General features: G+C 34.6%; 104 protein-coding genes, 2 tRNA genes, 2 other RNA genes, 7 pseudogenes and 1 riboswitch (2 of these 116 running past the window's edge). Of the genes and pseudogenes, 68 read left to right on the top strand and 47 right to left on the bottom strand.

Going from position 1 to position 115343, the window contains the following annotated elements:
• Positions 1-298: the 3' portion of an NADH-quinone oxidoreductase subunit C gene (locus tag OM966_RS03175; protein ID WP_264328785.1), read on the top strand. It extends 275 nt beyond the left edge of the window; the window shows 298 of its 573 coding nt (coding positions 276-573); its start codon lies beyond the left edge, outside the window; its stop codon occupies positions 296-298.
• A gap of 3 nt (positions 299-301) precedes the next feature.
• Positions 302-1264, top strand: a complete 963-nt coding sequence (gene mdh, locus OM966_RS03170; protein WP_264328784.1) for a malate dehydrogenase — start codon at positions 302-304, stop codon at positions 1262-1264.
• On the opposite strand, the gene OM966_RS03165 is transcribed toward mdh, so the two are convergent.
• Genes OM966_RS03165 through OM966_RS03150 form a run of 4 tightly spaced genes read right to left on the bottom strand, consistent with a single transcriptional unit; the run spans position 1259 to position 3160 of the window.
• Positions 1259-2047 carry a TatD family hydrolase gene (locus tag OM966_RS03165; protein ID WP_264329035.1) on the bottom strand — a complete coding sequence of 263 codons (789 nt, stop codon included), beginning with the start codon at positions 2045-2047 and terminating at the stop codon, positions 1259-1261. The genes mdh and OM966_RS03165 overlap by 6 nt on opposite strands.
• Before the next feature lie 16 nt (positions 2048-2063).
• Positions 2064-2549: an RNA pyrophosphohydrolase gene (locus OM966_RS03160; RefSeq protein WP_264328783.1), complete on the bottom strand. Its 486-nt coding sequence runs from the start codon at positions 2547-2549 to the stop codon at positions 2064-2066.
• Positions 2542-2838: a hypothetical protein gene (locus OM966_RS03155; protein WP_264328782.1), complete on the bottom strand. Its 297-nt coding sequence runs from the start codon at positions 2836-2838 to the stop codon at positions 2542-2544. Before OM966_RS03155 ends, OM966_RS03160 begins: the two co-directional genes overlap by 8 nt.
• A 49-nt stretch (positions 2839-2887) precedes the next feature.
• On the bottom strand, positions 2888-3160 hold the full coding sequence (locus OM966_RS03150; protein WP_264328781.1) for an ATP-binding protein: 273 nt from the start codon (positions 3158-3160) through the stop codon (positions 2888-2890).
• A gap of 181 nt (positions 3161-3341) precedes the next feature.
• Here OM966_RS03150 and rsfS point away from each other — a divergent pair, with 181 nt between their 5' ends.
• The 4 genes from rsfS (at position 3342) to OM966_RS03130 (ending at position 5701) form a co-directional block, all read left to right on the top strand.
• A complete protein-coding gene (gene rsfS / locus OM966_RS03145) occupies positions 3342-3668 on the top strand; it encodes a ribosome silencing factor (RefSeq protein ID WP_264329034.1) in 327 nt (108 codons plus the stop codon).
• Positions 3659-3913, top strand: coding sequence for a hypothetical protein (locus OM966_RS07450; RefSeq protein WP_410540651.1), 255 nt, complete (start codon positions 3659-3661; stop codon positions 3911-3913). Before rsfS ends, OM966_RS07450 begins: the two co-directional genes overlap by 10 nt.
• A gap of 1 nt (position 3914) precedes the next feature.
• The gene (tyrS, locus tag OM966_RS03135; protein WP_264328780.1) at positions 3915-5165 is read left to right on the top strand and encodes a tyrosine--tRNA ligase; all 1251 of its coding nucleotides are present in this window, start codon (positions 3915-3917) and stop codon (positions 5163-5165) included.
• 68 nt (positions 5166-5233) lie between these two features.
• Positions 5234-5701 carry an SWIM zinc finger family protein gene (locus tag OM966_RS03130; RefSeq protein ID WP_264328779.1) on the top strand — a complete coding sequence of 156 codons (468 nt, stop codon included), beginning with the start codon at positions 5234-5236 and terminating at the stop codon, positions 5699-5701.
• A gap of 812 nt (positions 5702-6513) precedes the next feature.
• On the opposite strand, the gene OM966_RS03125 is transcribed toward OM966_RS03130, so the two are convergent.
• Both OM966_RS03125 and grxC read right to left on the bottom strand, forming a co-directional pair.
• On the bottom strand, positions 6514-7386 hold the full coding sequence (locus OM966_RS03125) for a hypothetical protein (RefSeq protein ID WP_264328778.1): 873 nt from the start codon (positions 7384-7386) through the stop codon (positions 6514-6516).
• Positions 7387-7502: 116 nt separating this feature from the next.
• Positions 7503-7853, bottom strand: coding sequence for a glutaredoxin 3 (gene grxC, locus OM966_RS03120; RefSeq protein WP_164224674.1), 351 nt, complete (start codon positions 7851-7853; stop codon positions 7503-7505).
• Positions 7854-7921: 68 nt separating this feature from the next.
• Here grxC and ribF point away from each other — a divergent pair, with 68 nt between their 5' ends.
• From ribF to OM966_RS03100, 4 genes are read left to right on the top strand one after another with little or no spacing between them, the layout of a single operon-like run.
• Positions 7922-8854: a riboflavin biosynthesis protein RibF gene (gene ribF / locus OM966_RS03115; protein WP_264328777.1), complete on the top strand. Its 933-nt coding sequence runs from the start codon at positions 7922-7924 to the stop codon at positions 8852-8854.
• Positions 8851-9327 carry a signal peptidase II gene (gene lspA, locus OM966_RS03110; RefSeq protein ID WP_264328776.1) on the top strand — a complete coding sequence of 159 codons (477 nt, stop codon included), beginning with the start codon at positions 8851-8853 and terminating at the stop codon, positions 9325-9327. The genes ribF and lspA overlap by 4 nt, the downstream gene beginning before the upstream one ends.
• 29 nt (positions 9328-9356) lie before the next feature.
• Positions 9357-10697: a M16 family metallopeptidase gene (locus OM966_RS03105; RefSeq protein WP_264328775.1), complete on the top strand. Its 1341-nt coding sequence runs from the start codon at positions 9357-9359 to the stop codon at positions 10695-10697.
• Positions 10684-11994 carry a M16 family metallopeptidase gene (locus tag OM966_RS03100; protein WP_264328774.1) on the top strand — a complete coding sequence of 437 codons (1311 nt, stop codon included), beginning with the start codon at positions 10684-10686 and terminating at the stop codon, positions 11992-11994. The genes OM966_RS03105 and OM966_RS03100 overlap by 14 nt, the downstream gene beginning before the upstream one ends.
• A gap of 2 nt (positions 11995-11996) precedes the next feature.
• Here OM966_RS03100 and purN read toward each other — a convergent pair.
• A pseudogene (purN, locus tag OM966_RS03095) lies at positions 11997-12564 on the bottom strand (phosphoribosylglycinamide formyltransferase).
• Positions 12565-13486: 922 nt separating this feature from the next.
• Between purN and OM966_RS03090 the strand changes: the two are divergent.
• From OM966_RS03090 to OM966_RS03060, 7 genes and pseudogenes are all read left to right on the top strand, one after another.
• Positions 13487-14930: pseudogene (locus OM966_RS03090) on the top strand (IS4 family transposase).
• A gap of 181 nt (positions 14931-15111) precedes the next feature.
• The gene (locus OM966_RS03085; protein WP_264328773.1) at positions 15112-15894 is read left to right on the top strand and encodes an MlaE family ABC transporter permease; all 783 of its coding nucleotides are present in this window, start codon (positions 15112-15114) and stop codon (positions 15892-15894) included.
• Positions 15887-16588: an ABC transporter ATP-binding protein gene (locus OM966_RS03080; RefSeq protein ID WP_264328772.1), complete on the top strand. Its 702-nt coding sequence runs from the start codon at positions 15887-15889 to the stop codon at positions 16586-16588. Before OM966_RS03085 ends, OM966_RS03080 begins: the two co-directional genes overlap by 8 nt.
• A gap of 149 nt (positions 16589-16737) precedes the next feature.
• Positions 16738-17883, top strand: a complete 1146-nt coding sequence (locus OM966_RS03075) for a hypothetical protein (RefSeq protein ID WP_264328771.1) — start codon at positions 16738-16740, stop codon at positions 17881-17883.
• Positions 17884-17904: 21 nt separating this feature from the next.
• Positions 17905-18717: a hypothetical protein gene (locus OM966_RS03070; protein ID WP_264328770.1), complete on the top strand. Its 813-nt coding sequence runs from the start codon at positions 17905-17907 to the stop codon at positions 18715-18717.
• On the top strand, positions 18701-18844 hold the full coding sequence (locus OM966_RS03065) for a hypothetical protein (RefSeq protein ID WP_264328769.1): 144 nt from the start codon (positions 18701-18703) through the stop codon (positions 18842-18844). Before OM966_RS03070 ends, OM966_RS03065 begins: the two co-directional genes overlap by 17 nt.
• A 254-nt stretch (positions 18845-19098) precedes the next feature.
• Positions 19099-20048 (top strand): annotated as a pseudogene (locus OM966_RS03060) (IS110 family transposase).
• A gap of 864 nt (positions 20049-20912) precedes the next feature.
• On the opposite strand, the gene lepA reads toward OM966_RS03060, so the two are convergent.
• The 11 genes from lepA to pgsA form a co-directional block, all read right to left on the bottom strand.
• Entirely contained in the window at positions 20913-22709 is a 1797-nt protein-coding gene (gene lepA, locus OM966_RS03055; RefSeq protein ID WP_264328768.1) for a translation elongation factor 4, read from the bottom strand.
• Between the two features lie 79 nt (positions 22710-22788).
• Entirely contained in the window at positions 22789-24174 is a 1386-nt protein-coding gene (locus OM966_RS03050) for a malonyl-CoA decarboxylase (RefSeq protein WP_264328767.1), read from the bottom strand.
• Between the two features lie 899 nt (positions 24175-25073).
• Positions 25074-25763, bottom strand: a complete 690-nt coding sequence (locus OM966_RS03045) for a thiamine diphosphokinase (protein ID WP_264328766.1) — start codon at positions 25761-25763, stop codon at positions 25074-25076.
• Positions 25744-26019 (bottom strand): SemiSWEET family sugar transporter, encoded by a 276-nt coding sequence (locus OM966_RS03040; protein ID WP_006280002.1) that lies wholly within the window; start codon positions 26017-26019, stop codon positions 25744-25746. Before OM966_RS03040 ends, OM966_RS03045 begins: the two co-directional genes overlap by 20 nt.
• A riboswitch (TPP riboswitch) is annotated at positions 26008-26110 on the bottom strand. Its footprint overlaps the gene before it by 12 nt.
• 76 nt (positions 26111-26186) lie before the next feature.
• Positions 26187-27032, bottom strand: a complete 846-nt coding sequence (locus OM966_RS03035) for an SPFH domain-containing protein (protein WP_264329033.1) — start codon at positions 27030-27032, stop codon at positions 26187-26189.
• Positions 27033-27039: 7 nt separating this feature from the next.
• Entirely contained in the window at positions 27040-27936 is an 897-nt protein-coding gene (locus OM966_RS03030; protein ID WP_264329032.1) for a M23 family metallopeptidase, read from the bottom strand.
• A gap of 3 nt (positions 27937-27939) precedes the next feature.
• On the bottom strand, positions 27940-28680 hold the full coding sequence (locus OM966_RS03025) for a YebC/PmpR family DNA-binding transcriptional regulator (RefSeq protein WP_264329031.1): 741 nt from the start codon (positions 28678-28680) through the stop codon (positions 27940-27942).
• Positions 28681-28739: 59 nt separating this feature from the next.
• The gene (locus OM966_RS03020) at positions 28740-29447 is read right to left on the bottom strand and encodes an outer membrane protein assembly factor BamD (protein ID WP_264328765.1); all 708 of its coding nucleotides are present in this window, start codon (positions 29445-29447) and stop codon (positions 28740-28742) included.
• 121 nt (positions 29448-29568) lie between these two features.
• Complete coding sequence (locus OM966_RS03015; RefSeq protein WP_264328764.1) at positions 29569-30036, bottom strand: hypothetical protein; 468 nt, start codon at positions 30034-30036, stop codon at positions 29569-29571.
• Positions 30037-30064: 28 nt separating this feature from the next.
• Positions 30065-30427 carry a hypothetical protein gene (locus OM966_RS03010; protein ID WP_264328763.1) on the bottom strand — a complete coding sequence of 121 codons (363 nt, stop codon included), beginning with the start codon at positions 30425-30427 and terminating at the stop codon, positions 30065-30067.
• Positions 30428-30535: 108 nt separating this feature from the next.
• Positions 30536-31078 (bottom strand): CDP-diacylglycerol--glycerol-3-phosphate 3-phosphatidyltransferase, encoded by a 543-nt coding sequence (gene pgsA / locus OM966_RS03005; RefSeq protein ID WP_264328762.1) that lies wholly within the window; start codon positions 31076-31078, stop codon positions 30536-30538.
• Between the two features lie 126 nt (positions 31079-31204).
• Between pgsA and OM966_RS03000 the strand changes: the two genes are divergently transcribed.
• The 3 genes from OM966_RS03000 (at position 31205) to grxD (ending at position 33163) form a co-directional block, all read left to right on the top strand.
• The gene (locus OM966_RS03000) at positions 31205-32527 is read left to right on the top strand and encodes a malic enzyme-like NAD(P)-binding protein (protein WP_264328761.1); all 1323 of its coding nucleotides are present in this window, start codon (positions 31205-31207) and stop codon (positions 32525-32527) included.
• Between the two features lie 78 nt (positions 32528-32605).
• The gene (locus OM966_RS02995; protein ID WP_096641415.1) at positions 32606-32824 is read left to right on the top strand and encodes a BolA/IbaG family iron-sulfur metabolism protein; all 219 of its coding nucleotides are present in this window, start codon (positions 32606-32608) and stop codon (positions 32822-32824) included.
• A gap of 15 nt (positions 32825-32839) precedes the next feature.
• Positions 32840-33163 carry a Grx4 family monothiol glutaredoxin gene (grxD, locus tag OM966_RS02990; RefSeq protein ID WP_264328760.1) on the top strand — a complete coding sequence of 108 codons (324 nt, stop codon included), beginning with the start codon at positions 32840-32842 and terminating at the stop codon, positions 33161-33163.
• Positions 33164-33236: 73 nt separating this feature from the next.
• On the opposite strand, the gene OM966_RS02985 is transcribed toward grxD, so the two are convergent.
• The 3 genes from OM966_RS02985 to dnaG form a co-directional block, all read right to left on the bottom strand.
• On the bottom strand, positions 33237-34319 hold the full coding sequence (locus tag OM966_RS02985; protein WP_264328759.1) for an efflux RND transporter periplasmic adaptor subunit: 1083 nt from the start codon (positions 34317-34319) through the stop codon (positions 33237-33239).
• 287 nt (positions 34320-34606) lie between these two features.
• Positions 34607-34732, bottom strand: a complete 126-nt coding sequence (locus OM966_RS02980) for a hypothetical protein (protein ID WP_264328758.1) — start codon at positions 34730-34732, stop codon at positions 34607-34609.
• An 18-nt stretch (positions 34733-34750) separates the two neighbouring features.
• Positions 34751-36499 (bottom strand): DNA primase, encoded by a 1749-nt coding sequence (dnaG, locus tag OM966_RS02975; protein ID WP_264328757.1) that lies wholly within the window; start codon positions 36497-36499, stop codon positions 34751-34753.
• A 175-nt stretch (positions 36500-36674) separates the two neighbouring features.
• Between dnaG and ubiG the strand changes: the two genes are divergently transcribed.
• Positions 36675-37844: a bifunctional 2-polyprenyl-6-hydroxyphenol methylase/3-demethylubiquinol 3-O-methyltransferase UbiG gene (gene ubiG, locus OM966_RS02970; protein ID WP_264328756.1), complete on the top strand. Its 1170-nt coding sequence runs from the start codon at positions 36675-36677 to the stop codon at positions 37842-37844.
• 28 nt (positions 37845-37872) lie between these two features.
• On the opposite strand, the gene OM966_RS07330 is transcribed toward ubiG, so the two are convergent.
• Positions 37873-38322: a TrbC/VirB2 family protein gene (locus OM966_RS07330; RefSeq protein WP_264328755.1), complete on the bottom strand. Its 450-nt coding sequence runs from the start codon at positions 38320-38322 to the stop codon at positions 37873-37875.
• A 165-nt stretch (positions 38323-38487) separates the two neighbouring features.
• Here OM966_RS07330 and metG point away from each other — a divergent pair, with 165 nt between their 5' ends.
• Entirely contained in the window at positions 38488-40065 is a 1578-nt protein-coding gene (metG, locus tag OM966_RS02960; protein ID WP_264328754.1) for a methionine--tRNA ligase, read from the top strand.
• Positions 40066-40101: 36 nt separating this feature from the next.
• Here the strand turns inward: metG and OM966_RS02955 are convergent, their stop codons facing one another.
• The 3 genes from OM966_RS02955 to OM966_RS02945 all read right to left on the bottom strand — a co-directional run bounded on the left by OM966_RS02955 (position 40102) and on the right by OM966_RS02945 (position 42785).
• Entirely contained in the window at positions 40102-40809 is a 708-nt protein-coding gene (locus tag OM966_RS02955; RefSeq protein ID WP_264328753.1) for a hypothetical protein, read from the bottom strand.
• Positions 40769-41233, bottom strand: a complete 465-nt coding sequence (locus tag OM966_RS02950) for a hypothetical protein (protein WP_264328752.1) — start codon at positions 41231-41233, stop codon at positions 40769-40771. Before OM966_RS02950 ends, OM966_RS02955 begins: the two co-directional genes overlap by 41 nt.
• Positions 41234-41333: 100 nt before the next feature.
• Positions 41334-42785, bottom strand: coding sequence for a replicative DNA helicase (locus OM966_RS02945; protein ID WP_264328751.1), 1452 nt, complete (start codon positions 42783-42785; stop codon positions 41334-41336).
• A 107-nt stretch (positions 42786-42892) separates the two neighbouring features.
• On the opposite strand from OM966_RS02945, the gene OM966_RS02940 reads away from it, so the two are divergent.
• Together OM966_RS02940 and OM966_RS02935 are read left to right on the top strand one after the other, a co-directional pair.
• Positions 42893-42975: transfer RNA gene (locus tag OM966_RS02940), tRNA-Leu, on the top strand.
• Positions 42976-42999: 24 nt separating this feature from the next.
• The gene (locus OM966_RS02935) at positions 43000-43596 is read left to right on the top strand and encodes an RDD family protein (protein WP_264328750.1); all 597 of its coding nucleotides are present in this window, start codon (positions 43000-43002) and stop codon (positions 43594-43596) included.
• A 33-nt stretch (positions 43597-43629) separates the two neighbouring features.
• Here the strand turns inward: OM966_RS02935 and OM966_RS02930 are convergent, their stop codons facing one another.
• Positions 43630-45165: a lysine--tRNA ligase gene (locus OM966_RS02930; protein ID WP_264328749.1), complete on the bottom strand. Its 1536-nt coding sequence runs from the start codon at positions 45163-45165 to the stop codon at positions 43630-43632.
• A gap of 116 nt (positions 45166-45281) precedes the next feature.
• Here OM966_RS02930 and OM966_RS02925 point away from each other — a divergent pair, with 116 nt between their 5' ends.
• The 8 genes from OM966_RS02925 (at position 45282) to rsmD (ending at position 60635) form a co-directional block, all read left to right on the top strand.
• Positions 45282-45578, top strand: a complete 297-nt coding sequence (locus OM966_RS02925) for a type IV secretion system protein VirB3 (RefSeq protein ID WP_264328748.1) — start codon at positions 45282-45284, stop codon at positions 45576-45578.
• 9 nt (positions 45579-45587) lie between these two features.
• Positions 45588-47993 (top strand): VirB4 family type IV secretion/conjugal transfer ATPase, encoded by a 2406-nt coding sequence (locus OM966_RS02920; protein ID WP_264329030.1) that lies wholly within the window; start codon positions 45588-45590, stop codon positions 47991-47993.
• Complete coding sequence (locus OM966_RS02915; protein ID WP_264328747.1) at positions 47986-50511, top strand: TrbL/VirB6 family protein; 2526 nt, start codon at positions 47986-47988, stop codon at positions 50509-50511. The genes OM966_RS02920 and OM966_RS02915 overlap by 8 nt, the downstream gene beginning before the upstream one ends.
• A 33-nt stretch (positions 50512-50544) precedes the next feature.
• A complete protein-coding gene (locus OM966_RS02910) occupies positions 50545-52938 on the top strand; it encodes a TrbL/VirB6 family protein (protein WP_264328746.1) in 2394 nt (797 codons plus the stop codon).
• Complete coding sequence (locus OM966_RS02905) at positions 52935-55940, top strand: TrbL/VirB6 family protein (RefSeq protein WP_264328745.1); 3006 nt, start codon at positions 52935-52937, stop codon at positions 55938-55940. Before OM966_RS02910 ends, OM966_RS02905 begins: the two co-directional genes overlap by 4 nt.
• Positions 55941-56030: 90 nt before the next feature.
• Complete coding sequence (locus OM966_RS02900) at positions 56031-59351, top strand: TrbL/VirB6 family protein (RefSeq protein WP_264328744.1); 3321 nt, start codon at positions 56031-56033, stop codon at positions 59349-59351.
• Positions 59335-59967, top strand: a complete 633-nt coding sequence (locus tag OM966_RS02895) for a WD_0853 family protein (protein ID WP_264328743.1) — start codon at positions 59335-59337, stop codon at positions 59965-59967. Before OM966_RS02900 ends, OM966_RS02895 begins: the two co-directional genes overlap by 17 nt.
• A 119-nt stretch (positions 59968-60086) precedes the next feature.
• Positions 60087-60635: a 16S rRNA (guanine(966)-N(2))-methyltransferase RsmD gene (gene rsmD, locus OM966_RS02890; protein WP_264328742.1), complete on the top strand. Its 549-nt coding sequence runs from the start codon at positions 60087-60089 to the stop codon at positions 60633-60635.
• Here the strand turns inward: rsmD and OM966_RS02885 are convergent.
• Positions 60632-61492 (bottom strand): annotated as a pseudogene (locus tag OM966_RS02885) (alpha/beta hydrolase family protein); the annotation flags it as partial. The gene rsmD and the pseudogene OM966_RS02885 sit on opposite strands and share 4 nt — an antisense overlap.
• Before the next feature lie 89 nt (positions 61493-61581).
• Here OM966_RS02885 and OM966_RS07525 point away from each other — a divergent pair.
• Positions 61582-62529, top strand: a pseudogene (locus OM966_RS07525) (IS5 family transposase).
• Between the two features lie 273 nt (positions 62530-62802).
• Here the strand turns inward: OM966_RS07525 and OM966_RS02865 are convergent.
• Together OM966_RS02865 and OM966_RS02860 are read right to left on the bottom strand one after the other, a co-directional pair.
• Entirely contained in the window at positions 62803-64146 is a 1344-nt protein-coding gene (locus OM966_RS02865; protein ID WP_264328740.1) for a bifunctional folylpolyglutamate synthase/dihydrofolate synthase, read from the bottom strand.
• The gene (locus OM966_RS02860; RefSeq protein WP_264328739.1) at positions 64143-64733 is read right to left on the bottom strand and encodes an MlaC/ttg2D family ABC transporter substrate-binding protein; all 591 of its coding nucleotides are present in this window, start codon (positions 64731-64733) and stop codon (positions 64143-64145) included. The genes OM966_RS02865 and OM966_RS02860 overlap by 4 nt, the downstream gene beginning before the upstream one ends.
• A 118-nt stretch (positions 64734-64851) precedes the next feature.
• Here OM966_RS02860 and ssrS point away from each other — a divergent pair.
• The 3 genes from ssrS to OM966_RS02845 all read left to right on the top strand — a co-directional run bounded on the left by ssrS (position 64852) and on the right by OM966_RS02845 (position 66244).
• Positions 64852-65012: non-coding RNA, 6S RNA (ssrS, locus tag OM966_RS02855), on the top strand.
• Between the two features lie 19 nt (positions 65013-65031).
• Positions 65032-65493, top strand: coding sequence for a type II toxin-antitoxin system RatA family toxin (locus tag OM966_RS02850; protein WP_264328738.1), 462 nt, complete (start codon positions 65032-65034; stop codon positions 65491-65493).
• Between the two features lie 52 nt (positions 65494-65545).
• Positions 65546-66244 (top strand): DsbA family protein, encoded by a 699-nt coding sequence (locus tag OM966_RS02845; RefSeq protein ID WP_264328737.1) that lies wholly within the window; start codon positions 65546-65548, stop codon positions 66242-66244.
• 29 nt (positions 66245-66273) lie between these two features.
• Here OM966_RS02845 and OM966_RS02840 read toward each other — a convergent pair whose 3' ends face one another.
• Positions 66274-66552, bottom strand: coding sequence for a DUF2671 domain-containing protein (locus OM966_RS02840; RefSeq protein ID WP_253309235.1), 279 nt, complete (start codon positions 66550-66552; stop codon positions 66274-66276).
• A 258-nt stretch (positions 66553-66810) separates the two neighbouring features.
• Here OM966_RS02840 and OM966_RS02835 point away from each other — a divergent pair, with 258 nt between their 5' ends.
• Positions 66811-67458 (top strand): O-methyltransferase, encoded by a 648-nt coding sequence (locus OM966_RS02835; RefSeq protein ID WP_264328736.1) that lies wholly within the window; start codon positions 66811-66813, stop codon positions 67456-67458.
• A 1-nt stretch (position 67459) separates the two neighbouring features.
• On the opposite strand, the gene OM966_RS02830 is transcribed toward OM966_RS02835, so the two are convergent.
• Entirely contained in the window at positions 67460-68113 is a 654-nt protein-coding gene (locus OM966_RS02830) for a glutathione S-transferase family protein (protein WP_064125276.1), read from the bottom strand.
• Positions 68114-68332: 219 nt separating this feature from the next.
• Here OM966_RS02830 and ffs point away from each other — a divergent pair.
• The 8 genes and pseudogenes from ffs to dnaN all read left to right on the top strand — a co-directional run bounded on the left by ffs (position 68333) and on the right by dnaN (position 75434).
• Positions 68333-68432: signal recognition particle sRNA small type (gene ffs / locus OM966_RS02825), an RNA gene on the top strand.
• 15 nt (positions 68433-68447) lie between these two features.
• Positions 68448-69932: a DNA polymerase III subunit gamma/tau gene (dnaX, locus tag OM966_RS02820; protein WP_264328735.1), complete on the top strand. Its 1485-nt coding sequence runs from the start codon at positions 68448-68450 to the stop codon at positions 69930-69932.
• 21 nt (positions 69933-69953) lie between these two features.
• Complete coding sequence (locus OM966_RS02815; protein ID WP_064125278.1) at positions 69954-70268, top strand: YbaB/EbfC family nucleoid-associated protein; 315 nt, start codon at positions 69954-69956, stop codon at positions 70266-70268.
• A 447-nt stretch (positions 70269-70715) separates the two neighbouring features.
• Complete coding sequence (locus OM966_RS02810; protein WP_264328734.1) at positions 70716-71408, top strand: acyloxyacyl hydrolase; 693 nt, start codon at positions 70716-70718, stop codon at positions 71406-71408.
• A 140-nt stretch (positions 71409-71548) separates the two neighbouring features.
• Positions 71549-72463, top strand: a pseudogene (locus OM966_RS07520) (IS5 family transposase).
• Between the two features lie 306 nt (positions 72464-72769).
• Positions 72770-73663 (top strand): RNA polymerase factor sigma-32, encoded by an 894-nt coding sequence (locus OM966_RS02795; protein WP_264328733.1) that lies wholly within the window; start codon positions 72770-72772, stop codon positions 73661-73663.
• Positions 73656-74153: an invasion associated locus B family protein gene (locus tag OM966_RS02790; protein ID WP_264328732.1), complete on the top strand. Its 498-nt coding sequence runs from the start codon at positions 73656-73658 to the stop codon at positions 74151-74153. The genes OM966_RS02795 and OM966_RS02790 overlap by 8 nt, the downstream gene beginning before the upstream one ends.
• 123 nt (positions 74154-74276) lie before the next feature.
• Positions 74277-75434: a DNA polymerase III subunit beta gene (dnaN, locus tag OM966_RS02785; protein ID WP_264328731.1), complete on the top strand. Its 1158-nt coding sequence runs from the start codon at positions 74277-74279 to the stop codon at positions 75432-75434.
• A gap of 88 nt (positions 75435-75522) precedes the next feature.
• On the opposite strand, the gene truA is transcribed toward dnaN, so the two are convergent.
• Positions 75523-76260 carry a tRNA pseudouridine(38-40) synthase TruA gene (gene truA, locus OM966_RS02780; RefSeq protein WP_096617503.1) on the bottom strand — a complete coding sequence of 246 codons (738 nt, stop codon included), beginning with the start codon at positions 76258-76260 and terminating at the stop codon, positions 75523-75525.
• A 141-nt stretch (positions 76261-76401) separates the two neighbouring features.
• Between truA and recA the strand changes: the two genes are divergently transcribed.
• From recA to plsY, 6 genes are all read left to right on the top strand, one after another.
• Positions 76402-77469: a recombinase RecA gene (gene recA, locus OM966_RS02775; protein ID WP_264328730.1), complete on the top strand. Its 1068-nt coding sequence runs from the start codon at positions 76402-76404 to the stop codon at positions 77467-77469.
• Between the two features lie 164 nt (positions 77470-77633).
• Positions 77634-78326: a phosphatidylserine decarboxylase gene (locus OM966_RS02770; protein ID WP_264329029.1), complete on the top strand. Its 693-nt coding sequence runs from the start codon at positions 77634-77636 to the stop codon at positions 78324-78326.
• Positions 78323-79093 carry a CDP-alcohol phosphatidyltransferase family protein gene (locus OM966_RS02765; RefSeq protein ID WP_182183504.1) on the top strand — a complete coding sequence of 257 codons (771 nt, stop codon included), beginning with the start codon at positions 78323-78325 and terminating at the stop codon, positions 79091-79093. The genes OM966_RS02770 and OM966_RS02765 overlap by 4 nt, the downstream gene beginning before the upstream one ends.
• 31 nt (positions 79094-79124) lie before the next feature.
• Positions 79125-80462: an alanine/glycine:cation symporter family protein gene (locus tag OM966_RS02760; RefSeq protein ID WP_264329028.1), complete on the top strand. Its 1338-nt coding sequence runs from the start codon at positions 79125-79127 to the stop codon at positions 80460-80462.
• A gap of 1 nt (position 80463) precedes the next feature.
• Positions 80464-81930, top strand: coding sequence for an alanine/glycine:cation symporter family protein (locus tag OM966_RS02755; RefSeq protein WP_264328729.1), 1467 nt, complete (start codon positions 80464-80466; stop codon positions 81928-81930).
• 123 nt (positions 81931-82053) lie between these two features.
• A complete protein-coding gene (plsY, locus tag OM966_RS02750; RefSeq protein ID WP_264328728.1) occupies positions 82054-82629 on the top strand; it encodes a glycerol-3-phosphate 1-O-acyltransferase PlsY in 576 nt (191 codons plus the stop codon).
• Here the strand turns inward: plsY and OM966_RS07515 are convergent.
• The 3 genes and pseudogenes from OM966_RS07515 to OM966_RS02730 all read right to left on the bottom strand — a co-directional run bounded on the left by OM966_RS07515 (position 82620) and on the right by OM966_RS02730 (position 85506).
• Positions 82620-84458: pseudogene (locus tag OM966_RS07515) on the bottom strand (hypothetical protein). The gene plsY and the pseudogene OM966_RS07515 sit on opposite strands and share 10 nt — an antisense overlap.
• 52 nt (positions 84459-84510) lie before the next feature.
• Positions 84511-85407 (bottom strand): cation diffusion facilitator family transporter, encoded by an 897-nt coding sequence (locus OM966_RS02735; RefSeq protein WP_264328725.1) that lies wholly within the window; start codon positions 85405-85407, stop codon positions 84511-84513.
• 26 nt (positions 85408-85433) lie between these two features.
• Positions 85434-85506: transfer RNA gene (locus OM966_RS02730), tRNA-Val, on the bottom strand.
• Positions 85507-85751: 245 nt separating this feature from the next.
• Here OM966_RS02730 and OM966_RS02725 point away from each other — a divergent pair.
• The 10 genes from OM966_RS02725 to OM966_RS02680 all read left to right on the top strand — a co-directional run bounded on the left by OM966_RS02725 (position 85752) and on the right by OM966_RS02680 (position 100495).
• Positions 85752-89174 (top strand): peptidase M2, encoded by a 3423-nt coding sequence (locus tag OM966_RS02725; RefSeq protein ID WP_264328724.1) that lies wholly within the window; start codon positions 85752-85754, stop codon positions 89172-89174.
• Positions 89175-89344: 170 nt separating this feature from the next.
• Positions 89345-89623 (top strand): GIY-YIG nuclease family protein, encoded by a 279-nt coding sequence (locus tag OM966_RS02720; protein WP_264328723.1) that lies wholly within the window; start codon positions 89345-89347, stop codon positions 89621-89623.
• A 275-nt stretch (positions 89624-89898) separates the two neighbouring features.
• Positions 89899-90825, top strand: a complete 927-nt coding sequence (locus OM966_RS02715; protein ID WP_264328722.1) for a hypothetical protein — start codon at positions 89899-89901, stop codon at positions 90823-90825.
• A gap of 711 nt (positions 90826-91536) precedes the next feature.
• Positions 91537-92058 carry a cytochrome b gene (locus OM966_RS02710; RefSeq protein WP_264329027.1) on the top strand — a complete coding sequence of 174 codons (522 nt, stop codon included), beginning with the start codon at positions 91537-91539 and terminating at the stop codon, positions 92056-92058.
• A gap of 5 nt (positions 92059-92063) precedes the next feature.
• Positions 92064-93068, top strand: a complete 1005-nt coding sequence (locus OM966_RS02705) for an NAD(P)H-dependent flavin oxidoreductase (protein ID WP_264328721.1) — start codon at positions 92064-92066, stop codon at positions 93066-93068.
• A gap of 140 nt (positions 93069-93208) precedes the next feature.
• Entirely contained in the window at positions 93209-94084 is an 876-nt protein-coding gene (locus tag OM966_RS02700) for a hypothetical protein (RefSeq protein ID WP_264328720.1), read from the top strand.
• A 101-nt stretch (positions 94085-94185) separates the two neighbouring features.
• On the top strand, positions 94186-94557 hold the full coding sequence (locus OM966_RS02695) for a hypothetical protein (protein WP_264329026.1): 372 nt from the start codon (positions 94186-94188) through the stop codon (positions 94555-94557).
• A 44-nt stretch (positions 94558-94601) separates the two neighbouring features.
• Complete coding sequence (locus OM966_RS02690) at positions 94602-96956, top strand: VirB4 family type IV secretion/conjugal transfer ATPase (protein ID WP_264328719.1); 2355 nt, start codon at positions 94602-94604, stop codon at positions 96954-96956.
• The gene (locus tag OM966_RS02685; RefSeq protein WP_264328718.1) at positions 96937-99870 is read left to right on the top strand and encodes a hypothetical protein; all 2934 of its coding nucleotides are present in this window, start codon (positions 96937-96939) and stop codon (positions 99868-99870) included. Before OM966_RS02690 ends, OM966_RS02685 begins: the two co-directional genes overlap by 20 nt.
• A gap of 121 nt (positions 99871-99991) precedes the next feature.
• Positions 99992-100495 carry a WBM0748 family T4SS-associated protein gene (locus tag OM966_RS02680; RefSeq protein ID WP_264328717.1) on the top strand — a complete coding sequence of 168 codons (504 nt, stop codon included), beginning with the start codon at positions 99992-99994 and terminating at the stop codon, positions 100493-100495.
• Here the strand turns inward: OM966_RS02680 and OM966_RS02675 are convergent.
• Positions 100492-100833, bottom strand: a complete 342-nt coding sequence (locus OM966_RS02675; RefSeq protein ID WP_264328716.1) for an SH3 domain-containing protein — start codon at positions 100831-100833, stop codon at positions 100492-100494. The genes OM966_RS02680 and OM966_RS02675 overlap by 4 nt on opposite strands.
• On the opposite strand from OM966_RS02675, the gene OM966_RS02670 reads away from it, so the two are divergent.
• The 3 genes from OM966_RS02670 (at position 100832) to OM966_RS02660 (ending at position 103370) form a co-directional block, all read left to right on the top strand.
• On the top strand, positions 100832-100996 hold the full coding sequence (locus OM966_RS02670) for a hypothetical protein (protein WP_264328715.1): 165 nt from the start codon (positions 100832-100834) through the stop codon (positions 100994-100996). The genes OM966_RS02675 and OM966_RS02670 overlap by 2 nt on opposite strands.
• A 57-nt stretch (positions 100997-101053) precedes the next feature.
• Positions 101054-102373 carry a pyruvate dehydrogenase complex dihydrolipoamide acetyltransferase gene (locus OM966_RS02665; protein WP_264329025.1) on the top strand — a complete coding sequence of 440 codons (1320 nt, stop codon included), beginning with the start codon at positions 101054-101056 and terminating at the stop codon, positions 102371-102373.
• Between the two features lie 79 nt (positions 102374-102452).
• Positions 102453-103370 carry a hypothetical protein gene (locus OM966_RS02660; RefSeq protein WP_264328714.1) on the top strand — a complete coding sequence of 306 codons (918 nt, stop codon included), beginning with the start codon at positions 102453-102455 and terminating at the stop codon, positions 103368-103370.
• Positions 103371-103415: 45 nt separating this feature from the next.
• On the opposite strand, the gene OM966_RS02655 is transcribed toward OM966_RS02660, so the two are convergent.
• From OM966_RS02655 to OM966_RS02630, 6 genes are all read right to left on the bottom strand, one after another.
• Positions 103416-104636: a KAP family P-loop NTPase fold protein gene (locus OM966_RS02655; RefSeq protein WP_264328713.1), complete on the bottom strand. Its 1221-nt coding sequence runs from the start codon at positions 104634-104636 to the stop codon at positions 103416-103418.
• 3 nt (positions 104637-104639) lie between these two features.
• On the bottom strand, positions 104640-105239 hold the full coding sequence (recR, locus tag OM966_RS02650) for a recombination mediator RecR (RefSeq protein ID WP_458694303.1): 600 nt from the start codon (positions 105237-105239) through the stop codon (positions 104640-104642).
• 248 nt (positions 105240-105487) lie between these two features.
• On the bottom strand, positions 105488-105904 hold the full coding sequence (locus tag OM966_RS02645) for a hypothetical protein (RefSeq protein WP_264328684.1): 417 nt from the start codon (positions 105902-105904) through the stop codon (positions 105488-105490).
• A gap of 369 nt (positions 105905-106273) precedes the next feature.
• Positions 106274-106762 (bottom strand): recombinase family protein, encoded by a 489-nt coding sequence (locus tag OM966_RS02640; RefSeq protein ID WP_264328685.1) that lies wholly within the window; start codon positions 106760-106762, stop codon positions 106274-106276.
• 31 nt (positions 106763-106793) lie between these two features.
• Positions 106794-107111: a recombinase family protein gene (locus OM966_RS02635; RefSeq protein WP_264328686.1), complete on the bottom strand. Its 318-nt coding sequence runs from the start codon at positions 107109-107111 to the stop codon at positions 106794-106796.
• Positions 107105-107293: a hypothetical protein gene (locus tag OM966_RS02630; protein WP_253307219.1), complete on the bottom strand. Its 189-nt coding sequence runs from the start codon at positions 107291-107293 to the stop codon at positions 107105-107107. Before OM966_RS02630 ends, OM966_RS02635 begins: the two co-directional genes overlap by 7 nt.
• An 870-nt stretch (positions 107294-108163) precedes the next feature.
• Between OM966_RS02630 and proS the strand changes: the two genes are divergently transcribed.
• The 3 genes from proS (at position 108164) to OM966_RS02615 (ending at position 111544) form a co-directional block, all read left to right on the top strand.
• Positions 108164-109432 (top strand): proline--tRNA ligase, encoded by a 1269-nt coding sequence (gene proS / locus OM966_RS02625; protein ID WP_264328711.1) that lies wholly within the window; start codon positions 108164-108166, stop codon positions 109430-109432.
• The gene (locus OM966_RS02620) at positions 109429-109800 is read left to right on the top strand and encodes a holo-[acyl-carrier-protein] synthase (RefSeq protein WP_253309486.1); all 372 of its coding nucleotides are present in this window, start codon (positions 109429-109431) and stop codon (positions 109798-109800) included. Before proS ends, OM966_RS02620 begins: the two co-directional genes overlap by 4 nt.
• Positions 109801-110047: 247 nt before the next feature.
• Positions 110048-111544, top strand: a complete 1497-nt coding sequence (locus tag OM966_RS02615) for a proton-conducting transporter transmembrane domain-containing protein (protein ID WP_264328710.1) — start codon at positions 110048-110050, stop codon at positions 111542-111544.
• On the opposite strand, the gene OM966_RS02610 is transcribed toward OM966_RS02615, so the two are convergent.
• From OM966_RS02610 to OM966_RS02590, 5 genes are all read right to left on the bottom strand, one after another.
• Positions 111541-112212: a VirB8/TrbF family protein gene (locus OM966_RS02610; protein WP_264328709.1), complete on the bottom strand. Its 672-nt coding sequence runs from the start codon at positions 112210-112212 to the stop codon at positions 111541-111543. The genes OM966_RS02615 and OM966_RS02610 overlap by 4 nt on opposite strands.
• A gap of 58 nt (positions 112213-112270) precedes the next feature.
• Positions 112271-113065, bottom strand: coding sequence for a hypothetical protein (locus tag OM966_RS02605; RefSeq protein ID WP_264328708.1), 795 nt, complete (start codon positions 113063-113065; stop codon positions 112271-112273).
• A gap of 73 nt (positions 113066-113138) precedes the next feature.
• Positions 113139-113960, bottom strand: coding sequence for a DNA polymerase III subunit delta' (locus tag OM966_RS02600; RefSeq protein ID WP_264328707.1), 822 nt, complete (start codon positions 113958-113960; stop codon positions 113139-113141).
• A gap of 17 nt (positions 113961-113977) precedes the next feature.
• Positions 113978-114565 carry an L-threonylcarbamoyladenylate synthase gene (locus OM966_RS02595; RefSeq protein WP_264328706.1) on the bottom strand — a complete coding sequence of 196 codons (588 nt, stop codon included), beginning with the start codon at positions 114563-114565 and terminating at the stop codon, positions 113978-113980.
• A gap of 118 nt (positions 114566-114683) precedes the next feature.
• A complete protein-coding gene (locus tag OM966_RS02590; protein WP_264328705.1) occupies positions 114684-115154 on the bottom strand; it encodes a hypothetical protein in 471 nt (156 codons plus the stop codon).
• Between the two features lie 75 nt (positions 115155-115229).
• On the opposite strand from OM966_RS02590, the gene miaA reads away from it, so the two are divergent.
• A protein-coding gene (gene miaA, locus OM966_RS02585) for a tRNA (adenosine(37)-N6)-dimethylallyltransferase MiaA (RefSeq protein ID WP_264328704.1) crosses the window boundary here: on the top strand, positions 115230-115343 show its start. It continues 780 nt past the right edge of the window; only the first 114 of its 894 coding nucleotides appear in the window; the start codon lies at positions 115230-115232; its stop codon lies beyond the right edge, outside the window.

The raw sequence follows: 115343 nt of genomic DNA, 5'->3' as shown, positions 1-115343 counted from the left end.
GCCTCCAAGCATAGCAAAGGTATTTAGCACAGCTTCGTGGTTTGAGCGTGAAGTGTTTGATATGTATGGAATAGAATTCTCTGATCACCCTGATTTGCGTAGGATTCTAACAGACTATGGATTCAAAGGTCATCCAATGTTAAAAGATTTCCCTCTCACTGGTTATGAGGAAGTAAGATACGATATAGAGGCAAAAAAGGTTGTATATAATCCTATAGATTTATCGCAAGATTTTCGTATGCTTGATAGCCTATCACCTTGGGAAGGTAAAACCATAAAAGTAAATACAAAGGAGTAGAAAATGACAGTACAAAGAAAAAAAATATCTTTAATCGGTGCAGGAAATATCGGTGGAACTCTTGCCCATATGATTGCACTAAGGGAACTCGGCAATGTTGTTTTACTTGATATTAGTGATGGAATACCGCAAGGTAAAGCACTCGACATAGTAGAATCATCCCCTATTGATGAATTTAATTCTGGTTTAACTGGAACTAATCAATACAAAGATATAGAAAATTCTGATGCAATCATCATAACAGCAGGCATTGCTAGAAAACCTGGAATGAGCAGGGATGACCTCCTGCAAACCAATGCTAAAGTAATGAAGGAGGTTGGTGAAAATATTAAGAAGTATTCTCCAAATGCGTTTGTAATAGTGGTTACCAACCCTTTGGATGCCATGGTTTCAGTGGTGCATAAATTTTCAAACCTTCCAGCTAATATGGTTGTTGGAATGGCAGGAGTGCTTGATTCTTCCCGTTTCCGTTATTTTCTTGCAAGTGAATTAAATATTTCAGTTGAAGATATATCTGCTTTTGTGCTTGGAGGACATGGTGACACTATGGTTCCACTCATTAATTGCACTTCTATCGCTGGCATTCCACTTACCCAAGTTATCGGTATGGGTCTCATTACGCAGAAAAAAGTTGATGAAATAGTTGAACGCACTCGCAATGGCGGTAAAGAAATAGTTGATCTGCTTAAGTCTGGATCTGCATACTACGCTCCTGCATCTTCAGCTATATGCATGTTAGAGTCATATTTAAAAGATAAAAGGTGTATATTACCATGTGCTGCTTACCTTAATGGTGAATATGGTGTAAAAGATTTGTTTATTGGTGTTCCTGTAATTATTGGAAAAAATGGAGTTGAAAAGGTCCTAGAAGTTAAGATGGATAATAGTGAACGAGAAATGTTCGATAAATCTGTGAATGCAGTGAAAGAACTATTTAGGCTCATAAGCAAATCAATGGTTTTATAGAATTTCCTTGTAGTCAAGTTTCGTAAACAGCCTAAAAAAGTTGCTTGTGGTTATTTCTGCTACTTTGTCGGGTGACTCATTCCATAACTCTGCCAAACAATCCACAACATATTTTACCATTGCTGGTTCGTTCTTTTTTCCTCTGTAAGGCTCAGGTGATAGATACGGTGCATCAGTTTCAACCAAAACACGTTCGCGTGGTACACCTTGTGCAATTCCTCTGAGTAAGCTCGCATTTTTAAAAGTAATGATTCCAGAAAATGAAATATATAACCCTAAATCTATAGATTGATAAGCAAGCTCTTTAGAGGAAGCAAAGCAGTGCATTACTCCACTAAAAGCACAGGTTTTCATTTCTGACTTTAACATATCGATCATCTCACTATCAGCACTCCTAGTGTGAATAACTAAAGGTAACCCTGTTATTCTTGCTGCTTCTATGTGTGATGCAAAACTTTTTTTCTGATTGTCTTTGTTGTCAGATTTATAAAAATCTAACCCGGTTTCACCGATACTAATTACCTTTTGATTCTTAGTAAATTCAACTAATTCATCAGCATGTATACACTCACCGTTTTCTATAGCAGCATCAAGTGGATGTATACCAACAGAGAAGTAGACTTGATCGTAGGATGAGGAAATTTTTAATAATTTAGGGATATCATCAATGCTTACGCATATGTTATGCAAAATTTTTACACCATTTTGCTCTGCCCTTGAAATTACTTTTGGTATTTCATCATCGGAAAAATAAATCAAGTGGCAATGAGAATCTACTATCATGAGCTTATTGTAAATTTTACTCAATAATAGAAGTTTTTATTGTAGAAGAAAACTCTTCTATCACTGTCTTATAAACTTCTTTTTTAAATGATATAGCATTGGCTACTAAATCATCCATACTTTGCCAACGCCACTCTTTGAACTCTGGATGATCAGTATAATTAATATCAATATCCTTATCCTCTCCATAAAATTTCATTAAGAACCACCTTTGCTTTTGACCAGAATATTTCCCATTCCAGCACTTTGGTATAACTTCTTCAGGCAAGTTGTAGTATATCCAATCCTTGCTTTTAGTTATAACCTTTACTTTATTAGTACCAACTTCCTCTAGCAACTCACGTAACGCTGCTTGTTCCAGTTCCTCACCATCATCAACACCTCCTTGCGGCATCTGCCAGTAAGAGTCGCTATCAAAGCGTTTTCCAATAAAGGCATGTCCTTGTCTGTTAAATAGCATTATGCCAACACAAGGACGATACTTATCTTGCTGCTCAACCACGAGTACGCTCTGTTTTTAAATGATTTGTTACAGAAGTTTTAATTAATTTTCCATTTTTTTCTTCCTTCATCTCTTCAACAATTTTCTTTGCAACTTCCTTTGCACTTAAGTTTGAGTTATCAATTTCAAGTGTACCTTCCGGTATAAATAGCCTTTTCCCTTCAATTCTTTTCATAACAAAATCCGAATCAATAATTTTATTTTTCCGGCATCTCTCCTTTGAGTGAATACGCCTTGCTAGTTCTTCATCATTATAATGTAACACTACAGGAAGAATCTCCATATCCATTTTTTTACTTAAATTTACCACAGAGTTGTATATTCTCTGATCATAGGGGTCACCCCTCTATCAATTCATTTGTAAATATATAATGTTTTGATTTTATGTGGTGTTTTTCTAGTATTGCTAATACATTTTCCCTAACTGCAAAAATTTTTTCCCATAGTTCATCTGGAACTTCAGCATCCTGCAATTTAACAATATCAAATATAATATTATTGAGTAGATTATTGCTTACTATTACTGCATCAATGATTTTACACAGTTCCTTTGCAATAGTAAACTTACCACTGCCTGGAAAGCCGATTAAGTAGATGAGAGTCTTGTCCATAATGAATACTAGTAGAAAGCTATTTTCAATTATATATAAAAGTATATACATTGTACATGCTAAAAACATGATAATAAAATAGATGCAGGTAATACCTTTTTAACGAACAGTCGCGTTGAAAATAGTTCATATTTAGAGATTTTGAGTGTATAATTATAAGTAAATTAAATAATTTAAGATGATGACTAGTGTATCCAGTGATACAGAATCAATAAAAAGCATGATTGTAAGTATAATAGATCAAAATAAAGGTAACGATATAGTTACTCTCGATGTGCAGAATAGAACCATTATTGCAAAATATATGATTATTGCATCTGGTGATTCAAGTCGCCATGTGAAAGCGTTAGCTGAACACGTAATAAAAAGTCTCGAGCGACATGATAAAATAGATGTAGAAGGTATGGATGAAGGCAATTGGGTGATTTTGAATTTTCAAGGCATAATGGTTCACATATTCAGGTCAGAAGTAAGGGAGTATTATAAAATAGAAGAGTTATGGAACTGATTGCCTGGATAGCTGGTGCACAACTGCACAAACGTTGTAATTTTGAAGGCAACTCCTGCACAGGTGGTGTCATTCCAGTGCTTGACACTGGAATCCAGTTTTTCATGCAATTTCATCGAAAACGTTGTATAGTGTGCTTGTTTATAATTAAGTTTTCTGGATCCCAGTGTCTGGGCACTGGGATGACATCTTTCCCTATTAGGGTTACCTTCGGCATTAATGACAGGATAGACTGGGGTTTATAAAATGAAACACAAGTCCGAGTTTTTAAATTTTATCCAAAAAAGAGGGTACCTATACCAATGTACAAATATTGAAGGGTTAGATCAGCTATTATCCGAAAATAATCATATAGTCGCATACATTGGGTTTGATTGCACAGCACCAAGTCTTCATGCTGGTCACCTAATTCAGATTATGATGCTCCGTCACCTGCAGAAATTTGGTTATAAGCCGATAGTCTTACTTGGAGGTGGCACAACAAAAATTGGTGACCCATCCTTCAAAGATAAAGCAAGAAGCATCTTGCCCGTAGAGAACATCAATCAAAATACATCCAGCATAAGGAGAATATTAGAGAAAATGGTGTCTTTTAATGACAGCAAGACTGGTACAATGATAGTAAATAACGCAGATTGGTTGAATAACATAAAATACATAGATTTTTTGCGTGATATAGGAGCTTATTTTTCTGTAAATCGTATGCTAAGTTTTGATAGTGTGAAAACCAGGCTGGATAGAGAGCAAACCTTAAGCTTTCTGGAATTTAATTACATGCTATTGCAGGCTTATGATTTTGTTGAGTTGAATAAAAAGCATGGCTGTCGTCTGCAGATTGGAGGGTCAGACCAGTGGGGAAATATAGTAAACGGAATTGAGCTTGGAAAAAAGTTGAATTTACCTGAGCTGTTTGGCCTTACTGCCCCTCTTTTATTGAATGCTCAAGGGGTAAAAATGGGCAAAACTGAAAGTGGAGCAGTGTGGCTTGATGATAATATGCTAAAGCCTTACGACTACTGGCAATATTTTCGCAACGTTGATGATCAAGATGTTGGACGTTTTTTGAGATTGCTCACTGATGTGTCAATTGATGAGATCAAAAAGTTAGAATCCTTAAAAGATCAGGAAATAAATGAAGCAAAAAAAGTTTTAGCAACAGAGGTGACAAAAATATGTCATGGTGACAAAGAAGCGGAACTTGCACTATCTGCTGCAGTCTCTGCTTTTGAGAATGAAGATAGCTCACTACTTCCTGATTACATCATAAAAAAAGCACAAGTTGCAAGCCGCATATCCTTAGTAAACCTACTGCGTGACACCGGTTTTGAACCTTCAAAAGGCGCAGCAAAGCGTTTAATACAGGGCAACGGGTGCAAAGTTAATGATAATATTATAAATGACGTTAACTATATAATAAATTTCGAGAGCTTTAAAGGTCAGCCATTTATAAAATTATCTGCAGGAAAAAAACGCCATATAAAAGTCGTGGTGGGTTAATAAATTTTTATGGAAGAAAGGATATATTAGAAAATTGAGGGCTTTATATATGAAATAAGGAGGCAAAAATGAGACTGTATTATAAAGGTATCACAGGTCTTATCAAAGAACCCTGCCTCTCTAGCGGAAGAGATTATTTTAACAAAAGAAAGGTACAGATTATATCTGTTAATGAATCTCAAGCTAAATCAAAGGTAGTTGGATCAAATGTATATCGAGTAACACTAAAGCATGATGGTCCTCTTTTCAGTGGAACATGTTTCTGCCCTGCATTCTGTTACTTTGGTCCATGTAAGCATATGGCTGCAACAGGTTTTGCTTTGATTGATCTTGACAGAGAGGAGTATCGGTCGTCTGCGCGCCCAGATGAACAGACTCTCTTTGAAAGGTTTTTACTTAAAAAAACAAAACAAGAGCTAATTTCAATAATTACTCGTTCCAGTGAACATTATCCTGAGATTTTTGAAGAACTAGAGGATAAAGAATATGAGCAATTCACTCAAAGTAAGTTTTCAAAATCCGAGAATTATGTATAAAGTGATTGGAAAGATGGTGAGATCAGGTAATCTATAGCTGATCCAAGGAAGACATCATACCGCCGCGGCGCTAACGAGTAGCAGAATGACGAGGTTATCGTCATGCCGCCGCGAACCGTCATACCGTCACGGTATCTCAGCCGTTAACAAGTAGCGGGATACTTAACCGTCATACCGCCGCGGTATCTCATCCGCTAACACGTAGCGGGATGACGGTTATCAGGGTAGTACCTTCTCCTGTCATCCCAGTGCCCAGACTACTTGGATCCAGGAAACTTAACTTTAAATAAGTGTCTGCATAATAAAGACTAGATTCCAGCGTCACGCGCTGGAATGACACCATTTTCGGTCTCTTAAGCTACAAACATTAAGAAATTTACCAAACGAAAAAAAAGGCAAAAGAAGCCCCGTGGTGCGAGTTTTGACCCTATAATAATTTAAACTGGCGCTGTAATAATGTGCTAACGCTTAAAATAAGCGCGATTTGGCTGAATGTAGAAAAAATTTAAAAGATATGCAGCCGCTATAATTTTATGTAATCCGCCAATAAATACCCTGAGTTTTTTACTGAATTTTGTCATTGAGCCTGCAGGTCAAAAACAAGTTTTGAGTCATAGATACCCTTATCGTCATAATAAGGGGGCTGGCGGAGTTTGTCAAGGAAGTTTTTTCGTTTCTGCGGGCTACTTGAATAACGGCTACAATGTTTGTACAGCTATGTACATAGTGCTGGAACCCAAAAAAAGAACCAAGTAGCTTGGCTACTTGGATGACAGAAGGTAATACAAGAAGTCTATTGGCTCTCGTATACCTTAATAAAATTTAACAAGTTTATCTATAGTTTTAGTGATGATTCTTGGAGTATCTGGAGAAACTGCTGAGCTCAGCTTATTTAACCGCTCTATAGCAAACTCGCTATTCTCATTTGTTATGAAATCACATAAAATATTTTCTATGTCCTTAGTAATACTTTCATGCTTTCTCAGAGGATGATTATGTGGGTACCTACTGATGGTTTTGATACTGGAATACTCAACAAAAGCTTGACCCTTAAAGGTAAGTTGTCTTAATTTCTCTTTGAATTTTCCTTTTTCCTCTTTTGCTAAAAGGCGAGACTTTATCAGTGATTTTATAATCAAATTTATAGCTTGATGTATTTCAGAATGCACTATAACTTTAATGGTATTTTTTTCTACTATACAATCATAAATATTTTTTTCGCTCTGTAACGACTCTATTAATGCCTTGCTACTTTGTGAATTCAATTCCAAATTCTCTTCACTCATAGGAGTTATTATGAAGATGTTCTTACTCACTCTGATGTTAAATTTTGGAGAGCCTTCAGAAAAAGAAAATGCTACATTCTTAGATTCAAGTGCGTGATTGTATGCAGCAAAAAGGGTGTGTGCTATAACACTGCTGGGCACCTTCATTCCATGTTTACTCAGGTGGTTCAATACATTTTCAACTTCATGATATGTAAAGTCTGTATCTTTTAGCAATTCAACAACTTCTTTGCCGTTGTGCTGTTTATACTCTATTCTCACTTCTTCTGTAAAAAGTGTTTTAGCTGCTATATGTTTATCAAGCACTGTGAAAATCTTGATGAAATTCTCTAAATCTTGTTTGTTAACTAATTCGATACTAATTAAGTTTCTGCTAATAATTGAAATATTTTTTGTCATTTTTTCCCACTAAAAAAAACTCACTAAATGAATTGTATTTTTAATTCATTAAGAATTGTTTAAAGTGAGCATACTAGTTTTCATTTACGTATTACACGACAAAACAAGATAAAAAGTTACATAAAATCATCATGTGGTATAACACACTCTCCACATTCATCATTGCTGTTTGTGTAGGTTGTGACATCAGTGTGATTGTCATTATTATTTAGCATATCATCCAACTTTCCTTCTTTTTCAAGATCCATCAATTTGTCACACCCCCCAATGTGCTTATCGTTAATAAAGATCTGTGGAACTGTTCTAACGTTATACTTTGATTTTATGTCGTTAAATAGATCTGAGTTTTTGAGCACATCGATTTCTTCATATTTCACACCTTTTTTATCCAGTAACTCTTTTGCTTTTTTGCAGAATGGGCAGTGATGCTTTACATATATTATAACTTTTCCTTTAGTATTTTTCACAATTTATCTCCGTAGCTTGCTAAAATATAGTTATTATATATAAGAAACATGTAAAAACATCAAATTGTATGAAAATTATTTATAATTGTGAGCAAGGGATAGAAAATAATATAGCACTAACCTTTGGAAATTTCGATGGCATTCATTTAGGACATGAATTTGCAATTTCCACTCTAAAGAAGGTAGCACAAGAAAGAGGATTACCCTCTGCAGTTTTAACTTTTGAGCCTCATCCATCAACTGTTTTATTTGGTAGAAACAATTTTAGGTTAATAGACCAAGAACAAAAAAAGGAACTAATCAGCAGCTATGGTATAGATTACTTGTATATTATTAATTTTAGTAGAGGTTTTTCTGAGGTTAGCTGCGATGACTTTATCAGTGAGATTTTAATAGATAAATATGGCGCTAAACACATAATTGTCGGAGAAAATTGCACTTTTGGTCATAAACGATTGGGTGATATATTAACTCTAGAGAAATATTCTGAAACATACGGATACTCTTTGACTAAATTAGAGCCATTAATAATTGACGGCAAAATTTGCTCTTCTTCTTCAATCAGAGAGTATGTACAGAAAGGTGAAATAGACATTGCTAATAAATTACTTGGTAGACCTCATCAAGTTTCTGGTGTTGTGACAAAGGGTGCGTGTAGAGGTAGAGAAATAGGATTCCCAACCATAAATATTCCTATAGAAGATTGCATGATAAAACCAAAATTTGGTACATATTACGCTAAAGTGATGTTTTCTTATAATAACCCAAACTGGTTATATGGAGTAGTCAATATTGGTATGAGACCTACATTTAAGGATCTGAAAAAGCCTATAATAGAAATGCACATATTCGATTTTGATGAAGACTTATATAATCATAAAGTTAATATACAACTTTTAAAATTCATAAGGTCAGAAAAAAAATTCCATAGTATTGAGGAGTTAACAAAACAGATAAATTATGATATACTTAAAATTTATAGGTTAAAGACAAATTTATGAAAAAGTTATGCTTAATTGTTATATTAATTATAGTATTGATTGACCAAACGAGCAAATTGTACATAAACTCATTGATTGATGAGGGAGAATCAATTGAGATCGCTAGCTTTATAAAGCTAGTTGAAGTTTGGAATTCAGGCATTAGTTTTGGAATGTGTAGCGCTTTACCGCATAGCGGTTTCTTTTTTTCAGCATTTTCAATACTAATAATTGGTATACTTGCATACTTGATATACAAGTCTGATGATCAGTCAACTTACCTTGGGTTTTCTCTGATGATTGGTGGAGCAATCGGAAACGTAGTTGATAGGATTTATTGGGGAGCTGTATATGATTTCATATATTTTCATATTGATGATTGGTATTGGCCAGCTTTTAATTTAGCGGATTTATCTATAGTTTGTGGAATGTTTACATTGTTATATAAGTGGTATATATACGATATGTTTATTTCTAAACAAAATGAGGAATAAAATAATTGTTTTTATATTAGGTCGAAATAATGCTTCATAAGTTTTTTAGTTTTCTTATACTACCTGCACTCTTTTTTACTTACCCAATTTCTTTGAAGGCTTTAAGCATAGAGCACGACATAAAACATGCTAAACTCATTAACGGACTAGATGTCTATGTTGTTCCTAATCATCGGATTCCAGCCGTTTTACATGCAGTAATATACAAAGTTGGGGGAATGGATGATCCAATTGGCAAAGCAGGATTGGCTCACTACTTTGAACATTTAATGTTTGAAACTACAGGGAAGTTCACAGATATAGAAGCCACTATGAGTAGCATTGGGGCCCAGTTTAATGCGTTTACTACTAAGGAATATACCTGTTACTACGAATTAGTCCTTAAAAATGACTTACCACTGGCAATGGAAGTTGAAGCAGACAGAATGGGCAATTTTAATGTTACCCAAGATAAAATAGAAAGAGAAAAAAACATTGTACTGGAAGAGAGGAAGATGAGATTTGATAATCATCCTAACAGCTTGTTGTGGGAAGAAATGGATAGTGCATTTTACCGTACTGGCTATGGCAGATCTGTTATTGGCTGGGAGAGCGATATCAAAACTTACAATCAGGATGACATAACGAGGTTTCATAATAACTATTATCACCCCGGCAATGCAATATTACTGATTGTTGGTGATGTGGAATTTGATGAAGTAGTGAAATTAGCAGAAGAAAAATATGGCGAAATTAAAGCTAAGCCTGTAATGAGACATTACCCAAATCAGGATCCAGTGCATAATGCAGGTTTATTGGTGATTTTAGAGAGCACTGAAGTAAAAGAACCAGTTTTATATTTTCGTTATCGTGTTTCTTTATTTAAGCACACAAGTGAAACCTCTGCTGCTCATTTAGCGGTTGACATTTTAGGTAGCGGCAAATCCAGCAAACTGTATAAAGATTTGGTTTTAGATAAAGATGTGGCAGTATCAGTATCTGCTTATTACAATAGTTTAACTTTTAGTGATGGCTATATTAATATTCAGGTCATTCCAAAAAGCGGGGTTAATTTAGGCACTGTTGAAAGAGAATTAGAAAATGCTATTAATAACTTCATGTCTAAAGGAATAACGGATGAGGAGTTGCAAAGCTCAAAATATAGATATAAAGCAGCACAGTTTGATAACTTATCTAGCTTAGAGAATATAGCATTCTTTTACGGCTCACAGCTAGCGCTTGGTATTCCACTTGATGAAATAGATATTTCATATAGCAAGATTAATGATGTCAATTTAGAGGATGTAAATAATAAAATCCGTGCTATTTTTTCTGCTAATAAGTTAATTGGTCGTTTGTTGCCAAAAGGAGATGATAATGAGAATAAGTAAATTTGTACTTCTATTTTTTTTCTGTCTAGGCTTTAATTTACAAGCAAGTGGTAACCTAAATATAGAGGAGGTCACTACCCGTAAAGGATTTAAGTTTCTATTTGTTGAAAACTATGACTTACCAAAAGTTTCGATAAATATCTCATTCAAAGATGCAGGTTATGTGTATGAAAATTCGGAAAAACAGGGACTAGGTTGGTTTACTTCTCTTATAATTCAAGAAGGGGCAGGAAAAAATGATGCCAAAGATTTTGCAAAAAGGCTAGAAGATAAAGGGATTAGTTTAAATTTTATTGCTGGTTTAGAAGCATTTAGGGTTTTATTAAATACTTTGTCTGAGAATCTAGAGGATGCAATTTCGTTACTAAGCGACGCTATAATACGTCCTAAAGTTGACTCTGAAGGGTTGAATAGAGTTTTCGAGAAAGCCAAAGTTGATTTTAATAATCTTGAAAAAAATCCTTTTTTTATTGCTGGAGAAGAATTGAATACGTTATTGTTTAAAAAACACCCTTACTCAAAAAGTGTGTACGGTACTCTTGACACTATAATGAGCATTACTAGGAACGATGTTTTAACATACATAAAGCGTAATTTTGCTAAAGATAACATAGTTATCAGTGTTGCTGGTTGTGCAACAAAGGAAGAAATTAGTGCACTACTGGATAAATATTTATCTAAATTGCCGTCAAAAAGATCAAAAATTAGAAAAATACCTGTGAAAAATGATTTTGGTTCTGCAGAAAGTAAGAATATTTTTATGGATATACCACAGAGTGTAATATTTTTTGCTCAAAAAGGTATAGCTTATGAAGATCCTAATTATTATAACGCAAGCGTCTTAATTAATGCACTTGGCGGCATGGGGCTAAATTCAATATTAATGAAAGAATTGAGACAAAATTTGGGTATTACTTATGGTGTTTATGCAAATATTATTTCCAATAAACATGGGAACGTTATAGCTGGAAGTATTAATACTGATAGTTCTACTGCTGGCAAAGCTATATCAGCAGTAAAAGATACATTTAGCAGAATAAAAAAGGAGGGAATTGACGAACAATTGTTCAAGGATGCAAAAATTGGTATGGTAAATTCCTATGTTTTCTCTATGTTTAATAATAACAACATAGTTGCAAAACTAAATAATATTCAGACAAACAAACGCGATATTAACCATATAAATGATTTTGTTAGCTATATTAATGACGTTAAATTAGAGAAAGTAAACGAACTGGCAAGCTCTTTACTGGAACCCGAAAATTTATTTTTTGTTGAAGTTGGGAGAAACACTTAAGGTCAATAATTAATACTTTCTGCTATTGATCTTACTGCTTCTACATAACACTTATGCTCCTCAGCTAGAATGCGTTCTGAGAGGCTTTGAATATCATCAGCTGGTAACACTGGCACAGCAACTTGAGCAATTATGGCTCCAGCATCAATTTCAGGAGTGACGTAATGTACAGTACAGCCTGCGATTTTTACTCCTGCTTTTAGAGCTTGCTCTTGAGCATTTAGGCCCTTAAAGGACGGAAGTAGAGAGGGATGAATATTTATCACCTTGTTATTCCATTTACTGAGAAAATTAGCTTGCAGGATTCTCATAAACCCTGCAAGGCAAATTAAATCAACCTTATGTTGAACAAATATTTCGTGAATTTTATCAGCATCAAGTGGTTTATCTCTAACAATAAACGCTGGCACTCCTGCTTGTTCTGCTATTTTTTAGGCCAGCAGCTTCGCTATTATTTGTGATAGCGCACACAACTTCTGCAGGAAAATTACGATTTTGACATGCCTCTATCAAGGCCTGCATATTTGATCCCCTGCCTGAAATTAGTATCCCAAGTTTCACCTTTTTCATTTTGTGCAATTGATTTGGTGTAATAATTAATGTTAACAAAATAACTCAAAAAGTAAATCTATAGCTAAAGTGACTTAGGTTTACCAACGATTTGAAAAACAACAAATTCGTCATTCCGCTACTCGTTAGCGGAATCTATGTTGAGATACCGCGAATGAATCGCGGTATGACGTGGGAAAAACCTTTCTTGGGTTAGGTGTGCCGTAGAGACACAAAGAATGTTCAAGTAAGAGCAAACTAAGTGCAAAAGCTACGCAATAGATGAGGGTGGGCCCCTCGGAGCCGGTTTACAAGAGCAGGCTTCAAACAGCCATAAGCTGCTTTGGTAAAGAGCTAAGGTAGTGAGCGTTATGGAAAAGGCGCAATTATGCGTCATGTATGAAATAGAGAGACGAATGGAAATGAACCACTGATAAAGTGTCGAAAGGAACTAGACGACGTCAAAACCAGGGGTCTAACCTAACCTGGGATAAATCTATCGGGAGCTTGTTTACCGGATAGGTGGCGTCCGGCATAGAGGTGGCGTGAATCTATTTTGGGCTATTGCGTGGAACTGCGGGAACCTGTCGTTTCGATGATAAGGGAGAAATCCAAGGAGCTAAACTCCAAGGGTGAGAGTACCGATGCGAAAAACAGGGGCGCGTAGTAGCAAAGAAGTCTCTGTAATGGAGATGGAGCGAAGGGATTTAGTTTTAATTGTTTTGTCAACCAGAAATGGGATGAGCAATTGATTAAAACAGAGTCCTTGATTATGCTATAATTAGTAGCAAGGGCCGAATAATGAGAGCTGTGTGAGTCGAGAGGTTCATGCACAGTTCTGCGACTTACTATTACCCATAAATCTAAAAATGGAGAAAAAGCTGCTATTTTACTAATTCAACTTTCTATTATAAATAGATCTATGGTCTAAAAAATGGAATATATGATGAAAAGAACTATAAATACCTCAACTGGCGAATGGGCAGAAAGTGAATTTGGAATTGTTAATTTTGGTGATATAAGATTAAGTAAAAGGCTTCTAAAAATAGTTAATAGTTTTGCTGAATCGCCTGAGCGTTCAATAAATCAAGCTTGTGAAGATTGGCATCAAAGTAAAGCAGCTTATAGATTTTTCCAAAAACGATGCCATTTCTGAAAGAAAGATATTAGACAGTCATATAATTAAAACTGTTGAAAGAGCTAAAGAATACTCAACTATCTTAGCTATCCAGGACACGAGTTATATCTCATATAAAAATCATAAAAAGACCGAAGGATTAGGGATTATAGCAGCAAGATTAACATCTAAAACAACTAATTTTAAAACCCATGATGCATACAACGTTTGCAGTTACAACAGAAGGACTACCTATAGGATTATTGGATCAAAAAATTAGTACTAGACCTTCCTTAGCTGAAGACCTAAAGGAGTTGAAAAGAAGAAGCCATAATACTGCTCTTCCCATAGAAGAGAAAGAAAGCATACGGTGGATAGCATCACTTAAAGACTCTACTAAACATCCTGGATTAAAGGATGTTAAGGTAGTTACCGTTTGTGATAGAGAAGCAGATATTTATGATTTATTTGAAGTTGCTTCCACTAATCAATCTCTTTTTGTAGTAAGAGGAAATCAAAACAGAACAGTAAACAAGAAGTCGACTTATTCTGAAAAAGGTGGTGAAAGATTGTGGGATTTGATGAATCGCATGTCTTGTCAAGGAGAAATTCAAGTCTGCTCGCGATAACAAACCTCAAAGAACAACAGTTTTAGAAATAAAGTTTAGTAACTTTGTGATAAATGCATCAAAAAACAACGCTAGACGTAAAACCCAAAAACTTCCTAATTTAAATTTAAATGCTGTCTATGTTATAGAAAAATATCCCCCATTTGGCGAAGAGCCCATGAACTGGATTTTGTTAACAAATATAAATATTAATAATTTTGAAGAAGCAGTAGAAAAAATACAATGGTATTGCTTAAGATGGAGAATAGAGGTTTTTCATAAAATTTTGAAATCCGGTCTTAAAGTTGAAGAATGTAAGCTCAAAACAGCAGATAGATTGATCCGCTTTCTTACAATTATGAGTATAATTGCATGGAGAATATTTTTTATCACATTGGTAGCTAGCGAATCTTTCTTGCACTGTCATACTGACTGATGACGAATGGAAGGTTTTATATACCAAAATGCTTAAGACAAAAAACTATCCTGAGACTCCACCACCTATAAGAGAAATTGTGAGGTGGGTGGCCAAGTTAGGAGGGTTTTTAGCTCGCAAAAATGACTTAGAACCAGGCCCTATAGCTTTGTGGAAGGGATGGAAACGTCTCTTTGATTTAGCAGAAGGATGGAGACTTGCTCATGAATTCTATACTTGTGGGTAATAGTAAGGTTCTGTGAGAGACTGGCGGGGAAGGTCCGCCGGTCTACTCTCCCTATATGAGCTTTAAATTAAAACATCAAGTATGTTGAACTTAAAACATATCTCAGCTATACTTTGCAATAAAGTTAATAAAAATTTTAATAAAATCAGTAAGACTAACCTCTAGCTAAAATGAATACAAAGTGAGCTTTTTTGATATAAATAGTGTTAGAATAATTGGTAGGTACTTTATCAATTTTTTGTTAAGGCTTGGTAGTGCATTCATATTTTTTATTCAATCTCTATACCACTGCTTTGTGCCACCATATTATTTTAGCAACTTAGCAAAACAAATTATAGAGATAGGCTTTTTCTCTCTGCCAATTGTTGGGCTCACCGGAGTTTTTATAGGAGCGGCGATAGTTTTACAAAGCAGCTTGAGTGACTCATTAATTAACCAAGAGCAGATAATACCCAAACTTGTTACGATCACTATCATTAAAGAGTTAGGACCAGTTTTGATCAGCTTAATAATGGTAGGGAAGGTTGGATCATCAGTTGCAGCAGAAATTGGTACAATGCGCATCACCGAGCAAATAGATGCCCTTACAACTTTGAATATCAACCCTTTCAAGTATTTAATTGCACCAAGGATTTTAGCGTCAATCATAGTATTTCCCATACTTACAGTATGTGCAGATCTAATAGGAATATTTGGAGGATGTATCACTGCAGTCTTCGAATTTAACCACAATTTAAATATATACATTAAATACACAGCTCAGTTCTTTAATACGTACGATTTTATAACTGGGCTAGCTAAAGCAACTGCATTTGGCGCCATAATTTCTGTCTCAAGTTGCTATTACGGTTATCATTGCAAAGAAGGTGCACGAGGAGTAGGTGTTGCTACAACATCAACTGTTGTTTTATCGTCCATACTGATCATTTTAGCAAACTACATGATTACTTTGATACATGCGTAACCCCATAATATCAATATTGAACTTAAGCTTATCTTTTGATGATAGGACAGTACTAAAAGATCTAAGTTTCGATATATTTAAAGGGGAATCATTAGTCATACTTGGCGGCTCAGGAAGCGGCAAATCTGTACTAACAAAAACAATTATCGGCTTGCTTGCTCCAGACTCAGGGTCTGTTAAAATAAATAGTAAAAGCAAAAATAAATTTGGGGTTTTATTTCAAAATTCCGCTTTATTTGACTACGTTACAGTGTGGGAAAATATATCTTTTAATTATAAAAAGCGCTTTAATATCAGCAAAAAGGAGGCAAAACAGCTAGCAATCGAGAAGTTAAATGATGTTGGACTGGAGGAAAGCATAGCAGATATGTTTCCAATAGAGCTATCAGGTGGAATGAAAAAAAGAGTAGCACTTGCAAGGGCGATTGCACACAATCCAGAAATCATCGTATTAGATGAGCCAACTTCAGGATTGGACCCAATTATGTCAGATATAGTAAACGAGATAATAATAAAATCATCTAAAGATCTTAACACTACAATTATCACGATTACACATGATATTCATAGCGCATTTAAAATAGCTGACAAAATAGCAGTATTATATGAAGGGGAGATCATTTCCCATGGAACTGTTCAGGAAATACAAAATACTAATAACGAGTATATAAAAAAATTCATTTGTTATATATAGCTATAGGTTCACAAACGAGATTGTGAGTACTAAACAGTTTAACATAAAAATTGACAAGGCTTGATTCTTAAAGTATATTTAATTGAAGTAGTAATTATGAAACTGTAATGGCGGTAAAGCACATAAGAAAACGTTTATATCAAGCTATAATGCTACCGTTGACAGCACTGCTCTTTATAGCAGCAGCTCCATTCTTCTTGATTATTGCTATCTGGAAGACAAAAAACATAAATATAGCATTAAAGTACATTATTATTGCCCCATTGGTAGTGCTGTGTTTGCTATGTGTAATACCAGTTTTGGTGTTACATTTATCGATTAGCACCTTGTTGGCAGTTGCGAAAATTACACTTTTTCCTGAGTTCTTTTTGTCTTTGTGGATTAAGGAAGGAATTAAATTTGGTAGAGTTTTTAGCTTATCTATTACCCAGTTCTCCGGTGACGGTCTATATACAGCAGACCTTGAAAATTTTCTTGAGGTAAAAGATAGTAACAAAGAACTTTTAACAGAGCTTCTCAAGAATGGTGATCTTAATATAAGGGAAGTTATCTCTTGCTGCGTAGGACACTCAAGGCTTATAGCAAGTGTCACTACTAAGATTCATGACAAAGAGAAATCAAAAATTATATCCGACTATTTAGGCCTAAGTGACTTAAAACCTTTAATTCAGAAAGAGGGGTATGGCAGATATCATATACATGAAATCTATAACACACATGAAAAGCTTGCTAGAGTAGTTAATGCTATCGATATAGAATTACTTAAAACACTGTTTAAGTTAGATGGATTTTTACTAGGGAGGGATCCAAGATATGCACATGCCTCACACTTATCTAACTTCGTAGACTTATTTGACAACCATGATTTAGTGAAGAATATGTCTGATGCCTTTAGAGATAAAAAGATGCTTGCTGTACAAATAACTAAATATATACCAGTAATCCTTTGTTGCTCATATGATAGATATGATGGGTACCACAAAAAAAGAATAATTCAAGATAATCTTAGAAGATTACTTTTAAAGAAAGATTTAGTTGAAGCCCTACCTTCTGATTTCAGTTATCAGTCCAGCCTGTTTGGAGCGATCAAAGATTTTTTGCACAGAAAGATGAGTGAAGAAGAGTTTGATAGCTTCGCTTCAATGTTGGAAAATAAAAATGTGATTGATAATTTAAAACATATTGATGACCTCAAAGATACTTTTCCGCCTGATGAATCAGAATTCTTCCGTAGTCGTATTGGTTTCTTAGGATGCAAAGAGATTTATGACAGTCACGTATCTGCCTCATTTTAAATAGAAAAGTTACACCCATTTTTGGCAAATAACAGGTTATTTTGTAAGCTAATGGACATTCCTACTGAGGTTCTTAAGAACATTTTCAGTACTAAGCTATATGAAAACTGTGCAAATGTTGACGAAGTTTTAGCATTCTTTGATTGCTTGGATAATAAAAGTAAAAATAAAAATATTTTAGATAATCTAATAGTTGCTTTCGAAAAAGACCCTGATGCAACTAATGCGCTCTTAAATAGTAAATTATTCAATTCTCGGGGTGAAGTACTACAAATGCTTTCAGATGAAAGATTTGATGGCAATGAAGTAAGAGAAATATTGAATCGCATTAACTTGTGGTGGACATTGCAAGAAAATAATATGGTTTATAAGGCAAGCTATTTAAACACAACAGGAAAGTTTTCTTGCGTGTTTAATCCACAGCACATAAAATTTGCCTTTTATGTACATACAGATGATTATGTTCCGCACAATGAATCCGACCAGCAGAAAAGAGCTTTTCTTGAAAATGTTGGATTGTTTCAACTTCTCCTCGAAACGACCATAAAAGCTAGGTATGAATCCGTATTCTCTATCATAAAAGATACTAAATTTGAGCACTTAGCTGATGGCAGATTTATCTCAAAAGTAAGAGATAAAATAAACCGCTACCTTTCTAACTTACTTATTTTTAAAGGGAACCTGTTTTCAGATATAAGTAACACATTTAGATTACAAATAATAGATATCGTTTTTTCATTCAATTCTCAAACGAAACTGCATACCACTCTAAAAGAACGATGGGAAAAAATATTGAAAATCAAGTTTACAGAGCTTTTTGTGGTACAGAAGTAATCAGCAAATTACACCAGAATCTTTAGCAAAAATTCAAGATTTAACAATACAAGACTTATCAGCAATACCAGAAACTGAGGAGATAGAAGAATTTTTAAGAAAAAAAAGGAATAACAAATTCAGATGATCTATCTTTACTAACAAAATTGATAGAGAAGGTTGTAAGTTGGAAATGTGATATAAAAAGAAGCAAGAAGAAAGATAACTCTATAAAAATGTGGTTATCGCCAGGCTTGAGCAACCGTAAGACGGTAGTATTATAACATACGTAGATATCAAGGTACTCAAGCCTATCCTTCGAGACGTTTGAATAGTTGTTTGGGACATATATATGCACCCGTTTACAATCTTAAATTTTAACTTAAACTCTCGAGGTTCTTTATGGTTACATCTTATCAAAATTTTATTGGCATTGATATCGGAAAACTTGAATTTTTTACTGCAGTTAATGAACAAAAAGGTGTCATCAAATTTGACAATAGTTGTGTTGGTTGGAAACAACTCTACCAAAAATTTTCAAATATCTTGCCCAACTCCATGGTAATTTTAGAAGCTACAGGAGGTTATGAGCTTGGCTTATTGTATTTTCTTATTGATAGAAACATTGCTGTGCATCGTGCTAATACTCGTCAAGTTAAAAAACTTCATTCTATCTCATGGAACTTTGGCAAAGACCGACAGTCTTGATGCAAAAGCGCTTGCCCAATATGGTTCTGAGCGTTGTGGACATTTGCAGCTATTTACACCTATCTCAAAAGAACAAACCACCTTGTTTGCACTTTGTCAGCGTCGTGACGATATTACGAAAATGCTTGTTCAAGAGAAGAATAGGCTAAAAACTCCTGGAAATGATTACATTAAGGAAAGTTGTCAACAAGCTATTGAATTCCTCAACAACCAGGTAGAAAAGCTTGATCAAGCTATACAAAAAATAGTCAATGAAAATCCTGAATTGCAACGATGCCAAAAAATTCTTGAAACAGTCCCTGGAATAGGTAGAAAAAACCTCTCAATGTTTATTGTGTCTCATACCGGAACTTGGTTCTTTAAATAAAAGGCAAATTGCAAGCCTTGCAGGTGTTGCGCCTCATCCTAAGGAAAGTGGTAAAGCTATTGGCTACCGAAGGATTATAGGTGGAAGAAGTAACGTTCGTTCAAAGCTTTTTACAGCTGCCATGGCTGCTACAAGGTCCAAATCTGCACTTAGTGCCTTTTATTCTAAGCTTATTGAAAGTGGTAAGAAGAAGATGGTGGCTATAACAGCTCTAATGCGTAAAATAATAGTGATTGCTAATGCAAGGCTTAAAGAAGCAGTTAATTTGCATATTTAAAAATTTACATAGCAATAACTGAAATTGGTTAATGAATATGCGCTTTTAATGTGTGTGGACGCGCATATTCATTAACCAATTTCAGTTATTGCTGTGGTGGCTGTTTGATACAAAATTCTGTTTCTATAACAAATGGGTTTTTATTGCCCATATGAAGTTGCAAAATTACAATAAAAAATTTTTAAAAAAACATAGTTGATGTCATCCGAGTAGCCCCTTCGGTGTCATTCCAGTGCTTGACGCTGGAATCCAGATTGGATACTGAGTTGGTGAGTATAAAAGTGTTGTGTTATGGCTAACGCTGACTCTACGCCATACCGCCGCGGTATCTCTTAGCATAGATCCCGCTAACACGTAGCGGGATGACGATTTGAAGAATCGTCATCCCAGTGCCCAGACTACTTGGATCCAGGAAACTTAACTTTAAATAAGTGGCTGCATAACAAAGACTAGATTCCAGCGTCATGCGCTGGAATGACACCATTTTCGGTCTCTTAAGCTATAAACATTAAGAAATTTACCAAACGAAAAAAAAAGGCAAAAGAAGCCCAGTGATGCTGGTTTTGACTCTATATTACTGTAAGTGGCGCTGTAATAATGTGCTAAACGCTTAAAATAAGCGCGATTTGGCTGAATGTAGAAAAAATTTAAAAGACATGCAGCCGCTATAATTTTATGTAATCCGCCAAAAAATACCCTAAGTTTTTTTACTGAATTGTGTCATTAAACCTGCACAGATCAAAAACAAGTTTTGAATCAGAAATACCCTTAATGTCGTGATAAGGGGGCTGGCGAAGTTTGTCAAGGAAGTTTTTTCGTTTCTAATGGTTGTTGCCAAAAAACTATACAAGAAGTCTTTTAAGATCAATCACTTATCTTCAAAGCTTGAATAAAAGCATTCTGTGGAATATTTACGTTCCCTATAGAATGCAACCTTTTTTTACCCTTCTTTTGCTTTTCAAGTAGTTTCATTCTTCGCGTTACATCTCCACCATAGAGTTTAGCTGTTACATCTTTTCTATATGGATTAATCGTTTCTCTGGCAATAATTTTCCCGCCCACTGCCGCTTGAATCGCGATTTTATATTGCTGACGTGGTATTAGATCCTTCAAGCGTGCGCATATTTCACGCCCCCTTTTTTCTGCTCTGCTTTTGTGAACGATACAAGCCAGTGCATCTACGGGCTCTCCATTAATTAAAAAGCTTAATTTATCTATTTGGCTTACCAGATAGCTGGAAATTTCCCAATCCAAACTTGCATACCCCTTGGAAATTGATTTTAATCGATCATAAAAGTCAAAAACAACTTCAGACAGTGGTAACTTATATCTTAACAATGCTGTTGTTGTGTTACCAATGTAAGATAAATCTTCCTGTTCTCCCCTCCTCTCTTCACATAATGATAGAATCTCACCTAAATATTGGTCAGGGACCATTATAGTTGCAGTAATCCACGGCTCTTCTACCATTTCAATCTTTGTTGGATCTGGCATGTCACTAGGATTATGAATGCTCAGAACTTCACCACCTTGCGTTGTAACCTTATATATAACACTCGGTGCAGTTGCTGTTAGATCTAAATCAAATTCTCTCTCGAGCCTTTCTTGAATAACTTCAAGATGCAACATTCCCAAAAAACCACAACGAAATCCATAGCCTAGCGCATTTGAAGTTTCTGCTTCAAAAGTAAAACTTGCATCATTCAAATGTAATTTTTCCAGTGCTTCTCTTAAATATTTAAAGTCGTCCGTTTCATTAGGAAAAATACTACAAAATACCACAGGGTGCACTTCTTTAAAACCAGGCAATGCCTTGCTGCACGGTCTTTTCTCTTCAGTAATAGTGTCTCCCACTCTACAGTCTGCAACTTCCTTCATTGAAGCAGTGATAAAACCAACTTCACCTGCTGAGAGTTCACCTGTCATTACTTTTTTAGGAGTAAAAATACCGATATTGTCCACTTGGTATGTAGAGTTATTAGACATCATAACAATCTTCATGCCCTTTTTTAGCACTCCATTTTTAATTCGTACTAAAATTACTACTCCCAAATAAGTGTCATACCAACTATCAACTAAAATTGCCTGTAGTGGAGCATTCACATCACCTTGAGGAGCTGGAAGTTTTGTCACTATAGCTTCTAATACATCCCTTATTCCAAGACCAGTCTTGGCTGATATTAAAACTGACTCACTTGCGTCAATGCCAATTACTTCCTCAATCTGGAGTTTTACCTTTTCTGGATCTGCAGCAGGGAGATCAACTTTATTGAGTACAACTATTATTTCATGATTGTTGTCAATAGCTTTATATACATTTGCAAGAGTCTGAGCTTCAACACCTTGACTGCTATCTACCACTAAAAGTGAACCTTCACATGCAGCTAAGCTTCGACTTACCTCATAAGAAAAATCAACGTGACCTGGGGTGTCCATGAGATTTAGGCAATATTGATTACCGTCGTTTGCCGTATAATTGAGTTTTACCGTCTGTGCTTTAATTGTAATGCCACGTTCACGCTCTATATCCATTGAATCGAGTATTTGATTGATCATTTCTCTTGCTTCAAGGCCGTTACATTTCTCTATTAAACGGTCAGCAAGCGTTGACTTACCGTGGTCTATATGCGCTATTATTGCAAAATTTCTTATGTTGTTCATTTATGGCCTACTATACTTAATTAGTAAAACTATTTTACATTTTAAGTGTTGTGAGGGCAATTATTTATTAAGAGACTATTTACTCCTTCAACATAGACAACACTTTTTTCGAGCAGGAAATCACTTTATTAACCATATAGTTTTCATGATTATTATCTATTTTAGGCAACTCATACAGATAATTTACCATCATCCCAACTGACTGACTAATGCCCTTTTCAGAAGTATCCGCCATCCAGTTTAATTGTTTTATCGATGCACCATTGCTTAAATGAAAATGCGCCACTGGATCATAGGCACTTCCATTATTGCTCTTAACCTTGAGCAAGTAATATGCACATAGTTTAAGCAAGCACTGTTTTTCACATTCAACGTTAGTTTTTATACTCTCTAAAATTTCTGCACTAGATTGTTTTATATTTAGTTTGCTCAATAAAGTGACATCTTGGTTTAGATTGTTTTTTAGCCATTTCGTAAAGCCAGGTATTGGAGAAAGAGTTGCGTATGTTTTTATACTTTTAAACTCTTGCGATAGCTTTTCTACAACCCTTTTTATCAAAAAATTACCAAGGCTGATTCCAGATAACCCTGCTTGAGTATTTGATATTGAGTAGAATATAGCAGTGCTTGCACTACTTGGATCACTTGAAGGTACTGATTCATCTAAAAGGTGTTGAATGCTATCTGCAATCTTATTCACCAATGCAACCTCTACAAAAATTAGAGGTTCGTTTGGTATTTTGTAATGAAAGAAAGCAAAACAGAGACGATCAGAATCTAGTCTGTTTTTTAAGTCATCCCAAGAGGAAATTTTATGCACAGCTTCATATTTTATAAGTTTTTCTAGCAATGATGCAGGTGAATCCCAGGTGATTTGACGAAGATCGAGTAGATCAACATCAACCCAAGTATAGAGTATATTTTTTAATTCATTCTCTAGTGGATTCAAGCTTCTATATTGGTTCTTTAGCTTAAGCACATCAGAACGCATATCAACAATAAACTTGAGGCCTTCTGGTAGAGAAATAAATTGCTTCAATATTTTAGAACGCGGTGATTCAAGAATTTTTATTAAATCCTGTTCAAATTTATAGTTTAACTCGGGATCTTGATTTTCCTTGTACTCTTTTATTTTCTCATCTATTTCTTCTTTATGTAGACTAAATTTTTCTGCCAGGGTTTGCAGAAATTTTATTTTACCTTTCTCTGATAAGCTTAAGTACAAATTACCAAGAGATACAGCATTCTTACGTGCTGAAACCTCCCCTCCCTTTGGGTTTAAGCACTCGTTCATCTTCAAGACTAAACTATCGATATCGCGACTGTTGCTTAAATCAGGACCGATGTTACCAATCCACGATCTTACAGCATCTGCCACTTCACCTAGTATTTTAAAAAAGCTTCTTACCGCTTTTTTGTCTTCAACTTTCACTATATCAGTTTTTACCAATGATTCTTTTGTCATAGATTTCCTTTATTATACATGGCTAATGCAAGTCAGGTTTCCCTACGTCATACCGCCGTGGTATCTCTAGATCCCGCTAACAAGCAGCGTGATGACGAATTTGTCGTTTGTCAAATCGTCGGTAAACCCAAGTTATTTTAGCTACATATAGCTTAAGTTAAAGGAAAATTTTAGCTACATAGCAGGCACTATTACTGAATTATTAATAATTCAGTAATACAATAGACTTCTTGCACTACCTCCCAAGCCACAACTGTCATTCAGTAGAAACAAAAAACTTCCTTGACAAACTCCGCCAGTCCCCTTATTATGATAACAAGGGTGTTTATGACTCAAAACTTATTTTTGACCTGCAGGCTCAATGACAAAATTCAGTAAAAAACTTAGGGTATTTTTTGGCTGATTACATAAAATTATAGCGGCTGCATGTCTTTTAAATTTTTTCTACATTCAGCCAAATCGCTCTTATTTTAAGCGTTAGCACATTATTACAGCGCCAGTTTAAATTATTATAGGGTCAAAACTCGCACCACGGGGTTTCTTTGGCCTTTTTTCCGTTTGGTAAATTTCTTAATGTTTGTAGCTTAAGAGACCGAAAATGGTGTCATTCCAGCGCGTGACGCTGGAATCTAGTCTTTATTATGCAGACACTTATTTAAAGTTAAGTTTCCTGGATCCGAGTAGTCAGGGCACTTGGATGACACCTTGACAATCGTCATCCTGCTACTTGTTAGCGGGATCTAGAGATACCGCGGCGGTATGACAGTCTGCGGCAGTATGACGTAGGACTGCTGTCATTCCAGTGCTTGACACTGGAATGACACGTCATAAAGGAACCAGTGTCAGCTACTCGGATGATACCTTTTTTCTACTTAGTTTGGGTTATGCAAGAAGTCTATTTACTTCTTAACTTGATGCACATGATGTCTTGCAGCATCATCTACTGCTTCTAAATAAACCATCGCCAAACATATACCACTGTGTACTTCTATAGATAACTTATTGCCTAAACTTCGATTAAAGCAAGAATTCTTTCCTGGAAAAGCAAGGTTGCTAAGATGCAGTTCCCATTTTAATCCTTTGGTTGATATTTGAGCTCTCGGTATACCAAGTAAAGATATTTTAGTATCTTTCGGCAAAGAAAAATGGGTAATACTTTTTTGTAGGATGTAACCTACCATAGGAGGTATAGGGGTGTAAAAGATACTATCTGTACTTAGAAAAACGTTAATATTTTGTAGTATATGATCAATTGCTCCTCCAGTAATACCCGTTACTATTGATGGCAATAACTTTACTGTTTTTAAGTGAGCCATTGCTTTAGAAAAGTCGCAATAATCTTGATCAGGTAGATATATCGTATTCAAATTAGCACGTAAATCCAGATTTACGCTATCCAAATCTCCTACTACAAGATCAGGTTTTACGCCAATTGATAGAAGCTTGTTTGCTCCTCCATCTACAGCAATAATAGGTATATCTCGTTTAAAAAACGATGAGCTCGGTATTTCTCCATTTAGCACTACAATAGAACGATATTGTTGTTGTGTACTGCAGTGTAGCACATGATCATGGTGCAGGTTTTGCATCGTAGTAACATTTTTGAATAATTGATATTATGCTAATCACTAATCCAGCAATATTGCTAAGCACCACAAAAATTGAGCTCTGGTAAAGACCATAGCCAATCCAAGACAATGAACAAATAAGATAGTTTACTAACATTAGCATCGATACATCACGAGTAACTTTAGTGATATATGCTTTATATACTTGAGGTGATAATCCAATTAGAGATGCAATTAACGCAATGAAGCCGAAGCATTCTTCAATATTTATATACATACATTTTCCTACGCTTGCTTTAACAATATCAGGTTCAAAGGGTTGTACTTTATGTACTCTCAGCTTTTCTAGAGCACCCCTAATGCGTGCAATTTATAACATCATTTAGTCTATTAATCAAGAAATTAATAGTGACTTGCATTCATGAAACCCAATCGGCTTCTATGCTAATTATTATCCAAACTAATCGTCGGTTGTGCATCTTGCTCAGAGATTAGGGCAACCAACAAATTATTTATCAATTGAACCTTTTGCTTGCCATCTAATTGTAAGCTTTTGTTTTTTTCAAAATGAGCTATTACTTCCTCGACAATTCCTATTGCATTTTGCACTATATGCCTTCTTGCCGTAGTGATAGCATGTGCTTGTTGACGCCTTAACATTGCTTGTGCAATCTCGGACGAATACGCCAAATGCGATATTCTTGCTTCTGTAATCTCAATTCCTGCAATATCTAATCTTTGTTGTAACATTGACCGCAATTCATCTGAAATTTTATCAGAATTTTTACGTAAAGATTCTTCATCGCTTTCGCTATCATACGGATAATTGCTTGCTAATTCTCTTATTACTGAGTCACTTTGTACAAAAACAAATTCGTGATAGTTGTTAACATTATAATACGCCTTTGCAGGGCTGTTTACTCTCCAAACAATTACTGCAGAAATCTCTATTGGACTTCCATTTGCATCATTCACTTTTATTTTTTCTGTGTTGATATTTTGAAATTTTAGGGAAACTATATATTTGCTTGAAAAGGGAAGCGTTACACATATTCCAGACTTAAAATAAGTTCCAATATAATGACCAAAAAACTCTATCACTCTTGCTTCATTAGGGTCATTAATAAAAAATCCTTGAAGAAAAGTCAAAATTGAAACAGCAGTAACTCCCAGCGCAATTGTGCTGTCATATACCAAAAAAAGCAGCGATAAAATTAATCCTAGCGCTATTAGTACAGGAAAAACCCGGAGTTGACTTAAATTTCTATCGTTTATCGTATTCTTATCCATATTGTCTTTAAACTTCTTTTTCACTTGAACCCTCTCTGTTGATCGTTTTATTTATCTCACTTACAAATAGTTTAAACTCTCTTAATTCATGATCAGGCAATTTTACTTCAGTTTTATGCGCTATCGTAAGCGGATCGATGTGTTTGCCGTTATATATAACTTCGTAATGTAAATGGGGTCCTGTTGCAACACCAGTGCTACCAACATAGGCGATTACCCGCCCCTGCTTTACTTTAGAGCCTAACTTTATATCGCCACTAAATCTACTTATATGCGCATAACAGGTTGAATATTCATTTTTGTGTTTTATTTTGATGTAATTTCCATAGCCACCATTCTTTCCTATATATTCTACCACACCCTCTGCAGCAGCGTATATGGGAGTGCCAAGCTTAGCTGCATAATCCACTCCTTTGTGAAAAGCAATTTTACCGCGAACAGGATGCTTTCTATTGCCAAATTTTGAGGATATGCGATAATCTCTATTTAAAGGATTTGCAAAAATTTCGCCATTTTTTAAGCTTATTCCTTCTTTATTAAAATACCTTTCTTTGCCGTCTTGCGATTTATAATGATATAAACTAATAGCTTTCTTGTTTATTGTCAGTGAAGCATATAAAATCTTTTCTTCAGTCTTCTGATTACTGAGCGATCTCTCAAAAAGAACCTCCAATTTACTCTTCGGCACAATGTCTTTTTTAAAATCAACACCAAAATCTTTATATATGTTGATCAATTTTACCACTGTATTTGGCGCCAACCCTTGCTCAATTCCCGTGGCAAAAAAAGAAGATTTTATGGTGCTGGATATTAAAAAAGTCTCTTTACTGTTATCTGGAGTCTTAAGGGCGTGTATATTAAATATTGGTAAAATATAAAGCAGTATAAATATAATCAGCTTCATCATTTAAACAGCATCAACAAAAGTAAAATTACCTTCAACATACTGTACATCATCATTATCTTCTAATTCTTCAACCAATGTGGATAATTTATCGATCAACTCTTTATCGCTAATTTCAACTAGATCCTTTGGTTGCCACGAAAGACGAGCAAGTTCTGATTCTCCGAATTTTGCATAAAAGGCATCGCGTACTTTACCAAAATCTTTTATTTCACAAGTTATAACGTGTAATCCTTCTTTGTCATTTTCCTCAACATTCAATACTTCTAACTCGATCCCATAATTAAATAAATCACCAAAATTCACACCCTCTGCTTTATAGACGATTAAGCCTACATGATCGAAAAGGTAACTAACACTTCCTGTTTCTCCCAAGTTTCCACCCTTGCGAGAAAATATATAACGTACCTCAGAAGCAGTACGGTTGCGGTTATTAGTCAAGGCATGGACAATAAGTACAGTGCCAGAAGGCCCATGACCTTCATATTGGATTTCCTCATAATTTTCTCCAGCAACGTTACCAGTTGCATTTTTTATTGCTGTTTCTATTTTATCTTTTGGTAGATTTTCCTTGCGTGCAGCAAATATAGCAGAGCGAAGGCGCGGGTTGAGTTCGGGATCGGGTAGCCCTTGCTTTGCAGCAACTGTTATTTCTCTAATCAGCTTCGTAAATTTTTGAGAGCGCTTTGCATCCTGAGTGCCTTTCCGATGTTTTATATTTGAAAATTGTGAATGACCAGCCATATTCAAATAGTTAAAAACCTAATTATATATCAAAGCATAGAAAAAACTAAAGCAAATTTTCAAGCCTCCGGCTTGGCATCTTGCAGGTTTTCTGCTAATAACATACTTTCATACTGCTCAGCTTCTAAGTCAAGGCCAAGAGCTGAATGGGCTGCTATTAAATAGTTAATAGACTTAGAAAAATATTTAGAATCCCTATAGCTTGCTATATTCTGGAAACGCTTAATTGCTGCTAAATATTCACCACGCCTCAGGTAAAATTTACCGATAGAATACTCTTTTATTGATATATGTTCTGTGATTAATTTTGCTTTTTCCTTGATTTCATCTATATATTCGCTGTCTGGGAAAAGGTTAATGTACTCTGTAGCCAGCTCTAAAGTTTTATATGCAGTTTGCTGTCCAAGTTGCACTTTATTAATTTGCATGTAACAAGATAATACTCTTAAGTAGTATACATATGGTAAATCTTCACCATTTGAATAAACATATATATAATCATCCATATCACTTGCAGCACTGCTATAGTTACCCATGTTATAATGAGACACACCAGATAATAATTTTGCTTTCCTTGCCCAATAAGAGAAAGGGTACAAATCTTCTATCTTTTGAAATGCCCTAATAGCTTGTTTATATTTTTTCTGGTCAAAAAGTTCAACTGCTTCCTCATATAGTTCAGCTTCAGTTTTTTCAAGATCATCCGCATACGATTGTGTAAAGGAGCAAATTAGGAAAATAAAGCACGTGATTAAAGTCTTATACATAAGATTTTTTTCGATCAAAATAAAGTATAGACCTAAATATTACTTAAATAAATAAATTTCTTAGGCAATAGCCGGCCCTTCCTCTTTATAACTACGGTCAGAACTACCTGCATTCCTCGATTTACCTTGTCCTTCCACTTTTGGATCTTTCAGCGTTTTGCTGTAGAAATGTGTAGTTAATATCTGTACAACCATAAAAAGTGCAATACCTATCAAGCCTAAAGTAGGCCCAACAGCAGGATTTAAGGACGATGCTAATGCCATTAACTATTAAAAATATAGAAGAACCAGCAAGCGCCAATCCGGCTACAGACATATTGCTAGTTTTCTTGCTAGATTTTTCTGTTTCCTTTTTCTTATTTTTTTCATGCTCATCAATATAAGAAACAAGAGTTACAAGAAAAGCAATTGCATTGGCAAGAAATAAAATTGCATCCTCTGCTGCTTCAAGTGAAGATGTTTCACCCATTATCATACCTACAATAATCAGTGCAGTTGGTATAGCCTCAATATAGATCAAACACTGACCTATATCAGAAATATTGTGCTCTTTTTCCTTTACTTCCTCTCCATTTTCAATATTCTCCAACTCTCGTTCTTTTTGTGCTATTTTCCTATTATTGTAAATTAAATATAGTGTGGCTTAGCGCGCCACTTATCACGCCAAGTAATACCTGATCGCTACATGTTTTTTCCAGTTCAATCGCCATTAGCAATGCAAATGGGACCATTGTTGCCAATGATACACATTGTCTATATAGCTCTCTTTTTTTTAGTGTTAATAGCTCTTGTTCTAGCTTCTTCTTTTTTTCTGCTTCTCCTACTTTTAGCATTAATAACTCCTGTTCGAGTTTCTTCTTTTTTTCCGCTTCTTCTTTTAGTGTTAATGACTCTTGTTCTGATCTTTCTTTTTTGACTTCCTTATCAACTGTCAGCCAAAAATCTCCAGGAGAAAACGTAGTCTTAGGGTTACCAGTCATATAGATCCCGTTGATTTATGAACTAATATATTATACAGGATTTTAACTATTCAGTCAATATTATAAAAATGTTAACCACTTTTGTATATTAACTGTTTCTCAAGAAATTCAGTCAACCTGTTTGATGCCGGCTAGGATATAATTATAGCCTGACCACATAGTTATAATAGCTGCAACCCATAAACAAATTGCACCTATATATTGAGTTATGTCGTAATCGTTCATTATTAGCGCTACTACAGCAACCATCTGCAAAAATGTTTTAATTTTGCCAGCTTTGCTTACAGGTAGACTAACATTTATAGCTATAAGGAACTCCCGTAAACCCGAAACTAATATTTCCCTACAGATGATGATAATCGATGGTACTATTGTAAAATCATTTATCTTCTGCTTATAAACTAGCATAATTATCGTTGAAACCACTATTAATTTATCAGCAATTGGATCAAATAGCTTGCCAAACTTTGATTGGACTTTCCACGCACGCGCCAAGTAACCATCAAAAAAATCCGTAATGCACGCAAACACAAAGATTGATATTGTTATCAGGCCTGCATATTTATTTTCTATATAAAAACTTAATATTATTGCTGGTATTGCAAGTGCACGAGAAATTGTAAGCAAATTAGGCACGTTTTTCTTAAGCATGTAATATCATCTTACGTAATAGGTAAACTTATACAGAAGTACAACAGAGTTCACAAGCTAATAGTTTACAATTGAACATTTATAAAAACTCCATATACTTAAAAATTACAAGCTTAAAATATAAGAATGAACGATGATTTAGATAATACCACAAAACAAGAGGCACTTAAGTATCACAGTAGAGGTGGTAACCCTGGTAAAATTTCAATCATGCCAACAAAACCTTTATCTACCCAGTATGATTTGTCACTTGCTTATTCTCCTGGCGTTGCAGCTCCGTGCCTTGAAATAGCTAAAAATCCTGAGGTTGTTTATGATTATACGGCAAAAAGCAATTTTGTAGCTGTCATTTCAAATGGCACTGCAGTGCTTGGGCTTGGTAATATCGGTCCTCTTGCTGCAAAACCTGTCATGGAAGGCAAAGCTGTTTTATTTAAGCGTTTTGCTGATATTGATGCAGTTGATATAGAAGTTGGTACAGAAAATATAGAAGATTTCATCAATGCAGTAAGGTACCTTGGGCCAAGTTGGGGGGGGATAAATTTAGAGGATATAAGATCTCCCGATTGTTTTATAATAGAGAAACGTCTGAATGAACTGATGGATATTCCAGTGTTCCATGATGACCAGCATGGAACTGCAGTGGTTGTTGCAGCTGGTATAGAAAATGCTCTTGATATTGTCGGAAAGAAATTAGAGGACGTTAAGATCATTATGAATGGTGCTGGAGCAGCCGGTATTGCATGTTTAGAAATACTAAAGTCCATGGGCGCTAAAAATATAGTGCTGTGTGATAAGCAAGGAGTAATATACAAAGGTAGAAACGAGGACATGAATGAGTGGAAGGAAAAATATGCAATTGATACTTCCGAACGTTCTCTACTTGATACAATAAAAGGCGCTGATGTATTCATCGGATTATCTGCAAAAGATGTGTTAAATGAAGAGATGTTAAAGAGTATGGGCCAAGACCCGATTATTTTCGCTCTCGCCAACCCCGATCCAGAAGTAAGGCCTGAGTTTGCAAAATTTGTGAGGCCAGATGCAATAATCGCAACTGGCAGGTCAGATTACAACAATCAAGTCAACAACGTAATGGGATTTCCTTATATATTCAGAGGAGCGCTTGATGTACATGCAACAACAATAAATGATGAGATGAAAATTGCAGCTGCAGATGCAATAGCAAAGCTTGCCCGTGAGCCAGTGTCTGACGAGATATCTGCAGCCTATGGCTGTCGTAAAATGAGCTATGGACGTGAATATATAATACCTACTCCATTTGACCCAAGATTAATTTCTATAGTATCTCCTGCTGTTGCAAAAGCCGCAACTGATTCAGGTATTGCAAGAAAGGCAATAGAAGATTGGAGTAAATATGAAAATCAATTGAAATCTCGCCTTGCTAGTGCACTTAACACGCTGAATCTACTGTCTTCACAATATTAGTAACCATATAATCAATAATTCAATTGCACCCAGTCGTTTTAGATTTATAATGAAAGTATTGTAATTTAAAGCAAATCAATGACTATTGCAATTCACGAATTAGAAAGGATCATCAAACAATCGTTCCCCGACGCTGATATAAAGGTTCATGACCTTGCTGGAGATGATGATCATTATCATTTAAAAATAACCTCCAAGCGCTTTCTTGGAAAGACAAAAATAGAACAGCATAAAATGGTATATAAAGCTCTGGAAGGTCAGTCTATACACGCCTTGCAACTGGAAACTAATACTTAAAAATAAGGTGAATTTATGAGCAGTTTTGAACAAATAAAAAAAGATATAGCGGAAAATGATGTGGTGTTGTTCATGAAAGGCACTTCTGATTTTCCTCAATGCGGATTCTCTGGACTCGTCGTGTCAATCCTAAAAAAATTGAACGTGAAGTTTAAGTATATTAACGTGTTGGAGAATGATGAAATACGTGAATCTATAAAAAAGTTTTCTGATTGGCCAACAATTCCACAATTATATATAAAGGAAGAGTTTATCGGTGGTTGCGACATCTCTCGCGAGATGTACGAAAAAGGCGAACTGCAAAATTTATTGAAGGAAAAAAAAATTATTGCGGAATAAGTACCAAGAAACCAGTGCCCAGACGCTGGGATTGGTATAACGTAGTATAAGCTATGAAAAAGGATCTTATGTCTTAAACCTTATCACCAGGCTTAACAAATAGGTGGCCCAATACTATTAACTTTATGGGTTTACCTTCGTTATTTGCTACTATCCAAACCCCATCGCTCTCATGATCAACAATTTCTATTGGTACAAATATTACATAATTATTGTCATCAACAATCTTTATTCCAAGAGCACCCTCGTCACTTAAGCTCAGGGCTGAAGAAGGAACTTTATATGCAAATCTTTCGCCTGAAGGTAGTCTTACGTTGGCAGTTAGTCCCTGCAAGGATATCATTTTATTATTAATTACCTTTACCTCTACCCTATAAGACCCAGTTTTAGGCTCAGCAATTTTACTAATAAAACTTACTTCACCTGCCAATTCTTTTCCATCCAGTAAACTAATTTGAGCTGTGCTGCCTAGCTCTATTTTATTTACTTCATTTTCCGAAACGTATAACACCACAAGAATTTGATCGAAATCAACCACGTCAGCTATTTTTTGCCCAACATTAACAAAATCCCCTTCGTTCGCATTGATTTTATCAATATAACCATCTATAGGAGATTTGACTGCAGTATTTTCTAAATCCAATTCTAGCCTTTTTAGGTCAGCTTTTGCACTTTGTAACGCAGTAAAAGCTGCTTCTACTTGTATTTGTGCTCCATAGCCTATTTTATTCAGTTTGTGAGAGGAATCATACTCAATTTCACGCTGCTTTAATAAAGCTTTGGCTTTCTGAGCTTGCTCAATCCTGTCATAATCTTCTATCTTTAACACTACATCATCTCTTTTTACCTTTTCACCATAAGGTAAATAAATAGCAATAATCTTACCACTTATTTTTGAGACAAGGCTAGCTCTATGTAAGGGATTTACTGTACCAGAAAAATTTAAATATATAGTGCGGTTTTGCGGCGCACATTCTTGAGTTTTTACTGAAAAGCTACTAGTTGCATTATCACTATGAACCGCCTGATCTTTTTTTAAAAATGCACTGCTGATAAAAAACAGTAGAATAAAAGCAATACTAGAAATGATGATTACTTTATTTCTCATCTTTAAACAATAGAATTTGTTGACTAATTTTGTTAGAAACAACTGCATAAATTTTCGAATCAGAAATGTAAGTATAATACATGCACCATTGTCACTCCATAAATAGTTTTATATGAGAACAAACACAAGAGTATGTCATTTTCCTACAATAAGTAAGTTTTTTATTGCTAAGATGCAATTTTTAATCAAATAAAAATGTAAAATTGCAAATAAAGTTGTACATAAGACTGGATTTTAAAAAATTTCCATAGAATGATATTATGGAAATAAGAATATAAAATTATTGTAACAAAACTCAATATATTAGCATATATTTAAATAGGGTAAGGTCAGTTTTAACGCTCCATTAAACGGATACCCAATTGTTCAACACTCTCAATTTCAATTTGCAAAGTGTCCTTTATAAATTCATTAGCCTGTCCTATGTTCATTAAAACTCTATATTTATTGAAATTTGGCATAAACTTTTTATAACAGCTCTACTTTTCAATAAACTCCATTTGCATTTCTTGTATATTACTTTCTATTTGCTCTATTTGTTCTATCAACCTTTCCTCTAAGTCAAGATTACCGCTCAGCCTCGCTTCGGTTCTTTCTTTTCGTAATGCATTTAATTCTTTTAGTAACACTATATTATTCCACACAATTTCTGCAGATTTTCTCTCGTTCAGTTGGCTATTTAGTACACTAGTTTTTTCAAATACATACTTTATAACGTCAAACTGTTTCAATTCTTGTAACAAAGCCTCTTTACCAAGTTTGCTTTTGTTACTTATTACATCAATTACACGCTGTTGTAATCTTTTCATCTCATTAGTAAATTCAAAATGAGAAAATTGCTCAAAAAATATAGAACGGTTCAAGATTTCAGGAAATTCTACGGCTATACGCAAAATTATGACCTGATTTTGCTCTGCCTCAATTAGCTCTGGAGATTTGTTATGAAGATACTCACCTTTTGTTGCTCTAGTTTTACTATTAAAAATCTGTTTTTTGAAGCTACTTCTTAGTTCACTAGCCTTATTGTAAAAATAATCTCTATAATACCTTCTAATACTGCTGTTGCTAATAGTATTTACATATTCCATGAACTTGTGCTCAAGAATTGAATATTTTTCCGGAGCAAGTTTTTCATAATTTTGCAAGTTGCTATCGATTATGTGACGCCATAAATATTCAGAATGCAGTTTTGTTGAATGGTCAAGAGCAGTCAACACGTCTTCTTTCTTGCATGCCAGTTCGTTACATATATCGTATGGATCTTTATTACTCGGCAAAGTCACAAACTTTAACGTGTATCCAGGCTCTAATATTGGCAGAGCAAGTTCTGCAACTCGGGTAGCAGCATGACGTCCAGCACTATCGCCATCCATACAGATGGAGATTTCTTTAGCAAATCTCCATAGATTTTTTATCTGTTCTGCAGAAATTGCGGTACCAAGTGGAGCAACTGCATTACTAATTCCCGCTTGATGTAGCGCTATAGTGTCCATATATCCTTCAACAACAAATATGTGCTGTTTTTTACGTATTTCGCTTAAAGCAAAGTTTAATCCGTATAAATTCTCCCTCTTCTTGAAGAGCTGACTCTCTGGGCTATTTAAATATTTTGGCTGTTGCTCAGAACTCAGCGCACGTCCGCCAAAACCAATAACTCTTCCTGCAATGTTGTATATAGGAAATATCAGCCGGTCATAAAAATAATCATGAAAATTTTTGTTTACTAATCCAATATCAATTAAAATTTTGTCTTCAATACCTGAAGAGTTTAAATACTCTTTCAAACCAGAGCTTGGTGCATAACCTATCTTAAATTTATCTATGATTTCAGGTAAAATCTTGCGCTGCTTTAAATAATCTACAATGCCCTGATTTTTTTGTGCAAACCAATTTGCAGCTAAATCAAGCGCTAAAAATAGTTTATTGTCCCCTTTTGTAATACTAAGACTTTTGGGCAGTTCAACACCTGCAACCGATGCTAATCTTTCCAATGCTTCTTTAAAGCTTAATCCTTCAGTTTGTGAAATAAACTCAAATGCATCACCACTAGCTGAACAACCAAAACAGTAATATAATCCCTTAGTATTGCTCACCGAAAAAGATGGGGTTTTTTCGTTATGAAATGGACAGAGCCCAACAAAACTATCTCCTCTTTTTATTAGCCTGACTTTTTTACCTACTATGTCAGATAATAATAATTTTGATTTTATAATATCTATGTGATCCATCTTATTGAATTAGTAGTAGGATAAAAATTATATAGAATTTATACACATCTGACTCGAAATTTATTTCAAGCTTTAGGACTCCCGAAAGATCAGGAGTATTAAAACGGCTTGACAGAAAGATCAAAATAAATTACCCATATAAATATCCTTAAGTTATGCAAGATCAACTTTTTATATGTCAGATATAATATCAATTGCCTCAGATCATGCTGGTTATGAATTAAAATCAGAAATAAAATCCTACCTGGAAACCCTGGATTACACAGCGATAGATCAAGGCTGCACTGCTAAGCAAAAGTATGTAGATTACCCAGACTATGCTGTTAAAGTTGTAGAAGATATAACAAGCAAAAAAGCAAATTATGGGATATTAATTTGTGGTACAGGTTTGGGCATGAGTACTGTGGCAAATCGTTTTGAAGGAATCTACGCTGCTTTATGCAATAGTGTTGAGATCGCAAAATTAGCTCGCGAGCATGGCAACGCAAATGTACTGTGTCTTGGTGCAGGATTTACTGCGAGTGGATTAGCAAAAGACATAGTCAAACAATTCCTCGAAACAGAATTTTCAAAAGAAAGCAGACATAAAAAACGCCTTGATAAACTCAGCAATATAACCTCTAAGAAAAAAAAAACAAAAACTTATAACGAAGATGAAATATCAAAATTCGCTAAAATGGCAGGTGAATGGTGGGATGAGAATGGTAAATTTAAGCCATTGCACATGATGAATCCTATTAGAGTATCTTACATTATTGAGAAAATAAAAGAGTTAAAAAAATGCGATTTAAAAGAATTATCATTGCTTGATGTTGGATGCGGTGGTGGCATTTTATCAGAGTCAATGGCACGTGTTGGTATTAACGTTGTAGGAATAGATGTATGTGAAGAAAACATCAAAGTGGCACAGTCACATGCGAAAAAAGTAGGGCTTAATGTAGAATATATGCACACCAGCATTGAAGAGCTAAGCAATGACAAGAAGTACGACGTGGTTCTGCTGATGGAAGTAGTCGAGCATGTAGATAATTTAGAATTCTTTATGAGAAGAGCAATAGAATTGCTGAAACCAGAAGGGCTAATCTTTATATCCACAATAAATAGAACTATCAAATCCTTCTGTCTTGCAATAGTCGGCGCAGAGTACATATTAAATTGGCTGCCTAAGGGTACGCATAATTGGAATAAATTTCTCAAGCCGTCAGAAATTGCAAATCACTTAAGAGAAAATAATGTAACGCTGCAAAACATGGCTGGCATGGAGTACAACGTAATAAAGCGTGAGTGGAATTTAACTAAAGGTGTGGATATTAATTATATACTTTGTGGTTTGATGAGTGGTTAGATTTAACTCTATAAAAACACCATTTTCACTACCAATACTCTGAAGGATCTAGACCAGGTTTCTTACAGATGCCCTTACCAGTGATCACCCAGCCATTAGGACAACATCCTTGAACCCCGTTTTTCCGAGGGCCACAACGATCACGACCTATGTATTCATATTCAGGAGTAGCAACACACTTTCCATTATTCAATGTTTGTCTCTCATCAAGACAACAAACTTCTTTTCCTGTTACCTTTGTTACAATTTGAGGAGCACCAAAAAACACAGCAACAAACATACCCAGTGCGAAAAGTGCAGGCCAAGGCATTTTGCCAAATATTGCAAGCAAGCTTGAACCAATTATTACCACTGTAATCATTGGTCCACCTATTCCATGAACGTAACCTATTACATTACACATTACATCTGTTGCTCCATCAGCGTGTGCATCAAATGCATAGAAAACTATAAATAGAATTACAAGAAAATTTCCCACTGTTCTTTCAATAATCTTTATTTCATACCTGATTGTTTCTTATTTTAGTAAAATTTCAGTAAATAGCTTTTTTCAAAAATTATGCTTAACCCAATCAATATTTATTTATTACTGCCTTTTTAATACTATAATTAACTCAGTTGATTTTTATCAAAATGCTAAACCATGGATCGATTTGAGAACTTTTACATCACCACGCCAATATATTACGTAAACGACAAGCCGCATATCGGTCATGCATACACTTCTCTCTTGTGTGACGTGGTGGCAAGGTTCATGAAACTAGCTGGGAAAAATGTCAAATTTACCACCGGTACAGATGAACATGGACAAAAAATAGAAAAAGCAGCTAAAGCAAAGGAAATGCAGCCAAAAGAATTTACAGATGAAGTGAGTGTTTTATTTAAAGAATTAGCTAAGTTCATGAATTTTGAGTATGACGATTTTATTCGCACTACGGAGGAACGTCATAAAAAAGCAGTGGTAGCTTTATGGAATAGGCTTGAAGAGAGAGGACAAATATATTTGGATTCCTATTCGGGTTGGTATTCAGTTCGTGATGAAGCATTTTATCAGGAATCAGAGCTGATAGATGGCAAAGCACCAACAGGTGCTGAGGTTGAATGGGTAAAAGAAGAGAGCTACTTTTTTCGTTTTTCGAATTGGCAGGATAAATTACTAGAACTATATGAAAATCAGCCAAATTTTATCTTTCCTGAGAGCAGAAAAAATGAAGTGGTATCGTTTGTAAGATCAGGGCTCATTGACCTCTCAATCTCTCGCACTAGTTTTAACTGGGGAATAAAAGTACCAGGTAATGACAAACACGTAATCTATGTCTGGATAGATGCATTAACCAATTACCTTACATCAATAGGTTTCCCTAGTACTGAAGGTGAAGAATATAAGAAGTTTTGGGCAGAACCAGAAATACAGATTCCAGTGTCAAGCACTGTAAACCTAGCTGACAACTCTTTCAACGTTCATGTAATCGGCAAAGACATATTGCGCTTTCATGCTGTGTATTGGCCATCGATTCTCCTTGCAGCAGATTTGCCACTGCCAAAACAAATTGCAGTTCATGGTTGGTGGCTAAACGAAGGAGAAAAAATATCCAAGTCCCTTGGTAATGTCATAGATCCAATTGGCCTCGCTCAAGAGTTTGGTGTTGATCAACTACGCTATTTTCTCCTTCGAGAAGCAAGTTTTGGCCAGGATGGCAACTTTAGTAAGAAAAACATGATCAGCCGCATAAACTCAGAACTTGCAAACAATATAGGCAATTTAGTACAAAGAACGATCTCATTTTTACACAAACAATGCTCTGGAGTTGTTCCAACAGTTGATCAAAATTTATTCAAAGATAATGAGAGCTTGCCCAATTGCAAAGCTATACTAGGTCAAGTGATGGACCATTTATCAAAGTATGAATTTAACCAGATTATACTTCTAATTATCAATATCTCTTCTGAAGCCAACGCTTATATAGACAAAAGTGCACCTTGGACATTAAGCAAAACTGATAAAGAGTGTATGAATTTAGTAATCTACAAATTACTGGAATATATCAGGATAATTGGCATTTTATTGCAGCCAATCGTTCCCAAGTCAGCAGAAATAATACTCGATCAATTGCAAATTCCAAAAGAGCAACGTGATTTAAAATCTTTGTGCAACGCATGCGTAAGTTCAGGCATTACACTACCTAAACCTACGCCGGTTTTTTTGAGGGTTGATATTTGAGTAGAGAGCATATAATATGCCCTCTACTATTTTGTTTTAAAGTAACGGGCTGGTTATGCCTGAATTAGCAACAAACGATTGAGTTACGTTAACATCATCAAACGATGCTGACACAGGAGTGATAGCATAATTATAAAAAACATAAGGCAAATAACTCGCAGCTAAATAAGGCATCGCTTTTGTTGCTTGACTAGTAAGCCAATTAGCTGTGCTCACTACTTGATTAAAATAACCACTAACTTTAGTTTCTTCTTTTTCAGCCGGCTGACTTTCTGGGCTAGAAATCTCAGGATCTTTTTGGATGGTTGTATTAGTTGCTACATACGGAAGTGCAACAACTTTGAGACCTGATAAATTTTCTGTAGCCACATTCTTTTCTTCTTTCGTACTACCCCCAATACTGCCAAGTGTCTTTTTTGCTAACTCAAGTGTTCCCATTGTATACCCAACCAATATACCATAAACATTTTTTAATTTATTTCCAGCACTATTAAATTTCCCTTTTACATACTCAACTGATGTACCATAAGCATTTTTCGCACTACCTACGACATTTTTTAAGTCATTCGCAACATCACTACGGCGCTGCTTAATAGTACTATGAACGCGCCCACTACTATAGGCTTCTGCTACATATGCAAATACTTCTTGAGATGCTTCTTTGATATTCTTCATTGCTTGCGGAACAAAAGTTTTCTTGTGTTTAAGTTCTTCTATTTTTTTTTTGATTATCAATCTCCTCATTTTTTTTATTAATTTCAATTTTTTGCTTAGAATTTTCCTCCTCTTTAGCTTTTACTTCCGCTTCTTTTTTAGTCAGTTGGTCATTTTGCCCAGAAATTGTTTGCTTTTGAGCCTGTACTTTATCTTCTTCTTTAGCTAGTTGAGCATCTTTTTTAGATATTTCTTCTACTTTCTCAGCCAGTTGAACATCTTTCTCAGAAATAGTTTTGTTCTTACTAATTGCTTTATACGAAAGTGCAATAGTTACAACAGAAAATACAGCACAACCAATAATAAATGGCAGGCCAACACTTAATGCTGCAACTGGAGCTAAGAAACCAATATAAGGAGCTACAGCAAACACTCCAGATGCTAATAAAGTTAGAGTAGCCAGAGCACCAGCTACAAGATAAGGTACATTAGTTTTATTAAATATATTTCTCATTGTGTACCCCAACTAAAGTAATCAATTTATTATTAAAGATTGTAGCACAAACAAAAAGATATGTCAATAAGGATAGATATTGACAAAAGATCACTGAAGGCTATGAACTATGCCTCTCCGTGTAATCTTTAAATGCACCTCTGTTAGAGTCAAAATATAGCTTTACACTGCCAATTGGCCCATTTCTCTGCTTTGCAATAACGAGCTCTGCAATGTTTCTAATTTTTTCCATTTTCTCTTGCCATTCCCGATGTTTATTGTTTCCTTCATTTGGCTGCTTTCTTAATTCATAGTATTCTTCTCTATAGAGGAACATCACTATATCTGCGTCTTGCTCTATGCTTCCTGAGTCACGTAAATCAGAAAGTTGTGGTTTTTTATCATCCCTCTGCTCAACAGAACGAGAGAGCTGAGATAGTGCAACAACGGGAATATTCAGCTCTTTTGCAATTGCTTTCAAACCCTGCGTCACTTCCGAGATTTCTTGTACTCTATTTTCATTACTTCTTTTTGTTGTTCCTCTGATTAGCTGCAAATAATCAATGAATACCACTTCTACATTATATAATTGATACAGCAAGCGTATTCTGGTGCGAAGGGCACTAATTGATAGCGCAGGGGTGTCATCTATGATGAAAGGCAGTTCAGATAATTCTGTACTAGCATTGATAAATTCATGCAATTCAAAATCACTAATTCTCCCGGTTAATGCCTTATAATAACTAATCCCTGAATCTATAGTGATCAGCCTTGCGGTTAATTGTTCTGCTGACATTTCAAGTGAGAAAAACGCTACATAGTGTTGTTTATCTGCTCTTTTTTGCAACATCTTACAAGCATTAAGTGCGATGTTTAGCGCCAGTGCTGTCTTACCCATAGAAGGCCTTGCAGCTAAAATTAATAAATCAGATTTTTGTAGGCCACCAAGAAGCTGATTTAGATCTTGAAGTCCGGTTGTAACGCCCAGCGCTTCTGGATTATTTTTCAGTGTGCTGATCTTCTCAACTACGTCTTTAATTGAACTTGCAAGTTTTATATATGTTTTCTCACCTTGTTTTTTTACTGCTAAGTTGAACAATTTTGTCATTGCTTGTTCAATTTGCGCCTGTGCAGGATTTTCAATATCGTAGTTGTAGCTATCACCAACTATTTCTTGCCCGAGCTTAATTAAACATCTCCTTAAGTAAGTATCACGGATTATTCTAGTCAAACTATAGATATCAAGTGCAATACTTGCCTTTGCTGCAAGCTTTGCTAAGTACTCTACCCCACCACACTCGGTAAACGCTTGGTCGTTCTCAAAAAACATTTTGAGGCTTAGTTCATTGGCAACTATACCGTGTTTCCTGGTTTTGGATATCTGCGTAAAAATACTTTGATGTAATGGATCATAGAAATTTTCTGCTATGATTGTGTCTTCAACTGCATCACAGATTCTATTATCACGAATCATTGCACCAATAAGCATCTGTTCAGCTTCTAAATTATGCGGTAATTTACATATTTCCTTATCTACACTTCTTGAACTGAGGAGACTAGCTAATTCATTCATTTTAAGTTTTGAGAGTAACTGTTGATTATTGTAGAATATTTAGTCCTCATTTGAAAGACATATAAAATTTGACTAATTTCGTGTTGCCTATAGCATTAAAACTTAATGCCCCTGTGGTGGAATGGTAGACACGGCAGACTCAAAATCTGTTGCTTGCAAAAGCATGCTGGTTCAAGTCCGGCCAGGGGCACGTTAAATATTGGAAAGTATATATATGTTACATAAATTTTTTAATCGTTTATTTTCTATTTTTTCTTCTATAAATGTTATTCAAAAGGTAAAGAAAGATGAAAATGGGATATGTTATGTAACAGGACTTAGGCGCTATATATCAGTATTGCTTGATTTGATTATTATCGTTTTGTTCTTGCAGTTTTGCAGCCAAGCCTTAAATAAGCTCTTTATGAACTCAGAGGATAGCAAAATATTAAGTCAAATTGCTGCAAAATACCAAATGCAAGCGCCACTGTCTGCAGAAGAAAAGACAACGCAGAGTAGACTTATAAAATTACAAATCCTAAATCAAATAGTCCAATGCATTATGCTCTTTTGCTATGTAACATATATGTGGGTAAGGTTTGCTGCTACACCTGGAAAACTATTACTTGGGCTTAGAGTTGTGGATGCACAAACTTTCAAAAAGATGACCCTAAGACAAGCAACAAAGAGATTTTTTTCCTTTATATTGTCAGCTGCACCATTATTCTTGGGCTTTTTATGGTCAAATTTCAACAAACGCTGTCAAACTTGGCACGACAAGATCGCAGGCACAGTGGTTGTCACGAGTAAAAGCCTTAGAAGGCAGAACTAAAAACTAAAGAGCTCAAATGAAAGAAGGTAAACTCTAAAGTATACATTTAGTAGCGCTTCCTATGAGAGAAATCGTATTATCTATTCCATAAAGCTTTATGAAAGATCCCATTCTTGGACCGGTTTTTTGGCCAAGTAACGTTTCATATAATAGCTGAAACCAGTCACGTAAGTTGGTATAATCATATTTTTTTCCAATAGAAAATACCTGAGATTGAATTTCTTCAGCAGTAACAGTTGTAGATAGAGAATGTAAAATGTCCTTCAAATCTAGTAACGCTTCTTTCTCTTTTGCATTTGGAGTTTTATATGATTTTGTTGGTTTGATGAAATCGTAGTAATACTTTACTGCAAAGTCTGAAAGTCTATCAAGCATTTTATTATTTTCTGGTGTGACGCTTGGTGCATAAGTGGATATAAAACCCCAGAGAATCTCTTTGTTTTCAGCGTTACAAGCCGCCGCTAGGTTTAAAAGTAGTGAGAAATTTATGCCTGAAGTTTCTATATTGGGAACATTGCCCTGGTGGATATGCCAGGCAGGATTATTTATATCTTTTTCTTTACTCTCATTATAGCACCTTACAAACTCTAGATACTCATCGGTTGATTTTGGTATCACATCAAAATATAAACGTTTAGCTTTTTTAGGACTCTGAAAAATATACAGTGATAAACTCTCCGTTGGTGCGTAAGTTAGCCACTCTTCAATCGAAATACCATTTCCTTTTGATTTTGATATCTTCTTTCCTTCTTTATCAAGGAAAAATTCATAGCAAAATAGAAGCGGTGGCTTTTCTCCAAGTATTTCACATATCTGACTTGAAAGCACGGCAGATGGAGTCAAATCTTTTCCATGAGCTTCATAATTTACTCCAAATGCGGCCCACCTCATTCCCCAATCAGGTTTCCATTGCAGTTTACATTTTCCTTTTGTCACTGGAACTTCTATTTTTTCCCCGTTTGGGTCTTCATACGTGATTGTTCCTTTATCTGTATTTGTTTCAATTACTGGAACTTGTAAAACTTGGGAAGTTTTTGGGCATACCGGCAAGAATGGACTGTAAGTCTGCTGCCTTTCTTCCCGAAATGATGGAAGCATTACGTCCATCACTTTATCATAATTTTTCAGCAGGAGTAAAAGTTTTTCATCGTAAACGCCAGATTTATAACACTCTGTTGCACTCCTAAATTCGTATTCAAATTCAAACAAATCAAGAAATTTACACAACAACGAATTCATGTGATGACCATAACTCTCATGAGTTCCAAATGGATCGGGTATCATAGTCAATGGTTTATTTAAGTGCTCCCTTAGCATCTCTTGATTTGGCACATTATCTGGTATTTTTCGCAAACCATCCATATCATCTGAAACTGCAATGATTTTGGTTTTTATACCAGGAGCTATTTTTTTTAATGCATTTACAACAACTGTAGTGCGGAAAACCTCTCCAAAGGTTCCTATGTGGGGTAAACCAGAGGGTCCATAACCAGTTTCAAATATTATTTCTTTTTTATTAGGAAACTCTTGCAATATTTTTTCTGCTTCTTGAAATGGCCAACTTGTCATTATCTGAGTTAAATTATTAATCAATGTATCTTAACTTAAAGTGCTACTAGTTTCAATGGATTTTTAATATAATGATATAGTATTAGTGTTAGAGCTATTATTAGAAGGTTAAAGATATGTCCACAGGTAGTATACAAACAGATCAATTATTTAAAGGTCTTACAAGACCTGCAATGCTCTTTGGTGTGAGTTATATGTTTGCAATATTAAACGTCCTGATTTGCCTGCTAATTTTCATTAATTCAAATGATTTGAGAGTGATTCTCTTAATGTTACCAGGTATACATGGACTTGGCTATATAGCTTCTGCAAAAGAACCGTTGTTTATTGAATTACTTATGGTAAAATTAGGAAAGTGCTCGAAATGTTTAAATCGTTTTTATCATGGAGCCAATTCTTATGATATTGCTTAATGTTGTGTGATGCTGAGGTTTAGGGCTATTCAATCAAAGAGTAAATCTACTCTGAGCAGGGAAGTTCACGCTGCTGAATTTATTCCTTATTCTTGCTATTGGAATAGCACAACCTTGATGACAAAAGAAAATTGGTTGGTTAAGGTTATAAAATTAAGTGGCTTTGCATTTGAAACCGCGGATGACGAGGATTTAATAATACAAAATAATATCAGGAATCAGATGCTCAGAAGCATTTCATCTCCGGCATTTAGTTTGTATTTTCATACTATCAGACGTAAAAAAAATATTTTTTCTGATGAATTTGCAAGTCAAGGTTTGCCGAATTTTTTCGCTAATCACGTAAATCTAAAATGGAGAGAAAAACACGCAACAAGGCAATCATTTATTAATGACCTATACATTACGATTATCCGTAGAGCAGACACAAAAGGAGTAGAATTTTTGTCATATCTACTAAAAAAATTCGGACATGTAACTTCAAAACATGCTTGGGAAAGTGATATGCGTGCTACGTATGAAGATTTAGAGGAAACGACAAATCGTGTAGTGACAAGCCTTAGAAATTATTCGCCTAAAATTCTTGGAGTAAAAGAAACTCCAGATGGTTTGTTCTGCGAAATAATGGAGTTTCTATCTAGAATCGTAAATTGTGGCTTCGTTACAAATACGCTTTTTCCGCTAAGAACTGAAATATCAAGATACTTACCAGTACATAGGTTATTCTTTGGCCGTAAGATGATACAGGTTGTGACTCATAATGAGAGTAAATATGCTGGAGTAGTTAGTATCAAAGAATATGGAAATCATACTTCTGCAGGAATGCTTGATTCGTTTTTACAACTTCCTTACGAGTTTATAATTACGCAATCTTTTCAATTTATAAACAGGCAAATGGCGATTGGAAAAATGCAGATACAGCAAAATCGAATGATACAGTCTGCAGATAAAGCTATTTCTCAAATAGCAGAAATTTCTCAAGCGCTTGATGACGCAACGAGTGGTAAGATTGCATTTGGTCAACATCACCTGACTATTTTATGTATAGAAAAAAGTCCTAAATCATTGGATAACGCTCTGTCGTTGGTAGAATCAGAGCTTTCTAATTGCGGTGTTTACCCTGTCCGTGAGAGAGTTAACCTTGAACCAGCATTTTGGGCGCAAATTCCTGGTAATTTCGATTATATAGTGAGAAAAGCTACAATAAGTAGTCTTAATTTGGCTGGATTTGCATCTCAACATAATTATCCTACTGGTAATAAATTCAATAACCACTGGGGAGATGCCGTTACAGTTTTCGACACGACATCTGGTACTCCATTTTTTTTCAACTTTCATATAAGGGATGTTGGACACACTATGATAATTGGCCCAACTGGTGCTGGTAAAACTGTTTTAATGAATTTCTTATGTGCTCAAGCGATAAAATTTTCTCCAAGGATATTCTTTTTTGACAAAGATCGCGGTGCAGAGATTTTCTTAAGAGCACTTGGTGGTATCTATACTGTAATAGAACCAAGAACTAAAACAAATTTTAATCCTTTGCAACTTGATGACACCTCTGATAATAGAACATTTTTAATGGAGTGGATAAAGTCTTTAATTTCGGTATATAATGATAAATTTACTTCAGAAGATATTGCACGAATTAATGATGCAATTGAAGGAAATTTTAAATTAAGAAAAGAAGACAGGTTCTTGAGAAACCTTGTACCGTTTTTAGGACTTGCAGGTCCTGATACTCTAGCTGGGGCAATATCTATGTGGCATGATAATGGTTCTCATGCTGCAATATTTGACAATAAAGAAGATTTGCTAGATTTTTCACGAGCAAGAGTATTTGGTTTTGAGATGGCTAGCTTGCTCAAAGATCCTGTTGCCCTTGGACCAGTATTGATTTATTTATTTCATAGGATTAGTATATCTCTTGATGGCACTCCATCTATTATCGTTCTTGATGAGGCATGGGCATTAATAGATAATCCAGTTTTTGCACCCAAGATAAAAGACTGGTTGAAGGTACTGAGAAAACTAAATGCTTTTGTGATTTTTGCTACTCAGAGTGTTGAGGATGCAAGTAAAAGTGCTATTAGCGATACGCTTGTACAACAAACAGCGACACAGATTTTTTTACCAAATCTGAAAGCTACTAGTGTCTATCGGGATGTTTTTATGTTAACTGAACGTGAATATATATTAATTAAGCACACAGATCCGAGTACTAGATTCTTTTTGGTGAAACAAGGAGTTAATGCTGTAGTAGCTAGAATAGACTTAAAAGACCTGGATGATATAATCAACGTATTATCCGGACGTGCAGAAAGTGTTCTATTGTTACACGATATATTAAATGAAGTTGGGGACAACCCAAAAGTATGGTTGCCTATATTTTATCAGAAGGTAAAAAATGTTTAAGACTAAGCTGTCATTGCTATTAATTGCGATATTTTTACTAAATATAGACTTTTTACTCTCATATCCAGTGCTTGCAGATGGAGTAAGTGGTACTGACAAGACAGAATTTGTTAGCAGATTTAATTCCACTGGCAGTTTTAGTCGTGCCTCTAATCCTGATTGTGGAGCTTTTAAAACAGCTGCAGCACTTGCTGGAATAGCGATTGCTGTTGGCACAATATTTACTGGCATTGTCTTAATCGTCTCTTCTGGTGGTTTGTTTACCGCTCTTGTTATTGTTGGAATGATAGCTGCAATTGTTGGAGTCTGGAAAGCAATAGGGGGGCTTGTTGTTTGTGAACATAGTTTTGTTAAACACCCAGTTGCACGTGGTCATGATGGAAAATACAAAAATTTTAAATTAGAAGACACACGTTATAGTGGCTGTACCAATAAAAATTACAAAACAGAAGATGAATATTTTTCTTGTTTGCAAGATAAAGCTCGGGAAGGCGTGAACAAAAAAGACTATGACGGGAAAAGAGCAGAAAAAGAAGCCTTAAATTCTAACGTTCAGGAGAGTACAGAAAGTTATTACTGGCCAAAAAACGGTGTGCAATACAGTGAATATATAGAAATATGTCATCGAAATCCTTTAACTTTTGGTAATCTTTTTAACAAGAAAGACTTTGATTCCAGAGAAAAACCTGGATACATAGACTTTGATGTAAGGGAAAAAGATACTGGATATGTAGATGGTTCATGGTCCCCGATGGTCGATGGTAAGCTGAAATGTAAAGTTCTTAAAGCTGGGCAAAGCGAAACCATACATGGGTCAACATTTAAAGCAGTAAAAAAAATGGGCAGGTTGTGTGTGGAGCTGGGAAGTGTGAGCATGCTTGGTATCGAAATGACTCCTTGGCCGCAAGGGGTTGATATGGGGTGCACGGAATTGCCACCTGACCCACCTGCTCCTATGTGTGAAAAATCTATGATGATTTTCAAGGATAAGGCCAGTGGTAATACTGATAAGCCAATAGAAATTGATCCCAAGAAAGATTACAAAACTCTGATAAGGGAAACGGAAGAAAAAGGAAAAGTTTTTGTAGGTTATGATAATGCTGGCTGTTTTAGCTCGTATGTCTCTGAAGCTTGTTATAACCAGGCAGGGAGTAAATCATTAGCTCCTATTCCCGTGACTTCTATGATAGTGCAATGCATTAAGGAATCGTTAGATAATTTAGTTGCAGGTATTGATTCAAGTGGCAGCCTACTTAAAGATAAAGATGGACATAACAAGGGCAGTTTCTTATCTGTAGCACAAAAGAGGTTGAAAAACACTGTAACTGCTGTTTTGGTTTTAGCTTTAATACTGTTCTCTATAAAAGCTATGTCTGGTGGAGTTCGCAGCCCACAAGAAATGTACATGTTGATTATTAAATTCGCTTTAGTGATTTACTTCACAACAGACAGTACCATGTCTTATTATTATGGAGAATTAACTCGTCTCTCAAATGGTTTGTCAGAAATAGTATTGAAAGCTTCATCTGAAAGTAAAGGAATATGTAATTATGAAGCTAATGATTATAAATATAGTACAGGAAATTATAGCTACCTTGCACCTTGGGATAGGCTTGATTGCAGAATTTTATTTTATTTAGGAGCACCTTTAGATGGAATCGGTGGCAAAATTGGTACTGGAGGTGTTGCAACGTTAGCAGTCTTGCTTGGTGCTGCTCCTGTCTTGTTAGTTGCAGGTTCGGTGATTGGTATTATTTTCGCTGGTGGACAAATTTTAGTAGCTCTTGTCTGTATATTTATGGCCGTTCTGATGATGATGGTTATTTTGTGGCTGTGCTATGTATTTATTTTATCTCTAGTTGCTTTAAATGTAATTGTTATTCTATCACCTTTGTTTATTCCTATGGTTTTATTTCAACACACTAAAGGATATTTTGACGGCTGGGTGAAAGAGTTGATTACCTATAGCTTATACCAGGTTATCCTTTTTGCGTTTTTGTCCTTTATGTTCATAGCATGTGATAAAATCTATTTTAAAAATTTAAATTTTGAACTGGACGAGTCATATGAAAAGAAACAAGCAGAAACCTCAGATAGTAAGAAAAAACAGTGGTTCAAATTGAAGGATGGTGAATGTGATAAAAATGAAACTACTCTTGCATGTATGATGCAAAATTATAGCTTTAAAAAGAGCAGCATACTTGGTCTATTCTACTTTACATACATGGAGTTTGGCAGCTCTCTCATCGGAGAGTTATTAAAGTTGTGTCTAGTGTTATTCCTCTTTTACCACTTTTTAAACATTCTTCCTAACATGGCTGCTGAACTTGCTGGTAACCATAGAGCAGCACTTGGCTTAGGTCATACACCTGGACAAATGGTGGGCAAAGCTTTATCTGCTGCCAAAGCTGCTGCTGGAGGTGTTGGTCAAGCTGCTGCTGCGGCTGTCAAGAAGGCAAGAGGTACTGGTGGAGGAGGTGGAGATAGTGTTAAAGGTTCCAGCGAAAAGATTAACTAAGGTGGCGGTGATGCTAGTTAAGGTAAGTAACAGATGCTTAAACGTTTAAGTAACCAAAACTTGGGTAAGCTATGCATAAGTTTTGTGGTACTTTTTTTATTGTCTGGATGCGGGGAGGATCACTGTATTAAGCCAGAAAATTTATCAGGCTTGCGTGAAAAACTAGATACAGTGTCAACAGAGCAGAAGTGGGTTGACTCTGGTGTTTACATCTCAGATGGGATAAGAAGCGTAACAGAGATTAATATAGTGCCTAGTAAGGTTAATTTTTGTCCTAAGCAGTATGGAGATTTTGCAATTGGGCCTGGGAGAAATGACATTACATTACCATTTGCACTTGAAGCTGGTGATACGATAAGCTTTAGTGTAATTGGTAGTAAAGTGTGTCAAGATAAAGAGGATGATACAAAAATCAGGTACGTGAAAATCAATGAAAAGTGCAGCGAACAAGAAGAGAAGTATTTTGCACATGTTTTAAATCGAGAAGGATGTCAAGGTAGTATTCAAGATGGAATATGTCCTAATAAATATATAATAGGCGATGCGCAATGGTTGAATGGAAAAGAGTACTGGGATTCAGATTTTTCGAAGTTAGATCAACAAGAAGGGGGAAATATAGACTGCAGGGGGCTTTCAAGTGATCAGAAAAGCAAAATAGATACGCGCATTCTGAATTTACTCTGCGGACGTATATGTAAATTTCCTCCCGGCAGCAGAAACAAAGGTTGCGCATATATTGAATACAATAGTATAGAAGGTGAGATATTCAATGCTTTAAATTCTAGTGGTAAATCTGCTATTGCTGAAACTATTAGTAACGTATTAAAGGAAAAACAGGTAAAAACTGATATTACACTATTACGTGTCCACATGGATGGTGTAAAGTTTAAAAATGCGCAAGATGGTGGTATATGTACTAGTTGTAATCACGAGATAAGTGATAGCCATGCAATAAACTCAGAATTAATTTTTACGTTAGGTGATGGTACTGGCAAGGGTGGTTTCAACATAAGAGTAACAAAGAACCATAGCCTAAAAAATAACTTGTATATACGCGTCTCTGACAAACTTCCTGAGCATAACCCTGATGAAACCCAGGGAGATATATCTGTGGATATTAGCCAAGTTCATGACGTTCAATACATGGAAAGCTTAAAAGAAAAGTTAAAAGACAAAACAGGCACCATATATTACGGAATAAGAGACCATGGCTGCGATTACAAAAATGAAGGTCAGTTTAGCATTAACCTAACAACTAAAGAGCCACCTACAAGAACTTTTAGTGCAATCTATAATTTTTTTGACGAAAAAGTAAAAACTGCATTTTTTGGTTCCAGCTATAAAGACTCCAACGCGATTCACTCTGATACTAGTCCTGCAAAGCATCTTTACGAAAGTTTTGTAAAATCAAGCAAAACAAACACCATTAGATCTACGATAATATCGCTGTTAGTACTATACATAATCTTATATACCCTTTACTACTTTTTTGGATTAACTCATATTTCTATATATGAGTTTCTAATTATATGCGTAAAGATAGGAGTTATTACCCAGCTGCTGCAGGACAACAGTTGGAATTTTTTTTATAACAATGCATTTTCTATTTTTACTAACACCCCAAAACAGTTAATAGAAATAGCAAATTTCAGAGGCACTACTTCAAATGTTTTTGAGTTTCTTGATTTGCCGTTAAATAGATTTCTGTCATCGCATTCAGTATTATTAATAGTATCTCTTATATTTTCTGGCCCTTTGGGCATTGTATCTTTTTGCTTGGTGATTTGGGGTTTAATCACAGTGAGCTTATCTATTTTTAATGCCTTATTTTCTTTTATTACATCTATAGCAATAGTTGCGTTATTGCTTTCTTTAGCACCTATTTTTATTATTTGTCTTTTATTTGCGTATACTAGGCAGATGTTTCACAACTGGGTTAAAAATTTAGCAAGATTTGCGATTCATCCAGTAGTGCTTTTAATTTTTATATCACTGATAAGTCAGGTTATGGATTATATCATATATTCAGTATTTGATTTTGAAGTCTGCTCTACGTGTATACTTAGTATTAACCTAAAGATTTTTAACCCTTGTATCTTCTATGGTTATGCTTCCAAATATACACCTAATATTACCGCTATGATGGCTTTTGTTATTTTGGGACACGCTATGAAAGCTTTAGTTAAAGCTTCTTCGGCAATATCTGACTCGTTGTTTGGTGCTTATGTGCAAAACGAACCTGGAAAAGAATATCAACAAAGCTTAATGGGAATAGTAGGGTTAGATGAACAAAGCGTTCAAAGAAGAGTAGCAGAAGGCGGAAGAGGAGGAGGTACTTCTCAACAGTCAGGTGCGTCAAGACCTCAAATACCACAAGGGACTCAAAGGTCAACGCCTCAGATACCACAACCAGGAAAACAGCAATGATAAGTAAAAGATCACTATTATTGATACTGTGTCTTGCAATCACTGGTTGTACTATAGATTGTGTTGAGCCTGGGTTACAGAGCAGAAACACCAGCGTTAATGTGGATGTTCCAGTTCATAAAGCAGGTGAAGGAGTTAAAATTCATTGGGTTGATTCTGGTCAGGTAATTAGTAAGGGTGAGGAAATCAGATTCACCTTCGATGGATCAGTAAATTTTTGCCCTTTTAAAGAAGACAAAAATTCAAGGAAAGTACTTGTGCCAGCTAGCTTTTGTGCTGATGGCTCAGAACCAAATTATAGTAAAGCTGCAAATATTAACGATGTGCCTAATAATTATGGCGTTGATGAAAAAGGCGTAAATGAAAACGAATTGTGCGGCGGTAAAGAATTTGGCAACAATAGACTTTATGTAGACACTGGAATAAAAGTAAGTCCTGGTGACAGGTTAAGCTTTAGCTTAGTTCCCAGAAAAATAACAATTGATTATGACAATCCAGGAGGGAAAGGTATCAGCTTTGATGACAATTGTTATAGAGCTGAAGAAGGAGGTGAAAAAGTGTCAGCAAGTGAAATATTGAATGTTAGCAAGCAAGAGGGAGAGGAATTTTTTTGTGAGGGCAAGGATGGAAAGAGAAATAAAATAAAATTTTTACCTCTTGATAAAACAAAAGCAAAGGAAAGCAAAGTGCTAGTTGGCAATGGGTATACCCCATATGATAATAAGGTACATTTTAATAAAGGTTATATTCAAGACAACGAACCATGGAGATATGGTTCACTACTTGATTTACGCCGCGCTAAAATAGGATTGGAACAACTATGCGACGGAAAAAACTGTGATCCTAACGAGATAAAAAAGTACAGCTCTTATGAGCTTAACTGTTACTATCAGAACATATGTTATACTAAAGAAGGTATATGGAATTGGAGTTCAAGTAAAAGAAACAAACGGAATTGTGTCTCTTCTATAAGGTATAAGAAGTACGATAAAGGAAATATATGTGATATGTATTCTCACCTTAGAGAGGTTGAAGACAAGCTTAAGAAGATTAAAGAAAACAAAGAGGATCCAAAGCAGATTAACATTAATTTGACATCAAACACTGAAGAAGATATTTCCTGGGCTGAGGCTCTTGTTGCAAAAATTGGTGATCTTGATAATCAAGGTACTGCTAAAGGTATGCAATGTCTTCCAGATAATGAAGTAGGTGCAAGAAAGGATAATGTGTGTTCGCAAATTAGTGATAATTTTGAGGATTTTTCTCTGAAATTAAATAGTGACTATACAGTAAAAAATGTAACATCTGGTAGTAGTGTGATGCTCGCTATTGCCGATTATGGTCACTATAAAGCTAATAGGGGCGGTTACCATGTTAAAGTGACTAGATCATGTGAATACATTAATGGCGAAAAATTATATGTATATTTAGGTGATAACCCACCTAAAGATTTGCATGGTGTAGGAACTAATGATTTTAAAGTGGTAAGAGAAAGAGTAGACGGAAAAGATGAGTACACCATATTAGATGTAATAAGCGGAGAACACTTTCAGAATGAAGAATCTAAGAAGATATATTTTGGTATTGATGTAAGCAACGTAGAGAGAGATGACATTACGGACAAAAATGGCAAATATTATGAAAATAATAAGTACACAGTAACTTTATTTGTCAAAAGAAAAATTAATGATTTTATTTCATCGAATGTAAACGGGGTATTTAAACTTATAAAAGAAGAAGTAATTGGGGACAGCGTTAAAGATTCATACAAAGGATATGCAAGAGGTCTTCTTCAAGGAGTAAGAGCTTTGCTTACTCTATACGTTATATTTACTGTCGTTGGCTATATGCTTGGAACAATACAGCTAAGTAAATTTGATTTCATTGTAAGAATATTCAAGATAGCATTTATAGCTTTTGCCTTTAGCGATAGAAGCTGGGAACTTTTTGGTACAACTTTATCCAGACTTTTTATAGATGGTAGCACTTATTTAGTTGATAGCTTTTCTGGCTATATAGGGGAAGGGGGGAGAAAATTTGCATTCTTAGACTTGACAGCAGGAGTATTATTCACAGCAGAAACTTGGTTGAAGTTTTTATCGTTGATGCTCTCTGGTCCTTTTGGCTTTATTGCATTTTCGGCAATACTCTACGCTACTTTTGCGTTTTTAAAATGCATTATTAGCGCTACGTTTAAATATGTAATATCTACTGTTCTAGTAGCGTTTTTACTGTCATTAACACCTTTGTTTATCGTGTTTATTTTATTTCAACAGACTAAACCCTTGTTTGATAACTGGATAAAAACGCTGGCTCACGTTGCAGTACAACCAGTTATTTTATTTTCATCTTTATCTCTTTTAAATCAGTTGATGTATTCAGTTCTATACAATCTCACAAATTTTTCTGCATGCTATCAATGTTTAATTAGCGTAAATTTCTTATCGTATGATCTGTGCTCGATGAAATCAATACTGCCTCTTGGATACAGTCCTGGCACTAATGTTGATGTTGCACTCAGTACCGGAGAAAGGGCTGGTGGGCACTTTGCAGCGTTGCCCATAGATCTGATCCAAGCATTTATGTACTTAATTATTGCTAGTGCAATGGAATCTTTTGTTTCTATATCGGAAGCTATGGCACAAGCACTATTCAGCTCTGGTTGGGGAGTTGCTTACAGTGTTGGTAAAGTTGCCGAAAGCGCACCACAATCTATACTGTCGGCTGTTGGCCTTGATAATAAGACCCAAGGTATGATACAGAACATTAGGCAACAAGTGGGTAAAGATCGGACGGAAGTTGACGTGAAGGATAATTCCATGAGCCCTAAATCTAAAATACCAGAACAATCAGGTAAGCAAGAAGGTCCTGATAAAAAGGAGAGGGGGAGCTCTAAACCTGAAGCACCAAAACAATCAGGTCAGCAAAAAAATCCTGATGAAACAATAAGAAGTGATCCTAGTGATAAAGCTAAAAACAAGGAAGGAAATGGAGAGAAGTAAGATATGAATGATGTTATGGAGTAACTAATTAAAAAGATATTTTAAGTAAAGTTTTAGAAATTTATTTCTATATTTGGAAAAAGTTTAGATATGCAATCACGCTTAGGCAAATGTTGGTTTAGGGTATTACTTCTTGCAGCTTATATGCTGATCACAGGTTGTAGTAAGAATGATATGCCTTTTCCAAGTTGCATATCTGCTGACTATTTTGGTCTTAAACCTATTGCAGTAAGCGCTCATTTTTCAAGCGACCACGATGCGTTTATTCCAGAAGATGGAGAAGTTATTGATCCTGAAACTGAAGAAATTAATTATGGTTTCCACCATAACCAAGTGGTAAAGTGGAAAGATACTGGATTAGAAACCAATGGAGATAGCTTAATAGTGCGAGTTAATGGTGCATGGACATCTTGGAGTAATAATAACAAGAAGGAACCTAAAAAAGGCAGTTATACCTTACAAAGCTTGGAGCAGTTAAAATATGCAACTAAATTTGAAGGCAAGTCAGGTGATAATAGTCTACCTGACTTTCACTTAGTTTGTAATGATTATAAACCTAGCATACAAAAATTTTCAAGTAAGCCTAATGCAAGTTGCACTGTAAATTGCAAGTGCATTAATGAAGATGATAGCGCAAATACAGTATCACGTGGTGCTCCATGTTGGTTTACCAATGGTCATGGTGCTTATCTTTTGTTTCAAACGGGGAAAGATGATCCTAACGAAAATCTAAAGTTAATGCGCGATCCTCAATATCCTACTGTACATCTAGGTTATAACTCCACAGCAGGGGGCGACAATAAATTTTTTACTTTAGACAGAGATAACCCTAAATTAAAGGACAGAAATTGTAATGAGTTGAAGTTAGAAAAGGGATGGAAAATATATGTAAAAATATTAGATAGATATTATCTAGATAATGTAGGCGGCTACTCTTTTGAGTTTTTGGGTGGAGTACAAAAACCAGGTACCTTTGGATTTTTCAATGAAGTTTATCATTATCTAAAATGTGTATTATTGATTAACAAAAATTGCAAAGAACATTTTAATAGCAATGATCCTGCAGTTGCACAAGCTATGTTCGAAAATATAGCTGAAAAAAGTACGAGCTTTTATAATTTTGTACTTTCCTTGCTTGTTCTATTTGTAGTGATTTCATCGCTTCTTTATCTTTTTGGCATGATACGAGAAACTAAGCATGATATGCTCATCAGAATGATGAAAATCACTCTAGTAATAGTGCTTATATCTCCTGGAAGTTTTAGATTTTTCTATGATCATTTTCTCGTTCTATTCGTTAAAGGTCTTGAACAACTGATAAGTATAATTACTAATTTTGCTCCCAACATAAACACCGGAAGTATTGCTCAAGGAGATGAAGCTGCTCGTATTAAGTTGTTTAGCTTCATGGAGGACATGTTCAATAAGTTTTTTGCTTATTCTGTTTGGAAAAAGTTTGCAGCGTTTTTACATTACCAAATGTGGGCAAGCTTACTTATGATACCAGCAATTTTCATAGGGATAGTTTTATATTTCTTGCTGTGCTTACATGCTTACATAATATTTCTCTCTGGTTTTATGGGTATAGCTTTTCTTATAGCTATCATGCCATTGTTCCTGATCTCTATTTTATTTTCACCGCTGAAAAGTCTGTTTGAAGGTTGGATAAAATTCTGCATCAGCTTTTGTTTACAGTCGATTATGATATTTGCTCTCTTGTCATTACTGGCTTCCATTATAATGAATACCTTTTATAGGCAGTTAGGTTTTACTGTATGCTACAATAAATGGTTTGAGGTAAGGTTATGTGCTCCAAAATGGGTGTTTGGCGGTTTTTGTATCGTTGATAAGCAGTACTTTGGTTGGACCCCAGGGCAAATTTTCGTACCTTACACTCTTGGAGAAGCTTCTCCGCTGAACGTAGATAAGAACATAGAAGGTATAGAAAAGATAAGCAGAGAAGGTGGTACAATAAAATTTACTGGCGGTGCTGGGTATATCCTTCTTCCACCGGATTACATTAAAAGAGGTTTTCGTTATATAGATTACCCTTTCTTTAATCCAATTCCTGGCACTAAAAATAATTCAGCAGACCATTATATTGCAGAAAGTGATATGGTAGTAGATAATAGCTGTAGTGCGAAAGATTTAGTGCGTTTAACAAATAGTTTATCCCATGCGTCAGAAAAAGCTGATATCCTATTGTTAATCAACAATATAGAAAAAAAGATAGGTAGTATGGATAGTGAAATAACAAAGCACTACTGTCAATCTACACAAGATGGAACCGAATGCAACAATTATCGAAAGATGATAAATGATTATAGAAATGGTATCATAAGACTAGATCTAAAAAGTAAAATAAGGTCTTTAGTGGAAAAGGTGATTGAAAGTGATAAAAGCTGTAAATTGGAAAATTTCTCTGACTTAAATAAAGATTATCAAAATAATAGCGATTACCAAAGGGTGCAAGACATACAGAGAGGTTATTTAATCAATGCAGGAGAGATCTTTGTACTATTCTTGCTTTCATTTTTAATGTTCTCCTTACGCGAGTTCGTACAACAAATGGGCCCAAGTATAGCTGGTGGTGGATTCAGCGTTTACAATATATCTAGAATGTATGAAGCATCGCCTTTGGTTGGCATAATGGAAGAATTAAAACGGCGTTATTGGCAAGACGCAATTGGTGGAAAACTAGAATCTTTAGGTAATTGGGCTACTCATTTACCGGATAGATTAGCCGGAGGTACAGCTAATCTACTGGGTAGGATACCAAGAGTTGGAGGTGTACTGAAACATGCTATTGATGCGCCACGTAAACTTGTGAATGCTACTATTGAAGCAACAAAATTTGTGACATCGCCTGAAAATGACATTGATAAGCTTGAGGAAAAAATTTACAGGGCGTTTGGAGTTGATAAAGAAGATATTACACATAGAAGGATTGGTAAATATTTAGATTATTATAAAGGATATGTAGGGTCACATTTGGGCTATACAATAGAAGATGCTATGAAGTTTACTTGGGAGCACGGCCTTGATTCTATAGGAAAACATGGCTATGATCATAACCTACTCTATAGAGCAAAAGAATATAGGAGAGAGTTTTTAGAGAAGCTTCATGATTACACTATCGGACGTAAGAGAGAACCAGAAAAAGACAAGCTTGATCAACCACTAAAGGAAAATAAGTCTGATCAATCAAATGAATTTGCACGAGAGTTAGGCACAGAAAAATACACTAATACTCCGGAAGCTATAGAAAAACGTGCTGAAAGAGCTAGAAGAAAAAAAGAAAGAGATCAAGAAGGCAAAAATTACGACACCTCATTACTTTTTGGAGAAAATACAGAACGTGAGAATAATGAAAGGGCTGATAACAGGGGTGATAATGACGAAGAATCATAACTTTAAAGGATTAAATTATTATGGTCTGCAGCAAGACAGTGATGGTAATATAAAGTTAAATGACTACGATGACATTTTAAATGCGCGTAGGGCAAGAGTAGATCTACTATTAGACAACACACCAGACAACAATATCGACCTCACTAAATTAAATAAAGCTTTGAGTGAGAAATTTGTAGATAATCATAGTTTATTGTCTGAATTTGATAAGGAAGACAAAGAGATTGCACAAGAAAGGCTTAAGGTGTTTAATATTTTAGACAATCTTGATAATCTTGCAAACATTAAAAGTGAAGATCTATTAGAGGTTAGTTTATTACTATCAGATCTTAGCTTCGTAGAGAGAAATGTTGTACTGAATACCGATCAGAATTCCGATTTAGTAGGATTTAAAAACCTATTTGTTGAAAAAAAAGCATCTGGCGAAGAGTATAGTGATGAAGAATGTAAAAGCTTTCTCGATAACATAGATAAAATTAATACTATAATTAAGCTGGAGTTAGAAAGCAGAATTGAAGGGATAAATCATGATGAAAGAAATGATTATGGTGGTTTACAAGATGAGATTGGTCAAGCAATTAATGCAGTAAGCAAATCAGAAAAAAATAACGGATGAGTTTTGTGTTTGTGTTTTTCTTACAAGCGACTCGATAGCTTCTCTCTATTAAACTGCTAAAGCCATATTGACATTAATCATATAGTATAAATAATTAGTTATTTCGGAGCTTATTTAGTATGCTACGCATCATTGCAGGCAAATATCGTGGAAGAAAAATAACTACAGGTAAGCATTTAGCTGCACGGCCAACTATGAGTGTTGTCCGAGAAGCAATATTTAGTATACTTTCCTCAAGAAAACCTATTTATAACTTGAATGTACTTGATTTATTCTGCGGAAGTGGCTCTTTTTCATTTGAAGCACTTTCTCGCAGCGCTAAACATGCATTCATGGTGGATTCAGATTATTACAATTTACAACTGCCTAAAAAAACAGCAGAAGATTTTGGAATTACGGACAATGTCACGCTAATTTATTGCAGTGCTAACAAATTGCCACAACCTATTTCAAAGTGCGATGTAGTTTTTATAGACCCACCTTACAATAGCAATCTAGTTGAATCAACGTTGAATGGACTAGCTCACTCAGGCTGGTTAAGTGATGATGCATTGATAATTCTAGAGATTAGGAAAAACGAAGGTTTTGAGTGCAATAAAAACTTCAGTATAATCTTGGAACGTACCTACAGTATAGCAAGAATAATTTTTCTTTCTCTATTAACTTAAACTTGCATATACTCTTCATTGATGGGTTTCAGTTCTATTTTCGTCAAGCTTCCGGAGATACTACTTTTACAGTAGTCTTTTAGCTTAAAATTTCCATTAAATTCACCTTCCAACAAATATTTATGTGCTTTTTCGATAAACTGTTTCTCCTTTTCTTCGTATCTTGTTGCATTAACGTTATCCTGACGGTAAATCAAATGTTCTTTGTGATCAGCATGAATATTCTTACTCTCGCAAGGTATTGTAGGATCATGTTCAAGCACTATATTTTGTCTGAACGTTTTGCTAGTGGATTGATCATCGTCAAGTTTACCGACGAGTTGTGCTTCCTGTGGAATTACAGTATCACCTTTTCTACCAACAATCAATACAGGACATTTTGTATTCTCTATAATCTCTCGTGAATTAAATTCTAATCCGCAACGATTAAACCAAAAATTCAAGAATTTTGCAGGAAGCCATCTCATGAAAAAACCCCCTACCCCATGAGGAAAGTTATTAGTTGCATCCTTAAGTGAGCTATAAGAATTACTATGAATTAATGTTAAATAGATACCTTGTTTTTCAAATCTTTTTAAAACTTCTGCTGCAATTCCTCCTCCAAGAGAGTTAGTATCCAAAATTATATTGTTTGGATGCACACCTTTTACAAGTAACATGTTTACCATTACCATTCCAGCTTGAACTAACTTTTTACCGTTTGTTAGAAATTCATATAGCGCTACAATTTTCTTTCTTTCCAAGAGGAACTCTATAATATCCTCTATATCTTTTTCCAACTCTTGATCACAAGCTTCTGCATCTCTTTTCGAATCTTTACCTATAAGTTCTTTTTTATAACGCTTTATCCACTCAGGGCGGCTTTGTTGCATTGCTCAAGTGAAAAGAACTGGCAGTTACTGACAAAATTCATTATAAATAGCCATTTAACTGTTGAAGAAAAAATATGCCACAAAAAATGAGAGTCAGTAACTGCCATGAATATAACAAATTTCTCCAAGAAAGAGGAAGCATTTTTTGTTATATCAATGAAGCCATAGAAAATTGGTACGAGAATTGTCCAAAAATGCAGGGCGGCAACTATATTTATAGTGATAAAGTTGTGATTTTGGTGCATATAATCGTCAGTTTCTTTAGAATTGGTTTAAGACAAACAGTCGGGTTTATAAAAGGGTATTTGCAACAAATAGGAAGAGATTTGGCAGTTATCAGCTATTCACAAGCATCAAGAAGGTTTAAGAAACTTAATATTAAGATAAATGATTGCAGAATTGATAAAAATAATATGGAAGATATCGAAATTGCTATAGACAGTACAGGAATTAGTATATACAACAACACACAGCAAGGAAAATAGCACTGACAGAAAATATCGTGGCTATGAGCAAACGAGAAAATTGCACGTAATGTTGAATATAAACAACAAAAAAGCCATAGCTGTAAAATACAGTAACGGTGTCTACTCTGATCACTATGGAGCTTGTGATTTGCTAAAAGAAGTTGATTTTCAGCATGCCATAAAAGCACTATATGCAGATAGAGCATGTGATAGGCACAAGTTTTATAAGTTGTGTAACGAATATGATATAAAGACAAAAATTCTACCAATAAACAATGCGGCAGAACATCCAGAAATAGATTATATGTCTGATAGGAATGCTGCTATTAGGTTAATAAAATTATAAGGTGAAGATGGCATGAAAGAATGGAAAAAGAAGTAAATTATGGGAAAAGATCTTATATTGAAGGGTTTTTCTCAAGATTAAAGCAAATATTCGGATTTAGTTTTAGGAATAAATCTGAGATAAATCGAGAAAAAGAACTGCTAATCAAATGCTATTTGCTTAATAAATTCACTGATATTGGTATGGCTAAATTTGAGATAGTTACATGAATTTACCATAAATCACCATCTCATAAAGTGTGATGCAACAAAGCCATCCCAGTGTCACGCACTGGGATGACAAGAAAGGGGCTACTTGGATGACACCGCTTGGATAGGTCAGCTACTCAGATGACGCCGCCTGCCATGCAAACTGCAACCCTAAATGTTGGAGCACTGTCGTATACTAAGCGCTGTAATGACAATTTTAGTCGCTTCATACAATACTATAAATAATCAAAGTTATTTCCCCATCGGTCAGTTAGTGCTCACATATCATCAAAGTTAGCTATTCTCCATAGCGAAGTCTCTAGCTAGGAACAATGAGCCACAGATTAGTATGGTTTTGATGTTTTGGATAGAGGCTTTTAATATGTGATTTGATATTGCATCGCCAATTGATTCACATTCAACTGCTTTTATTCCTATGTTATTGGCTTTTTCCCTAATCAAATTTGTATTTGTTGCTTTAGGTTCAGACTTAACACAAACCGCACATAGTAGCTTGATATATGGCTTTAAGTGCTCTAAGAACTCTTCCACATTTCTGTTACGAGTAACACCAAAAATTATATAGATACCTTCAGCAAAATTATCTTTTACCCACTGAGATAGCACTCTAGCACCGTCATTATTGTGCGCACCATCTAAAAATAATTGCCAATCTTTCGGTAATAAAGAAATTAAATTGCCCTCTTTTATACGCTCCAGTCGTGCAGGCCAGTAGGTATGCTGTAAACCTGAAGTAATATCCTCTTCTCCAATATCAAATCCGTATTTTCCACTCAAAATGCTACATGCTGCAATGGCGTTTCCTGCATTGATTATTTGGTGTTCACCCTTCAGAGATGGCAAAGGAAATTCTATTGATTGAATAGCTGATTGAAAAATCATTTGAGCTCCAGCACGTGACCTCTCATTTTTTTGTTTCTGGATCCCAGTTTGGATGACAGATAGTCGTTTTTTGCAATTCCATTCAAGGCCTCCTCTATACAGAGGAGATTTCTTATTTATTGCGTGGTGTTCTAGCGTGTTCATTATAGATTTTTCTTGTGGTGCTATTATGCAAGGAACATTAGGTTTCATTATTCCAGCCTTTTCACCTGCTATAATTTCTATAGTAGGGCCAAGATATTCTGTATGATCAAGGGCAATGGAAGTAATGATTGTTAAAATCGGACTATCTATAACATTTGTTGCATCAAGTCTTCCACCCATACCTACTTCAACTAAAGTTATATCGGCTTTATGACGAGAAAAAGCTAAAAAAGCTGCAATAGTTGCAGCTTCAAACAGAGTGATAGGTTGTTCTGCAATTACGGCACGGCATTCTTCTAATAAGCTATATAATTCATTATCGTCGATATAACTGCCTGCAATAACTATTCTTTCATTAAAATTCACCAAATGTGGAGAAGTGTATGCATGGACCTTATACCCTGCTGCTTGCATTATATATCTTATAAATGCTAGTGTTGAGCCTTTCCCATTAGTTCCAGCTATATGAATTATTGGCGGCATTTTTTTCTCAGGATTGCCCAATTTATTTAGAAAGCTTTTTATGCGATCAAGAGAAAAATCCTTTGGTCTACTACCAAGCGGTTTAGGCCAATGAGGCATATATATCATGGATTGTTATTGCATTTTAATTCAGCTATAATGCTTGCTATGCCATGCGTGTCGATTTTTTCACTAAATTGAGAACGTTGATTAATAGCAATACTTATTCCACTCATTACAACATCACTTATCAAGAAAGAACTGTTATTTTTAGTAACTTTAAAATCAATATTTGTAAATTCTTCATCACCGTAAGAAAATCTTGTACCAATTAAGCAAGTTTCATCGTCAACTGCTTTTGTACTCATTATGATCATTTCACTATCATGCATGTATTTATATAAAATTTTAACGCACAAACGCGTAAGATACACTTCATACTCTCTTAAAAAATCTTCTTTTTCTTTTTGTTTAACTAAAGCCCAATGTTTTCCTATAACGAATTGCGATATTCCTTTGAGGTTAACATTATTCTGAATGACCTGCTGAAGCTTTTCGTGTACATGCCCTAGGTTTTTTCTATTTCCTTTTGTAGATATACCATCCACTTGTTGCTTCATAGTATGCACAAAAATTTTGTGATCTGTACAACTAGTGTAAGCTCTTGAAGAAATTGCAATAAAAACAATAATGATTAAAACTTTAGTAATGTTCATAAGATATATTTATTAACTATGATACTTAGAATGCAAAGTTTAATAAAGATTAAATAATAATCGCTGACTTTTAATATACCTATAGACATGCCTTGTGTAAATCATCTATAATTCAAGTAAGGGTCTGTGCTATGCGTTATGAGTTAAGTTAAATTTCCCGAGCGATAATTTCTAGTCAAGGGAATTGCCTCTATTGATTTCGTTGAAATTAATAAGCGATGCCCACCTTAACTTTAGTCTCAGGAATCTACTAAGGCTGACGGTAGATACGGATCCTATTTTGATTGGTTTAACATTTATGCTTCATCAATGCAGAGAACAAGGTACCTTCCTATGTTCGCCTAATAAAGTATTCCAAATTGTAATTGATGTTGAAAGGTATCCTGATTTTGTTCCTTGGTGCAAAGCCGTTTATATAAAAGAAAAAATTGACAACCAAATGGTTGTGGATCTTCTCGCAGCTTTTCATGAAATTAAAGGAAAGTACACATCAGAAGTAACCTTTCTTTCTCCAAGTGGAACAAATGAAGGTTGGATAAAAGCTGTATCATCAAATGGAATATTTAAACATCTATACAATGAATGGCAATTCATTCCCATAGATGAAAATAAAACTATGGTAAAGTTTTATATAGAGTTTAAGTTTAAGTCCAACTCATTTTCCACTTTATTAAACTCAGTATATAAATATACACAGAATAAAATAATTGCTGCATTTAAAGATAGGGCTGAAAGCCTTGCTAAACAAAAGTTATCTTGACATTATTAATATAAATATGTATTTTTTTAGTAAGTTAAGCGTTTGTATTGTAATGATTTTCAGACTATTGTTTTTACTAATTCTTATGAGTGTTAATTCTTATGCAGTTGTTAAATCCAGTAACCAACATATTCAAAAAGAAACTAATGAAATAACATCAAAGGAGTTACTATCACTATTACCTGATGATAAATTATTAGGAGATCCAAAAGCACCAATTCTAATGATAGAATATGCTTCATTAACTTGCTATCACTGCTCTCTTTTTCATAAGAATGTTTTTCCTAAAATTAAAGAGAAATATATAGACACAGGTAAGATGTTATATATATTTCGTCATTTTCCTTTGGATTACAGAGGGCTAAAGGCTGCAATGCTAAGTCATTGCTACGAAAAACAAGAAGACTACTTTAATTTTAACAAAGCTGTTTTTAACTCAATAGATTCGTGGAATTACTACAATTTAAGTGATTTGACTTTACTACAAAGAATTGCTGCACTAAGCAACTTAAAGCAAGATGCATTTAACCAATGCATTAATGATAAGAAAATTATGGATAAAATCGTAAATGATAAATCACTGGCAATCAATAAACTTGGTATCACAGCCACTCCAATATTTTTCATCAAGCTTAACGATGATGGTAAGTCATATATAGAGCATAATAAAGTTAAACATGAAGGGTATAAAGAGCTGAAATATCTCACTGATGTGATAGATAAATTATATAGAAAAGCTATAGTGAAGTAATACCACTGTAGCTTACCATATAAAAGACTCTATGCTGAGTCATTGTTTTTCACTACTGTTTGTTGTTTTTTACGCTCAAACTCTCTTTTTTTACTGTGCCAAGTGTAGTAATACATAGCGATTTTATTCTCTATTAATACTATTGTCCCATCATAAAACTGAACCATATCCATAACTTTTCTCTGAGCTTCATTAAAACGTTCTTTATACTTTTCACGATAAGCTGGATTATGTAGTAACATAACCCCTTCATTCTTGTTAGATTTTTTGTTTAACGTTTCAACTTCACTAGCAATAGTATAAGACATATAACCCCCTCTAATTGATTATAAAAATTATATTTTAAAAAGAGAAATGCGCATAAACAATCCCTTTAATTCTAGTATAATAATCGATTGTTTATTATACTAGTTAACCATAGTACAATATATAATAATTTTTGTCACTTAAAATTTTATACTATGAAATAATAACTTAAAATAAATGTTTTTATTATTTTAAACTATATTATTATATTTATAAACTGTGTATGAATTAAGCTTCCCTAATTTATAATATAAAACGTAATGCGTAATAATTTTAGTATAAAATTATCATATATAAGAAATCTATTTGCAAAAGAATATAAAAAAATAGAAGAATATTGTATTCTTGAAAAAAAGCAACATATTCAGATTGGCCCTGAAGAAGGAAAGCTATTAAGTTTATTTATAAAAATCCATAAAGTCAAAAGTATTGTTGAGATTGGCACGTTATATGGTTATTCGTCGATTTGCATGGCAAAAGCTCTACTGAAAGACGGTCATATATATACAATAGAAAGTAATCCTCAACACTCAAGAATAGCAAAAAAAAAATTTAGTGCTTTTAATCTAAGTGATAACATTACTCTAATAGAAGGTGATGCACTGGAAAAAATTAATGAATTATCAGCAAAGGCACCATTTGACATGATATTCATCGATGCTGACAAAAGTAGTTATCCTAAGTATTTAGATTGGGCAGAGTCATACATTAAACAAGATGGGCTAATCGTTGCAGATAACACTCTATTATTTAATACAGTATTTTTAGAATCGCCTCCAAAAGAAGTATCAGAAAAATCATGGCATGCTATGAGGGAGTTTAATAATAGATTATCAGATGAAAAGAAATATTTCTCTATATTGATTCCAACTGATGAAGGAATGACTGTAGCTTTAAAGCTAACATAAGTTAAAAATCAAGGTCAGCATAATGTTTAGGAGGGGTTAAACCGGAAACTCTCTCTAATAATATCTCACGAAAACAAGGCTTTGATTTAACAATGGAGTACCATTCTTTTAAAATTTTACTTTTTTCCCATGGAAAACTACTTACATAATCCATTACGGAAATATGCGATGCTAAAGCAATATCAGCCAAAGTGAACTTATCAGTTGCAAGCCAAACGTTCTTGTTAATTAAGTGTTCGATGTATTCCATATGGCAAGGCAGGTTATGCTGAGCTGCATGAAGAAATCTAGAGTCAGGGCTGCGGTTAGTAATTACTTTTTCATTCATAATATACTTAGTAACTTCATTGTAAAATTTGTTGTCGAACCAATTGATTAGAGCGCGTATTTTAGACTTAATAATAGTGGATGAACCAAGTAATTTGACGTCGCTATTGTAAGTCTCTTCTATATATTCACAAATGGCATTACTATCCGCTATTACAAAGTTATTATCTATTAATACTGGTACTTGCCCAGTTGGATTGATCTCCATAAATTCATTCCGTTTTTCCCACGGATTTTCATACACTAGATCGCAGCCTAATTTTTTTTCTTTTAGAAAAGTTCTAACTTTTCGTGAAAATGGACAAAGAGGAAAATGATATAAAATCATAATATTCCTCTTTTGTTATCCCAGTACCTATAGGTTGTTATTCCAGTGTGTGACACTGAAATCCACATCTTTTTTCTCTGGATCCAAGTTGGGATGACAAGAGAAGAGTATTTTAGGTAACAGTTGTTTAATCCAAAGTAATGTTGCAAGAGATCTAACATATAAATTATTAAGGTTAATATAGGATATACCTTGCTAAATAAAAAAAAAAGTATAATATTTTATAAGGTATGCAGGCAAAAACTCTGTAATTTGGTCAGATCAGAAATGAAGCAGCCATATCAGAACCTTTTTGGGTTGCATACCTATTTCATTATTTGTTTTATCCGAGGCTATGAATATAGCATTAAAACATCGTCCTAGTAGCTTTAAAGATCTAGTAGGTCAAGATATATTAGTGCGTGTATTAGAAAATGCTTTTATTTTAAACAAAATCCCACAGTCTATACTGCTCTCTGGTAGTAGTGGAGTTGGTAAAACCACCACTGCAAGGATAATAGCTTTATGTTTGAATTGTTCCCTGGGGCCAATTTTTGAACCTTGCGGATCATGTGAAAATTGCCTAGCAATAAAAAATTCAAGCCATCCAGATGTAATTGAAATCGATGCAGCAAGTCACACTAGCATTGACGATGTTAAAGTAATCCTGGGAGATATTTGCTATTCACCTATAAGCTCTAAATTCAAAGTCTACATTATAGATGAAGTACACATGTTATCCAGCAGTGCATTTAACGCATTACTTAAAACCCTAGAAGAGCCACCATCTAGTGTAAAATTCATTTTAGCAACTACAGAAATAAAAAAGATACCAATAACTATTATTGCACGTTGTCAAAGATTTGATTTACACAACATTCCCGTAGCTAAAATAGTAGAACGTTTAAATGATGTTGCACAAAAAGAGAGTTATTCCATTGAAAAGGGAGCATTAGAGTTAATTGCACGACATTCTGGAAATTCAATGCGTAACGCCTTGTTTTTGATGAATCAAGCAGTGCTATATAGCAAAGATGGTGCAATATCCACTAAAAATGCGATAGACATACTTGGCCTAGTGGATAAAGATATTATATTCGATCTATTAGGAGCAATATTAGAAGGTGATTTACAGAAAGCTCTATCAGTGTTTGACAAGGCGATAAAAACAGCAAACCCACTTAGTATTTTTGAAGGTCTATTGCAAACAATTCAGTTAGTATGCCGTTTTTTGATTACAAAAGAAATTGATAATGCAGTTACAGAGTATGAAAAGAATAGGATAAAAGATTTAAGTATAAAGAAGTCTTTAATATTTTTTTCGAGATTGTGGAAGGTGTTGCTTAAAGGTATTCAAGATATAAAAACTTCAACATGCAACGATGTTGCTGCTGAAATGATGTTAATTAGCCTCTGTTATCTTTCTGATCTGCCTTCTCCGGAACAAGTGGTCAAAAAAATTCTTTCGCAGAATGCACAGCAGGGAAATACGCATAGTATAGGAAATGAACAGCAACAAAATTATGATTTTGACAAAGTTTTGCAACTATTAAGGCGGAGTAACCAAATTTATCTTTACAAACAACTGTGTAATAATCTACAATTAGTAGATTGTAAACCTGGATATTTAAAATTAAAAGCTGTATCTAAGTTGGATAGTAATTTTTGCAATGATTTAAAAAATTACTTAAACCAGGTGACTCAGCAGGAGTGGGTTATTACAGTTGATACGGGTTATATAAATAGGGAAGTGAGAAATTTAAATTATGCACCTGCAGTTAAGGATATACTTGATACATTTAAAGGTGCAAAAGTAGTTAATATAGAAAATAAGGAGTAAGTTGTGGATTTTAGTCAAATAATGAAACAAGCTCAAGAGATGCAAAAAAAGCTTGCAGAAGCTCAAGAAAAATATGTTGGGAAAGAGTTTCAAGGTATTTCTGGTGGTGGCAAAGTTTCTGTATTAGTGGAAGTCATAAAAATAGGTAGTTATAAAGCTAAAAAGGTGAACATAGACTTAGAACTTATGAGAAATGAGGAAAAAGATATAGTAGAGGATTTAGTAACAGCAGCGTTTAATGATGCCGTTAAAAAAGCAGAAGAAGATATGGCAAATGCAACTTCTGATCTTGCAGGTATGATGGGTTTACCACCTGGGTTCAAACTTCCTTTTTGAATTATTTCTATACTACTGAAGTTTCTTTTAGTGTAAGTATTTCTTTTTTAATATTTTCAACGCTAGTACTTCTTTATATAATACGCCTATAGCTAGCACAGCCCTACGTCATACCGTCACAGATAGATTCCGCTAACACGTAGCGGAATGACGAATTTTTGTTTTTCAAATTGTAGGTAAACCTAAGCTACTTTAGCTATAGATCCCGCTAACAAGCAGCGGGATGACGAGGTCTTTCGATAGTAAATCTTACCTGTGTTAGCTATACCAAAAAATCAAGAGTAAAAAAGTCGTGTAACTCTATTTATTCATTAATAAAATCTTTGTCTTTTCCCAAAAATTAGTTAAAATATAGAATATTTTGTGTTATTAAGTTAGCACTTGACTTAACTTTAGTTGTTACTTAGACTGCTAAAGTGGAATTTTAATTTTTTTACGAGGACAATTATGCATTATAAAAAGTTTTTTTCAGCAGCCGCTTTAGCAACGTTGCTAAGTTTATCAAACTCTGCTTTTTCAGATCCTGTTGGTCCAATAAGTGATGAAGAAACTAGCTACTACGTTCGTCTGCAATACAACGGTGAAATTTTACCTCTTTTCACAGACATTGGAGGTATTACCTATAAGAAAGATAATAGTGATTACAGTCCATTAAAAGCGTCTTTTATAGCTGGTGGTGGCGCATTTGGTTACAAAATGGACAACATTAGGGTTGATGTTGAAGGGCTTTATTCACAGCTAAACAAAAATGATGTTACAGGTGCAGCATTTAACCCAGATACTGTTGCAGACAGTTTAACAGCAATTTCAGGACTAGTTAACGTTTATTACGATATAGCAATTGAAGATATGCCTATCACTCCATATATTGGTGTTGGTGTTGGTGCAGCGTATATTAGCACTCCTTTGAAAGAAGCTGTGAATGATCAAAAAAGTAAATTTGGTTTTGCTGGTCAAGTAAAAGCTGGTGTTAGTTATGATGTAACTCCAGAAGTCAAACTTTATGCTGGAGCTCGTTATTTCGGTTCTTTTGGTGCTCATTTTGATAAAGATGCTGTTGCAGCAAGCAAAAACAAAGGGGAACTTAAAGTTCTTTACAGCACTGTTGGTGCAGAAGCTGGAGTAGCGTTTAATTTCTAGTCTATCTCAGTCTTGTTATCCCAGTGGGTTTTTTCTTGTCATTCAAGTAGCATGACACTGGGGTGGCTTTGTTGCATAGCAGCAGAAAAACTAGTGATTACTGACTAAATTCACTATAAAATGACGATTTAAGGATAAATATGCCAAAAAAAATGAGAGTCAGTAACTGCCATGAATATAACAAATTTCTAGAAAAAAGAGGAAATATTTTTCATTATATCAACGAAGCCATAGAAAATTGGTATGAAATTGGGCCAAAAATGTAGGGTGGCAACAATATTTACAGCAACAAAGTGGTAATTTTGATACATATAATAACCCATCTATTCAGAATAGGTTTGAGACAAACAGTGGGATTTTTCGAGGGATACATTGAACAAATAGGAAAAAATTTGCAGCTATTCACAAGCATCAAAAGAAACTTGATATTAAGATCAATGATTGCAGAGTTGATAAAAATAACATGGAAGATATCGAAATTGCTATAGACAGTACAGGAATTAGTATATACAACAACACACAGCAAAGAGAATAGCAAAGATAGAGAGTACCGCGGCTATAAACAAGTAAGAAAATTGCACATAATGTTGAGCAAACAAGTCATAGCTACAAAATACAGTGATGGCGTTTACTCTGATCACTATGGAGCATTGGGGAAATTTGATGTTAAATATGCTATAAAAGCACTATATGCAGATAGGGCATATGATAGAAAAAAGCTCTATAAGCTGTGTAATCAATATGGCATAAAAACGAAAATTCCTCCGAAAAACAACGCAGCAGAGCATCCAAAATTGGATTATATGCTTGATAGAAATACCGCTATTCAGTTAATGAAATTACATGGTGAGAATGGTATAAAAAGATGGAAAGAAGAAGTAAATTACGGAAAAAGATCGTATATTGAAGGATTTTTCTCAAGGTTGAAGCGAATATTTGGGTTTAGTTTTAAGAATAAATCTGAGACAAATAGAGAGAAGGAACTACTTATTAAATGCTACTTAATGAACAAATTTACTGCAATTGGTATGCCTAAATTTGAAATAGCCGCATAAAATTATTTACTCTGGAAAAAACTTACGTTGCTATGCAACAAAGCCCACTGGGATCTAGAAAAAAGAAATGTGGATTCCAGTGTCAAGGCACTGGAATAACACCACTTACTACGTATTTAAACTATAATGTTCATCATTACACGCTGGCAGGATGTCATATATAGTGTTACCCAGGTAGCTGATGCTGGGGCTTATCGTCTTTAAGATCCCAATTAGATAGAAGGTTTGTACTTTTTTCAAATCAAAGCTTGAATTTTCGCTCGAAAATCAATATATTATATATGTGAAGTTTTAATTTAAGTTGTTATGTTGACCCCAATGGCAAGCTTATGTGTTGATAGCAGAACCAATCTCATGCAATATATTGCTAGAGTGCAAAAATTCCCTATGCTGTCTCAAGAGGAAGAGGTACGATTAGCAAAAAATTGGAACCAATATAAGGATATTTCTTCTGCTCATAAATTGATTACCAGCCATTTGAATTTGGTAGTGAAAATTGCAATGAAATTCAAAAATTATGGACTATTGTTGATGGACCTGGTCATGGAAGGGAATATGGGTTTAATGCACGCAGTAAAAAAGTTTAATCCTGATTTAGGGTTTCGTTTTTCAACTTATGCAGTGTGGTGGATTGAAGCTTCAATAAAAGACTTTATATTGAAATCTTGGTCGTTCGTGAAAATAGGCACAACGCAAGCACAAAGAAGATTATTTTTTAGTTTACGTAAAATAAAAAAAAGAATTTTACAGTATACAAACAGAGAGACTTTAAGCAATGAAGAAATAAAAGCAATATCTAATGAGCTTTCTGTATCCGAAGGAGATGTTCTGCAGATGAATTACCGTTTGGCTTGTAAGGATCAGTCGCTAAACGATTGCATAAAAATAGGTGATGACTCTAAAAGGGAGTTGCAAGATATGATCCCATGTAACTTGGTCAGTCAAGAAGTAACCTATCAGAATCATGAAGAAAAAGAATTAAAAGAAACAATTTTAAACAATGCACTAGCGAGCCTCAACGAAAGGGCAAGAGACATTTTTATCAGTAGATATTTGTCTAAAAACACTCAAACTCTAGATGAACTTAGTAAAAAATATTGTGTTTCAAGAGAAAGAATAAGACAGTTGGCTGAGCAGGCGATGGCTAAGGTAAAACAATATATAAAATCAGAAAGTTTGAAATTTGGTTTGCATGCGTAGTTTTTTTATATTTCTAATATTTTTTTCAATAGGCGCTTTTGCATCGGTTAGTGATGTGCAATTGAAGGAAAAATACAAAGACTGGCTTGTATATACTGCATCAGAAGATGGAGAGAAAGTGTGTTACATTGTATCTTACCCTAAGACAAAAAGCGAGCATTATACAACCAATCGCAAGCCGTATGTAATGGTCAGTTATGTTGATAAAAAAGCAGATGAGGTAAGCGTTACCTCTGGTTTTCAGTATGATAAGGAGCCTGTAGCTCTCAATATCGACAAAAAAATTAAATATACACTGCCTATAATACAGGGAAGTTTTGCGTGGGCAGAGCATACAAAAATAGATCAAGATCTCATTCTAAAAATGAAGCAGGGATTATCAATGGTAGTTAATGGAAAAGCAAAAACAGTAACCATTGATGATACTTATTCCCTACTTGGTTTTCAAAAAGCGTATCAAAAAATGCATGATTTATGCCATACAAAGTAAATCATTGTAACAGAATACCCAGCTATAGTATAAACTAGACTACTCTTTCAATGGAAATATAAATAGCACTTTACTTTATATGGGATGTGGATATCATTTAAAATATATTTTTGAGAGTTAGCAATGTCAGAGGTTGCAGGTGTAGATACAGAAATCAAAAAGCAAAATTCTGTGTGCGAGCAGATGCGTTTTAGCGTGAGCCGCACAAGTCTTTTAAATACATTATCCAGAGTAAGTGGAGTGGTTGAAAGGCGTAATGCAATAGATGTTTTGGCATGTATAAATATCAAAGCACAACACGGCAGCATAAAATTAATGGCAACTGATCTTGACATTTCAATGTTTGCCTCACTTGCTGCAACCGTATTAACAGAAGGAGAAGTAAAAATTTCAGCGCATACTTTACATGACATAGTGAAGAAGTTACCCGCTGATTTGGATGTCAATTTTGAAGTAAACAACCAAGGAAAATTATTGATGTCTTGCGGAAATGCAAACTTTTCTTTACCGAATGTAGTTTCAAGCAGCTTTCCTGCTCTTGAAGAAGACAATTATAAACATGATTTTATTCTACTAAATACGGACCTGATAGACTTATTAACTAAAACAAAATTTGCTGTATCACTAGATGATACAAGGTATAATTTAAATGGAATATATCTACATACAGACGAGCAGTTTCTGTACTGCGTTGCAACTGATGGTCACCGTTTATCATGTATAAAGAGACCAAAGCCTGGGAACATCAATGGCGAATTTGGTGTGATCATTCCACGTAAAACTGTTATGGAGCTGTTAAAAATATTGGACGATTGTAATGAAATTAATGTAAAACTCTCAGACAGAAAAATCAAGTTTACATGCGGTGAATATATTCTAATATCAAAATTAATAGATGGGACTTTTCCAAATTATAAAGCAGTTATTCCAGCATCTCAAGACAAGCATATGATTATTGAAAGTAAAAAACTTTCAGATGTTATAGATCGAGTTTCCGTTGTTGTATCTGATAAAGTAAAATCCATTAAATTCTCACTACAAGAAAAGCTGCTGACTCTGCATTCAAACTCTCAAGAGTGCAATGATGCAACTGAATCCATAGAAGTGGACTACAATGAAGCCCCTATAGAAATAGGGTTTAACTCGCGTTATTTACTTGATGTTCTATCCTGCATAAAAAATAAATGTAAGTTTAGCTTAGCCGATGGTAATAGTGCTACAATTATCACTGATGAAGACGATTCAAGTGTATTATATGTAGTGATGCCAATGAGAACTTAAACTTGTCATCCTGCTTCTTGTTAGCAGGATCTGGAGATACCGTGGCGGTATGACACTTATTTCACTAAGAACGTTACTTTTTATTAAATTAGTAATCTATCTTTACCAAATATAAGCCAAAAGGTGGTGCAGTAACTCCAGCTGCATTTCTTTTGCATTGGTTTAATATATTTAGCATTTCTTGTGGATTAGTTCTATTTTTTCCAAATTCAACTAAAGTACCCACAATGATCCTCACTTGGTTATGTAAAAAGGAAATAGCAGATATTTTGATGTGTATATGATTCCCATTTTGTATTATATCGATATCATCAATTGTTCTCATCGGATTTGCGGCTTGACAATCTTTTGAACGAAAACTTGAAAAGTCATGCTTTCCAAGTAGATGTTTAGCAGCTTCACGCATAATATTTACATCAAGTGGGTTAAACACTTGCCATACATAACCTGTCTCCAGAGCGGCAGGAGCATAGCGATTAACTATTCTGTATTCGTAATATCTTTTTTTTGCTGAAAACCGTGCGTGAAACGCATCATCTACAACTTCTGCATTCAGTACAACTATGGGAATTGATTTTAAATGATAATTTATTGCGTTTCTTATTCTATAAAGCTCAAATTCCTTTTCCATATCAAAATGAGCAATTTGTCCTAAAGCATGAACCCCTGCATCAGTCCTGCCACCGCAGTACAAAGTAACTTTCTCACCACTAAAATTAAATATAGCATTTTCTATTGCTTCCTGGATTGAATTAGCAGAATGTTGCTGCTTCTGCCAGCCAGAGAAACTACTACCATTGTATTCTATCGTTATTTTGTATCGCACTGCAGAGTCTATCTAACTTTCTATCTTAATATAATTTAGGTAGCTAATTTTTCTACAATAACGTTCTTCGTTATTAAAAAACCCTTGGCAGGTTGTTCACGTTCGATTATCATGGAAGTTATACAAGTTAATAAATGATCCATGGCAAACAACTCAGAAGAAAGAAATAATGATAAACAAAAAGCATTAGATAACGCAATAAGCCAGATTGAAAAAGCATTTGGTAAAGGTGCAATAATGAAGTTGAAGCAAAACCCTGTAGAGAAAATAGACACAATATCCACAGGATCAATTGCGCTTGATTCGGCTCTAGGTGTTGGAGGTCTGCCAAAAGGACGTATAATTGAAATATTTGGTCCCGAGAGTTCTGGTAAAACCACTCTTGCCTTGCACGTGATTGCTGAAGCACAAAAAAAAGGAGGGTCATGCGCATTTATCGATGCAGAACATGCATTGGATGTCTTATATGCTCGTAAACTTGGGGTAAGCACTGATGATTTAGTAATTTCGCAACCAGACACTGGGGAACAAGCATTACACATTGTTGAGTACTTAGTGTGTTCTGGTGCGGTTGATGTGATAGTTATTGACTCTGTTGCAGCGTTAACTCCAAGAGCTGAAATTGAAGGTGATATGGGTGATCAACATATGGGGCTGCAAGCAAGGCTTCTAAGTCACGGGCTACGAAAGCTAACTTCTGCCGTTTCAAAAGCGAACTGTATATTGATATTTATTAATCAAATTCGTATGAAAATAGGAGTAGTGTATGGAAATCCTGAAACTACCACGGGTGGAAATGCATTAAAATTCTATACTTCTGTAAGGCTTGACATAAGAAAAGTTGGTGTAATAAAAGACAAAGAAAATATTACAGGCAATGAAACAAGAGTTAAAGTTGTAAAAAATAAAGTTGCTCCTCCATTTAGAGAAGCGAAATTTGATATAATGTACAATGAAGGTATATCAAAACTCGGAGAAATAATAGATATGGGAGCAAAGCTTGGTGTGCTTGAAAAAGCAGGTGCTTACTATTCATATCACAATACACGTCTTGGACAAGGAAGAGAGAATGTAAAAACTTACCTAAAAACAAACAAAGAAGTCGCAAATGAAATAGAAATGAAAATCAGAGATTTACTCAGAAATCATGATAATTCTATTATAATAGACGAGGATAGTGAGCAACTTTTAGAAGAATCAGTGTTCTGATCTAAACTTAGTTTGTGTTGGATGGGTTGTTACAGTATGATGGTGTGTGCTAATCTGTAATGTTACCTTGTATCAAGAGGACTTTGCTGAAGCAGTTAAAAAAAGCTTTTCATGAGAAATTATAAATGATAAATTGTTAACAATAGGTTATTGTGAATAAGATTATGTGTTTTAGTTTACCTAATATAAACAGGGAAGGTTATTTATTTATAGTCGTTGCCTTTATAGTAACGTGTATAGCATTCTCTATATCTTGGGGGTTTGGTGTTACATGCTTGTTTCCGACATTATTGTGTACTTATTTCTTTCGCGATCCAACAAGAGCTGTGCCAAACAATAAGGATCTTATATTAAGTCCTGCTGATGGTGTGATTTCAAAAATTGAAGAATTTAATTATCCTTTATCGGCAGAAAATGGAGAAGAGAAGAAGTTCACGCTTGTTAGCATATTTTTAAGTGTTTTGAACGTCCATGTGAACCGTATACCAATATCTGGTACGATAAAGGAAATGAATTATAAAAAAGGCAAGTTTGTATCCGCAATGAGCAATAGGTCTAGTAATGAAAATGAAAAGCAGGTTATTGTGATTGAATACGAAAAGGGAAAAGAAATTATTGTGGAGCAAATAGCTGGATTAATTGCACGTCGTATCGTTTGTAATTTAGGAGTATCCCAGAATGTGAAAGCAGGTGAAAGGTTTGGAATTATAAGATTTGGTAGTAGAGTGAATATTTATGTTCCTGCTGATATAGAAGTCAGAGTTTCAGAAGGGCAAACTGTTATTGGTGGTGAAACAATTATAGCAAACTTAAATAAGGAAAACGTTCAAGAGAAGCTTACTTTTGACGTTATATGAATAACGATGGAAGTAACAGTAGATTCTTACCTATTACTAAATTATTCCCAAACTTTATAACTTTATTGGGTTTATGTTCTGGTCTCACTTCACTTAAATTTACATTTAATGAACAATGGGAATTCTCAGTAATTTTTATCATCATTGCAGCAATAATAGATGGAATGGATGGCAGAATAGCTAGAATTCTAAAATCAACTAGCGATTTTGGAGCCCAGCTTGATTCTTTTGCAGATTTTCTAAATTTTGGTGCAGCGCCTGCATTTCTTTTGTATTTTTGGAAGCTAAACGAAATCAAAGTCATAGGTTGGATTTTAGTAATGATATACGTAATCTGCATATCAATAAGACTTGCAAGATTTAATGTTTCGCTACACTCAGAACAATCACACTGGGAAAAATTTTTCTTTTCTGGTGTTCCAGCTCCAGTGTGTGCTTTACTTTCTTTGTTACCAATAATTATTACCTTTCAATCTCATGAGAGTGAATACTTACTTCTCATAGAGCGATTTTTTAACACAAGAAACGTAGCTTGTTACTTTCTGGCCATTTCATTTTTTTCGATAAGTCACATTCCAACTTTCTCTGCAAAATATATTTATGTTCCCAAAAGCCTATCCTATATATTTGTGTCATTTTTTGGAGTACTTATTATATTTTTCATCAGTAAGCCCTGGATGACGCTACCAATTTTAGGTGTAGTGTATGTACTTACTATTCCAGTAAGCACTGGGCTTTATATATATTACTCGTATAAAGCTCGTTAGCTATAAGTTGTAATAAAAAGTAGTGAGCAGCATGATTGTAAAAATAAGTGAACTGTTAAATTCATTTCTGTACATAAAGATATTCAACATTCCATTTATAATTATTTGGGTAATTGCAACTGGGGTTTTTTGTACCATCCAATTCAAATTCACTAACTTTAGATTGTTCAAGCATGGAATACAGACGCTATTCAATCTAAAGTGTAATAACAATGGCATAATCACTCATATTCAAGCGTTTGCAACAGTAATTTCAGGAACAGTTGGTCTTGGAACAATATCAGGAGTTGCAATAGCTATCACAATAGGGGGCCCAAGTGCAGTTTTTTGGATGGTAATTACCGGAATACTTGGTATGTCGATAAAGTTTGCCGAGGTGGTGCTTGCATTCACCTATCGCTCTGAAAATGCAACTGGCGGGGCTTTTTATTACATGAAGTACGGGCTTGCAAAAATTGGATTTGCAAAAACTGGTAGATTTCTTGCCTTTACTTATGCGATTATGCTACTTATTGCAATGATTTTGGGCGGTATACCATTTCAAGCGAATCAGATAGCAGCATTGTCAAATAACCTCTTCGAATACAACGCATCTATTATTATATCCCTGCTTGTCTTTATTGTAATATTGGGAGGAATAAAGCACATTGCTTTCGTTTCAACGAGCTTAGCACCAATTATGATAGTGCTATATATGGGTATGTGTATATATTTAATTTATGTAAACAGAAGTAATTTGCTGAATGCTCTATCCATAATATTCCAAGACATCTTCAATAAATCAGCTATAGGAGGCGGAGTATTGAGCGGATTAATAGCAGGAGTGAGAAGATCAGTGTTTACTAACGAAGCAGGCACCGGAACAGCAGCTATAGCACATTCATCTGTAAAAGAAGAAGATCCAATTAAAGTTGGATGCGTTGCAATGATTGCACCACTTATAGACACAATATTAATCTCATTTTTGACTGGTATCGTGATAATTATTACTGGTATGCATAGCACTGATAACGTGGGTGATATTACACTAATTAGTTCGGTATTTTCAACAGTTTTGCCCTTGTTCAGCAAGTTAGTTTTTCCGCTAATGATGTTTTCCTTTGCATTTTCTACAATAATAGCTTATTGTTACTACTGTGAAGTTGCTTTGCTGTATTTATTTGGTAATAAAAAAATACTGATACCGTTCCAAATTCTTATAGTGGTTTCAGTGTATATTAGTTGTATGTCAAAAAATATAGAATTTATATCTTACCTAGGCAACAGTTTGTTCATGTGCCTTATGATCCCAAATGCTGTTGCAATATATCTACTAAGAAGGGAAGTTTTGAATACAATAGATTCTTATTACAATTCTAAAGGGTATTAACATGATTTATAGATTACTTTATATGGTGTTATTTTGCCTATTGTTTAATGATGTGTACGCTGCTTCAGGTTTTTATGAAAGTTATGATGCTGTGTTGAATGGAATAAATAACTTCATGAATGAAGTGCTGTTTTTCAAAATCCTTTACGTGCCATTTATAATCCTTCTACTAGCTTTTGGTTATGTGTTTCTAACATTACGTTTTGGATTTCTCAACATAAGAATGTTTAAGCATGCGTTTGCTATTTTATGTGGAAAATATGACACGAATCACCATGATGGTCATATTACGCATTTTCAGGCATTTATGACTGCACTTTCAAGCACAGTAGGCCTTGGAACTGTTGCTGGAGTCGCAATTGCAGTTTCAATGGGAGGGCCAGGAACGGTGCCTTGGATGATGATTACAGGTTTTTTTGGTATGTCAGCAAAATTTGCCGAAGTGACTTTAGCATTTAGACATAGAACAGAAGATCAGGAGCAATTGTTTAGTGGTCCCTTTCAGTATATAAGGAATGGTCTGGAGGAATTTGGATTTAAAAAACTTGGTATTGTTTTAGCTGCAATATATGCAGTATTCTTTGTATTATCAGGTCTTGGTGGAAGTGTAGCGTTTCAAACCAACCAAATGGTTTCAATATTATCTGGCTATTCAAGTTGGGTAAATGGTCACTCTTGGTTTCTTTCTTCCATAATCTCTGCGCTGCTTGCTCTAGTGATTATTGGCGGAATTAAAAGGATAGCTAGAGTATCTTCTGCACTAGTGCCTATCATGTCACTCATATATATATGTAGCTGCCTTGTTATTATTGGATTTAATATCCACAATCTTGGTCACACATTTAAGATATTATTTTCCAGCATGATAGATTTTAATGCTGTTGGCGGAGGGATGGTAGGAGCATTTGTTGCTGGAATTCAAAGAGCAATTTTTGCCAGTGAAGCTGGTGTTGGCTCTGCTGCAATTACTCATGCAACAACTAAAGATGAAGAACCAGTAAGAACTGGACTAGTCGCTATGATAGAACCATGCTTTGACACAATGTTAATTTGCTGTTTAACAGGAATAACAATAGTAATAACAGGTGCATACCAGACTAGTGTTGGTGAAGGGATATTAGTCACTCAAAAAGCATTTGAGACAGTTTCTCCGTGGTTTCCTATACTTCTAACAATAGCTACACCTTTGTTTGCATTTTCTTCAGTAATTTCGTTTGTATATTGTTGTGAAATGGGGTGGCTATATTTATTCGGTGCAAAAAGTATAGTGATATACCGCATAGCAGTAATAATTGTAGCGTTTTTTTCTGGTCTTTCTAAAGATATAATGGCTATTGCCAATATCGGTGGAACTTTGTTCTCTTGTTTAGCTCTCATCAACATGACAGCGCTTATACTGTTTAGTAATCAGATTAACGATGAAGTTCAGTGCTACCTAAAAAGGCTGAGGAATAATAAAATTAATTAAATCTTTGATATATGTGGAGAGGTATAGCTATAATAAGTAAGATTTCCCTACGTCATACCGCCGCGGTATCTCAGCCGCTAACAAGCAGTGGGTGACGAGGTCTTTCGATAGTAAATCTTACCTGTGTTAGCTATAGTTCTCATATTATCCTACGTATTCGGTTCAATACCGTTTAGCTTAATCATTACAAGAATAAAAGGGATAAACTTAAGAGAAGTAGGTTCAGGAAACATTGGTGCTACAAACGTTGCAAGAACAGGAAATAAATGTCTTGCTGCTCTGGCATTACTTCTGGATTCCTTAAAAGGATTCATCGCCGTTTATATAGCACAACAATTTTGTGATAATAACGATTTTTATATATATGTATCTGCAATTTTAGCAGTTTTAGGGCACATGTTTCCTATTTGGCTAAAATTTAAAGGAGGCAAAGGAGTTTCAACAACTCTGGGAGTGTTGATAGCACTTAATATGCCAATTGCTTTGATATTTATATTTGCCTGGATAGTGGTATTTTTTATCTTTAGATACTCTTCCCTTGCTTCATTAATTGCTATTACAATAGCCGTGATAACTTCATTCTTTTTCAAAGTGGATCTATTCTTAACATTACTAATTATAGGAGCACTGATTTTTTTAAAACACCACAGAAATATTGTGAATCTTCTGCAAGGTAAAGAGTATAAATTTTATAGATAATGTACTGCCAAATTATTGACACTTAAACTACGAGACAAATTGCTTGACGGTATGATTTTGTCCTCTTTGTTTAAGTCTATGATTTTTGCTTTTGTTATATTCTCTACTTCTTGAGGTGTTAAAAGACCATCTTCAATGAATTCCTTTTTTGTTTCTCTTATTTTTTCATAAAGTTGAGTAACGTGATCTTTATTTCCTTCATATACACTTTCAATTTCTAACTCTAGCTTATGTGAAGCTTCTTTTTTTAACATTTCATCACTTCTAACCTTTCTTGCAAAATTTTCGTTATTTTTACTGAGTTCTACATATACTCTATAGCATCTTTTACTTTGTGGCAGCATCTTTAACTTATCTAACATTCTAACCACTTGACCTTCAATAGTTTTCTCAGCTCTTAATTTAAATTCCTTTACTTCTTCTTCTATTATCTTATTAGCTATTCTCTTAGCTTCATCCAAAGATGAATCCTTGAGAGAAAAATCTGTCTTGAGTAAATTTCGGTTTAAAAGCTCTAGAAAGACTTTTTCTCCGATGTTTTCGAGTAAACTTTCTTGGTCACCTAAACCATGCTCCTGGAGTTTATTTCTCATGTGCTGAACCAGCTCAAAACATTGTAATTTATTTAACCTTATAGAGCTAATATTTTTCATTAACGTCAGCACAATTTGTTCACTATATTGAGAAGAAAAACTCAATAATTTTCTCATTAAAGGAATACTTACTTCTGAAATAAAATCATCAACTATCTTCTGACTTTCATTATCTTTATGGTTATTTTGAACTGTATGCCAAGCCTTAAGAATTTCTTTACTGTTTTTCTTGTCTTTTAACCTGTCTAACATAAACTCACGTGCTTTATCTTGTGCTTCTGAGAGCACCATTTCCCTTGGGGGAGTAAATCTAATTTCTGGATCAGGATGAATACCCTCTAACGTACTTAACATCCTGTAGACAATACCGGTAAAACAGGTGTTAGGGATTCGCTCTTTTCTAGAGAAAGTTTGACTATCAAGCAAATTTTTAATTAACGCGTCTTTTTTATCTTTTACAGCTTCTCTGTCTCCATCATTGCAGGCTTTCAGAACTAAAAGTAAAATCTGTCCACCTGTAAAGCCAGAGCTATGCTTTTGATCATCTTTGCAAAAGTCATTTAAAAATGTAATTACTCTTCCTTTATTTTCATCACTAAACTCATATGAACTATCTATATATCCAATGAATTGAATATATTCATCATTTTTGATTACGTCTTCAGGTACTTGTTCACTATACTTATCTTTTAATTTATCAATATTTTTAATGATATCATCATTTAATTGATGGGGCAGTTAATGTTCAAGATTAACATCAAGATCATTAACCATACCACGTAAGTTCTCTTTCATGCCTTCCCGAAAGAAATTCATGGAAGCTTTAAGCAGTGTAAATGGGTTAAAATCTTTTGGTCTCAGTTCACTCTGCAATAAAACCAATAGCATTGTAAGCGGTATAGTTCCCAGTAACGAAATTAGTAAGAAAGTGGAGGTGAAAGTCAGATATGTTATGAAAGCAGAAAATAAGAGGAAGGCTGCTACCTTGATTGCATTGTTCTTAAAAAATATTTCCCAATACTCCTTTTTACTTATTTTTTGCTGTTTTGCCGTTTTTATTTCTTTGTAGATATAAAGAGTTTTAATTTCAGACCTGAAGAATATAGCACCAAGAGAAAAAAGAACATTAACAGGGTTAGTGATAATGCTTAACGAGACAAAAGCTCCAAAGTAGCTAACAAATTTTAGCTTACTAGAATCCTTTGAAGGAAATTGTAATTGAGAAATACCTATCATAGCTTACCTTCAAAATCATTACACTCTAGTAATAGCATAGTAATTTAAAACGTCAATGTTTAAGTATCTTATTATCCGCACACTCATCGTATTCAATCTCGATTGTAGAGTGTGCTATCTCGAACTTATCTAGCAATATTTTTTTTATTTCATATAAAACATTGGTGTGCTGCACATTTTGCTTTATTTTAGCATGCATGGTAATTATAAAATAATTATCAGACAGTGACCATGCATGTATGTGGTGCACATCTATCACTTCAGGTAATTCTGATGTGATCTTACTTTTTATTTCCTCAGTAGATATCCCTTCAGGTGTGCCTTCAAGAAGTATGTGGCAAGAATTCTTTAGAATTTTGTAGCCACTATTTAAAATTATTACACTGACAAATACCGATAAAATCGGATCCACCATTTGCCATCCAGTAAACATGATAATTATGGATGCAAGTATAGCAGCTACAGAACCTAAAATATCTCCTATAACGTGTAGTACAGCACTTTTTATGTTTATATTGCTCTCGCATTTACTATGTAATATAAAAAAGACTATAATATTAGAGATCAAGCCAAGTGTAGCAATTACTAACATTACTTTCCACTCAACATTTACCGGAAAAATAAATCTTTTTATTGACTCAATTATAATGATTACTGCAATGAAGAATAAAGTTAAACCATTAACAAATGCTGCAATTATCTGCAACCGATGATACCCGTATGATCTTTGCAAATCAGATTTCTTAGCTGAAAATTTGTGTGCTAACCAGCTTAAAACTAAGGCAAAGAGGTCAGTGAGCATATGCCCTGCATCTGATAGTAGAGCAAGCGAATGTGAAATTATTCCACCTACTATTTCCATAAACATTGTTATCGCAACTATTATTATGGAATAGATTAAGCGCTTGGACTGTGCTGCTGAGTGTTTGCCGTTATGCACTGCTGTCATATAAAATCTTTTCATGAACAAAAACGTGGGTAACACTGGGTTCGAACCAGCGACCGCTTGCACGTCAAGCAAGTGCTCTACCAACTGAGCTAATTACCCATCGTGGTTTTAGTATAGTGCTTTGGTGGAATGAAAGTCAATTTGCTTTTAAATTCTTACCCTATCCTAATGTAACGTTAGAATTTAGATTTTTTTTGTGGTCAAGCTATATCTTATATTGTTCATATTAAATTAATTACTTATATTTCTTCACTAAGATATAGATTATACCAATATGAAAATTCACACTTTTTTAGTAGAGATCACCTTATATTTAAAGAGTTAATAAATTAGAGGTTAGAATTATGACAATTAATCAACAAATAAATAAAAATATAACTAAAGAAGAATACTTTAACAATAACGGCAAAGGGTTTAATTCGCCACATGTTGTAGAAGTTAAAGATTTAAATATTAAAGTAGAAGTTTATTCTCATAATTTAAGAGCAAGTAAAATTGCAACAATTGAAAGTGAGATAAAAGAAACAGCTACTAGTTTTAAAGATACATTCAAGTTAGAACACAGCAACTCAGAACAAACATTTAAAATTTATATGTTTGATGACAAAGATGATTACACTCACCTTGGCGGAAGCGAGCGTTTCGGTTCTTACCTTAGAGATGAGGGTGGTAAATGTTACTACAAAGGGGAAGCTGATGTTTTTGCTGAAATGTATGTCTATCAGCAAGGTGGCGTTCATAACCTTCAGCATGAATTTGCACATGGTTTAACTTACTTGGCTACAGGAGGTAAGCACCTACCTACAGTATTAATGGAAGGAATTGCAGATTACTTTGAGCATCATTCAGATCATAAATTCAATTCTCAAGGATCAAGTATCGACAAAACTGAAGCTGCAAATTTGGATTTAGATAAAATTTTAAGTTTAGAATATTCAAAGGACAGCGAAGCAAATAGCTTGGTTTATAAAACAGGTCATGCGTTGATAATGTACTTACAGGAAAAAGATCCTAGTTTATTTAGAGACTACCTAGATGCTTTACGTCAAGGTAACTCAGATGAGTCAAAAAGTTTCTTGAAAGACATAAAAGGACATGATGCTGACTTCAAAAGTTGGCTTGCTGAAAATGATACAGAAACTGCAATGGAACATCTCAACGCTTTGCAAGTTACAAAAGGAGATTTTATAGCAACTGGTCAAGAAATATTGGGTGGAGAAATTAAAAACGTATCCTACTATAAAGCAAATATAGAAAAAATGGATGGAGAAAACGTTGGAAGTTTTTCTTCTGTAGAACATGTGTCGTTTTATGATTATGCTCGTGCTGTTAATAGGGCAACAAATGATAACCTCGATATATCAAAGGAATATCATTTCTTAAAGGTAATCAAAACTTCTGATGGACAGGATAAACTAACTTACTCTGACCAACAAGGTAATGAATATCAAAACAGTCAAGAGTATAAAAATCAGGCTTTAAGAACATTGTCAAATTACGATGAGAATTTAAAGAAAGTTTATGATAATGCGTTGAAAGATCTAAATAAGCAAAGGCAGGATGAATATTCTAATATATCTAGAGAACTTCGTGAAAAGAAGATTCCTTACGAAGAATATTTAGAAAAATATCATTCAATTCCCTCCAAATATGAGGAATTAAAAAATTCCTTGCTTGATGAAACCATAAAAACTGGTTTGGAGAAAGTTAGGGAAACTAAGAATATTGATATAGAAAAGATGTTAGAAGAAATGATCAATATCGATTCAAACTTGATAAGAGGTACAAATCATATTGACCTACAAGAAGGTAAGATTTTCTCTATCAAAGCTCTTGGTCATGGAAATAAGGGTGCGCTGTCCATATATGATGGAAATACAAAGCTTGGAGAATTATTGAGCGAATCAGGATTTTTTAAGCAATTTGAAGGCCAAACTAAAGAAATTTTTGTTTTTGAGGACATATTGCACAACTTAAATGTTCAATATGATGGTGGTGCTTATATGGCGGTTACAAAAGAAAATGGTCATTATAAAGCTTCTCTGATAGATGGCAGAACAGTTGAACGTGATGAACACTTTGATGAGGCGCATTTACATGAAAATGAATTGTTGCATCCTAGCACTGGACATATTCAAAAAGATTTAGATTCTCTGCTTCTCAGAGGTACCAAAATTTTGAATCATCAGGATTCAAAGCATGCACAATATTCTGATGAGCAAAAGGCAAATGGAGTAATCGTGGAAAAAGGAAAATTACTGGATAATAAGGGAACAGATAGGACAGACGACGATGTATACGAAGCGGTTGTAAAGCAAGGAGGCGAAAATCTACATGCATTCAAAAATATGGGCTTCTATATTACTGAAGAGGTGAAAAATGAAAGAGGTGAAGTTATAAATGAAAGTAACTTGTTCATTCATGATCATGGAAAAAACGTAAGGTTTCACTTGCCAAGCAATGTTACTCACCTAAAATTAGTGGAAAAAGATGGACAATATAAATTAGCACCGTCTGATTCTAAAGGAAGAGAATACAGTGGCATACCAGACGGATACAAATATATTAACCCAGTATTTGCACATGAATATGAGAAGAGAGATTATTCCCATAAACATGTAAATGTAGGCCTTATAAACTTAGAGAAATATGGCTCTGGCAAACTTTTTGCTATAAAGTACGACCCAAATGATTACCACATACAAAGAAACTCTAGCGGTGAAATAGTTAGAATAAAAGATCAAGCATATTTCACTAAAGTAAAACTATTTGATGGTGATACTGATGAAGAAATTGGAATGTTATCTAATAATTTCCATAACTTCAAAGGGAAAATATTCTTTTCTGCTGACTACAACTACAGTTATAACGATTTCCTCGCATCTGTTTCTCCTCAAGTTGAAATTGAGGACATGGGGAATGGAAGTAAAAAAATAACTTTCGATCAAGGTGATGGTGATATCGGTGACACTAATAGAGGCTACACGGACTATCAGAGAATATTCACAAAAGAGAAACAAACCGAAAGTCCAAAAGGGCAAGTAAGTGAAACTAAGACAGAAGTTGATACATCACACATAAGTCACAATACTACTAATGTTGTTGCACAAGCTGCTGAAGAGAGAACTGTATCAAACGACAATAGTGAAATGCAGTCTGATCAGCCACAAATTCCAACAAGGGCAAAAAGGTCATCTTCAGTGGAAGAGAAAGAGCAGGTATTAAAAGACACAATCTTGAAAATAGAAAAGAGCTATGATCAAGGTTTAGAAGGGAAGCATAAGGCAAATGTAACCATAGATTATAATGATGTGAAAGCCTTGTATGATAGAGCGGAAGGAGCAGAAAAGCAATCTGTGTTAAAGTTTTGGCACAAATTGGCTGAATCAGGATATAAGGTTGGTGCTTTGCCGGAAGACAAATACTATTTTGAAAAAGGCAAATTCGTAATCCACGATAGTGGCACAAAGAAGCTTATAGTGTTACCTGAAGATAAGGTGTCCATCAAAATAATGAAGGATGGTGATAGTTATAGTTTAGCTATATCAAGTGGTAATGGCAAAGTAATAAGCAGCATTAGTAAAATAGATAATCCAAATTACGAATTGCTGTCAGATTCAAGTCATTTCAATTTAGGGGAGCAAGATAATATTGTATTATCAGATCAACATCACGAATATAATCTTTATCTAGAGAATGGCTTTGTGAAAATGTTTGATTACACAAGCGACCACATTTATCACGACCACAACTCAGCCTACATCTAATACATACAAGGAGGGCACTGCCCTCTTCTTGTCATTCCAGTGTCAAGCACTGCCGTCTTGGATGGAAACCAGCGTCACGCCCTGGAATGACAGGGTTTGTCATCCGAGTAGCCCCTTCGGTGTCATCCAAGTAGCTTGACACTGGGATCCAGTAAATTTATTTACTATATATGAAAAGTTATTATGTTTATATACTTACAAGCAAGCACAATAAGGCTCTGTATATAGGTATAACGTCAAATTTAACTAAACGAATTTGGGAACATAAAAATAAAGTTATTTCTGGCTTTACATCAAAGTACAATGTGCAGAAATTAGTTTACTTTGAGGTATTTCAAGATGTAGGTTCAACTCTGAACAGAGAAAAACTTTTGAAAAGCTGGAAAAGAGAATGGAAAATTGATTTAGTTGAAAGGGAAAACCCAAATTGGGCTGATTTATATGATTAAATTACAAAATAAAATGAGATCCCAGTGTCAAGCACTGGGATGACAGGAGAGGGAACTGGGATGACAGGAGAAGGGAGTGGGATGACAAGAGAAGAATTCTAAAATGAAAAGTTCCAAGGAAATCTTATGTAAAATCTATCATTAACGAAAATCATACTATTTTCATGCATGCTATGGTTTTTATAATTAACGGAGGGTGATATGGCGTTGAGTGACAAATTGAATACAATAGATACAATAGAAAACCTTGCAACTAACAGAGTTTTTTAGGAAAATTGATAACGGAACTCAGTCAAGGTGCTAATAATGCAGGTATATATACTAAAAAAGGTGTGGATGATGAGTTGAAAAAGAAAGCTGACACAGCCGCTCTAACTAACAAAGCTGACAAGAATTACGTCGATACTGAGCTAGGAAAGAAAGCTAATTCAGCTGATTTAGCAGCTAAAGCTAATACTGCAGATGTTTACACTAAAAAAAATGTAGATGATGAATTGGCAAAAAAAGCTGACACAGCCGCTCTAACTAACAAAGCTGACAAGAATTACGTCGATACTGAGTTAGGAAAGAAAGCTGGTGCAGCTGATCTAGCCAACAAAGCTAATACTGCAGATGTTTACACTAAAACTGCTGCAGATACTGCATTTGTCAAAGCTACAGAGCTTAAAACAAAAGCTGCAGCGAAAGATGTTGTGGATGCTATATTTGATGCAAAAGATGGCAATAACAAAATCTCTGAAACCAAAATAGGTGCTACTTTTGCTAAGAAAACTGATTTAAATGATAAAGTTAACGTTCTTGGTGACAATGCAACTGAAGCTGGTGTAAATGCTATGTTAGGCAAACTCACAGGAGATAACGTAGTTGTTAAAATCAATGCTTCCAACCTTACAGATGCAGAAAACCAAAAAGCTTTCGCGGAAGCTATACTTTCTGCTAAAAATTGCAACAAATCAATTCTAGCGGATAAATTAGAAGGATTTCTTGCTGAAAATGCTAAAGTGTATAGTAATAATACAAAGACAGCAAAGGAGCTATTAGTTCCATCAGCTGCCGAAATAGCTGCTAAAGTAGTTAATGAACCAAATTTTACAGTTAATGTAACAGATACAAAGATCAAAGAAGTTGTGAAAGAGACAGTGTCACAACCGTCCTTTGAGCTTCCAACAAGTGATGATGTTGCACTTAACTGGACTTGGTAATACAGCTCAGATCCAAGTAGTCACGCTACTTGGATAACACCTAACACCCCACAATGTCATTCCAGCGCGTCACGCGCTGGAATCCAGGAAAGTTTGCTTGTAAGCAAGCAAACTTATTTGGTGAGTATAAAAGTATAGCTAACGCGAGCTCTACGTCATACCGCCGCGGTATCTCATCCGCTAACACATAGCGGAATGACGAATTACTTGACCTTTACAGGGATGACGGTTGTCGTTTAGTCATAAATATTTAAGAAATTTACCAAACGAAAAAAAGGCAAAAGAAGCCCCGTGGTGCGAGTTTTGACCCTATAATAATTTAAATTGGCGCTGTAATAATGTGCTGACGCTTAGTTTAAGCGCGATTTGGCTGAATGTAGAAAAAATTTAAAAGACATGCAGCCGCTATAATTTTATGTAATCTGCCAAAAAATACCCTAAGTTTTTTAATGAATTTTGTTGTTGAGCCCGCGCGGATCAAAAACAAGTTTTGAGTCACAAATACCCTTAATACTACAATAAGGGAGCTGACGGAGTTTGTCAAGGAAGTTTTGCATTTAATCCGTTTATGGCTTAGGTACCGGCCAGCTACTTGACTCCCGGCTGGGTCGAATTTGTATAGCTACATTGTCGGTAAATCTAAATTGCTTTAATAATTTTGATTGAAAAATAGTTTTTCTATTATATAAATGCTACTTTAGGGTAATCAAAATAGAAGACGAAAAATATAGCCTAGGTTTAAGAGTTATCCATTGGTTGATGGCTGTTTTTATTATTGGTATGCTTTGCTCTGGACTTTATATGAAAAGCTTACCACTTAGCAATGAGATTAAGTTCAACATATACGCTATTCATAAGGCTTGCGGTATCACTATTCTTGGATTAATCATAGTACGCATATTTTTTCGCGTCTTTACTTATGTTCCACGACTTCCAGCAAATTTTTCTCGGTTTGTAATCAATGCAAGTAAAACAGTACACTTTGGTTTATATTCTTTAATGGTGCTAATGCCACTATCTGGCTATGTTATGTCTTCTGCTTCTGGCAAAAAGATCAAGTATTTTTTTCATATCCCTTTGTTGATTAATCAAAACAAAGATCTAGCTAACACGGCTAATCAGCTACATTCGATGCTTGCATGTTTTATGGTACTCTTTATAATCTTGCATATACTTGGCGCTTTGAAACACACATTTATAGATAAGCAAAACATTTTTAAACGTATGATATAGGTTATATGTTAAGTAGCCTCTGGAAAAAAGGAACAGATTTTCTTGGTAGTGAGTTTGCGATAATGGGTGGTGCTATGAGCTGGGTTTCAGAGAGAAACTTAGTTTCGGCAATCTCAAACGCTGGTGGTTTCGGTGTAATTGCATGTGGTGCAATGTTTCCAGACCTATTGAAAAAAGAAATCATAGAGACACAGAAATTAACTAACAAATCATTTGGTGTAAACCTAATTACTATGCACCCAAAGTTGAGTGAGTTGATAGATGTGTGTATTGAAACGAAAGTAAGCCATATAGTGCTTGCTGGCGGATTACCAACGAAGCCTAATATAGAAAAAATTAAGAGTGCAGGCATTAAAGTTATGTGCTTTGCACCAGCATTAAGCCTTGCGAAAAGGTTAGTAAAAATGGGAGTAGATGCGTTAATAATAGAGGGAATGGAAGCAGGCGGGCACATAGGGCCAGTTAGCACTTCTGTTCTCGCACAAGAGATATTGCCTCATTTTAAAAATGAACAAATACCAGTGTTTGTTGCAGGTGGAATAGGAAGAGGTGAAATGATAGTTAATTACTTAGAAATGGGGGCAAGTGGCTGTCAAATAGGTACATTATTTGTCTGCACTAATGAGTCAATTGCCCACAAAAATTTTAAGAAAGTGTTTATTAAATCAGCCGCACGTAATGCAGTGTCTTCTATGCAAATCAGTGCTGATTTTCCTGTAATTCCAGTAAGAGCTATAGCCAACAAAGCAAGTGATGATTTTATGAAGCATCAAAAAAAAGTTATTGATGAATACCAAAAGGGACAGATCTCAAAAGAAGATGGGCAGCTTGAAATAGAAAAGTTCTGGGCTGGAGCTTTAAGAAGAGCAGTAATTGATGGAGATGTTGAAACGGGATCTTTAATGGCCGGTCAAAGTGTTGGCATGGTTGATAGGGAAAAGCCTGTAAAAGAAGTAGTGAATATGTTAGTTCAACAGGCAAACAATCATATTGAAAGCAAATCTGTATAAGTAGAAAACCCAGTAGTTAGCAAAGCAAATGGTTAGCAAGTTGCCATTAATTATCCATAATATGGCATAATTGCCCAGTTTTAATGTAAAATTAACGCTAAAGAGGTATCTATACATTTTATTATGTATGGAGAAATGTTATGCCTGTTTCACCTAATAAAATAGAAAATTCTACTGAATCTTGGAATGACGCAGATTGGAATTTGTTCAACATTATACGTAAAACAGTAAAAGAAGATCAAAAAGCTGTGCAAGAGACTGCCGGAAAATGCAAAAGGTTGTTCAAGCAAAAAAATAGTCCTGCTAATCCTAGGGAGGTATTAACTAAATTAGGAGAATTACTGAGAGCAGGACAAGATGAGCAGGCTCTCGCAAAACATATAAATCTGTCCAAGCAAGGAAACAGTCCTAAAACACCAGATGAATTAAAAGAATCACTGAAAAAACAAAGAGAAGATTATGAGTGTTACATCCAACACTTTCTTCCAGCGTTGAAAGCAGAAATAACAGAGTCAAAAAAACTAGACTCAAAAAAACAGGCAGCAATAGTACAAACAATTTTGGATATTACTAACAGGAACAGCGATAAAGATTCAAAAATAGAAGAACAACCTATTAATTCCATAAAAGAAGAGATCCCAGTGTCACTCACTGGGATGACAGATGATGACCACACAAAGGATCCAGTGAAATCTGAAGAAAAAAAGGACAAAAAAAATACCATTACGACTGTGCAGAAACTTCCTGTGAATGAGAAAAAGGGTGAAGATATTCCACTTAAACAACCCAATAACAGAAATCTTCACGTTGCACTTGTATCAGGTTGTGCTCTTCTAGCAGTGGGATGTCTTGTTGCAGCAGCAATAGCAAGATCAGGAATATTGTGTGTCATAGGAGCAGTATTTGCTATAGCGGCAATAACTACATGGTGTTTAACCCCTTCAAGTGAATTAACATCCACCAATTTGAGTCGTCCTGTTGATGATAAAGAGCTTACAGCATGTTCACATCTGTAAAAATTAAATATGTGTTACTTGTAGTGGATAAGTGAATTCAGTTCTTGCCTATTGATATAAAAGTTGTTATATTTGAGGAATATTTAAAGGGTATTTAGTTGATGCGCATTCAATTGAATAAAGTTTTGGTTTTTATAGCCTTATTAAGTTTCATTTTTGCATCATATTCTAGCGAAGCTTTGGTGAGTGATGAATTAAAGGATGTACAAGAAACGGTAAAAGATTTTATTTCCTCATTTTCAATTAAAGATACTGTAGAAAATATGAGTCCTTCAACAATCATAGGGTTGTGTATAGCTGCGGTGATACTTGCAGTAGTGTTCAGAGGTCTAATCTTTTTTATGATAATGTTTGGTGTACTGATCATGATGTTTGGTAGTACAGAAAAGGCAACAGACTACTTAAAAGAAAAATTTAATTTTGCAAAAGATATAAAATTACAATCCGATAGCGAAAAAAAAGATAAAAATTAAGATAGTATTTTTATCTTTTTTAATTATCTTTATTGAATACGCATATGCAGCTAAAAGTACAAGCAATTAACTCTAAGTTTGAAAAAAAGAACAACTTAGCATTACTAGAGAGCATTGATTTAGATTTCATTCCTTATGCTTGTCATTACAATGAAGAAACTATACTAACAAAACAGGGAGAGTTGTTAAAAATAATCAAGTTAGAAGATTATTCTTCTGTTGATAATTACAGCGACCTTAGAACTGAAATCAGAAAAAGCATATCAAAAAATATTAATAGCCTATATTTTACCGTTTGGATTTATACTGTCCGAAAGCGCAATAAATTGAGCTTAAAATGGAATAAAACTAAAGACTTCTCTGATAAGCTACATTCAGCGCGGTTTGATAAACTCACTGATAGTAAATTACAGTATATAAATGAATTATATATTGTAATATTGTTTAGCGATTTTGGTAAGCATACTAATAATTCATTTTTTTTTAATAGAATAAAGAATAAGCATAAGCTGTCTTTACAAGAAAGTCACCAGGAGTTGCAAAAGATAACTGACTTAATTCACGATGATTTAGGACCTTTTGGAGCTAAAAAACTGGGTCTAAGATTTAGTGAAGGTAAAATATATTCTGAAATGATAGAATTTCTCCACTATATTGTTACATTAACGCACAAAGATTATCCAATACATGAAAGGGACCTGTCGCAATATATTAGAAATTTTAAAATAGCTTTTGGTTTCAATACGTTTCAGACAATCTTTGAAAATCAACAGAAATTTGGCTCTGTTTTCAGCATAAAGGAATACCGAGAAATCTCCTTAGGCAATATAGATAGGTGCTTGCAGCTTGAATCTGAATTTATCATTACAGAAATAATGATATTTACTAGTAATAGTAAGGCAATAAAAGAATTTAATAAACAAATTAACATGCTGCAAATTAGTGAGGATAATACCTTACTTAAAAGCTCAGGAATTGAAGAAATAATAGAGCTTGAAAAGACCTCTAGTCTAGACTTCTGCCAACAGAAAATTATTTTTACAATATTTGCAGACGATAGGAATAAGTTAGCCGAAAATATTAGTGATTTATCTTCTATAATGTCATTAATTGGTTTCATGATATTTAGAACTGATCTACATATGGAAAGTCATTTTTGGGCACAACTTCCGGGCAATTTTACCTTTATTACACAACTGAAAAATATATTAGCAAAATATGCTTGCAGTTTTGCTATGCTGCATGATTTTACGTCAGGTACATTAAAAGGAGGAAGGTGGAAAGAAGCGGTAACAGTTTTTTTCTCAAAAGGAGGAAATCCTTACTTCTTTAATTTCCATGGAAAAAGAAATAATGGCCATACTACGATACTTGGAGCTCCAAATTCAGGCAGAACTTCACTCATTAATTTCCTATTATCAGAATCAAGAAAGTTTAACCCAAGAATTGTCATATTGGATAACACTGGAAAGTCGATAATTTTTACTAAAGCAGTGAGTGGTAAATATTATATAATCGATCCGAAGTATAAGGAAAAAAGCCTAAAATTTAATCCACTAAACATTGAAGATAGTGCTTCCAATCGCAATATGTTGGTTGAACTGATCAAAAGAATGGTAGCCGATACGAGCTTGGTGGACGTAGAAGAAAAGATAAGAAAAATTGTGGATTCTATATTTGCTATACCCAAGGAGTCACGTTCTATTGCGCAAATTTCTGAGGTGCTTTTGCTCCTCGGGGGTAAAATAAGTAGATGGTGTGACGGTGGTGAGTTTGCTTACTTATTTCAAGATGGTAATGAATCAGATATTGACTGGGAAACAAAAATTATATCTCTCAACACCGCAAACCTCACAAAACGAAAAGAATGTATGTCCGTGATACTTTACTATTTTTTATATTCTTTTGAGGCAAAATGTGATGGATCACCTGCAATACTTGTTTTGGATGAAGCATGGGAGATAAGTAATATTTTTCCTACAGAGAAAGAGTTTGATAACTGGATGCAAAGAATGACGGAACTAAATGTTGTGGTAATCCTAAGTACTGAAAATTTAAATCTCGCATTTGCTAGCAAATTTACTCAATATTTAGATAAACATGTTGATACAAGAATCTTGATGCCGAACATCAATGCAAATAGATTATACATGAAGGCATTTTCTTTATCAAAAGAGGAGCTGAATATAATTCTGCAGACGCCAACACAGGAAGGTTTATTTTTGATAAAACAGTACAAAGGGTTAGTAACTTTAAATTTAGATTTGAAGAATATGCAGGAAATACACGTACTTTCAGCTAACAAAGAGACTATAAAGTATATGTACGAGGCAATAAAGGAAAAAGGAGAAAAAGTTAATGAGTGGTTACCGGTGTTTTATGAGAAGTGTAAAGCTTAATTTCTTATTGATGTTCTTTTTGATACTTGGTCTTTCGTATCAAGGATATGCTGATTGTCCGCCTCTTGTAAAGAGTAATACTTGGTTCGAAGCAATAGTTAGCGGAGATTGGGTAAAAGAAATTAAAGTACAAGCAATAAAAGATCAAGGAGTTGATGGCTATTTTAATCCTAAAATTAGAGTATGTGCTTATGATGGAAAAAGTTATTGCTATGACTTAGAAACTGGAAAGTTTTGCCGCAAAATATATGGAACACAAAGTACAGGTGGTGGTGTTTCTGCAGCAGTTTTTATCGACTGGGAAGGAGATACAGTGTTAAATGATGGAAAATTTAAGGAAGGGATTGCGAAAGGTCTCGAGTGGGAGTGGGTAGATAATGTTACTGATGAAGAAAAAAGGAAATTTGCTAATTCCCCTAAGATATGTGCTTGCAGCCAAAAAGCAGCCTGCATGGGGGATTTTTTCTCATTTTTTACTAAAATAGGTGAAGGAGCAAATATTTTTCGCCCTGGATATATGGCAAATACCTGTGATACTTGCTATCAGAAAAAAGTAAAATGTGCCCCTGTGTCACTTGCACCTGGCCCCCCTCCGTTCTGTGAGCAACTTGCGATGTCGCCTCCACAAGTTAGAATTGTTCCTATAACAGATGAAGACAATGATTACTTTAACCCTAAAGTTAAGGTAATAGCTGGTGATCTAATAGAAGAAGACGGAAAGATTGGAAAAGCATTAGATTTTCCCAGAAAATACAAAAAAGATAAAGCTGAGGAGCTCCCTACTTCGGATGAAGTTAGGAAGCATTCTATTTTGGATAAAGATGGCACGACACATTACTTCAAAACTTATAGAGAAAAAGATAAGCTCTGTGCTGAATACCTTGGAACTCAAAGTATAGATGAAAAAAATCCACAGTTCATCCGCTGCTTTCCGGCACCACCTACTCCAGAGCCTGAAGTAGTAGAGATAGTAAAAAGTAACACGCCTGGAAAACAGAGTAACACGTTAAAGATAAGAATGAAGATGAGTGAGAACACTTGTACTTATGAAGCACGTGGAACCTACAGCAATGGTTTATGTACTTTTAATGTTAATGCTGGTTCTTCTACAAACATTGGCCCTCTATCTTTAAAGGTAGTAAAACCGAGAATAGTTAAAAAAACAACTGATAGTAATAACGAAAAAAGTTATATTAATAATATTATAGAAGGTATATTAGAAAGTAATCCGCAACAATTTAAAGTTCTGAAAGAATATGACTATGTTCCTGATATTGAAACAGAATGTAAAGAGTTTCAAGGAAATAAACGCAAATTGAACAACTTAGGACAACCAGAAATAGAAGTAAAGTATAAAGAAAATTCTAACAGTAAAATGCTCTGTCTTTCTGGATGGCAGCCAGAACCAGAAGAGTTTGTTCTTGAAAGAGAAAATAAAATAATACCACTAAAATTAATGGGAACAAAATATATTAAATACAATGCTGTTTACTCTAAGGAATCAAATCAGTTCTATTATCTTCCAAGCAAGGAAAGGGAAACAGTCGACCTCTTAAAAATAAAAAGACTTCAAGATCAGTTGGATAAAATAATATTTAATAAGCAAGGGTATGTTTTCTTCCCTAACGACAATAAACAGGAAAAGGGGAAATGCAGTTACTGCGTGGATTACGATAAAGACATAGATGAAAAATTTATAAATAACAAAGTCAAAGTAGTATATAAGTTGATAGATGTAGAGCATAGAGAAAAATGTAATCAAGGTGATGATGGTTGCATCTGCTCTGATGGGAAATGCAGCCGTTCAAAACAATATTTGAATAAAAATGAAAATGATAAGCCATTCTACTTAAGGTATGAGGAAGTGGATTGTAAAGATAAGGATGGTAAAATATTAAGAGATGAAAAAAATGAAGTACGAAAGTGCACACAATTAAAAGATCAACTGATTAAAGCAAACAGAACAGAGGTCTTTTACGCTGATAAATTGTGTAGGTTAGACTTGGAAGATCTAGAAAAGAAATTAGAAGAGATTAAGGGACAACTGAAAGATAGGAAAAAAGAACTAGAAAATAAGAAACAAGAACTGGAAAAAAATAGCGAAAAATCCTATGATTCTGAAAGTAAAGATGTTTATACAGATGACTTATCAATAATGTTTGACCGTGTTGAAATAGAAGCGTGGGGAAGTGGTGAAGCAGGTCACATAGAAAATACACCCAATGACTGCAAAGGGCGTTTAGATATGCACGCCAAGGATGTCTGTTCCACTGAAACTAGAGCAGGAATGCCAGGCGATTATATTAAAGCTAAACTGAAAATTGACCCTAATTATCCTGTAATTAAGGTGAAAGTTACAGAGGGAGGGGGTAACCAGGAAAATAACTCCTCAGATAAGGACGGAGGACCTATTTTTATAAAAATGTGTCGTTCAGACAAACAAGATTGCAAGCCATTAATCACTGTTGCAGGTGGAGGTATGTATAGAACATATGGTCCTGAACGTACAAGTTATCGGGACACAATAATTCATGAACCGAGTTTAGAGTTAGAAAGAACAGTCATACCAGCAAGTGCATTGAAGTCTACTGAAGATAATAAAATAACATATATAGAAGATGGTCAAGTCAAGTATGAAATAATAGAGTGTGGAAGTGGTTTGAGAAGCAGTAAACCTGGTGCAGGTGGTTGCATTTATAAAAGCAAAGAAATTTATGGTAAAGGCTCTCCAGGGTATGTGAAGATTAGACCTATTATAAAGGAATTTGACAAAGAAGAAATAAATGATGCTATTGAAAAAGTGACAAGAGATCTATATGATCTTGAAGCTATGACTGATTTTTCGACAAAGGACCTTAATGTGAATATAAGGGAGATAATTGAAAAGGAAGTCAAAAAAGAATTGTTAAGGTAAAAAGATATAGCTCTGAAAATGATGCTCTTGTTTTAATAATTAATTAAAGTAAAGCATGTAGTAAATGGTGTAATTGTTGTGCCTTAACAAAAAGGTATAACGAATGTAAGGAGGGTACTTTATGTCTCTAAAGAATAAAATTTCTGAGCTAATAGAACAACAATTTAGCATTAAATACCATGACAATTATTTGGCTTACACTATACACAAGTGGGCTGCAAATGAAATATCTAATTCTATTGCTTTTTGCATAATTGGTTGTGGAAATTGCAAGATTGGATATCAAGATGTTGCAAATTCATTCAACATAACAAAAGAAGAAATTGATCAAGATAATATTGCAAGCATAGAAAGCAAAATAAAAAGTGAAGCTGAAAAATCAGGTAGTGAGTTTCTTAAGTTGATTTCTAGAATGGATCAATCGCTAAGAGAACAAAGTGAAAAGTCTATTGTACAAATTTTAAACTCATCTGCTGAGGAGATGTTAAGGAGTTTCTGTGGACAATGTAATAGCCCTGTACAGGAGAGTAATTCTCCAGAGCATGAAGAAGTCAGTGCATCCTCTGCTTCACCTGCTACAGAAGGTCCGGAAATTAGTGTTAATCCAGATCCTTTATCAACCTAATCAACCCCATATATATGTTTTTTTTGTACCCATGCTTTACGTTTTGGGGTGGAAAGAAAGCACCATTCTTCGTTGCATTTTTCTATTTTCATTACAACGAACTTGTCTATTTTCATAGTAATCTTGCTGTCTACACTCTGTTTTTGATATCCATAAGTATCTTCTTTTATCATTGTGTGGTGCTTATCACTAAGCAGATTGCCTTTTATCCATCCGCAGTCTTCATCTATATCGCAGACCTTTTTCCAACTCTCAAACTCTTCTATCACTTTCAGGGGCAGATTTTTGCAAGTGTATATCCATTTTACAGGATAGTGAAACCCTGGCCCCGTTCTCATGTTGATTTTATTTGATTTGGTTGAAACAAAGTTATTAGCAAACAAGCTATGGCTAAATAATAAAAACAATAGGATAATAGTACTGAACCAAGATCCCAGTGTCACGCACTGGGATGACGTGAGGGATAGTGTAACAGACTTATTCATCATAATTCACGATTAGATTGACATAAGATAAAGAGTAAATTAAAAATTGAATAGATCTTTAAATGCAAAATCAATGCCTATAGAAATATTAATGCCTGCTCTTTCACCGACAATGAGCAAAACTGGAGGAAAAATTGTCAAGTGGCATAAAAAAGAACAAGACAAAGTTGAAGTAGGCGACGTAATTGCTGAGATAGAGACTGATAAAGCCATAATGGAGTTTGAATCTGTAGATGAAGGAGTTTTAGCAAAAATTTTAGTAACAGAAGGAACAAGTGGCGTGCCTGTAAATCAACCGATAGCTTTAATGCTGGAAGAAGGAGAAGATAGCAGTGTGCTTAATAACTATACCTCAACTTCCATCAATAGTGCAGTTAAAAAGGAAGTGACAAAAAGTGCTGTTGATAATCAAAAATCAGAACACCAAGATTTAAACGGAAAGCCAACAAGTCATTCTTCGGTGTCATTCCAGCGCGTGACGCTGGAATCCAGAAGAAAAGAAGCATGGATCCCAGTGTCAAGCACTGGGATGACAGAGGGTTATGTAGAAGGTAGAATAAAAATAAGCCCATTAGCTAAGAAAATAGCTCAAAATGAAGGGGTTAATGTGCAGCAATTAAAAGGTACAGGACCATATGGTCGCATAATTAAGGCTGATGTGTTGGAGTCTTTAGGTAGTGGTACACGCATTGAAAGTCGTGAAAGGCCCGAGGAAGATACCATGGTTGAAGTAAGCAATATGCGCCAAGTGATAGCACAGCGCTTAACTGAATCCAAACAGAATGTTCCACATTTTTATTTAACTGTAGACTGCCAGGTTGATAAGTTAATATCGTTAAAAAACGAGATTAGCTCAGCAGATGAAAATAACAAAGTAACAATTAATGACCTAATCATAAAAGCTGCAGCTTTCAGCATGAAAAAATTTCCTGATATAAATTCTTCGTGGATAGATAATAAAATACTTAAATACTCGAATGTAGACATTTCAATCGCTGTGGCACTTGAAGATGGGCTAATTACTCCTATAGTAAAAAATGCTGATAAAAAGGGTATTTTATCTATATCAAAAGAAGTGAAAGATTTAGTAAGCAGAGCAAGATCTGGAAAATTAAGGCCAGAAGAATTTCAAGGAGGTGGGTTTACTATTTCCAATTTAGGAATGTTTGGTATAAAAGCCTTCAGTGCTATAATCAATCCGCCGCAATCTTGCATTATGGCAGTTGGTGCATCCAAAAAACAACCAATTGTTATGAATGAGAAAATAGAGATAGCAGAAATAATGACAGTAACACTTTCTGTTGACCATAGAGCAGTTGATGGAGCATTAGGAGCAAAATTTTTAAATGCCTTTAAGCATTATATAGAGAGTCCTCTGGCGATGCTTATTTGAAACCTATTAGCATCGTTATTACAAAATTAATACCTCTAAGTTTATAATTCTACTAGTTAATAGGCTTAGAGGTAAAAAAATGAATACTACAGTAGAAAAAAATAATCCAAAAATTTTTCCTAAAAATGAAGGAAAGATTAACTCAAAAGGCATGGTTGCCCCACCGGTACCACCAAGAGCACCAGAGACCAAGTTATCGTCGCAGAATGAGTTAGAAAAAATAGTAAAGCTTAAGAAAGTTGTTCTACCTGTTCCTCCGAAATCTTCCCAAGCTAAATTTGCTGGAATAAAAGCGATTTTTGAGCGAAATGCATCTCATTCCCAAGCAAATGATAGTAATAAAACAGTAAGTAGCAATCTTGGAAGAACATTTGGCCCAACAATGCAAAAACTCATGAAAGACAATATTCATGTAAGCGTTAGCACTTCTAACAAACAACGCCGTGATTCAGGGGATAGTGGTATCAGTGATGTTAGTAGCAGCACTTCTGATGATGAGGATAGAACAATAAAAGATAAAATGATGGAAAATGTTAAGCAGGCTAACCATCAAAAAAGCTTTGATTTACATCAAGTACAAGCAACTGATGAATTAGAAACCGTAAAATTTCTCAAAACACTAAGCAAGAAAGAAAGAGAAAACCTAGGTTTTTCTCCTAAACAGCAAAATAACCAAAAGGTTGAGACTAGCAAAAAAACTTACAATCCACTTGATTGGAATCCAATCTATCAAGGTAAAAAGCGCTTTAGCTTAGACAATATGTCGAGTAATTCGTCTTCATGTAGTGAAAAAAGCAATATTTCAGATATAAGCGATAAGTCTAATAATTCAAACATTGTCAGATGTAATATTACTAGGAGTAACAGTAAGGAAGACCTTCGTAAACCTGATGCTTCACATAATGACAAATCTGCAGGTAAAAAATTATCTAATGTCAACGTAAGCGAATTAATCAGAAAGTTTGAACAAGGTAATAACATAGTAAAGGGGCGTTAATCAAATATTACCCTATCTTTGTATATGCAAAGGTAGGGTATCTTTTCAAAATATTATATCCTTTATAGCTTTGTTAATTTTTGATTCCTTCTCTGCAAAAGCAGCTTCTAGAGAGGTTTTAAGTTTTTCCCATTCCTCTTGACCATTTAGAATTAAAGATTTATATTCATTTTCAATTTTTTCCAATGCTCTTTGACATGAGGAATCTAACTCCTCATACAAATCAGTATTTACTGATTGCAGTATTACAAAAAACGAAAACAAATTTGGAGCAGGTAATTCTTCTCTTGTGTAATTCAGAAGACACAGCTTTATTTTTTTTACGCAGTATTCTATTGTTTTTAACGATAGTAAAAGGCTTTCTGCATAAAATATAAAACTATCTACAATCAAATTTTTTGACTTTTTCGGTAATTTAATATTTTCAAATAGTTCTTTTGTAAATTTTTCTATCGGTTGCTTCGGTAAATGTAAAGAGAGATCAGTAAAAGATTTTAGGTCAAAATTTGGTCCAAGTATCGTGCTAATGGCTTTATGCACATTGCTCTTATCTTTACTTACAGAAATAATGAAAACCAGCTCCTCCACATCAAGCATATACTTTATAGATTCCAAAAAATCGACAACGAATTTAGGGCGGCACACATCAAGATTATCCACCATTATATAAATGTTTTTGTCTTTTCTAATTCTATTAACTACTTTTGCCAATTGTGTTTTAAAATCCTTAATGTTTTCTTCTCTTCTTTGAAGAGTATTCAACTCTCTCAGTACAGAACCAATATCTTTCCTATCAGCCTCTTTTGTAGCGTCAAGCAATACGGAAAGCATAGCAAGTGGAGATTTACTGATCAGCTTTCCTAGTGTGTTTAGAGAAAATAGTTCTTGGTTTATGTTCTTGAACTGTTGTATAACGCTTCTTTTTACTTCATACGATGCAAATAAATCTTCAAATAGAAAATTTAAAAAAGAAGGAAGTGGTTGATCCAGTGCATTGATATCCCATGCGTTATAGTAAGCTGCAATTTCATTTTGCTGTTTTAACTCTTTTACCCACTCTTTCAGAAAAAACGTCTTACCCCATCCGTCATATCCTTCTAAAGATATTATTGTAAAAGACTGATCAATTGTTTTAATTATAGTGTTGAATTTGCCTGAAAATTGCTTATAGTTTAGACGATCATTTTCCCAAGCCGCCACTTGAAGTGGTGGCGCTGTTTCTTTCTTCTTGAACGTTATTAACGATGCAAGTTTTTTTAAGCACATACCTTATTTTATATTTAACTCATATTCTTGTCTTGAAGTGAGGGCTGCTTTTAACGTTCCTTCATCTAGATAGTCAATTTCTCCGCCCATTGGTATGCCGCAAGCAAGACGTGATATTTTCACATCCAAATTTTTTAGCAATTCAATTATATATTGTGCAGTAACTTGACCCTCTAATGTCGGATTAATTGCAATAATTATCTCTTCAACTTTAGATTTTGTCACTCTTTCCAGAATAGTATCAAGGTTAAGTTCTTTTGGACCTATGCCGTTTATTGCAGACAATCTGCCCCCCAAAACATGGTATAAACCTGAATATATATTTCCTTTTTCAAACGCCCATAGATCACCCAATTCTTCTACTACACACAGTAACTTAGTGTCACATTTTGGGTTAATACAAATAGAACAAGGTGATTTAGTATCTAGATTTCTGCAAATCTCACATTCTACTATAAGATCTGCTAGCTCTTTAATCAAAGATACAAGTGGTAGCATAACTTTCTCTTTGTTTTGGAGTAAATGTATAGCCAACCTGCGTGATGATGATGGTCCTAAACTTGGCAATTTAGAAAAAGCATGAACTAGATTCTTTATGTTAATGTTCATTCAATAAATTCAGAATAGTTCATCAAATGGTAACATCAAACCCTTTGTAAAGAAAGTGGTAAGTTTCTCTTGATCCCACTTTGATTAGCTATAGAAAAAATTTTTTACTCTAATGCAAAAAATTACTTCCGCACACTTAAAGCCTGATTATAATAGACTTCTTGCATAACCCAAACTAAGTAGAAAAAAGGTATAGCTGACCCAAGCAACACGTCATACCGCCGCAGTATCTCTAGATCCCGCTAACAAGTAGCGGGATGATTACCCCTACAACAACATTGTAAGTATTGATTTTTCTCCCCATGAGAAGAGTCTGGAAGCTCTTTCACTCTAAACACGATGTTCACATCCTCAAAATTAATCTCAATTCGCTTAACTAACGTTCTAATAATATCACGTTTAGTTAGCCAGTCTGCATTATCAAGACTTGAGTTAATACTAGAGGAAAATCCCTCTAAATTTGTTACTACTAGAGTGAACTCTTGTGTGAGTTTTTTCTGATCAAATGTTTTTTTCTTTTGTTCTTCAACCATTTTTAAGTTTTGTTTCATTGCTTTAATTCTTGGCTCAAATTCTTCTTGATCAATATATTCTTGAACATAACTATCAATTAACCTTGCAATACCTCGTTTTAATTTATCTTCTTGTGCTTCAAGCAAAGCGCTTTTTTGATCTAGTGGTAAGTTCTGAAAGTCTTCGTTTATACTCCTCTAATATTCTATTCGGATTTTTTAATAGATGCTTTACTTCTTCCCACACAGTTATGTCTAATGTATCTGTACAAATTAATTTGTTGTTACACATTTTATTACCACCAAAACGGCGTGCCAATACAACGATAAATAAACCTGATTATTAGTTTTTTCCCTCCTTATTCCTTGCAGTGCTAGTACCATAATATGCATAATTACAAAGCTTACATACTACTAAACCTTGCAATAAATATCTTGCTCCTCTTTGTCTTGTTCTTGCTATTTTTCTATTCTCTGCTAATTGTTCTTGAACTATATCAAATAAATCTTCGTTTACTATACTAGGTACTTTAATATAAATCCAATCCTCTTTTGGAACAGAATAAGTAGAATAATTATCTTTTGGTTGCTCGCAGGAGTTTTTTTTGGTCTTATATGTTTTAATTTTACGCCTAACCTTGTTTTACCAAAAGCTGCTTGTCCTCTATAAGCAGAGTTTTTTAACATACTCAAAACTACAGCCCTATCCCAATATTCTTTTCCTGTTCGCGTCATAACGGACATAGCACTTAGCCCACGACATACTTCTCCTATACTCGCTCTTTCTCTTCCTACCCAAAAAAATACTTTACGCACAACTTCAGCTTCTTCTTCATAAATTTCAAATAAGGCTTGTCCTGTCTCTGTATTTTTATTTATATAATGATAGCCATAAGGAGCAGCTCTCATTACACTTATATAACCCTTATTGGCTGCATAAATCTTTCCTCGGCAGCTTCCTTCCATGATTTTTGCACGTTCATATTCTGCTATCATACCTTGCATTTGTAATAGTAATTGAGATTCTAGATTATCGCTAATTTAAAAAAATGACTTCTACTCCTAGTTTCTTGAACTCTTCAAGTAATACCATCTGATATGCATACTTGCGAGATAAACGATCAGGAGAATGAATATAAACCTTATCAATGCTACCTTCTGCTATTTTATCACGTAATTTTTCTAAACCAGGACGGATTATATTAGAACCATTATCAATAAATTTATATTCATTTAATAATTTATGTCCGTCCATACTAATTTGATTCTCTATAGCAGCAATTTGACTTGCTATTGTACCTTCTTGTGCTTGTCTCCCTGAAGAAACTCTTGCATATAATCTAACTGTTACCATTTAACCCTCCTCAAATCTACTTTCTTACATTCAGAGTTTTCTTCCTTTTTGCTCACTTTTATTGGTTTACTTAACACTAATTTTTCATATGCATCTAATAGATACAACTCTGCTAATCTATTCACTTCATAACTACAACGAATACAAACTATTAATTTCTTGTTGCCCATTAGCTCTCCCATATGTTATTCATCGAGACATATGGTTATTTGATCACTAGCTCTATAAATAAATTCAACTCTCTGTTCTTTTTGTAGAAGCTTTCGGGAAATAGTTTTCTCAAGTTTCAGATTTCTTCCAATATTGTTGGCGGAGTCCCTATGACGGTTCGCGGTGGTATGACGATAACCTCGTCATCCCGCTACGTGTTAGCGGCTAAGAGATGCCACGGCGGTATGATGTAGGGGTTGCCGAGAACTTGTCATTCCAGTGCTTGACACTGGAATCTAGTTCTTATTGTACATTTACTTGGTGTAGAGTTAAGTTTCCTGGATCCCAGTGTCTGGGCACTGAGATGACATCACAGGGGCGCTGGGATGACACCCTGACAATCGTCATCCCGCTACTTGTTAGCGGGATCTATGCTAAGGAGATACCGCGGTGGTATGACGGTTAAGTATCCCGCTGCTTGTTAGCGGGATCTATGTTAAGAGATACCGCGAATGAATCGCGGTATGACGGTTCGCGGTGGTATGACGGTTAAGTATCCCGCTACTTGTTAGCGGGATCCATGCCAAGAGATACCGTGACGGTATGACAAGGGAGAACAGTTGCTACTTGTTAGCGGATGAGATACCGCGGCGGTATGACGGTTCGCGGTGGTATAGTAATTCGTCATCCCGCTGCTTGTTAGCGGCTAAGAGATACCGCGGCGGCATGACGTAGGACTGCTGTCATCCCGCTACGTGTTAGCGGGATGAAAATGTTGTACCAAGACCACGGTAGCTATAAAATTATCAAGGGAAGTACCACACACTTCCCTTCTTTTTCAAAATAAGTTTACCTACAGGTCTGATTGTATTAAGATTACTTAATACAATCAGATCTATTATATGCATTTATCCAAATATTACCTACCAACTCTAAAGGAAAAGCCTACCCATGCTAAAATTATCTCCCATCAATATTCTTTACGTGCAGGTTTAATAAAGCAGATAGCATCTGGCATCTATACGTGGTTGCCGCTTGGTCTGCGCGTGCTTAAGAATATTGAAGATATTATCAGAGATGAAATGGATAAATCTGGTGCAATTGAAGCATTAATGCCTTGTGTGCAACCAGCAAATCTTTGGCGAGAATCGGGACGTTACGATGATTACGGTAAGGAAATGCTACGTATAAGGGATAGGCATGAGGAAGATATGCTTTTCGGTCCAACGCATGAGGAGGTAGCAACTGATCTAATTAGAGATGTGGTAAAAAGTTACAAAGATTTGCCACTTTGTTTGTATCATATCCAGTGGAAATTCCGTGATGAGGTAAGACCACGTTATGGTGTTATGAGGGGTAGGGAATTTCTGATGAAGGATGCATACAGTTTTGATGTAGATTACGAAGGTGCACTGAATTCATATAATTTGATGTACAAAACTTACATAAAAATCTTCAAACGCATGGGACTTACTCCAATTGGAGTGAGAGCGGACACTTGGCCAATTGGAGGAAATTTGAGCCACGAGTTTCATATATTGGCAAACACTGGTGAGAGCACTTTATATTATGACAATAAATTTTCTGAACTACTGGAAAGTGAAGATGTTGAAAGTTTGAAGAATATATATGCAGTTGCAGATGATATGCACGACCCTAAAACTTGCCTTGTGCCGCAAGAGCAGTTAAATGTTAGTAAAGGTATTGAAATAGGGCATATTTTTTATTTTGGCGACAAATACTCAAAGCCTATGAAGGCAAGTGTTACTTCTCAAGATGGAAAAAATGTCAACATGCATATGGGTTCGTATGGCATTGGGGTTTCAAGGCTTGTCGGTGCAATAATAGAAGCTTTTCATGATGATAAGGGAATTATCTGGCCAGAAGCGGTAGCTCCTTTCAGAATTGGTTTAATCAATTTACAAACGAAAGTAACGGAGGCTGCAGATAAAATATACAAAGCTTTGAAAAGTGATGAAGTGCTTTACGATGATACGGAAAGAAGTATAGGAGTAAAATTTTCTAGAATGGATCTGATAGGCTTGCCGTGGCAAATAATTGTTGGAAAAAAGGCAATAGATGAAAATATAGTTGAAGTAAAAAATAGAGCAACTGGAGAGGTAAAAGAAATGCAGATTGAGGAAGCAATAAATCGCTTTAGCACAAAATGATACGCGGTATCGGCACTGACATAGTATATATACCAAGAGTATTGAGAATATTACAAAAATACGGGGAAAAATTTCTCAATAGAATCTACACTGAAAAAGAAATAGAGCTAAGTAGAAAGTATAATAGTCAAGAAATGCGAGCAAGGTATTTTGCCAAACGCTTTGCAGCAAAAGAAGCTTTTGTTAAAGCACGAGGTACTGGATTTAGCCAGGGCATTATAATGAAAGATATAGAAATATACAGCGATGTAAGAGGAAAACCATATATTGCTGTCAGAAAGGATTTCATCTCAAAGGACTACAAGATTCATCTTTCTCTGAGTGACGATGGAGATTACGCTACTGCATTTGTTATAATTTGCGTCTAGCAGATATTGTTTCAATTTATGCAGTTGACTTTATGCTATCTATATAGCTAAACTGACTTAGGTTTACCGACAATTTGAAAAACAACAAATTCGTCATTCCGCTACTAGTTAGCGGAATCTATGCCGAGATACCGCGGCGGTATGACGTGTTAGCTATAGCATACACAAACAACTAGTTTGCCAAAAAAACATGGCGGTTTTTCTATGATTTGAGTATAATTCTAGCTTTACCTAAACAGAAAATTTAATGGACTATATCTTAATGTATCTTTCGTTACCATTTTTAATTACTGAGAATTACTTATTAATTACTGCGTTGATTCCGCTTTTAAGTGCTTTTGTTATCTTTTTTACTGGTAAATGGCCCGGAGTGAACAATAGTATTACTGTCATTTCTTCTGTACTTCTGTTTACGTATACGTGTCTGTGCACTTTATATTGGGTATATGGTGATCATTCTCAATTTATTCTCATGGATTTTGGTAATAATTTGCACATTAGTTTAAAGCTAGAGTCTACCGGAGTAATATTCAGTCTATTAATATCGTTTTTATGGATACTAACCAGTATATATGCAATATGTTATATGCAGAATAACTATGCTGATAGCAATCACTCAAGTTTTCTATGCTTTTTTTCAATATCGATTAGCTGTGCAATGTTTATTGCTTTTTCTGGAGATTTGCTCACTACATTTGTTTTTTATGAGCTTCTAACTATTAGTACATACCCTCTGGTTACTTACAACTCAACAAATGAATCAATGATTGCAGGGCGCTATTACTTTGGCGTGCTATTTTTCTCTTCTTTAGTATTATTCTTTCCTGCAATAGGCCTTTTATATAATGAATTTCATACTTTAGACTTTGTAAGTGGTGGAATATTCAAATTTGATACTTCACTCATCACTTTCATTGCAGTGTGTTTTGCTATGCTGATTTATGGAATAGGAAAAGCTGCATTAATGCCAATGCATTTTTGGTTACCAAAAGCAATGGTTGCACCAACTCCTGTGAGTGCACTATTACATGCTGTTGCTGTTGTGAAATCCGGAGTTTTCATCATCATAAAAGTTATATTATACACTTTCGGCGTCGATAACATGCAACGTTTTGTGCAGCAAAATTGGTTCGCTGGAGGGTGGCTTCCGTACGCTGCTGGATTTACTATTATTACTGCATCATTGATTGCATTAAAGCGAAAAGAATTAAAGAAATTGCTTGCTTACTCTACCATCTCTCAATTGTCGTATATTATATTATTTGCTTCAATTTTTAGTGAGCTCAGCATGAGGGTTGCAATTTTTCAATTAGTTTGCCACGCATTTGCAAAAATCACTTTGTTTTTCATTGCCGGAGCAATAATAACGAAAACAGGTGAGAAATATATAGATAAGATTCACGGTATAGGACGCAGTATGCCAATTAGCATGACAGCATTTGCTATAGGTGCATTGTCTATGATAGGGGTGCCGCCTGCTCCGACTTTTTGGGGTAAATTTCTCATTTTTCAAGCTGTTTTCAACTCTGGCAATGTAATACTTTCTGTGTTTGTAACTCTAGTGTTAATTGTTAGTACTATACTTAACGCTCTGTACTTTTTACCGATAATTTACAATGCCTTTTTCTTAAAACCTTCTCAGAATTACTTTATTAAAAAAACGCCAATTCTTCTAGTTTTACCTCCAGTTATTACTGCTACATGCACTTTAGTTATTTTTTTTAGCTACCAAGTAATATTTTAAAATCTGTATTTATAACCATTAACAATAAATTTAAATGGTATTATACCAGCCAGAGTTGCTTTTATACTCGACAAAGTGAAGCTAATCTCCACAGTATGATCTTTCACCTCCTTATTTTGCTCGGTTGTAAAAACTACAGTAGCATTTCCAGCAAATGTAACTAAGTCCTTGGTCGATCGATCAATAGATAATGTTATTACATTTATGTTGGCAGTTTTTCTTTTGGATGAAGGTGAACTAACAGCTTCATTGTTCGTTTTTTCCTGAAAGCCTTGATAGATTTTATGTATAGAATTGTTTCTTATAAAATTTTCTTGGTACTTCGGTTCAACGATCTTAATGGACTCGTATATTTCAATGTATTTACTTATTAAGTACCTCGCTATGGAAGTGTATTCATCTTCCTTTTTACTGAAACTAAGCTTATGCATTGCAGAGAACTCATCTTCTGTGTGGTTCATGTACTTCACAAAATTTAAATCTTTTTTAACAGGAAATAACAGGTATATGTTTAATATTAATAAACATAAGCATACTAGGAGAAGCGATACTATTAATGCCATCCAAGATCTTTCTGCTACACAAAACAGATACCTATGGCAGTACCATTCGACTGCTTTACTGAAATAACTTTTGTTTTTTACTGATTCAAGCAATTTATCTTCCATAACACAATGCTACCAAACCTAATTATAATAACAATAAGATTAGATACTCTAAAAAACTTTAAAATATGTCTAAATTTTCCAAAATAGGATGAATGATTATATCACCTTGTTCTGCAATAAGGTAGAATTTATCGATTTTGCTCACATCTATATTGATCATTTTTACACTGAAATTTTCAGGATTGTAAATATTACTTTCAGCACTTTTGTGATAATTATAATAATGTAATTTATTTTGATCATCAAAATAACCAAATTCATCAGCGAGGGTTCCCACTTTGCTACCTTTACCACTTTTGACTAGCTCAAATAGATCAATTGCATGGTTTTGAGATCCAGGCTCAATAGGCCCTTCTGCAGCAAAAAACTTAGGTGCATGACCAACGTATTCCTTAAATTTTAGATTATGAGTCTTTTTTACACTACCAAAATCCACAAACTTATATTCATCTGAAACGCCAGAATATTGTGGATCATACTTTTTATATTCAAAAAACTCATTACCTAAAAAATTACAAAACGTTAATTTATAATCATCATGATCGGATTTAACGACTTTAAGGTAATGAAAATCCCTAGGAATCTTTACTTCCTCTTCCGTGATATGATTACGTACAACAAGCTCACCATTTAGCATATGATAGCCAATTTTTGGCAAAGTAGCTATATTGATTGCCTTGTTTAGCTTAAAATTTGCTTCATAAATGCCGCTTAACAACTCCTTTCCTTTTTCTAAGGTGACGTCCTGGTCTAAAGCTATATTCTTGATTGAACTTAATTCTTTCTGCATGTTTAGTATGGCTTTCGTCAAAACTTCTATTGATTGCCATACAGTTAATTTATTATCAGTCAAATTATATACTTCGAGTATAAAATTAACAGAATTTTATCATGAATTTATGTTAAAAGTATTATACTTTGTAAACTTATGTCATGATATTAACTACATTAGCTAAAACATGTTTTTTATCTAAGTGAAGTTGCTTAGCAACAACGAAAAGTTCATCTATTTTTTTCCACTGACCTAGTAAAATTTCAACACCATTTACCTCTCTCTTTATGCTTTCTAAAATGAAGGCCTGAATTATATATGATGCTAGTTCTAGTTCGATTTCACTATTAATTACTTTATTAATCATATTGGGATTCTTTAAATCATGAAGAAATTTATAAAAGCATTTGTATGCTTCATAAGTATCACTACTTATTGCATTTATTATCATTCCTGGCATTCCAGGAAATAAAGTAATCATTTCGTCAAACGTTTGATCATCAAATTTACATTGAGATGAAGCAACTTGCTTTGTTTCGTCATAAGTTAATGGAAGTAAATTTAGCTGAAAGCACCTACACTGGATAGTAGTTTGTATATCATATGGCTTATGGCTAATTATAAATATCTTAGAATTTTTTGGCGGCTCTTCTAATATTTTCAATATTGCGTTTTTAGCGTTATTAGTCATTGCCTCTAAGCTATCTATTATAGCTATTTTGTGTTCTGATTGAATGGGACTTAAGTGTAGAAAGTTTTTCATTTCTCTGACTTTTTCTATTCCAATAGTATCACCTTCAACAATGTGTAAGTCCAATGCTACTTCATTATAGCTTTTTATGAGTAACCAATTGGAGAAGGATTTTGCAAGTGTTGCTTTTCCTATACCTTTTTTACCACAGATCAGCCAAGACTGAACAGATAAGTTGTTCATTAATTTTTTTTTGGCCTGGTTGTGACCTATTACTTTTTTCATTCTTTCTCCTATAGATCTTAGTTTGAAAATGCATTGGTTACTGTTTGTAATAAAATTGCACCTTCCCTTAAAACCTTAATCTTATCTTCGGTTAAGTCAATAATAGTAGATTCTATACCAGAAACTAATTCATCATCTTCAATCACTGCAGATAAATGTTGCTTAATGGATTGTGGTATATCGTCTGCCTTACATACACTTTTTTCTCCTGAAATATTTATACTAGTTGCAACTATTGGAACTTTCAGTTTTTTTAGTATTGAAATTGCAATAGGATGCTCAGGGATTCTGATGCCTATACTATCTTTAAAGAATTCGTTTGGCAATATATTATTGTTTTTAAGTGGTAAAATATAGGTAATCGGTCCAGGAGAAAAGTGATTTACTAAACCAATATACTTTTTCTCTAGCTTTGCTATTCTCATCAAGCTGCAAATATCACTAACAAATATAGACAGTGGTTTATTTTGAGAGCGTTTCTTTATCTGATATATTTTTCCTATAGATTCATTATTTAATGCATTACAAGCAAGAGCATACACTGTTTCTGTTGGAAAACACACTAACAAGTTGTTCTGTATTGCATTTATTATTTTAGATACCATATAGCTAAAAACTTATTCATAACAACTAGATCAGTTTTGTTGCATTGTATCTTATATAGTAACTGCTAGTTTTTGTGAACGCAATGCAACGCAGCTTACCATTTGTTATGCAGACTTGCTACAACCCAAACTCTTCATTGACTTTATCAACTATTGCCTGTGGTGGATCCTCTCCCCATCCTGAATACAAAATCTCTCCATAGTCTGCAACATCTATAGAGCCAGTTCTGCTTTTTGCTAGAAACATTTCTCTTTTCTCTTTATCAACTAATACATAATGCCACGCTGATTTTCCACGATCTTTACCACGGACTAAATATATAAGATCTAACCTACTTCTTTTTGTTGCATCAGCAAAAGATCTTTCATTGACAGTTCTGCTTTTACTTTTTATGCCGCCACTTTCAGAAAAAGCTTCCTTGGATTCGGTTTTTTTGTTTGCTAATTCAGAAATTTTCCCTTTTTCCCCTAATGCCCGTTCTTTGGTGTTTTGAGACGAATACTTACTGGAAAAACCTTCCCCTGTATCGCCAGGAGTCCTGTTTGTGAAACGCTTAATAAATGAATTATTGTCGTTGTTTTCTGCCATAAAAATCTCCAAACTTTAGATTGTAGGACCCAAATTTTTACTACACTCTATCATATGTTAATTAAATTAATATAAATGAAAAATAATATAGTAATTATTACAGGAATTACAGCTTCAGGTAAATCAGAATTGTGTGATAACCTGATAAAAAAATATAATAATATCAGCATAATAAATTGTGATTCAAAG

The sequence above is a fragment of the Wolbachia endosymbiont (group A) of Andrena hattorfiana genome, assembly GCF_947179565.1.
Taxonomy (GTDB): domain Bacteria; phylum Pseudomonadota; class Alphaproteobacteria; order Rickettsiales; family Anaplasmataceae; genus Wolbachia.
This window is presented reverse-complemented; position numbering and strand designations above follow the sequence as displayed.

Bases quoted from the DNA above. Each gene is read 5' to 3' on its own strand.
- OM966_RS02590 (WP_264328705.1), bottom strand. From the start codon at position 115,154: ATGGCAGAAAACAACGACAATAATTCATTTATTAAGCGTTTCACAAAC.
- OM966_RS02600 (WP_264328707.1), bottom strand. From the start codon at position 113,960: ATGAAAAAAGTAATAGGTCACAACCAGGCCAAAAAAAAATTAATGAAC.
- OM966_RS02915 (WP_264328747.1), top strand. From the start codon at position 47,986: ATGTTTAAGACTAAGCTGTCATTGCTATTAATTGCGATATTTTTACTA.
- OM966_RS03150 (WP_264328781.1), bottom strand. From the start codon at position 3,160: ATGGACAAGACTCTCATCTACTTAATCGGCTTTCCAGGCAGTGGTAAG.
- OM966_RS02900 (WP_264328744.1), top strand. From the start codon at position 56,031: ATGCAATCACGCTTAGGCAAATGTTGGTTTAGGGTATTACTTCTTGCA.
- OM966_RS02830 (WP_064125276.1), bottom strand. From the start codon at position 68,113: ATGATTTTATATCATTTTCCTCTTTGTCCATTTTCACGAAAAGTTAGA.
- OM966_RS02655 (WP_264328713.1), bottom strand. From the start codon at position 104,636: ATGTGCTTAAAAAAACTTGCATCGTTAATAACGTTCAAGAAGAAAGAA.
- OM966_RS02980 (WP_264328758.1), bottom strand. From the start codon at position 34,732: ATGCCAAATTTCAATAAATATAGAGTTTTAATGAACATAGGACAGGCT.
- OM966_RS02985 (WP_264328759.1), bottom strand. From the start codon at position 34,319: ATGCAGTTGTTTCTAACAAAATTAGTCAACAAATTCTATTGTTTAAAG.
- OM966_RS02725 (WP_264328724.1), top strand. From the start codon at position 85,752: ATGACAATTAATCAACAAATAAATAAAAATATAACTAAAGAAGAATAC.
- OM966_RS03020 (WP_264328765.1), bottom strand. From the start codon at position 29,447: ATGTATAAGACTTTAATCACGTGCTTTATTTTCCTAATTTGCTCCTTT.
- OM966_RS03010 (WP_264328763.1), bottom strand. From the start codon at position 30,427: ATGACTGGTAACCCTAAGACTACGTTTTCTCCTGGAGATTTTTGGCTG.
- OM966_RS03105 (WP_264328775.1), top strand. From the start codon at position 9,357: ATGCTTCATAAGTTTTTTAGTTTTCTTATACTACCTGCACTCTTTTTT.
- OM966_RS02635 (WP_264328686.1), bottom strand. From the start codon at position 107,111: ATGGTAACAGTTAGATTATATGCAAGAGTTTCTTCAGGGAGACAAGCA.
- OM966_RS03030 (WP_264329032.1), bottom strand. From the start codon at position 27,936: ATGAAGCTGATTATATTTATACTGCTTTATATTTTACCAATATTTAAT.
- OM966_RS02690 (WP_264328719.1), top strand. From the start codon at position 94,602: ATGCAGCTAAAAGTACAAGCAATTAACTCTAAGTTTGAAAAAAAGAAC.
- OM966_RS02760 (WP_264329028.1), top strand. From the start codon at position 79,125: ATGATTGTAAAAATAAGTGAACTGTTAAATTCATTTCTGTACATAAAG.
- OM966_RS03080 (WP_264328772.1), top strand. From the start codon at position 15,887: ATGCGTAACCCCATAATATCAATATTGAACTTAAGCTTATCTTTTGAT.
- OM966_RS02810 (WP_264328734.1), top strand. From the start codon at position 70,716: ATGCATTATAAAAAGTTTTTTTCAGCAGCCGCTTTAGCAACGTTGCTA.
- OM966_RS02795 (WP_264328733.1), top strand. From the start codon at position 72,770: ATGTTGACCCCAATGGCAAGCTTATGTGTTGATAGCAGAACCAATCTC.
- OM966_RS02755 (WP_264328729.1), top strand. From the start codon at position 80,464: ATGATTTATAGATTACTTTATATGGTGTTATTTTGCCTATTGTTTAAT.
- OM966_RS03100 (WP_264328774.1), top strand. From the start codon at position 10,684: ATGAGAATAAGTAAATTTGTACTTCTATTTTTTTTCTGTCTAGGCTTT.
- OM966_RS02595 (WP_264328706.1), bottom strand. From the start codon at position 114,565: ATGGTATCTAAAATAATAAATGCAATACAGAACAACTTGTTAGTGTGT.
- proS (WP_264328711.1), top strand. From the start codon at position 108,164: ATGCATTTATCCAAATATTACCTACCAACTCTAAAGGAAAAGCCTACC.
- OM966_RS02665 (WP_264329025.1), top strand. From the start codon at position 101,054: ATGCCTATAGAAATATTAATGCCTGCTCTTTCACCGACAATGAGCAAA.
- OM966_RS02615 (WP_264328710.1), top strand. From the start codon at position 110,048: ATGGACTATATCTTAATGTATCTTTCGTTACCATTTTTAATTACTGAG.
- OM966_RS02765 (WP_182183504.1), top strand. From the start codon at position 78,323: ATGAATAACGATGGAAGTAACAGTAGATTCTTACCTATTACTAAATTA.
- grxD (WP_264328760.1), top strand. From the start codon at position 32,840: ATGAGCAGTTTTGAACAAATAAAAAAAGATATAGCGGAAAATGATGTG.
- OM966_RS03155 (WP_264328782.1), bottom strand. From the start codon at position 2,838: ATGGATATGGAGATTCTTCCTGTAGTGTTACATTATAATGATGAAGAA.
- OM966_RS02840 (WP_253309235.1), bottom strand. From the start codon at position 66,552: ATGTCTTATACTATTGCTAGTGAAGTTGAAACGTTAAACAAAAAATCT.
- OM966_RS02680 (WP_264328717.1), top strand. From the start codon at position 99,992: ATGTCTCTAAAGAATAAAATTTCTGAGCTAATAGAACAACAATTTAGC.
- OM966_RS02700 (WP_264328720.1), top strand. From the start codon at position 93,209: ATGCCTGTTTCACCTAATAAAATAGAAAATTCTACTGAATCTTGGAAT.
- OM966_RS02955 (WP_264328753.1), bottom strand. From the start codon at position 40,809: ATGAGGAGATTGATAATCAAAAAAAAAATAGAAGAACTTAAACACAAG.
- ribF (WP_264328777.1), top strand. From the start codon at position 7,922: ATGAAAATTATTTATAATTGTGAGCAAGGGATAGAAAATAATATAGCA.
- OM966_RS03125 (WP_264328778.1), bottom strand. From the start codon at position 7,386: ATGACAAAAAATATTTCAATTATTAGCAGAAACTTAATTAGTATCGAA.
- dnaN (WP_264328731.1), top strand. From the start codon at position 74,277: ATGTCAGAGGTTGCAGGTGTAGATACAGAAATCAAAAAGCAAAATTCT.
- OM966_RS02620 (WP_253309486.1), top strand. From the start codon at position 109,429: ATGATACGCGGTATCGGCACTGACATAGTATATATACCAAGAGTATTG.
- pgsA (WP_264328762.1), bottom strand. From the start codon at position 31,078: ATGCTTAAGAAAAACGTGCCTAATTTGCTTACAATTTCTCGTGCACTT.
- lepA (WP_264328768.1), bottom strand. From the start codon at position 22,709: ATGAACAACATAAGAAATTTTGCAATAATAGCGCATATAGACCACGGT.
- OM966_RS03025 (WP_264329031.1), bottom strand. From the start codon at position 28,680: ATGGCTGGTCATTCACAATTTTCAAATATAAAACATCGGAAAGGCACT.
- mdh (WP_264328784.1), top strand. From the start codon at position 302: ATGACAGTACAAAGAAAAAAAATATCTTTAATCGGTGCAGGAAATATC.
- ubiG (WP_264328756.1), top strand. From the start codon at position 36,675: ATGTCAGATATAATATCAATTGCCTCAGATCATGCTGGTTATGAATTA.
- OM966_RS02835 (WP_264328736.1), top strand. From the start codon at position 66,811: ATGCGTAATAATTTTAGTATAAAATTATCATATATAAGAAATCTATTT.
- OM966_RS02705 (WP_264328721.1), top strand. From the start codon at position 92,064: ATGTTAAGTAGCCTCTGGAAAAAAGGAACAGATTTTCTTGGTAGTGAG.
- OM966_RS02850 (WP_264328738.1), top strand. From the start codon at position 65,032: ATGCTTCATCAATGCAGAGAACAAGGTACCTTCCTATGTTCGCCTAAT.
- OM966_RS03000 (WP_264328761.1), top strand. From the start codon at position 31,205: ATGAACGATGATTTAGATAATACCACAAAACAAGAGGCACTTAAGTAT.
- OM966_RS02845 (WP_264328737.1), top strand. From the start codon at position 65,546: ATGATTTTCAGACTATTGTTTTTACTAATTCTTATGAGTGTTAATTCT.
- OM966_RS02860 (WP_264328739.1), bottom strand. From the start codon at position 64,733: ATGAACATTACTAAAGTTTTAATCATTATTGTTTTTATTGCAATTTCT.
- OM966_RS02770 (WP_264329029.1), top strand. From the start codon at position 77,634: ATGTGTTTTAGTTTACCTAATATAAACAGGGAAGGTTATTTATTTATA.
- OM966_RS02790 (WP_264328732.1), top strand. From the start codon at position 73,656: ATGCGTAGTTTTTTTATATTTCTAATATTTTTTTCAATAGGCGCTTTT.
- OM966_RS02670 (WP_264328715.1), top strand. From the start codon at position 100,832: ATGTTGATTTTATTTGATTTGGTTGAAACAAAGTTATTAGCAAACAAG.
- OM966_RS03045 (WP_264328766.1), bottom strand. From the start codon at position 25,763: ATGCAAAACCTGCACCATGATCATGTGCTACACTGCAGTACACAACAA.
- OM966_RS02640 (WP_264328685.1), bottom strand. From the start codon at position 106,762: ATGCAAGGTATGATAGCAGAATATGAACGTGCAAAAATCATGGAAGGA.
- OM966_RS02675 (WP_264328716.1), bottom strand. From the start codon at position 100,833: ATGAGAACGGGGCCAGGGTTTCACTATCCTGTAAAATGGATATACACT.
- OM966_RS02945 (WP_264328751.1), bottom strand. From the start codon at position 42,785: ATGAATGAATTAGCTAGTCTCCTCAGTTCAAGAAGTGTAGATAAGGAA.
- OM966_RS02925 (WP_264328748.1), top strand. From the start codon at position 45,282: ATGTCCACAGGTAGTATACAAACAGATCAATTATTTAAAGGTCTTACA.
- lspA (WP_264328776.1), top strand. From the start codon at position 8,851: ATGAAAAAGTTATGCTTAATTGTTATATTAATTATAGTATTGATTGAC.
- rsfS (WP_264329034.1), top strand. From the start codon at position 3,342: ATGACTAGTGTATCCAGTGATACAGAATCAATAAAAAGCATGATTGTA.
- OM966_RS03130 (WP_264328779.1), top strand. From the start codon at position 5,234: ATGAGACTGTATTATAAAGGTATCACAGGTCTTATCAAAGAACCCTGC.
- OM966_RS02720 (WP_264328723.1), top strand. From the start codon at position 89,345: ATGAAAAGTTATTATGTTTATATACTTACAAGCAAGCACAATAAGGCT.
- OM966_RS03075 (WP_264328771.1), top strand. From the start codon at position 16,738: ATGCTACCGTTGACAGCACTGCTCTTTATAGCAGCAGCTCCATTCTTC.
- OM966_RS02865 (WP_264328740.1), bottom strand. From the start codon at position 64,146: ATGATATATATGCCTCATTGGCCTAAACCGCTTGGTAGTAGACCAAAG.
- OM966_RS02610 (WP_264328709.1), bottom strand. From the start codon at position 112,212: ATGGAAGATAAATTGCTTGAATCAGTAAAAAACAAAAGTTATTTCAGT.
- metG (WP_264328754.1), top strand. From the start codon at position 38,488: ATGGATCGATTTGAGAACTTTTACATCACCACGCCAATATATTACGTA.
- tyrS (WP_264328780.1), top strand. From the start codon at position 3,915: ATGAAACACAAGTCCGAGTTTTTAAATTTTATCCAAAAAAGAGGGTAC.
- OM966_RS03035 (WP_264329033.1), bottom strand. From the start codon at position 27,032: ATGGATAAGAATACGATAAACGATAGAAATTTAAGTCAACTCCGGGTT.
- OM966_RS02905 (WP_264328745.1), top strand. From the start codon at position 52,935: ATGATAAGTAAAAGATCACTATTATTGATACTGTGTCTTGCAATCACT.
- OM966_RS02995 (WP_096641415.1), top strand. From the start codon at position 32,606: ATGACTATTGCAATTCACGAATTAGAAAGGATCATCAAACAATCGTTC.
- OM966_RS07450 (WP_410540651.1), top strand. From the start codon at position 3,659: ATGGAACTGATTGCCTGGATAGCTGGTGCACAACTGCACAAACGTTGT.
- rsmD (WP_264328742.1), top strand. From the start codon at position 60,087: ATGCTACGCATCATTGCAGGCAAATATCGTGGAAGAAAAATAACTACA.
- OM966_RS02935 (WP_264328750.1), top strand. From the start codon at position 43,000: ATGTTACATAAATTTTTTAATCGTTTATTTTCTATTTTTTCTTCTATA.
- OM966_RS02660 (WP_264328714.1), top strand. From the start codon at position 102,453: ATGAATACTACAGTAGAAAAAAATAATCCAAAAATTTTTCCTAAAAAT.
- dnaX (WP_264328735.1), top strand. From the start codon at position 68,448: ATGAATATAGCATTAAAACATCGTCCTAGTAGCTTTAAAGATCTAGTA.
- OM966_RS02910 (WP_264328746.1), top strand. From the start codon at position 50,545: ATGCTTAAACGTTTAAGTAACCAAAACTTGGGTAAGCTATGCATAAGT.
- OM966_RS02685 (WP_264328718.1), top strand. From the start codon at position 96,937: ATGAGAAGTGTAAAGCTTAATTTCTTATTGATGTTCTTTTTGATACTT.
- OM966_RS02930 (WP_264328749.1), bottom strand. From the start codon at position 45,165: ATGACAAGTTGGCCATTTCAAGAAGCAGAAAAAATATTGCAAGAGTTT.
- recA (WP_264328730.1), top strand. From the start codon at position 76,402: ATGGCAAACAACTCAGAAGAAAGAAATAATGATAAACAAAAAGCATTA.
- OM966_RS03165 (WP_264329035.1), bottom strand. From the start codon at position 2,047: ATGATAGTAGATTCTCATTGCCACTTGATTTATTTTTCCGATGATGAA.
- OM966_RS02815 (WP_064125278.1), top strand. From the start codon at position 69,954: ATGAAACAAGCTCAAGAGATGCAAAAAAAGCTTGCAGAAGCTCAAGAA.
- dnaG (WP_264328757.1), bottom strand. From the start codon at position 36,499: ATGGATCACATAGATATTATAAAATCAAAATTATTATTATCTGACATA.
- OM966_RS02695 (WP_264329026.1), top strand. From the start codon at position 94,186: ATGCGCATTCAATTGAATAAAGTTTTGGTTTTTATAGCCTTATTAAGT.
- OM966_RS02920 (WP_264329030.1), top strand. From the start codon at position 45,588: ATGCTGAGGTTTAGGGCTATTCAATCAAAGAGTAAATCTACTCTGAGC.
- OM966_RS02895 (WP_264328743.1), top strand. From the start codon at position 59,335: ATGACGAAGAATCATAACTTTAAAGGATTAAATTATTATGGTCTGCAG.
- OM966_RS02630 (WP_253307219.1), bottom strand. From the start codon at position 107,293: ATGGGAGAGCTAATGGGCAACAAGAAATTAATAGTTTGTATTCGTTGT.
- OM966_RS02950 (WP_264328752.1), bottom strand. From the start codon at position 41,233: ATGAGAAATATATTTAATAAAACTAATGTACCTTATCTTGTAGCTGGT.
- OM966_RS03040 (WP_006280002.1), bottom strand. From the start codon at position 26,019: ATGTATATAAATATTGAAGAATGCTTCGGCTTCATTGCGTTAATTGCA.
- OM966_RS03050 (WP_264328767.1), bottom strand. From the start codon at position 24,174: ATGACAAAAGAATCATTGGTAAAAACTGATATAGTGAAAGTTGAAGAC.
- OM966_RS02735 (WP_264328725.1), bottom strand. From the start codon at position 85,407: ATGACAGCAGTGCATAACGGCAAACACTCAGCAGCACAGTCCAAGCGC.